General features: G+C 35.5%; 115 protein-coding genes, 3 riboswitches and 1 other annotated feature (2 of these 119 only partly in view). Of the genes, 72 read left to right on the forward strand and 43 right to left on the reverse strand.

The window, feature by feature from the left end:
- A protein-coding gene (locus tag MHH98_RS00915) for a zinc ribbon domain-containing protein YjdM (protein WP_076034731.1) crosses the window boundary here: on the forward strand, positions 1-305 show its 3' portion. Its footprint begins 31 nt before the window's first position; 305 of the gene's 336 nt are visible here — the last part of the coding sequence; its start codon lies off the left edge, out of view; its stop codon occupies positions 303-305.
- Between the two features lie 364 nt (positions 306-669).
- Here the strand turns inward: MHH98_RS00915 and MHH98_RS00920 are convergent, their stop codons facing one another.
- The 4 genes from MHH98_RS00920 to MHH98_RS00935 form a co-directional block, all read right to left on the reverse strand.
- Positions 670-888, reverse strand: a complete 219-nt coding sequence (locus MHH98_RS00920) for a helix-turn-helix domain-containing protein (protein ID WP_038186460.1) — start codon at positions 886-888, stop codon at positions 670-672.
- Between the two features lie 135 nt (positions 889-1,023).
- Positions 1,024-1,614: a sigma factor-like helix-turn-helix DNA-binding protein gene (locus tag MHH98_RS00925; RefSeq protein ID WP_083669642.1), complete on the reverse strand. Its 591-nt coding sequence runs from the start codon at positions 1,612-1,614 to the stop codon at positions 1,024-1,026.
- Between the two features lie 455 nt (positions 1,615-2,069).
- Entirely contained in the window at positions 2,070-2,228 is a 159-nt protein-coding gene (locus MHH98_RS00930; RefSeq protein ID WP_038186458.1) for a YvrJ family protein, read from the reverse strand.
- 11 nt (positions 2,229-2,239) lie between these two features.
- The gene (locus tag MHH98_RS00935) at positions 2,240-3,157 is read right to left on the reverse strand and encodes a S8 family peptidase (RefSeq protein ID WP_038186457.1); all 918 of its coding nucleotides are present in this window, start codon (positions 3,155-3,157) and stop codon (positions 2,240-2,242) included.
- A 442-nt stretch (positions 3,158-3,599) separates the two neighbouring features.
- Here MHH98_RS00935 and MHH98_RS00940 point away from each other — a divergent pair, with 442 nt between their 5' ends.
- The 12 genes from MHH98_RS00940 to MHH98_RS00995 all read left to right on the forward strand — a co-directional run bounded on the left by MHH98_RS00940 (position 3,600) and on the right by MHH98_RS00995 (position 14,256).
- The gene (locus MHH98_RS00940) at positions 3,600-4,217 is read left to right on the forward strand and encodes an NUDIX hydrolase (RefSeq protein ID WP_038186455.1); all 618 of its coding nucleotides are present in this window, start codon (positions 3,600-3,602) and stop codon (positions 4,215-4,217) included.
- Between the two features lie 140 nt (positions 4,218-4,357).
- Positions 4,358-4,825 carry a GNAT family N-acetyltransferase gene (locus MHH98_RS00945; RefSeq protein ID WP_076034734.1) on the forward strand — a complete coding sequence of 156 codons (468 nt, stop codon included), beginning with the start codon at positions 4,358-4,360 and terminating at the stop codon, positions 4,823-4,825.
- Positions 4,826-4,916: 91 nt separating this feature from the next.
- Positions 4,917-5,276, forward strand: coding sequence for an MmcQ/YjbR family DNA-binding protein (locus MHH98_RS00950; RefSeq protein WP_038186450.1), 360 nt, complete (start codon positions 4,917-4,919; stop codon positions 5,274-5,276).
- 214 nt (positions 5,277-5,490) lie between these two features.
- Positions 5,491-6,738 (forward strand): MFS transporter, encoded by a 1,248-nt coding sequence (locus MHH98_RS00955; protein ID WP_340712175.1) that lies wholly within the window; start codon positions 5,491-5,493, stop codon positions 6,736-6,738.
- Between the two features lie 218 nt (positions 6,739-6,956).
- Positions 6,957-7,102: riboswitch (cyclic di-AMP (ydaO/yuaA leader) on the forward strand.
- Positions 7,103-7,211: 109 nt separating this feature from the next.
- A complete protein-coding gene (locus tag MHH98_RS00960) occupies positions 7,212-9,038 on the forward strand; it encodes an APC family permease (protein ID WP_038186446.1) in 1,827 nt (608 codons plus the stop codon).
- A gap of 146 nt (positions 9,039-9,184) precedes the next feature.
- Complete coding sequence (locus MHH98_RS00965) at positions 9,185-9,709, forward strand: AAA family ATPase (protein ID WP_038186443.1); 525 nt, start codon at positions 9,185-9,187, stop codon at positions 9,707-9,709.
- Positions 9,710-9,748: 39 nt separating this feature from the next.
- A complete protein-coding gene (gene fosM / locus MHH98_RS00970; RefSeq protein WP_076034737.1) occupies positions 9,749-10,186 on the forward strand; it encodes a FosM family fosfomycin resistance protein in 438 nt (145 codons plus the stop codon).
- Between the two features lie 17 nt (positions 10,187-10,203).
- The gene (locus MHH98_RS00975; protein ID WP_038186440.1) at positions 10,204-10,755 is read left to right on the forward strand and encodes a histidine phosphatase family protein; all 552 of its coding nucleotides are present in this window, start codon (positions 10,204-10,206) and stop codon (positions 10,753-10,755) included.
- A gap of 14 nt (positions 10,756-10,769) precedes the next feature.
- Entirely contained in the window at positions 10,770-11,612 is an 843-nt protein-coding gene (locus MHH98_RS00980) for a hypothetical protein (protein WP_038186438.1), read from the forward strand.
- A 137-nt stretch (positions 11,613-11,749) separates the two neighbouring features.
- Positions 11,750-12,589 (forward strand): DUF2785 domain-containing protein, encoded by an 840-nt coding sequence (locus MHH98_RS00985; protein ID WP_076034738.1) that lies wholly within the window; start codon positions 11,750-11,752, stop codon positions 12,587-12,589.
- A 171-nt stretch (positions 12,590-12,760) separates the two neighbouring features.
- The gene (locus MHH98_RS00990) at positions 12,761-13,312 is read left to right on the forward strand and encodes a YdhK family protein (protein ID WP_038186433.1); all 552 of its coding nucleotides are present in this window, start codon (positions 12,761-12,763) and stop codon (positions 13,310-13,312) included.
- Between the two features lie 290 nt (positions 13,313-13,602).
- The gene (locus MHH98_RS00995) at positions 13,603-14,256 is read left to right on the forward strand and encodes a hypothetical protein (RefSeq protein WP_038186432.1); all 654 of its coding nucleotides are present in this window, start codon (positions 13,603-13,605) and stop codon (positions 14,254-14,256) included.
- 50 nt (positions 14,257-14,306) lie between these two features.
- On the opposite strand, the gene MHH98_RS01000 is transcribed toward MHH98_RS00995, so the two are convergent.
- The 4 genes from MHH98_RS01000 to MHH98_RS01015 form a co-directional block, all read right to left on the reverse strand.
- A complete protein-coding gene (locus tag MHH98_RS01000) occupies positions 14,307-14,993 on the reverse strand; it encodes an ABC transporter ATP-binding protein (RefSeq protein ID WP_340712176.1) in 687 nt (228 codons plus the stop codon).
- Entirely contained in the window at positions 14,993-16,084 is a 1,092-nt protein-coding gene (locus tag MHH98_RS01005; RefSeq protein WP_038186428.1) for an ABC transporter permease, read from the reverse strand. The genes MHH98_RS01000 and MHH98_RS01005 overlap by 1 nt, the downstream gene beginning before the upstream one ends.
- Before the next feature lie 132 nt (positions 16,085-16,216).
- Positions 16,217-17,596 (reverse strand): sensor histidine kinase, encoded by a 1,380-nt coding sequence (locus MHH98_RS01010; protein ID WP_038186426.1) that lies wholly within the window; start codon positions 17,594-17,596, stop codon positions 16,217-16,219.
- Positions 17,593-18,273 carry a response regulator transcription factor gene (locus MHH98_RS01015; protein WP_038186424.1) on the reverse strand — a complete coding sequence of 227 codons (681 nt, stop codon included), beginning with the start codon at positions 18,271-18,273 and terminating at the stop codon, positions 17,593-17,595. Before MHH98_RS01015 ends, MHH98_RS01010 begins: the two co-directional genes overlap by 4 nt.
- Before the next feature lie 180 nt (positions 18,274-18,453).
- On the opposite strand from MHH98_RS01015, the gene MHH98_RS01020 reads away from it, so the two are divergent.
- Genes MHH98_RS01020 through MHH98_RS01030 form a run of 3 tightly spaced genes read left to right on the forward strand, consistent with a single transcriptional unit; the run spans position 18,454 to position 19,675 of the window.
- Positions 18,454-18,888, forward strand: coding sequence for an SRPBCC family protein (locus tag MHH98_RS01020; protein ID WP_038186422.1), 435 nt, complete (start codon positions 18,454-18,456; stop codon positions 18,886-18,888).
- Positions 18,889-18,890: 2 nt separating this feature from the next.
- Positions 18,891-19,226 carry an ArsR/SmtB family transcription factor gene (locus tag MHH98_RS01025; RefSeq protein ID WP_038186419.1) on the forward strand — a complete coding sequence of 112 codons (336 nt, stop codon included), beginning with the start codon at positions 18,891-18,893 and terminating at the stop codon, positions 19,224-19,226.
- A 56-nt stretch (positions 19,227-19,282) separates the two neighbouring features.
- Positions 19,283-19,675 carry a VOC family protein gene (locus MHH98_RS01030; RefSeq protein ID WP_076065569.1) on the forward strand — a complete coding sequence of 131 codons (393 nt, stop codon included), beginning with the start codon at positions 19,283-19,285 and terminating at the stop codon, positions 19,673-19,675.
- 104 nt (positions 19,676-19,779) lie between these two features.
- Here MHH98_RS01030 and MHH98_RS01035 read toward each other — a convergent pair whose 3' ends face one another.
- The 3 genes from MHH98_RS01035 to MHH98_RS01045 all read right to left on the reverse strand — a co-directional run bounded on the left by MHH98_RS01035 (position 19,780) and on the right by MHH98_RS01045 (position 23,240).
- A complete protein-coding gene (locus MHH98_RS01035; RefSeq protein WP_038186415.1) occupies positions 19,780-20,976 on the reverse strand; it encodes an MFS transporter in 1,197 nt (398 codons plus the stop codon).
- Positions 20,977-20,992: 16 nt separating this feature from the next.
- Positions 20,993-21,412: a MarR family winged helix-turn-helix transcriptional regulator gene (locus tag MHH98_RS01040; RefSeq protein WP_038186414.1), complete on the reverse strand. Its 420-nt coding sequence runs from the start codon at positions 21,410-21,412 to the stop codon at positions 20,993-20,995.
- A gap of 142 nt (positions 21,413-21,554) precedes the next feature.
- Positions 21,555-23,240 (reverse strand): methyl-accepting chemotaxis protein, encoded by a 1,686-nt coding sequence (locus MHH98_RS01045; protein ID WP_076065570.1) that lies wholly within the window; start codon positions 23,238-23,240, stop codon positions 21,555-21,557.
- 260 nt (positions 23,241-23,500) lie between these two features.
- Between MHH98_RS01045 and MHH98_RS01050 the strand changes: the two genes are divergently transcribed.
- Entirely contained in the window at positions 23,501-24,283 is a 783-nt protein-coding gene (locus MHH98_RS01050; protein ID WP_038186409.1) for a tyrosine-protein phosphatase, read from the forward strand.
- Between the two features lie 69 nt (positions 24,284-24,352).
- Here MHH98_RS01050 and MHH98_RS01055 read toward each other — a convergent pair whose 3' ends face one another.
- Positions 24,353-26,050 (reverse strand): methyl-accepting chemotaxis protein, encoded by a 1,698-nt coding sequence (locus MHH98_RS01055; RefSeq protein ID WP_038186407.1) that lies wholly within the window; start codon positions 26,048-26,050, stop codon positions 24,353-24,355.
- Positions 26,034-27,677, reverse strand: coding sequence for a pyridoxal phosphate-dependent decarboxylase family protein (locus MHH98_RS01060; RefSeq protein WP_340712177.1), 1,644 nt, complete (start codon positions 27,675-27,677; stop codon positions 26,034-26,036). Before MHH98_RS01060 ends, MHH98_RS01055 begins: the two co-directional genes overlap by 17 nt.
- A gap of 264 nt (positions 27,678-27,941) precedes the next feature.
- On the opposite strand from MHH98_RS01060, the gene MHH98_RS01065 reads away from it, so the two are divergent.
- A complete protein-coding gene (locus MHH98_RS01065; protein WP_038186402.1) occupies positions 27,942-28,826 on the forward strand; it encodes a DMT family transporter in 885 nt (294 codons plus the stop codon).
- Positions 28,827-28,867: 41 nt separating this feature from the next.
- Here the strand turns inward: MHH98_RS01065 and MHH98_RS01070 are convergent, their stop codons facing one another.
- Together MHH98_RS01070 and MHH98_RS01075 are read right to left on the reverse strand one after the other, a co-directional pair.
- Complete coding sequence (locus MHH98_RS01070; RefSeq protein ID WP_038186400.1) at positions 28,868-29,305, reverse strand: GNAT family N-acetyltransferase; 438 nt, start codon at positions 29,303-29,305, stop codon at positions 28,868-28,870.
- Positions 29,306-29,328: 23 nt separating this feature from the next.
- A complete protein-coding gene (locus tag MHH98_RS01075) occupies positions 29,329-29,946 on the reverse strand; it encodes a TetR/AcrR family transcriptional regulator (RefSeq protein ID WP_038186398.1) in 618 nt (205 codons plus the stop codon).
- 180 nt (positions 29,947-30,126) lie between these two features.
- Between MHH98_RS01075 and MHH98_RS01080 the strand changes: the two genes are divergently transcribed.
- Positions 30,127-30,885, forward strand: a complete 759-nt coding sequence (locus MHH98_RS01080; RefSeq protein WP_076034744.1) for an SDR family oxidoreductase — start codon at positions 30,127-30,129, stop codon at positions 30,883-30,885.
- Between the two features lie 45 nt (positions 30,886-30,930).
- On the opposite strand, the gene MHH98_RS01085 is transcribed toward MHH98_RS01080, so the two are convergent.
- From MHH98_RS01085 to MHH98_RS01105, 5 genes are all read right to left on the reverse strand, one after another.
- Positions 30,931-31,434: a GNAT family N-acetyltransferase gene (locus MHH98_RS01085; protein WP_076034745.1), complete on the reverse strand. Its 504-nt coding sequence runs from the start codon at positions 31,432-31,434 to the stop codon at positions 30,931-30,933.
- Positions 31,435-31,521: 87 nt separating this feature from the next.
- Positions 31,522-31,836: a DMT family transporter gene (locus MHH98_RS01090; RefSeq protein ID WP_038186392.1), complete on the reverse strand. Its 315-nt coding sequence runs from the start codon at positions 31,834-31,836 to the stop codon at positions 31,522-31,524.
- A complete protein-coding gene (locus tag MHH98_RS01095; protein WP_038186390.1) occupies positions 31,836-32,171 on the reverse strand; it encodes a DMT family transporter in 336 nt (111 codons plus the stop codon). The genes MHH98_RS01090 and MHH98_RS01095 overlap by 1 nt, the downstream gene beginning before the upstream one ends.
- Before the next feature lie 57 nt (positions 32,172-32,228).
- Positions 32,229-32,328: riboswitch (guanidine-I (ykkC/yxkD leader) on the reverse strand.
- 54 nt (positions 32,329-32,382) lie between these two features.
- A complete protein-coding gene (locus MHH98_RS01100) occupies positions 32,383-32,730 on the reverse strand; it encodes a GIY-YIG nuclease family protein (RefSeq protein WP_038186388.1) in 348 nt (115 codons plus the stop codon).
- Between the two features lie 19 nt (positions 32,731-32,749).
- Positions 32,750-33,505: a DUF2087 domain-containing protein gene (locus tag MHH98_RS01105; protein ID WP_038186386.1), complete on the reverse strand. Its 756-nt coding sequence runs from the start codon at positions 33,503-33,505 to the stop codon at positions 32,750-32,752.
- A gap of 144 nt (positions 33,506-33,649) precedes the next feature.
- Here MHH98_RS01105 and MHH98_RS01110 point away from each other — a divergent pair, with 144 nt between their 5' ends.
- Positions 33,650-33,820: a hypothetical protein gene (locus MHH98_RS01110; RefSeq protein ID WP_155981194.1), complete on the forward strand. Its 171-nt coding sequence runs from the start codon at positions 33,650-33,652 to the stop codon at positions 33,818-33,820.
- 297 nt (positions 33,821-34,117) lie between these two features.
- Here the strand turns inward: MHH98_RS01110 and asnB are convergent, their stop codons facing one another.
- Both asnB and MHH98_RS01120 read right to left on the reverse strand, forming a co-directional pair.
- The gene (asnB, locus tag MHH98_RS01115) at positions 34,118-35,953 is read right to left on the reverse strand and encodes an asparagine synthase (glutamine-hydrolyzing) (protein WP_076034746.1); all 1,836 of its coding nucleotides are present in this window, start codon (positions 35,951-35,953) and stop codon (positions 34,118-34,120) included.
- Between the two features lie 66 nt (positions 35,954-36,019).
- Positions 36,020-36,364: a winged helix-turn-helix transcriptional regulator gene (locus MHH98_RS01120; protein ID WP_038186382.1), complete on the reverse strand. Its 345-nt coding sequence runs from the start codon at positions 36,362-36,364 to the stop codon at positions 36,020-36,022.
- Between the two features lie 124 nt (positions 36,365-36,488).
- Here MHH98_RS01120 and MHH98_RS01125 point away from each other — a divergent pair, with 124 nt between their 5' ends.
- Together MHH98_RS01125 and MHH98_RS01130 are read left to right on the forward strand one after the other, a co-directional pair.
- Positions 36,489-37,091, forward strand: a complete 603-nt coding sequence (locus MHH98_RS01125) for a nitroreductase family protein (protein ID WP_038186380.1) — start codon at positions 36,489-36,491, stop codon at positions 37,089-37,091.
- A gap of 178 nt (positions 37,092-37,269) precedes the next feature.
- Positions 37,270-38,196, forward strand: a complete 927-nt coding sequence (locus tag MHH98_RS01130; RefSeq protein WP_038186378.1) for a 1,4-dihydroxy-2-naphthoate polyprenyltransferase — start codon at positions 37,270-37,272, stop codon at positions 38,194-38,196.
- 55 nt (positions 38,197-38,251) lie between these two features.
- Here MHH98_RS01130 and thiW read toward each other — a convergent pair whose 3' ends face one another.
- Genes thiW through tenA form a run of 5 tightly spaced genes read right to left on the reverse strand, consistent with a single transcriptional unit; the run spans position 38,252 to position 41,714 of the window.
- On the reverse strand, positions 38,252-38,743 hold the full coding sequence (gene thiW, locus MHH98_RS01135; RefSeq protein ID WP_038186376.1) for an energy coupling factor transporter S component ThiW: 492 nt from the start codon (positions 38,741-38,743) through the stop codon (positions 38,252-38,254).
- Positions 38,740-39,393 (reverse strand): thiamine phosphate synthase, encoded by a 654-nt coding sequence (gene thiE / locus MHH98_RS01140; protein WP_038186374.1) that lies wholly within the window; start codon positions 39,391-39,393, stop codon positions 38,740-38,742. Before thiE ends, thiW begins: the two co-directional genes overlap by 4 nt.
- Positions 39,386-40,219, reverse strand: a complete 834-nt coding sequence (thiD, locus tag MHH98_RS01145) for a bifunctional hydroxymethylpyrimidine kinase/phosphomethylpyrimidine kinase (protein WP_038186366.1) — start codon at positions 40,217-40,219, stop codon at positions 39,386-39,388. Before thiD ends, thiE begins: the two co-directional genes overlap by 8 nt.
- Positions 40,216-41,025, reverse strand: a complete 810-nt coding sequence (thiM, locus tag MHH98_RS01150; protein ID WP_038186364.1) for a hydroxyethylthiazole kinase — start codon at positions 41,023-41,025, stop codon at positions 40,216-40,218. Before thiM ends, thiD begins: the two co-directional genes overlap by 4 nt.
- The gene (gene tenA, locus MHH98_RS01155; RefSeq protein WP_038186362.1) at positions 41,025-41,714 is read right to left on the reverse strand and encodes a thiaminase II; all 690 of its coding nucleotides are present in this window, start codon (positions 41,712-41,714) and stop codon (positions 41,025-41,027) included. Before tenA ends, thiM begins: the two co-directional genes overlap by 1 nt.
- Before the next feature lie 96 nt (positions 41,715-41,810).
- A riboswitch (TPP riboswitch) is annotated at positions 41,811-41,915 on the reverse strand.
- A gap of 168 nt (positions 41,916-42,083) precedes the next feature.
- On the opposite strand from tenA, the gene MHH98_RS01160 reads away from it, so the two are divergent.
- The 5 genes from MHH98_RS01160 (at position 42,084) to MHH98_RS01180 (ending at position 48,130) form a co-directional block, all read left to right on the forward strand.
- The gene (locus tag MHH98_RS01160) at positions 42,084-43,454 is read left to right on the forward strand and encodes an MATE family efflux transporter (protein WP_038186360.1); all 1,371 of its coding nucleotides are present in this window, start codon (positions 42,084-42,086) and stop codon (positions 43,452-43,454) included.
- Between the two features lie 376 nt (positions 43,455-43,830).
- Positions 43,831-44,688 (forward strand): putative RNA methyltransferase, encoded by an 858-nt coding sequence (locus MHH98_RS01165; RefSeq protein ID WP_076034747.1) that lies wholly within the window; start codon positions 43,831-43,833, stop codon positions 44,686-44,688.
- Between the two features lie 89 nt (positions 44,689-44,777).
- On the forward strand, positions 44,778-45,272 hold the full coding sequence (locus tag MHH98_RS01170; RefSeq protein ID WP_038186358.1) for a PH domain-containing protein: 495 nt from the start codon (positions 44,778-44,780) through the stop codon (positions 45,270-45,272).
- Positions 45,272-46,747 (forward strand): PH domain-containing protein, encoded by a 1,476-nt coding sequence (locus MHH98_RS01175; protein WP_076034748.1) that lies wholly within the window; start codon positions 45,272-45,274, stop codon positions 46,745-46,747. Before MHH98_RS01170 ends, MHH98_RS01175 begins: the two co-directional genes overlap by 1 nt.
- A 51-nt stretch (positions 46,748-46,798) precedes the next feature.
- Positions 46,799-48,130, forward strand: a complete 1,332-nt coding sequence (locus tag MHH98_RS01180; RefSeq protein WP_038186355.1) for an FAD-dependent oxidoreductase — start codon at positions 46,799-46,801, stop codon at positions 48,128-48,130.
- Positions 48,131-48,185: 55 nt separating this feature from the next.
- Here the strand turns inward: MHH98_RS01180 and MHH98_RS01185 are convergent, their stop codons facing one another.
- A complete protein-coding gene (locus MHH98_RS01185) occupies positions 48,186-48,659 on the reverse strand; it encodes a VanZ family protein (protein ID WP_038186352.1) in 474 nt (157 codons plus the stop codon).
- A gap of 132 nt (positions 48,660-48,791) precedes the next feature.
- Between MHH98_RS01185 and MHH98_RS01190 the strand changes: the two genes are divergently transcribed.
- From MHH98_RS01190 to MHH98_RS01245, 12 genes are all read left to right on the forward strand, one after another.
- The gene (locus tag MHH98_RS01190; protein WP_076034749.1) at positions 48,792-49,784 is read left to right on the forward strand and encodes a YecA family protein; all 993 of its coding nucleotides are present in this window, start codon (positions 48,792-48,794) and stop codon (positions 49,782-49,784) included.
- 326 nt (positions 49,785-50,110) lie between these two features.
- Positions 50,111-51,115, forward strand: coding sequence for a GTPase (locus tag MHH98_RS01195; RefSeq protein WP_076065572.1), 1,005 nt, complete (start codon positions 50,111-50,113; stop codon positions 51,113-51,115).
- Positions 51,116-51,274: 159 nt separating this feature from the next.
- Positions 51,275-52,159, forward strand: coding sequence for a DUF7662 domain-containing protein (locus tag MHH98_RS01200; protein ID WP_051448743.1), 885 nt, complete (start codon positions 51,275-51,277; stop codon positions 52,157-52,159).
- A 152-nt stretch (positions 52,160-52,311) separates the two neighbouring features.
- A complete protein-coding gene (locus MHH98_RS01205) occupies positions 52,312-53,001 on the forward strand; it encodes a VOC family protein (protein WP_038186350.1) in 690 nt (229 codons plus the stop codon).
- A gap of 155 nt (positions 53,002-53,156) precedes the next feature.
- Complete coding sequence (locus MHH98_RS01210; protein WP_281489841.1) at positions 53,157-54,128, forward strand: S66 family peptidase; 972 nt, start codon at positions 53,157-53,159, stop codon at positions 54,126-54,128.
- A gap of 173 nt (positions 54,129-54,301) precedes the next feature.
- Positions 54,302-54,493 (forward strand): hypothetical protein, encoded by a 192-nt coding sequence (locus MHH98_RS01215; RefSeq protein ID WP_038186346.1) that lies wholly within the window; start codon positions 54,302-54,304, stop codon positions 54,491-54,493.
- A 124-nt stretch (positions 54,494-54,617) separates the two neighbouring features.
- Positions 54,618-54,947, forward strand: a complete 330-nt coding sequence (locus tag MHH98_RS01220) for a PadR family transcriptional regulator (RefSeq protein WP_038186345.1) — start codon at positions 54,618-54,620, stop codon at positions 54,945-54,947.
- Positions 54,944-56,062: a DUF2812 domain-containing protein gene (locus MHH98_RS01225; RefSeq protein ID WP_076034752.1), complete on the forward strand. Its 1,119-nt coding sequence runs from the start codon at positions 54,944-54,946 to the stop codon at positions 56,060-56,062. The genes MHH98_RS01220 and MHH98_RS01225 overlap by 4 nt, the downstream gene beginning before the upstream one ends.
- A 355-nt stretch (positions 56,063-56,417) precedes the next feature.
- On the forward strand, positions 56,418-56,738 hold the full coding sequence (locus MHH98_RS01230) for a PadR family transcriptional regulator (protein ID WP_038186340.1): 321 nt from the start codon (positions 56,418-56,420) through the stop codon (positions 56,736-56,738).
- Positions 56,735-57,757, forward strand: a complete 1,023-nt coding sequence (locus tag MHH98_RS01235; protein WP_038186338.1) for a DUF4097 family beta strand repeat-containing protein — start codon at positions 56,735-56,737, stop codon at positions 57,755-57,757. Before MHH98_RS01230 ends, MHH98_RS01235 begins: the two co-directional genes overlap by 4 nt.
- Before the next feature lie 113 nt (positions 57,758-57,870).
- Positions 57,871-58,764 carry an NAD-dependent epimerase/dehydratase family protein gene (locus tag MHH98_RS01240; protein ID WP_076065573.1) on the forward strand — a complete coding sequence of 298 codons (894 nt, stop codon included), beginning with the start codon at positions 57,871-57,873 and terminating at the stop codon, positions 58,762-58,764.
- A 135-nt stretch (positions 58,765-58,899) separates the two neighbouring features.
- A complete protein-coding gene (locus tag MHH98_RS01245; protein WP_038186334.1) occupies positions 58,900-59,412 on the forward strand; it encodes a DUF2179 domain-containing protein in 513 nt (170 codons plus the stop codon).
- Positions 59,413-59,468: 56 nt separating this feature from the next.
- Here MHH98_RS01245 and MHH98_RS01250 read toward each other — a convergent pair whose 3' ends face one another.
- Entirely contained in the window at positions 59,469-59,870 is a 402-nt protein-coding gene (locus tag MHH98_RS01250; protein WP_038186332.1) for an NUDIX hydrolase, read from the reverse strand.
- 286 nt (positions 59,871-60,156) lie between these two features.
- Here MHH98_RS01250 and MHH98_RS01255 point away from each other — a divergent pair, with 286 nt between their 5' ends.
- The 15 genes from MHH98_RS01255 (at position 60,157) to MHH98_RS01325 (ending at position 77,483) form a co-directional block, all read left to right on the forward strand.
- Positions 60,157-60,762 carry a lysophospholipid acyltransferase family protein gene (locus MHH98_RS01255; RefSeq protein ID WP_038186330.1) on the forward strand — a complete coding sequence of 202 codons (606 nt, stop codon included), beginning with the start codon at positions 60,157-60,159 and terminating at the stop codon, positions 60,760-60,762.
- 123 nt (positions 60,763-60,885) lie between these two features.
- Complete coding sequence (locus MHH98_RS01260) at positions 60,886-61,167, forward strand: helix-turn-helix transcriptional regulator (protein ID WP_038186329.1); 282 nt, start codon at positions 60,886-60,888, stop codon at positions 61,165-61,167.
- A 199-nt stretch (positions 61,168-61,366) separates the two neighbouring features.
- Complete coding sequence (lepB, locus tag MHH98_RS01265; RefSeq protein WP_038186327.1) at positions 61,367-61,903, forward strand: signal peptidase I; 537 nt, start codon at positions 61,367-61,369, stop codon at positions 61,901-61,903.
- A gap of 292 nt (positions 61,904-62,195) precedes the next feature.
- Positions 62,196-65,324: an MMPL family transporter gene (locus MHH98_RS01270; protein ID WP_038186325.1), complete on the forward strand. Its 3,129-nt coding sequence runs from the start codon at positions 62,196-62,198 to the stop codon at positions 65,322-65,324.
- A gap of 154 nt (positions 65,325-65,478) precedes the next feature.
- The gene (gene ypfJ / locus MHH98_RS01275; RefSeq protein ID WP_076034755.1) at positions 65,479-66,333 is read left to right on the forward strand and encodes a KPN_02809 family neutral zinc metallopeptidase; all 855 of its coding nucleotides are present in this window, start codon (positions 65,479-65,481) and stop codon (positions 66,331-66,333) included.
- A gap of 198 nt (positions 66,334-66,531) precedes the next feature.
- Positions 66,532-67,245, forward strand: a complete 714-nt coding sequence (locus tag MHH98_RS01280; RefSeq protein WP_038186322.1) for a YebC/PmpR family DNA-binding transcriptional regulator — start codon at positions 66,532-66,534, stop codon at positions 67,243-67,245.
- A 754-nt stretch (positions 67,246-67,999) separates the two neighbouring features.
- The gene (locus MHH98_RS01285) at positions 68,000-69,088 is read left to right on the forward strand and encodes a glycosyl hydrolase family 8 (RefSeq protein ID WP_340712178.1); all 1,089 of its coding nucleotides are present in this window, start codon (positions 68,000-68,002) and stop codon (positions 69,086-69,088) included.
- Positions 69,073-69,930, forward strand: coding sequence for a diguanylate cyclase domain-containing protein (locus MHH98_RS01290; RefSeq protein ID WP_038186318.1), 858 nt, complete (start codon positions 69,073-69,075; stop codon positions 69,928-69,930). The genes MHH98_RS01285 and MHH98_RS01290 overlap by 16 nt, the downstream gene beginning before the upstream one ends.
- Positions 69,920-71,638 carry a DUF2334 domain-containing protein gene (locus tag MHH98_RS01295; protein ID WP_038186317.1) on the forward strand — a complete coding sequence of 573 codons (1,719 nt, stop codon included), beginning with the start codon at positions 69,920-69,922 and terminating at the stop codon, positions 71,636-71,638. Before MHH98_RS01290 ends, MHH98_RS01295 begins: the two co-directional genes overlap by 11 nt.
- Positions 71,631-72,902: a glycosyltransferase family 2 protein gene (locus MHH98_RS01300; RefSeq protein WP_038186316.1), complete on the forward strand. Its 1,272-nt coding sequence runs from the start codon at positions 71,631-71,633 to the stop codon at positions 72,900-72,902. Before MHH98_RS01295 ends, MHH98_RS01300 begins: the two co-directional genes overlap by 8 nt.
- Positions 72,899-75,025 (forward strand): cellulose biosynthesis cyclic di-GMP-binding regulatory protein BcsB, encoded by a 2,127-nt coding sequence (locus MHH98_RS01305; protein ID WP_340712179.1) that lies wholly within the window; start codon positions 72,899-72,901, stop codon positions 75,023-75,025. The genes MHH98_RS01300 and MHH98_RS01305 overlap by 4 nt, the downstream gene beginning before the upstream one ends.
- 196 nt (positions 75,026-75,221) lie before the next feature.
- Positions 75,222-75,935, forward strand: a complete 714-nt coding sequence (locus tag MHH98_RS01310) for an AAA family ATPase (RefSeq protein WP_340712180.1) — start codon at positions 75,222-75,224, stop codon at positions 75,933-75,935.
- A 14-nt stretch (positions 75,936-75,949) separates the two neighbouring features.
- Entirely contained in the window at positions 75,950-76,384 is a 435-nt protein-coding gene (locus MHH98_RS01315; RefSeq protein WP_038186309.1) for a GNAT family N-acetyltransferase, read from the forward strand.
- 97 nt (positions 76,385-76,481) lie between these two features.
- Positions 76,482-77,042, forward strand: coding sequence for a YdcF family protein (locus MHH98_RS01320; protein WP_179078266.1), 561 nt, complete (start codon positions 76,482-76,484; stop codon positions 77,040-77,042).
- Between the two features lie 24 nt (positions 77,043-77,066).
- Positions 77,067-77,483: an NUDIX hydrolase gene (locus tag MHH98_RS01325; RefSeq protein ID WP_038186602.1), complete on the forward strand. Its 417-nt coding sequence runs from the start codon at positions 77,067-77,069 to the stop codon at positions 77,481-77,483.
- Positions 77,484-77,515: 32 nt separating this feature from the next.
- Here the strand turns inward: MHH98_RS01325 and MHH98_RS01330 are convergent, their stop codons facing one another.
- Positions 77,516-78,553, reverse strand: coding sequence for a YecA family protein (locus MHH98_RS01330; protein ID WP_038186305.1), 1,038 nt, complete (start codon positions 78,551-78,553; stop codon positions 77,516-77,518).
- A 211-nt stretch (positions 78,554-78,764) separates the two neighbouring features.
- Here MHH98_RS01330 and MHH98_RS01335 point away from each other — a divergent pair, with 211 nt between their 5' ends.
- Positions 78,765-80,462 (forward strand): M3 family oligoendopeptidase, encoded by a 1,698-nt coding sequence (locus MHH98_RS01335; RefSeq protein WP_038186301.1) that lies wholly within the window; start codon positions 78,765-78,767, stop codon positions 80,460-80,462.
- 233 nt (positions 80,463-80,695) lie between these two features.
- Here MHH98_RS01335 and MHH98_RS01340 read toward each other — a convergent pair whose 3' ends face one another.
- Positions 80,696-82,546 (reverse strand): LTA synthase family protein, encoded by a 1,851-nt coding sequence (locus MHH98_RS01340; RefSeq protein ID WP_340712181.1) that lies wholly within the window; start codon positions 82,544-82,546, stop codon positions 80,696-80,698.
- Between the two features lie 208 nt (positions 82,547-82,754).
- On the opposite strand from MHH98_RS01340, the gene MHH98_RS01345 reads away from it, so the two are divergent.
- Both MHH98_RS01345 and MHH98_RS01350 read left to right on the forward strand, forming a co-directional pair.
- Positions 82,755-83,834: an AI-2E family transporter gene (locus tag MHH98_RS01345; RefSeq protein WP_038186299.1), complete on the forward strand. Its 1,080-nt coding sequence runs from the start codon at positions 82,755-82,757 to the stop codon at positions 83,832-83,834.
- Between the two features lie 9 nt (positions 83,835-83,843).
- Positions 83,844-84,464 carry an NUDIX hydrolase gene (locus tag MHH98_RS01350; protein ID WP_076034759.1) on the forward strand — a complete coding sequence of 207 codons (621 nt, stop codon included), beginning with the start codon at positions 83,844-83,846 and terminating at the stop codon, positions 84,462-84,464.
- A 447-nt stretch (positions 84,465-84,911) separates the two neighbouring features.
- On the opposite strand, the gene proS is transcribed toward MHH98_RS01350, so the two are convergent.
- Entirely contained in the window at positions 84,912-86,342 is a 1,431-nt protein-coding gene (gene proS / locus MHH98_RS01355) for a proline--tRNA ligase (protein WP_038186296.1), read from the reverse strand.
- A gap of 40 nt (positions 86,343-86,382) precedes the next feature.
- Positions 86,383-86,582, reverse strand: a binding site (T-box leader).
- Positions 86,583-86,663: 81 nt separating this feature from the next.
- Between proS and MHH98_RS01360 the strand changes: the two genes are divergently transcribed.
- Genes MHH98_RS01360 through MHH98_RS01380 form a run of 5 tightly spaced genes read left to right on the forward strand, consistent with a single transcriptional unit; the run spans position 86,664 to position 88,997 of the window.
- On the forward strand, positions 86,664-87,203 hold the full coding sequence (locus MHH98_RS01360; RefSeq protein ID WP_038186294.1) for a histidine phosphatase family protein: 540 nt from the start codon (positions 86,664-86,666) through the stop codon (positions 87,201-87,203).
- Positions 87,204-87,249: 46 nt separating this feature from the next.
- Positions 87,250-87,717, forward strand: coding sequence for a hypothetical protein (locus MHH98_RS01365; RefSeq protein ID WP_038186292.1), 468 nt, complete (start codon positions 87,250-87,252; stop codon positions 87,715-87,717).
- Positions 87,718-87,759: 42 nt separating this feature from the next.
- Entirely contained in the window at positions 87,760-88,152 is a 393-nt protein-coding gene (locus MHH98_RS01370; protein WP_235175746.1) for a GNAT family N-acetyltransferase, read from the forward strand.
- Between the two features lie 37 nt (positions 88,153-88,189).
- The gene (locus tag MHH98_RS01375) at positions 88,190-88,363 is read left to right on the forward strand and encodes a hypothetical protein (RefSeq protein ID WP_155981193.1); all 174 of its coding nucleotides are present in this window, start codon (positions 88,190-88,192) and stop codon (positions 88,361-88,363) included.
- 28 nt (positions 88,364-88,391) lie between these two features.
- Positions 88,392-88,997, forward strand: coding sequence for an alpha/beta hydrolase (locus MHH98_RS01380; protein WP_038186290.1), 606 nt, complete (start codon positions 88,392-88,394; stop codon positions 88,995-88,997).
- 46 nt (positions 88,998-89,043) lie between these two features.
- Here MHH98_RS01380 and MHH98_RS01385 read toward each other — a convergent pair whose 3' ends face one another.
- The 3 genes from MHH98_RS01385 to MHH98_RS01395 form a co-directional block, all read right to left on the reverse strand.
- Positions 89,044-91,161: an MMPL family transporter gene (locus MHH98_RS01385; protein WP_340710504.1), complete on the reverse strand. Its 2,118-nt coding sequence runs from the start codon at positions 91,159-91,161 to the stop codon at positions 89,044-89,046.
- A 138-nt stretch (positions 91,162-91,299) separates the two neighbouring features.
- Entirely contained in the window at positions 91,300-92,298 is a 999-nt protein-coding gene (locus MHH98_RS01390; RefSeq protein ID WP_038186286.1) for an inorganic phosphate transporter, read from the reverse strand.
- A gap of 14 nt (positions 92,299-92,312) precedes the next feature.
- Positions 92,313-92,933 carry a DUF47 domain-containing protein gene (locus MHH98_RS01395; RefSeq protein ID WP_038186284.1) on the reverse strand — a complete coding sequence of 207 codons (621 nt, stop codon included), beginning with the start codon at positions 92,931-92,933 and terminating at the stop codon, positions 92,313-92,315.
- 240 nt (positions 92,934-93,173) lie between these two features.
- Here MHH98_RS01395 and MHH98_RS01400 point away from each other — a divergent pair, with 240 nt between their 5' ends.
- From MHH98_RS01400 to fumC, 4 genes are all read left to right on the forward strand, one after another.
- Positions 93,174-93,707 carry an NfeD family protein gene (locus tag MHH98_RS01400; RefSeq protein ID WP_164491934.1) on the forward strand — a complete coding sequence of 178 codons (534 nt, stop codon included), beginning with the start codon at positions 93,174-93,176 and terminating at the stop codon, positions 93,705-93,707.
- Positions 93,708-93,725: 18 nt separating this feature from the next.
- The gene (locus MHH98_RS01405; RefSeq protein WP_038186282.1) at positions 93,726-95,291 is read left to right on the forward strand and encodes a flotillin family protein; all 1,566 of its coding nucleotides are present in this window, start codon (positions 93,726-93,728) and stop codon (positions 95,289-95,291) included.
- A 172-nt stretch (positions 95,292-95,463) separates the two neighbouring features.
- Positions 95,464-95,979, forward strand: a complete 516-nt coding sequence (locus MHH98_RS01410) for a PCYCGC motif-containing (lipo)protein (protein WP_340710505.1) — start codon at positions 95,464-95,466, stop codon at positions 95,977-95,979.
- A gap of 141 nt (positions 95,980-96,120) precedes the next feature.
- Positions 96,121-97,503, forward strand: coding sequence for a class II fumarate hydratase (fumC, locus tag MHH98_RS01415; RefSeq protein WP_076034761.1), 1,383 nt, complete (start codon positions 96,121-96,123; stop codon positions 97,501-97,503).
- Positions 97,504-97,566: 63 nt separating this feature from the next.
- On the opposite strand, the gene MHH98_RS01420 is transcribed toward fumC, so the two are convergent.
- Together MHH98_RS01420 and MHH98_RS01425 are read right to left on the reverse strand one after the other, a co-directional pair.
- Entirely contained in the window at positions 97,567-98,457 is an 891-nt protein-coding gene (locus MHH98_RS01420; protein WP_076034762.1) for an RsiV family protein, read from the reverse strand.
- Positions 98,457-98,951: an RNA polymerase sigma factor gene (locus tag MHH98_RS01425; RefSeq protein WP_038186270.1), complete on the reverse strand. Its 495-nt coding sequence runs from the start codon at positions 98,949-98,951 to the stop codon at positions 98,457-98,459. Before MHH98_RS01425 ends, MHH98_RS01420 begins: the two co-directional genes overlap by 1 nt.
- Before the next feature lie 219 nt (positions 98,952-99,170).
- Here MHH98_RS01425 and MHH98_RS01430 point away from each other — a divergent pair, with 219 nt between their 5' ends.
- Together MHH98_RS01430 and MHH98_RS01435 are read left to right on the forward strand one after the other, a co-directional pair.
- Positions 99,171-99,857: an ABC transporter ATP-binding protein gene (locus MHH98_RS01430; RefSeq protein ID WP_038186267.1), complete on the forward strand. Its 687-nt coding sequence runs from the start codon at positions 99,171-99,173 to the stop codon at positions 99,855-99,857.
- Position 99,858: 1 nt separating this feature from the next.
- The gene (locus MHH98_RS01435) at positions 99,859-101,196 is read left to right on the forward strand and encodes an ABC transporter permease (protein WP_038186253.1); all 1,338 of its coding nucleotides are present in this window, start codon (positions 99,859-99,861) and stop codon (positions 101,194-101,196) included.
- Positions 101,197-101,245: 49 nt separating this feature from the next.
- Here MHH98_RS01435 and MHH98_RS01440 read toward each other — a convergent pair whose 3' ends face one another.
- The 6 genes from MHH98_RS01440 to MHH98_RS01465 all read right to left on the reverse strand — a co-directional run bounded on the left by MHH98_RS01440 (position 101,246) and on the right by MHH98_RS01465 (position 109,890).
- Positions 101,246-102,982, reverse strand: coding sequence for an FTR1 family protein (locus MHH98_RS01440; protein ID WP_038186250.1), 1,737 nt, complete (start codon positions 102,980-102,982; stop codon positions 101,246-101,248).
- Positions 102,957-104,234 carry an iron uptake transporter deferrochelatase/peroxidase subunit gene (efeB, locus tag MHH98_RS01445; RefSeq protein ID WP_038186248.1) on the reverse strand — a complete coding sequence of 426 codons (1,278 nt, stop codon included), beginning with the start codon at positions 104,232-104,234 and terminating at the stop codon, positions 102,957-102,959. The genes MHH98_RS01440 and efeB overlap by 26 nt, the downstream gene beginning before the upstream one ends.
- A 7-nt stretch (positions 104,235-104,241) precedes the next feature.
- Positions 104,242-105,105 (reverse strand): iron uptake system protein EfeO, encoded by an 864-nt coding sequence (efeO, locus tag MHH98_RS01450; protein ID WP_038186245.1) that lies wholly within the window; start codon positions 105,103-105,105, stop codon positions 104,242-104,244.
- Positions 105,106-105,339: 234 nt separating this feature from the next.
- Positions 105,340-106,500 carry a class I SAM-dependent methyltransferase gene (locus tag MHH98_RS01455; RefSeq protein WP_038186242.1) on the reverse strand — a complete coding sequence of 387 codons (1,161 nt, stop codon included), beginning with the start codon at positions 106,498-106,500 and terminating at the stop codon, positions 105,340-105,342.
- 84 nt (positions 106,501-106,584) lie between these two features.
- Positions 106,585-107,970 (reverse strand): Na+/H+ antiporter NhaC, encoded by a 1,386-nt coding sequence (nhaC, locus tag MHH98_RS01460; protein WP_038186238.1) that lies wholly within the window; start codon positions 107,968-107,970, stop codon positions 106,585-106,587.
- Between the two features lie 450 nt (positions 107,971-108,420).
- Positions 108,421-109,890, reverse strand: coding sequence for a methyl-accepting chemotaxis protein (locus tag MHH98_RS01465; RefSeq protein WP_340712182.1), 1,470 nt, complete (start codon positions 109,888-109,890; stop codon positions 108,421-108,423).
- 239 nt (positions 109,891-110,129) lie between these two features.
- Between MHH98_RS01465 and MHH98_RS01470 the strand changes: the two genes are divergently transcribed.
- The 4 genes from MHH98_RS01470 to hflX form a co-directional block, all read left to right on the forward strand.
- The gene (locus MHH98_RS01470; RefSeq protein WP_038186221.1) at positions 110,130-111,761 is read left to right on the forward strand and encodes an AMP-binding protein; all 1,632 of its coding nucleotides are present in this window, start codon (positions 110,130-110,132) and stop codon (positions 111,759-111,761) included.
- Positions 111,762-111,940: 179 nt separating this feature from the next.
- Positions 111,941-113,428, forward strand: a complete 1,488-nt coding sequence (gene putP, locus MHH98_RS01475) for a sodium/proline symporter PutP (RefSeq protein ID WP_038186219.1) — start codon at positions 111,941-111,943, stop codon at positions 113,426-113,428.
- Between the two features lie 78 nt (positions 113,429-113,506).
- Positions 113,507-114,199: a VOC family protein gene (locus MHH98_RS01480; protein WP_038186216.1), complete on the forward strand. Its 693-nt coding sequence runs from the start codon at positions 113,507-113,509 to the stop codon at positions 114,197-114,199.
- 246 nt (positions 114,200-114,445) lie between these two features.
- Positions 114,446-115,343: the 5' portion of a GTPase HflX gene (gene hflX, locus MHH98_RS01485; RefSeq protein WP_076034764.1), read on the forward strand. Its footprint extends 371 nt past the window's final position; the window shows 898 of its 1,269 coding nt (coding positions 1-898); its start codon is at positions 114,446-114,448; the stop codon falls past the right edge of the window.

Genomic DNA, 115,343 nt, shown 5'->3' on the forward strand with positions numbered 1-115,343 from the left:
ATTCAGAATACACTTACGAGGATGGAAGTCTTTTTGTCTGCCCAGAATGTGCGCATGAATGGACTTTAGAATCTGAAGAGAGTGAAGATACAAAAGTCATCAAGGATGCTAATGGGAACGTATTAAACGATGGTGATTCGGTTACGGTTATTAAAGACCTTAAAGTAAAAGGTAGCTCTTCTGTTTTGAAAATAGGGACAAAAGTAAAGAGCATTCGCTTAGTTGAAGGCGATCATAATATTGATTGTAAAATTGATGGTTTTGGAGCAATGAAATTAAAATCGGAATTCGTTAAAAAGATTTAATATCAGATTGCTTATAGGAGAATTCATTTTGAGAAGTAATTTATCAAAATGAGTTCTTTTTTATTTCACTAAGTTAAATTTTTATAAAAGACAACAAATGCAGGCATAGCCATGATAAGTGCCCACTACATATTAGCACCAACATTAACATAACTCGTCCTTTGTTCGTTGCCTTTTTCGGAGATTATCCATCTTTAACTCAATTGTAGGAAGACTTATCAGCAATATGGACACGTTCCCTCTTATTTTTAAATTTTGGGCTTACCAAAATGATCTTGCGGATTCTTTACTAGAACCAAATCATGAGCATTTCGTAAAGAGGGACGCTTATGATTATGAAACTATAGAATCAGCTCATATCAAATTAATCTACATGATATTCGATAAACTCAAAAAAATCCGGTGTTCTTATTTCTTGCAAATAACTTAATTTCTCTAAGATTTTCATACTGATCTCTTGTTCCAAATCTTCTCGCTCTTGCATACGAGTGTTAATCAAACTTTTCTTAATAGCAGGTCTAAAGATTTCTAGTATGCGTTCTAGGTCTTTGTTTTCTACTTCATGCAAGATTTGGTTTTCCATCATGTTCCCCCATTTCTTTCTGAAATCTAAATAAAGGGTATAAGAACAAAACATAATATTTTACGTAAAAAATGATTGCGATTTTAAGTAGATTATCACTATAACAAACGTGAATTGAACAAGTAATTCCTCATTTTATTTTTCCTGTTTACATGCATTTCTTAATTTTTTTAAAGCAGCTTGATGGTTATATGAAATAGTTTGTTCTGATTCGTTTAATATTTTTGCGATTTGTTTGTTATTAAAATTATGAATGTAGATTAATTCCAAAATACGTAATTGCTTATTTGATAGCAATTTCATCTTAGAGTTTAGATGTGCATTAGCAATATAGTCACTAATGTTTTTTTGTTTTCGTTGAAAGTTGATAAAAGTCGTATCTTCATCCGTCGACATTAGAAGGTCCATTAATAGGTGTTTTTCCTGGGCGATGGATTCTTCAGTTACACCGGGAATAGGAAGGTTTTTTTGATAATAGCTACGTAATTTTTTATCAAATTCAATTGCAGAAAAGTGGATGGTTTTTGAGATATAAGAAATAAGAATAATGTTTTTATAGTATCTGCGAAAGGATGCATTTAGTTGTTCGATACTTTCTTTGTCCATGTCATTGATTGCCTTATGAAAAATATGTTGATTATCACCACTTTTTAAGAATTCTTTCATAATAGGTTGTTTCATCATAGCATCATATTTCTTGAAAAATTCTTCTTCTCTAACTGTCATCAGCTACACTCCTCCTTTCATGTGAAAGAGAAATATAAAACAAATTGATCGAGAAATAGTATTATGAATTTTAGAATTTTTAAGGGAGCAAAAGTGGTGTTTGAATTATCGCTTATATTACTAGTTTATGGGTTAATTTAGTAATTATGTTAATTTTAACGATAACACACATATTTGAAATGAAAATGTATCTTTTTTATCATTTTTGGTAAAAAACACATATCATTATTAAAAATAAATAACGTTTTTTTGTAATGGGACTTCCCGCTTTTTATAAGAAAATTTATAATTAGTAAATTTTAACTACTAAATTACAATGAAAGGGTCATAATTTATCTATTTTGCACCTCTACATTTATGAATTTTCTAGTATTCGTCGATCTTGTTTTCATATATTATGACCCTTTCCATAATCATGGCCAGATTAGTTAAGACAAGAGATTCGATTGTTTAATTCACCCTTTTTTCTTCTGAACAATTACTTCACGGAGATAGTCTAATCCAACTGTTAATCGTTCTAGTTTTTTTTCAAAACGTATTAAAAGGTATATTGTCATTACAATTGGAAATCCAAAATTTGAGATTAAATAAACCCAATCCGCATCGGTTCCCATACTAACCCCTCCTATTTTAATTGGATAAAGCCATTACCCACTTGGCTGATAGGGAAATCTATTTTTCTCGAATGACTACTAAAATATCTTTCAATTTGTGATGGGAGTAGCATTTGATCATATTTTTGTACGAGATTTAAAACTAGTGCAACTGAACCAGAAGCATGTGGAGCTGCCATTGAAGTCCCGGTTAATTTCACATATTGCCCATTTAAATGAGTCGATAAAACATCTTCACCAGGTGCCATGAATTTTAGGTTTAGATTAGTATGAGAAAAGACAGAAGGGACTAAATCGTTATTTACAGACCCTATCGAAAGTGTTTCTTCATAAAAAGCAGGATATGAAATTTCGTATGTTTCAGAATCACCATCACCGCCGTTGCCAGCTGCAGCAACGATAATAATACCTGCATCATATACATTTTTTATCGTTTTATATAATTCATTTGTATGTGTAGGACCTCCTAGCGACATATTAATCACGCTTACTTTCTCGCCATTAGGACCTGTCCACTTCATTGCATAATCCAAAGCTTCGATTAATTGATCATAAGAACCAGCCCCTCTTTTATCTAACACTTTTAGGATGAGTAAGTTACATTTAGGTGCTACACCTATAACACCCACTCCATTATTTCTAGCTCCTATAATTCCAGCAACGTGTGTACCATGGCCATTATGATCTTCAAAGATGCTTGGCTCACCATTATCATCATCTGTAAAATTATATCCACCGATAATGGCGTCTGTTAAATCAGGGTGATGTGTGGCAATACCCGTATCCAAAATGGCTACAACGACTCCACTACCTTCGGAAGCCTCTGTCCAAACTTCTCTCGCTTTGATGAGATCTACTCCAGGAGGAACAACCTCTAAATCACTATAAAATGATAAAATTTTGTATTTACCTAATTCGATTTTCGGCATATTATCCATCCTTTTCATATTAGTTTTTTGTACAAAAGAAATTCACCCGACGTTTGGCCAATCATAATGAATAAAGCAATGTCTCCGCCAATATTACCTAGGCAATGTTTAATTTGTCCCTTTGAATTCCTCCTTTATAATCCGTTATATTCTATAAAGAGATATTTAGAATAAATTATCAAAATAGTTAATCAATTTAGTTCTAATATCACTATAGTAAAAGTAAAATTGGATGCTTACATAGAATGCCCAGGAAATTTAGGGGGGATAGAAGAAAATAAGCTGCCGTTATCTTCGTTTTATTTGTGATAAATGTAGAGAATCCATTTTGTTTAATCGTTTTCCAAATGTAATCTTTTCTTGAATAATATACAAGTTGTCATGTGTTTTATATAATTGAATGTAATTATATGACATTAGTTAGGGTGGATGGTGATGATAAATGGAACCTAAATGGCTTGAATGGGCGAAACAGCTTCAATCTATCGCGCAGGCGGGGTTAACTTATTCAAAGGATGTCTACGACTTGGAAAGGTTTGAGTTAATAAGGGAAATTAGCGTGGAAATGCTGTCGTATCAAACAGGAATAGATAAGAAGAGAATAAAGGATCTATTTGCAAATGAAACTGGTTATGCCACTCCGAAAGTAGATATTAGAGCAGTCATTTTTCAAGATAATAAATTATTAATGGTTAGAGAAAATACTGATGGTTATTGGGCACTACCAGGGGGATGGGCTGACATTGGGCTGACGCCAAATGAAGTCGCAGTAAAAGAAGTAAAAGAAGAAACAGGGTTTGATGTAAAGGCAGTTAAGTTATTAGGCGTACTAGATAAGAAGTGCCATCCACATCCCCCATCTCTTTATCATGTTTATAAAATGTTTATTCGATGTGAAATAATTGGCGGGGAACCAATGAAGGGTATTGAAACCAATGCGGTGGCGTTTTTCTCAGAAGATGAATTACCATCCTTATCAAAAGCTCGGAATACACAATCTCAAATTGAATGGGTATTTAAAAGTTTAAATAATCCACAAGAACCAGTTTATTTAGATTAATTTATTTCTGTAATGGTAATTTTATAATTAATCGACTTAAGAATTCGTCATAACTTTGGAAATGCAAAGCAAATATTGAAAGTAGATTAAAAATAACTGGTAAATAAGATTGTTTTATAGCAAATGGAAGAGGTGATTCAATGCAAGAATTATTTGTTGGTAAAATGAATGTAAATTTTGCAAAGGAGATTTTAAGTTGGAGATATGAAGCACCATATGATTTTTACAACAATGATTTAGACACAGACTCATTAAATGAGATGCTAGAAAATCCTTATTATTCAGTATTAGACAGTGATGGAGAATTAATCGGATTTTTTTGTACTGGACAGTCCGCGCAAGTACCAAGTGGTTCTATGTTTGGCGCCTATTCAGAGGGACGAGTTGATATTGGTATAGGAATGAAGCCTGGATTAACAGGTAAAGGGTATGGTTATACCTTCTTTTCATTCATACTTAATCATATTCAAAATGAAAATTCTTTACCAATCCGTTTAACTGTTGCTAAATTTAATCATAGAGCTATTCATCTATATGAAAAACTCGGTTTTACTAAGTTGATGGAATTTAGTAACGACTCAACAGAATTTATCGTAATGGATAAATAGGGGGAATCTATAATGGTTAAGGAGATAAAAATAGTCAAACTTTATATCGGTTCTTTACAGAAATGACTATATTATAAAAGGAGTAATTTCAATGGATAAAGAAAAATTAAAAGAAATTTGTGAGAGACTACCAGGTATAACGCATGATTATCAAGTGGATTGGCAAGCGGATCGTTATCATGTAGGTGGAAAGATGTTTGCAATGTTAGGTGGAGATGCTGAAAGAAAGCCTATCATAACTTTAAAATGTGAGCCTAATCGGGCTGTAGAGTTACGTGAGACTTACAAGAGCATTGTTCCAGGGTATTATATGAACAAAACACACTGGAATTCATTGTATTTGGAGTCGGATTTATCTGTTGATATATTCGAAAATTTAATTGTACATTCATATAATTTAGTTTTTGAAAAATTAACTAAAAAAGCACAAAAAGAAATTGTTGCAGAATAATCTATATAAGAAATGTCACAAAGACATGTAGAAATGATATGGAAAGAGAATAGTTTTTCGAATAGACTGGCTAAAGTAGGTCAGTTATTTACTTTTGATAAATCGTTTTTACTTGTTCATAAATATAGAGGGTACTTTGACTTCAATACATTCAAACCGTAAAATAAATTATTACGGGAACCGAAAAATATTGGATGTTAGAGGGTAGAGTAATTTGAGAGATAGCCAGTCGGGAAAGGCACAGCGCAATTTGTATACCTTTCTAGTGAGTAAGATGTTGACGTCACTTGGTTTTGGCGTATTCAACTTTGGAATGAGTTTATACATATTATCTGTTACGGGTTCAGCACTTAGCTTTGCAACAAATATTCTATTTAATGTACTCCCACGTGCTCTAGCAGCACCAGTTGCGGGGTATGTGGCGGATCGTTTTCCAAAGAAGCGTGTAGTTGTGACAAGTATGGTTGGTATTAGTTTGTCAGTAGGTATTTTGATTGTTTATACGTTGATGTACGGAATATCAGTGCCTGCCATATATACAATTACGGCGGTTTTTTCTACATTCGGAGCATTTAATGGTATTGCTTTTTCAAGTTCTATACCGAATTTAGTTGGTAAGGAACGTTTACAGAAGGCGGTGTCTTTTAATCAGGTGTCACATTCTATCGGAGCAATTGGTGGGCCGTCTATTGGAGGCATGTTATTTGGATTTGTCTCAATGGAAGTGTTCCTAATGACGATGTTTATAGCCTATGTCATCGCGCTATGTTTAGAAGCTACGATGGATTTTACATTGTTTGAAGTACCTATGAAGAAGAGAAAAGAATCGATGGTAGCGAGCATGAAGGAAGGATTCCAGTATTTACGTACAAAGCCACTTGTGCAAACTTTATTGATGACAACACTATGGATGAACTTTTTCTTTTCAGCCGTCAGTGTGGGGCTCGTCTTTATCTTAGTTGAAAAGTTAAGTATACCGTCAACTCAAGTAGGTATTATTCAAGGAGCAGGAGCGATTGGTATGCTTGTAGTTTCTATTTATTTATCTACTCGTAGCGATTTGAAATCACCGTTGCATTTTGTAAAGCGTGCTGCGTTTATGATGTGTGCCGTCGTTGCTAGTATTACAATTCCTTTATTTATGAATATTAATGGTATTAGCACTTTCATTTTTTATATGGTGTTGATGATCGTGTTTTCTGCAATGGGTGTTTGTGCGAATACACCGATTGGTATAGTGCTTCAACGATCGATCGATGATGAGTACCGCGGTCGAGTATTTGGTATTATCGAAACGTTATCAGTTGGTACAGGTCCTATTGGCGCATTAATTTTTGGTGCGTTATTTGATTACGTCGATGCTAAAGTAATCTTACTTTGTGTGAGTATAGCATTGGCGCTATGTATTACATATCTAATGAGAAAATCTAATATTGGCGTTCCTGGAGATGAACTTGTTTAGTATGGATTAATAGAAAAGTTAGAGGAATGTCTATTCTTCAGTAGAGAACGAAAAATTTTCTTATAAGTATTTAATAAACGCTCCAAAATAGGCGAGTAAATTAGAATAGTAGGTCTTCAGTTTAAAGTGACTTCTCATTGAGAAAAGTCACTTTTTATTTGTAAAAAAATATTTATTTACTTTTTTAAAACTTGGGAGTAATATTACATCAGTTTCAAATTTCTAAATCGCTGAAGTGAAATACACGGGGGACCCGTTTATATGGATTGCAATGTAATCCTAGGGGTGAATCCTTTAAAGAAGGTAGGGCTACTCAAGGCCCGAATCCGACAGCTAACCTCGTAAGCGTTATATGAGAAGGAAGGTGGAGCTTGTTAGACATGAATCCTAATGTCTACAGGTCTATTTGTTGATGACCTGTAGGCTTTTTTTATTCTCTAAAAGTAAAAAATCCTCTAGATTGGGTGAGAAAAATGAAAGCCTCATTGAAAAGAATGTTGATAGGTAGACCTTTGAAATCGACTGAATTGGGTGAACAAAGGTTAAATAAAACGAAAGCATTGGCGATCCTTTCATCAGATGCGTTATCTTCTGTAGCGTATGGTCCTGAGCAAATATTGATCGTTTTAGTGACAGTTGGAGCAACAGCGCTTTGGTATTCGATACCCATTGCATTTGGCGTCATCATTCTTTTAACAGCACTTATACTGTCATATCGTCAAATTATTTATGCTTATCCTAATGGAGGAGGGGCTTATGTTGTATCGAGGGAAAATCTCGGGGTTAATCCAGGTCTTGTTGCTGGTGGTTCATTATTAGTCGATTATATATTGACGGTGGCTGTTAGTGTATCTGCTGGAACAGATGCTATAACATCAGCGCTTCCAAGTCTCCATGATTATAATGTGGAGATTGCCATTGTATTCGTTATCTTACTAACGATTTTGAATTTAAGAGGCGTGACGGAATCCGCTTCTGTTTTAGCATATCCAGTGTACTTATTTGTATTAGCGTTATTTATCTTGATTGGTGTAGGAATCTTTAATGTTGTGACAGGTAATGTTCCATCGAATTTGCATACATCAATTGGTACCCCTGTCGCAGGGCTTAGCTTGTTTATTTTATTAAAAGCTTTTGCTTCAGGTAGTTCTGCTTTAACTGGTGTCGAAGCCATTTCGAATGCTATTCCAAATTTTAAAGAACCTGCACCTGTAAATGCGGCGAAAACTTTAATGGCAATGGGCGGTTTGCTAGCGATTTTATTTTCAGGCATTGTTTTCCTAGCTTATTATTACGGTATTACACCGAGTGCGACATCAACTGTTGTATCCCAAATCGCTGAAGCAAGCTTCGGGCGTAATATGGTTTATTACTTCATTCAAGGAACAACAGCGTTGATATTAGTGCTCGCTGCAAATACAGGGTATTCTGCGTTCCCATTACTAGCTGTGAATCTATCAAAAGATAAATTTATTCCTAGAATGTTTCAAATAAGAGGAGATCGTTTAGGGTACTCTAATGGAATTATTTTATTGAGTTTGGCAGCAATTCTATTAATCATCGTATTTAATGGTAATACGGAGAATTTAATTCCTTTATATGCTGTTGGGGTTTTTATACCTTTCACATTATCTCAAACGGGAATGATTGTGAAATGGATAAGAGAAAAACCTCAAGGCTGGGTAACAAAACTAATCATCAACTCGGTTGGAGCGACGATATCATTTGTTGTAACAATTGTGTTTTTCGTGACAAAATTGCCTGCAGTATGGCCAGTGTTTATTTTCTTACCAATCATTATCTTTGCTTTCCATCGTATAAAAAAACATTACGATTCGGTGGGTCCACAGCTCAGATTAATAGCTGATGAAGAAATTCCACAAATCGAAGGTAATGTTATTATTGTTCCTGTCGCAGGCATTACGAAAGTTGTAAGAAATTCATTAAATTACGCCAAATCGTTGTCAGCTGATCAAATTATTGCGGTATATATTGCATTTGAAAGAGAGGATACGAGAAAGTTTGAGGAACAGTGGAAGAAGTGGCAACCCGATGTGAAGTTGGTGACACTGTACTCTCCTTATCGTAGTATTGTGCAACCACTAACGAAATTCATAGACAAAGCTGAAAGATTAGCGAGTAAATCAAACTATCAAGTCTCTGTCATCATTCCGCAATTTTTGCCTAAGAAAGGTTGGCAAAATATTCTCCACAATCAGTCGAGTCTGTTAATACACACCTCTTTGCTGTATCGGAGAAATGTAGTCCTCATCACAGTTCCATATCATTTGCAAAAATAAAAGAGGATTTTTTAAAGTTTTATTGAATATATAATACAAAGAAAATCCTTATCCTTATAGCTTAAATGAATTAAAGTCCTGTATTTAATTACAGGGCTTTAATTTTATTTGTAAATAAAAAAGTCTAAAGATAAAAAGGAGAAACTATGATTATTTTAATCAATGGCGCCTTTGGTGTTGGGAAAACAAGCGTTACTGAATTATTGCATGAGAATTTAGAAGAGAGTATTATTTTTGACCCGGAAGTAGTGGGATTTATGCTCAGACATATGTTACCAAATGATATAAAAGAAAAAGAGGCTCCTAGTGGAGATTTTCAGGATTTTATTTTATGGAGAAAGTTATTTGTGGAAACAGCCAGATGTCTTCATGAGCAGTATGGGAAGACATTGATTGTCCCAATGACTATTAGGAACATTGAATACTTCACTGAAATCATGGATGGCTTATATCAAGTAGATAATGAAGTGTATCATTTCTGCCTAACAGCCACTAAAGAGACAATTCATAAACGTTTGTTAGAGCGAGGAGAAGTTTTGGGGGATTGGTGTTTTCAGCAGACAGATAAATGTTTAGCAGCATACGAAAACAATGACTTTTCGTATTATATTAATACGGAGAACAAAGATTTAACTGAAATAATTGAGCACATTGTTGAGAAAATAAATTAATGTTTATATATGAAAATGAATTGGAAAAGGGCGGTTTTCATGAATATTCAAGGTATAAATCACCTCTTATTTTCAGTTTCAAATTTAGAAAAATCAATTGAATTTTATCAAAATGTATTTGATGCAAAGTTATTAGTAAAAGGGCGCTCTACAGCATATTTTGATGTCGGTGGGATATGGCTAGCATTAAACGTAGAAGAAGATATATCACGCAATGAAATACACCAGTCTTATACTCATATAGCATTCACAATAAAAGATTCGGATTTCGATGAAATGTATGAGAAACTTAGAAATTTAAATGTAAATATACTATCTGGTAGACAAAGAGATCAAAGGGATAAGAAATCTATCTATTTTACAGATTTAGATGGTCATAAGTTCGAATTTCATACAGGTACATTACAAGACAGAATGGATTATTACTTACAGCATAAAAAGCATATGGAATTTATTAATGACGGTAAACAAAAATAGCAAGGGAAGATGCTGAGATGACAACAAATGTTTACTTAGTAAGGCATGCGCATTCAGTGTATACACCGGATGAATTAACACGACCATTATCCGAAAAAGGGCTAAGAGATGCCAAGAGTATTTTGGAAAAGCTTGAATTGGAGGGAATTGATACATTCATATCTAGCCCATATAGAAGAGCGATTCAAACAATTGAGCCTCTAGCAAAATACAATAAAGCTGAAATTAAACTAAATAAGACTTTTCAAGAGCGTAAGCTAGCTCATGGAGAAGTAAAGGACTTTACTGCAGCAATAACAAAAGTTTGGCAAGAACCAGATTTCGAATTTGATGATGGAGAATCCAATCTTAAAGCTCAAGCCAGAGGTATAGAAGGTTTGATGGACGTCTTACATACTTATCAAAATCGTAATATTGTGATTGGAACACATGGGAATTTGATGGTGTTGATCATGAATTACTTTGATGTAAAATATGATTTTGCTTTTTGGAAAGAGCTACAAATGCCAGATATCTATAAGTTGTCATTTGATGGTGTGAATTTTATGAAGATAGAACATATTTATTAGAAGGAGGTTAGTAGATGAAAATAATCGATACGACTGAATATTTTTTAGAAAATTACAAGCCAACGATTAGCTTTTTAAAAGGATACTATGACAAGTATCCTAAAGTATTTCAAGAGTATTTTTTGTATCACTGCAAAGATACAGAAGAAAGGCTTTTACAATCGATTAGTAAATATGAACATGATTTCGAACGTATTAGATTAGTTAGAGAAACAATCGTTTCAATTATTGAAAGAGTTGAATTAAGCTATAAAGAAAAATATGACGTGGAGTACCCATTGGATGTAAATTTATTGATTGGTGGTTATGGTTCTAATGCTTATACATATAGAGAAATTATTCCTGACATCAGTTTTGCGCTAGAGAAATTATCTCCGGAAATTAATCATCTAGAATATATTGTGGCACACGAGTTTGGTCATGCTACACACAATATTGTTTCAGATAAGAACAAAATCGATTGGACAATTATCGATTGGGGTAGCCCCATCACTTGGTTAAACCAAGAAGGCGCCGCTACGCATTTGTCTCGCCGAGCTGTACCAAATCTATTGCCACATCAGTATTTTTCTTATGATGTGGATGGAGCAGAGTGGTTATCGTTTGCTCGGAACGATTATAATGACATTAAAAACGCATTTCGTGAAGATTATCAACAACTAAACTTCAAAGAGTTGTTTTACGAGTGGTTTTCTATTAACGGTGGAAAGCGATTCGAACACACGCGCCTTGCGTACTTTTTAGCAGATGATTTCTTTCAATATCAGATAGCTACTTTAGGAGAAATAGAAGCAATTGCTGCTTGGGGAAGAGATGATTTTAAACAAATGGCTGAGAAATGGTTATATGAATTATAAAGAGATAATCGTAGGAATATCTAAGTCACCTATCAATGTTCGAATGGTAGGTGGCTTTTTAATTTCTAATGCAGCTGTTTCGATGTTCATGGCATAATGTACACAGTGACAAATGAAGGTAATTAATGGAGGATGTTATGGATTTAAAACAGATTTTAATTGAATGGGTATCGATGTCTATATTAGAACGTAAAACTTTGATTGCTAATAATGGTGACGAGTTACTTTTCAATATGCTGCAGGAAATAGGTGCTGTCGATGCAGAATTACGTGATCAACTGATTTATAGAACATTTATAGAGATGCTTGGGGAGCAGTTACTTTCACATGAGCAAATGCAATATTTGTATAAAGAAATTGTATCGGAAAAATATTTATTTTCCCAAATCGGTGATGAACAGACTGATACAGTATTAACGCGTTCTTTTTCAGCGTTGTTGTTGACAGGTCTTTTAACAACAGATGCAGAGTTAAGATTCTTACCTAATGCGGCATTGACTACATATTTAGAAAAAAGCGGTCATTATTTACAAAAAGAGCGAGATGTTCGGGGATTTATAGATGGTAAGGGATGGGCACACAGTATAGCGCATGGTGCGGACTTAGCTGCTGCAACGGTACGTCATCCAGCCTTTGAACTACGCATGGCACCACCAATACTGCAAGCTATTAAAGCATGCCTATGGAAAAATGCAGTTTATATAGATGATGAAGAAGAGCGTTTAATGATAGTGATAGAAGAAATGATGAAAAAGGGTGTTTCAGAAGAAGTACTCGTTGAATGGACTGAGCAAATTTTCGATAAGTTAGATCATCATCTATATAGCATAGGATATGATCCATCATATTTTAAAGCGAGAACTTGTACACTCCATTTTATGAAAACATTATATTTTGCATTGAAAATTAATAAGCGTATGCCAAAATTAGAAGGTGTTGTATACATGCAAATCGCTAAACATTTTAAATTAGGTTAAATAGGAAGGATTATTTAACTATGATAGCTTAAGGGAGTTCGAACTAGACAATGATTTTAAGCTTTTATAAATTGTGTTAGAAAGTTTGGATTTTGCTATATAGGGAATGGTACATACTAGTTGGGAAAAATATATAATACTAATTTTCGACTAGGAGGATGCAGAGTAATAATGAAAAGTAAAAAAAGTATAATAGGAATACTATTACTAGTTTTTGCATTAACATTAGCTGCGTGTACTGGTAATAATGAAAAAACAAATACGAAGGTAAATGATGAAGATATGAGTATGGATCATTCTGTATCAGCAGAAATACCAGCTGATTTAAAAGAAGAAGAAAATCCAAAATATAAAGTTGGAAGTAAAGTGATTATCGAAACAAGTCATATGGATGGTATGAAGGGTGCAGAAGCCATAATAGTAGGAGCTTTTGATACAAATGCATATGCTATTTCATATACACCTACAAATGGTGAGGAAAAAGTGAAGAACCATAAGTGGGTTATTCAACAAGAACTTGTTGATGCGGGTGATAAATTACTCAAACCTGGTAAAGAAGTTAAGGTAATGGCTTCACATATGGAAGGCATGTATGGTGCTAATGCCAAAATCGACTCCGCGGAGCCAACAACAGTATATATGGTTAACTACAAACCAACTACGGGTGGTAAAGCAGTGGAAAACCATAAATGGTTAACAGAGAATGAAATAAAAGCTGAATAATATTTGCCCTTTAGATTTCTAAATCTAAAGGGTATTTTTTGTTTAGGTAGAATAATAATTATAGGACTTACAAAGTAGAGGAAGTGAAAACTATAAAATGTATCAATTTTTTACGCCTCTATAGATTGTTACAGTTAAGCTCAAAATAAAGGAGAAATTTTTATATAGAGTATTAGAATCTAAATGATTCTGCAGAAAATATTATAGAAGTTGAGATTTTTTATAAAATTTGAATCGCTATTTTGGGGTTAAGATGCTAAATATGCATCTTTTAGAAGGATGGGGGATGTATGAGCGCATTAAAAAGAGGAGCAGCATTAATAATAGGCTGTGTTTTATTACTTTGTGCTTGTAGTATTGCAGAAAAAGTTATCGATAAACCGATTGAACAGCAAGTTATGTTTACAAAAAAAAATATGATGATATATCCTAAACTAACTAAAAGAGAGGAAACTATATTAGATAGAACTACGGAACAATATCTCATTTATGAATACCAAATAGACAAATCGTACAATCATTTAAGATTATGGGTTGAGGCATATGAAAAGGGGAATTTAGCAGATTTAGAAGTTTTACTCCTTAACTATGAAGTAAAAGGTAGTGGTACCATCATTATGAATACAATTAAAAAAGCTGAATCCAATGCTGACAATATATTAAGTTTGAGTGTAACCTCTGGTAATGGGAGTAACTCAAGTAGTATAAGAACACAGCTTCCAAAAATGTCATCAGATTCTACTTTTACGGTATGGAAAAGTACAATTGCAGGTGAGAAAAATATTGAGTCTGAAATGATTTTAGGTTATATGATTCATGGATATTCTAATGAAACAGAACCTCACAATTATGAGGAACTTAGCGAGAATCCCCAAAAATTGATCAAAGAGCTATCAGCTAATAAAGAAGTTTATATATTAAAAAGTAAATTTATAAAAAAGTAGAATGACAGTCAATTGAAAAGGAGACACGGTAATGAACCGTGTCTCCTTATTTAAGTTGTTCTTAATGCTAACTGTCCATTTTTCATTTCATAAATTTTATCGCAATAAGATAAGATGCTTTCATCGTGTGTTACCATCACAGCTGCTTTATTTTTTTCCTTTACTTCTTTTGCGATGAGTGCAACGATTTCGCTACTACGCTCAAAATCAAGGCTAGCAGTTGGTTCATCGGCAAGAATAATATCAGGGTTGTTCATTAATGAACGTGCAATCGCCACACGTTGTTTTTCACCACCAGATAGATGCTGTACAAAGTGATTTGCGCGGTGAGCAAGACCCACTGATTCTAATAATTCATCTGCTCTTTGTTGTGCTTCCTTATTCCAAGAGTCTGCAAGATCCGCTACTAATTTCAGCTGATCTTTTACTTTTAAATAAGGAACTAGATTAGAAGCTTGGAATATATAGCCGATTGAACGTAAGCGTACTTCTGCTTTTTGTTTGTCATTATAGTTTGCTATGTTTTCACCGTTAACAATCATTTCACCGCCATCTGGGCTCAAAAGTGCGCCTGCTATAGATAGAACTGTACTTTTACCTGAACCTGATGGGCCGAGTATAGCAATGAGTTCACCTTTAATTGCTTGGAAATTAAGGTCGTGTAAAATCTCAACTTCCTGTTCACCGTCCTGAAATACTTTACGAACATTTTTTAGTTCTAATGGAATGTTAGTCATTATTCTGCCCTCCCCATAGCTTGTAACGGATCCGCTTTTACAATGCTAGCACTTGAAAGTAGCGCACCGAAAATCGATACGATAAATAATACACCAGAGTATATAAGAATTAAACCAAAGTCAAAGACGAATGGAATACCCTTTGGCATAATCGCTTGCAAGATTGCTGCAAAACCGATTGCTGCACCAATACTTACAATGGATAGGATAATTACTTGGATAATTGTAGAACCAATGAGGAAATTGTTTTTTGCACCAATTGCTTTTAAAACACCAAATTGGTTAACTTTTTGAATCGTCATAATATAGAAGAATGCTGTTAAAACGAATACTGCTATTACGATTAGAAATGCCAACATCATGAATAATGATTTTTGTTCAGCATCGTAACCAGGTATGCCTTTAATAACATCGCCTTTTTCTACCCAAACCCCATCTTTTATAGTAGATGAAACATCTTCTTGTAATTCTTTATTAGCATCCTTTATAACAATCGCGTTATAAGATACTTTTTGTGTTGAAGCAAAAAGGTTTTCCCAGCTTTCTTTGTTTACAAAAGCTACTGGTGTATGACTGAACGTTTGTTTCTCAGTAAAACCAACTACTGTATAAGTAATATCTGAGTTTTCTTCGTATAACTTATCGCCGATTTCAATTCCTTGTTTTTTTAATGAGTCATCGGCAACAATTGTTGGTCCTTTAGAAGATTTAATAGTTGAGCCTTCAGTTACTTTAGGCATTAGGAAGCTATTTGGGTCAATCCCCATCATGCTTACGTCGACTTTTTTATCTGAGTTTACTTCCTTTAAAGAAAGCATTTGTAGACCGACTGTTTGCAGATTTTTATTGTCTTTTATATCCGATAACACTTTTTCATCAAAGCGAGAGCGATCGAGGCGATTGTCTGCATCTTTGTCTAAGTAAAATGCATGTGCATTCATGTTCTGAATAGAAGATGCGTTATCTGATGACAAACCGTTTGCCAATCCACTAATGATAAACACCAACGCTGCAACGAAAAACATGATAAAACCGATCAATAAATATCTAAGTTTGAAAAACCGAATTTCTTTTAATGAAAGAGAAAACATATCTACTTCATCCTCCTGTTCTTGGTTACATCCATAATGTACATCTTGAATATGAACGGAAGATGAATAAGAAATTACAAAAAAAGCCAGTTATTATTTATGGAGAAGTCCACAAGATAATAACTGACAATATTATTGAATGGGTAATGTCACAGAAAAGATCGTACCTTCATTTTCTTCACTTATAACATCTATTTTCCCATTATGCAATTTAACGATAGATGAAACGATGGATAAACCAAGTCCAGAGCCTTCAACAGAATGGGTTCTTGAAGTATCTACACGGTAGAACCGATCGAATATCCTATCAATTTCATTCTCAGATAAACCTATCCCTTTATCTTGGAAAGTGACAATAATGGATGAATCTTTTTTGGCTATTGCTATATCAATGCTTCCATTTTCTTTATTGTACTTTATCGCATTCGTTAAGAGGTTGTCCCATACGGTGTTAAGTAGTAAAGGGTCACCTACTATTTCGAAGTCAGGTAGAGAATAGCTGAGCATAATTCCCTTTTCTCCAATTGCCCATTGATATTGGCGGACAAGTTCTTTAATTTGCTCTGCTATATTGAATGATTTTTTCTTCATAATATCCTCATTCTGATCTAAAGATGAGAGGAGAAGTAATTGCTTGGTTAGAGTAGAGAGTCTTTCAATTTCCCCATTTATAACTGCAATATATTTTTCTTTATCTTCAGAGGGTAAATCATCTTTTCCTAATAAGTTTGTATAACCTTTAATATTCGAAAGTGGAGACTGAATATCATGGGAAATATTTGAGATGAATTCTTTTCGAATATCATCAAATTGTTCTAATTGGTTTGCCATATGAGAGAAGCTATTTGCTAGCTTTCCTAATTCATCACTACGGTTTATATCGAGCTCGACGTTAAAATTTCCTTCGGCCAACGAGTTCGTCGCTTTTGTTAATTTAGTAATAGGTTTTACTAAATATTTTGTACTAATGATTACCATTAAAATACTTAGTATTATTGTTAATGCAAATAGCCAACCAAATAAAATATGCATCTCATTGAAAAGTAACTTTATGTCTGGTCTAAGGAAGAGTGCATATTGTTTGTTATCATGTGTTAACGGAACTCCAATCGTATTTCTCAACTCATTTGCAAAAAAACCAGTGACAAATGTTTCTTGTGGGAAATGAAGAAGGCCGTGGTAAATCTCATTATTTAATACTTGATCGATTGTAGAATTTGGCAGTTCCTTTACACGAAATTCTGCACCAAAATAAGTACCTTCCCTAGATGTATCAACCAAGTACAGTTGATAACCGATGTATGACAGAGTTTCGAGATAGTCCTTCAAGTCAGTGGTAGGGTGTTTTTCGGCAAATTCAGCAATGTCTAAAGCAATTTGTGTATTCTTTGCATCGTTAAATGGTTTTAGCTTTTGTTGATAATACGTATTGGATATAAAGAATGATAGCACGCCACTTAGGAGCATAATGCCAATCGTCACTATAATGAATTTAAAGTAGAGGGATCTCATATACTTTTGTCCTCCAATAAGTAACCGATTCCCCGTACAGTTTTAATATGAATGGTATCTGTTAAGTCTGAAAAGCGCTCACGCAGCCGTTTAATATGAACATCTACCGTACGATCATCACCTGCAAAGTCTAATCCCCAAACTTGTTCAATTAAATGCTCTCTAGAAAATACTTGTTTAGGGTGAGACATTAAAAAATACATTAATTCAAATTCCTTTAATGGCAAAAATATTGTACGAGTGCCAATTTGTACTTCATAATTTGCTTTATTTATTGAGATATCACCTAGACGAACGACAGAATCATCAACTTGTTTATCATAACGACGTAATAATGCTTTAATACGAAATAGTAATTCTTGTGGTTCAAATGGCTTTACAAGATAATCATCAGTGCCAGAATCATAGCCTTTTTCCTTATCGGTAATTTGGTTTTTTGCAGTTAGTAAGATAACAGGAATATCGTACTGCTGACGTATTTCTTTTGTTAAAGAATAGCCATCCATATATGGCATCATCACATCAATAACTGCTAAATCACAGAGCGTACCTTTAAGAATGCGCAATGCTTCTATACCATCATTTGCCTTAAATACATGGTATCCAGCATCTCGTAAATGTACCTCTACCAAATTTAGAATATTAACATCATCATCCACAATTAAAATGTTGGTCATCTATTTAGCCCCCCTAATTAATAACAGTCCCTTTGACTAATAATCATATAGTACTTCGGTAAATAATTGAAATCACAAGATTAGGTTATCTATTTTATTGACATGAAACCAAATGGTTTTATATAATCATGATACGAAACCAAATGGTTATATAATTTTAGTCGGAAAAGGAGAATATTAATGACAAACAATAGTCAAGAGAAATTACAAGATATAAAACAAACAGTGCTCGTAAATGCCCCTATTCAGAAGGTGTGGGATTATGTATCGACAGCTGAAGGAATTGAAGCTTGGTTTATGCCGAATAATTTTAAATTAGAAAAAGGATATGAATTCCAAGTGCAATCTCCATTTGGCCCTTCACCTTGTAAAGTAATCGAGATCAATGAACCAAATCGCTTATCTTTTGAATGGGATATTGATGGCTGGGTTGTGACTTTCATTTTAAAAGCATTAGGAGAGAAAACCGAATTTACGCTTATTCACGGTGGATGGAAGTATGCAGATACTATTGTAACGAAAGCACAACAGCCAAGCTCTATTATTCGAGATACCATGGAACAAGGTTGGGTTGGTATCGTTCAGCACAAATTCAAAAAAGTGGTTGAAGGCTAAGTATGGCAGCTGCAGAAAAGTATGATGTGTTCCAAGCAATTGCTGATCCAACACGTAGAGAAGTATTACATTTATTAGCTACAAAGGAACGGTCCATTGCAGAAATTACTACGCATTTTGATATGAGTCGTACAGCAATAGCAAAGCATCTTCATGTACTTGCAGATGCGGAGCTTGTACGTGGTACAAAAGTGGGTAGAGAGAAAATCTTTATGCTACAACCAGAACCATTGACAGAATTGAAGCAATGGCTAGCCTTCTATGAGCAGTTTTGGAATAACAAGTTAACAAAATTGAAGTATGTTGTAGAAAGTGAGACTAGGAAAGATACAGAGTAGTTGGTAAATGTAATAACTATTCAACTGATAGTAACAGTAGCGAAAGGGTGGTAAAAATGACAAAAGTGACGCCGTTTTTAATGTTTCAAGGGAATGCTGAGGAAGCCATGAATTATTATGTTTCTTTAATTCCAGATTCAAAAGTTTTACATATTACCCGTTATGGGGCTAATGAAACTGGAACTGAGGGTAGTGTAATGAAAGCTGCATTTTCATTGAAAGGTCAGGAGATTTTGTGTATCGATAGTAATATACAACATAATTTTACATTTACTCCAGCATTTTCTCTTTATATTACTTGTGATTCAGAGAAGGAAATAGATTATTTGTACGGCAAGTTATCTGATGGAGGTAGTGAGTTAATGCCAATAGGTAATTATGGCTTTAGCAAAAAGTTTGGTTGGCTTGTTGATCAATTTGGTGTTTCTTGGCAACTTACATTTGAGTGATTGTATAATGATTTTAAAGTAGATATTAAAATTTTCAAGAATAGTATTTAAAGAAAAAAGGTTTTGCCCAAACGTTGTAGTGGGGGCAAAACCTTTTCTTTGTATCAAGCTTGTAAAAGAGCTTTATCTTTTCGACCGTGTAGAAAATAATATAGAACAATTGAAATTAAGATGACTATTACCATTGAAAGAAATAGATGACGATAGCCAAATACAGGTACTAGGAAGCCGAGTAAATATGGTCCTACACCTAGACCAAAATCGTAAAATATAAAATAAGTGGATGTTGCTAAACCTAATCGATGATTGGGTGTTACTTTAATCGCAAGTGCTTGGGCAATGGAATTAAAGTTACCATAGCCTAGACCGATTAATGCGGCAGCTAAAAGCAGAATAATACCTGAGTTTGCTTGACTGAATAATGTCATTCCAACTGCAAAGATGATTAGACTTGGATAGACGATTATGTTGGCACCTTTAGTATCCATTAAGCGTCCAGTAAATGGTCTTGAGAGTAATATAACAATTGCATAAATAAGGAAGAAGTAACTACCTGCAGTGACTAGATTAATAGACTCTGAATAAAAGGATAAGAATGACATAACTCCTGAATAACTAAAGCCGATGACTAGAGCTACGAATGAGATAGGAACAGCTTTCATTTCGATAAAGTTTGAAAGTTTAAATCCTGAAGTAGAAGCTCTTTCGTTTTGTGAAGATTTAGTTGCTGCTGGCTGTGGTACTTTTACTAATAAGAAAGTAGCTAAGCAGATGAAAGATAATCCTAAATTGATTAAGAAAATCATATAGAAATCTGTGAAGATTTGAGTGAGTAAAATACCTACAAATGGGCCTACTGCAGTTGCCATAATGGCGCTCATACTGTAATAACCAATACCCTCACCACGTCGTGTAGGTGGAATTAGTTGGGCAATGATTGTACCCGTTGCAGTACTTGCAATTCCAACAGAAAGCCCGTGTAGAAAGCGGTTTGCTAGTAAAAGAGGTAGATTAAATGCACCGAAATACAATGCTGTAGTAGCTGAAAAAGCAATTAGTCCGATTAATAATGTTTTTTTACTTCCTACGTCGCCAATAATTCGTCCAGTAACTAGGCGACCGATTAATGTTCCGATAATGAAAATACTAGATACTAAACCGGCCATGCTAGTTGAGGCGTTAAATTCTGATTTTGCAAATGATGCAATAGTGACCATCAACATGAAAAAAATTAATGTAATTAGAAAATTAATTAATGAAACAATGATAAAATCCTTTGTCCAGAGTTTTTCTTTAGACATTCGTTATTCGCATCTCCTATTTTAATAGATTATTTCTAACAGTCTCGAGGACTTTACTTACGATAATTTGTTCTTCTACACTTATACCCTCTAATGCATCAAGTTGAAATTGTTCAATTGTTACTTGTACATCTTTACATACATCGTGTCCAAATGGAGTCAACTGTACTTTTTTTTCACGTTTATCTTTACCTGGTACGGTAGTTACATAACCAAGTTCGATTAATTTTTGAATCATTCTAGTAGTAGTTGGTTTTTCTACATTCAAGGAATTAGAAATTTCAACAAGAGTAAGTGATTTTTCACTAATGAGTAATCGTAGGATAGCCCATTGTGAGCTATAAAGTTGATGGCTCGCCAAATAAACGTTCAATTTGTTAATGAAGGGGCGGTACATCATTCGGTATTCATGGAAAAAAGCTTGATGTGGTTGCATATCGAAATATCCTCCGTATAGTTAGTTAGGTTAAGTAACTATCAAAATAATAAACCTTTATTAACCATTTGTCTAGATATGGTTTGAAAAAGTACAAAAAAGATGCCAAGACTTTTTAAGACCTTGGCACCTTTCTATAGTTTTACACTTTAAATTCTTGGATCATGTCTTGTAATTCTTGAGCGTTTGTACTTAAATCTTCAGCAACTGAGTTAACTTGGTTCATCGAAGTAGTTTGTTCTTCAATAGATGACGAGATTAATGTTATATTATCCGATGAATCTGATGCTCCGCTTGCAATTTCAGTAACAGATGCGGAAACCTCTTCAGCACTAGCTGAAATTTCTTCTGAAGTAGCTGAAATTTCTTCTACTTGGACAGTGATTGATTCAATAGCAGAAGAAATGGTTTTGAAAGCTACTCCTGCTTCTCCAATAACTTGAACACCATCTTTGACAGAGGTTAAACCTTCACTCACAGCGGAGGCAACGTTTTTAGTATCAGTTTGAATCTCTTCAGTAAGTGTTACAATTTGAATCGCTGATTTTTTTGACTCCTCGGCAAGTTTACGGACTTCATCTGCTACAACAGCAAAGCCTTTACCATGTTCGCCTGCACGAGCTGCTTCGATTGCAGCATTTAGTGCAAGTAAATTTGTTTGGTCTGTAATATCCGTAATGACATGCGTAATGGCGCTAATTTCTTCAGATTGTTTGCTTAGTTTTCCTGTTAGTTCAGCAATTAAGTTAGTTGAATTGGAAATGATTTGCATTTGATCTTGAGCTACATCAATTGTTTTTACACCATCTTTTGCAGTAGTAGCCATATTAACGGTATTTTGATGTAAAGTTTGTGTTGCTTCAGCTATACGCTGAACACCAGCTGCTGTTTCGTCCATTGCAACTGCACTTTCTTTCGCTGCCGAAGCAGAAATAGAAGCGATATCTGCTGTTTGGTGGATACGAATTGCTACTTCGCCCCCAGCTGCAGTAATTTCCTCAGTACTAGCTGACAATTCCTGTGAAGAAGCAGAGAGATGCTCACTGTTTGTTTGAATATTATGGATGAGTCCTCGTAAATTGATCTTCATATTGTTGAAGACGTTTGCCAATGTACCAATCTCATCTTTAGATTTGTATGTAATATCCGATTGAGATAAATCACCCGTAGCAATAATCTTAGCAGATTGAACTACTTCTTTTAATGGCTTTGTTATCGACTTTCTAATGAAGCTAATGAAAAATACACCTAGAGCTAAGCTAATTATTAAAGCAGCTATTGAACTCCATAGAGATTGTTTAAGAAGAGTTTTTAATCCATCACTAGTAATTTGTAACTTCTCTTTTTGGTACTGAATAATATTGTTAGATGAGTCTAGAAGACCTTTACTTGCGCTCGTAGCAGTTGTATCAACTATTTGGATTGCAGCGTCTTTATTGCCGTTATCAAATTCTTTCAATGCACTTGCAACTGCAATATTAAAATCATCGTTAAATTTAGTCGTTTCTTTTAAATAGCCTTTCATTTCTTCGGAACGGACTATTTGAGATAATTCAGCAATTTTATCGTCTACTAAGTTTTGATACGTATGTAAATTATCAAGTCTTACGTCAATGTCTTGTATGAAATAAGAACGCAAAGAAGAGTCTTGCATTGCTAGACCAAATTGAATATCTTTTATGATTTCTATTTGAACAAAACGGTGATCAAATGCTTCCTCAACCTGTGATTGGATTTTAGAATATTGATAGTAAGATAAAACAATTATTAAAGCTAATAAACCAACAATACTGAGGAATCCTATATTTAATTTTTTTCCGACAGACATATCTTGGAACCTTCTCCCTTTTTTAGATTTAATATAATAATTACTTTGATGGAAAAACAGTAAATAGTCAACAAGTATTAGTCTAAAAGACATAAAAAAGTGAAGATAGTAGGGAAATATAATTAGTTTATTGTCATATACTTTTATCGTTTTAAAAGTCTTAATTTGAAGTAGCTGCTTTAAATATTCCTTATTGCTCGGAAAGATGCTACTCTAACATATATGGAATATTCTAATAATTGAAGAGAGTGGGATATATTATGTCTATAGATAATGGGAATCGTGTGTTACCGTTTGAACAAGTTGTGAACTTCAGAGATATGGGAGGATACCCTGTAGCAGATGGTCGCAAAGTGAAATACGGTGTGTTTTATCGTTCAGGCGAGTTACATAAGATGACTACAGCTGATCATGAACTATTTAAAACTTTAGGGATTAAAACGATTTTCGATTATCGAGATGATAAAGAAGCAGAAGCAAAGCCGGACCCGCAATTAGAAAACGTACACAATGAGCGAATTCCAGCAAAAGGTGATGTAGGTTTTAAAATGCCGACTTCTTCTTTGAAGGAAATGGATAATCGAGCGTTTCTACAAACTGTTAATGCGGACGTTTTTACTGAACTCTATGGACATTTACCATTGGATAATCCTTCGTATAAGCGTTTAATGGACATTATTCAGAATCCTGAAAATCTTGGATTATTACATCATTGTGCGGTAGGTAAGGATCGAACAGGTGTGGGTGGGGCGCTTATCTTACTTGTTTTAGGTGTAGATGAAGACATTATAATGCAGGATTATTTAATAACAAATGATTGTATGAAGCCAGTGCAAGATGCGATGATTCCTATGTTGTCGCAACATTTAAATTCAGAACAATTACAGCATTTTGGTGACATTATGAGTGCTAAAGAGAGATATTTACAAGCTACTTTTGATGCCATTAAAAAGCGTTATGGAAATTATAGTACATTTTTTGAAAAAGAATTTGGGCTGACAGAGGAAAAAAGGAAGGCAATACAAGAATATTGTTTGGAATAATTTTATTAAGCTAAATTAAAACTCTCTATTACCAGAAAATTAATAAGGTAATAGAGAGTTTTATTATTTTTAGATTTTAAATTTATGAACGGTGCGGTGTAATGTTTCGGCCATTTGAGCAAGATTATTTGAAGAAGTGGTAATTTCTTCGATGCTAGCAGATTGTTCTTCTGAGGCAGCAGCTACATTTTGAATGCTGCTAGATGTTTCTACAGAAATGACGCTTACCTGGTCCATCGACTGTGCAATATCTTCAATACCTTTATTCATATTCTCAATGGCGTTATTCACTTCAGTCATTTGAGCATTTACTTGGTCTACAGATGTAACAATGTTCTCAAAAGCTTCGCCTGCATTTTCGAATGTTGTCGCACTGTCTTTTAAGTTGCCATAGCTAATAGCCATTGATTCGGAGGCGTCTGTTGAATCGGTTTGTATTGTTTCAATCCGTGTTCTAATTTCATTTGCTGCTTCGCGAGATTGCTCAGCTAATTTACGGACTTCTTGTGCAACCACAGCAAAACCTTTACCGTGATCACCTGCACGAGCCGCTTCAATTGAAGCATTTAGAGCAAGTAAGTTGGTTTGATCTGTAATTTCAGTTATGAGTGTCACGATATTACCGATTTCTCTAGTATTATCGCTTAGACGTTTCACTACTGCAGATGTCTCTTGAATGGCATCATAGGTAGTATTCATCTTCTCTACAGCACTGTTGATAGTTGTGTTTCCACTTGTAGCAATCAGCGAAGTTTCTTGAGCTTTGGCAGATACATCTTCAGTACTTGAAGCGATTTGATTCATTTTGGTAGAAATCGTTGAAACGGTCGTATTCATTTCTTCTACAGCACTTGTTTGCGTTTCTGAGCCAGCTGCTACTTCTTGCATTGATTCTGTAATTTGTTTAATCGATTCATTCGTTTGTTCGGAGCTAGCAGTAAGTTCTTCAGAAGTAGCTGCGACTTGTTCAGCATTTTCTGCAATCGAAGTGATTAAAGATCGTAAATCGGTTGCCATATTATGAACGCCTTCGGACAATTGTGCAACCTCATCTTGCCCTTTAGTCTTTAAACGTTCCAATGTAAGATTACCTTGTGCAATTTCCTCCACATATTCTACAACAGCAACGATTGGAGTCGTAATCCGTTTACTTATGATGTAAGCGATGAGTGCTCCAAGTATTATAAAAATAAGTGTCAAACCTACTGAAATCATTAGAACGGTTGATTGTAGAGAAGAGATAAAGGAAGCATCCATATCAATTCCAAAAATAATATCTGTACCAATAAAAGGAACAAATATCGATTTATGGATCCCGTATTCATCTTTGTAAATTTCACTAGTTTGAGTTTTTTGATCCTTGACTGTCTTGATCATATTGTCATTGAAAGTATAGTCAGCTTGTTGATCATCTGTATTACTTAAAGCAACGATATGTTCTTTACCATTTGAATTTGAAAGAACATATGTATTTTCAACACCAAACGCTTTTTGTTTTTTGTTCAAAATGCTAAGTAATTCATTGTATTTTTCAGCATTATTGTTATCTGCACTTATAACAAGTTCTTTATCTATATCTTCCAGAATTTCTTGGGATATTAAAGTAAGGCTTTTTTCAAATTGTACAATCACATAGTTATTTATGATATGTGTTGAGAACGAGTATAGTGCCAAGCTGAAAATGATCGAGAAAATCGCAATTGGTATTACAAAACTAAATACATATTTATATAAAATTGAGCTTTTGAATTTAGTAAACAATTTCAATGTTAGACTCCTCCAAAGTGTGAATTGCACTTGAAATAGAAGCTACCATTTCATCTAAATGTTGAACCTCTGTATAAGGTGAAATTGCAAAAAGTTTCGCAGCTGCAACAGGAATCATATCTTCTGAATTGATGACAGGGATAGTGCAAACCTTCGTTGTATCACCAAAGAAAACATTTTCACGGTTATGACCAAGTATTTCGAATAGAGATTGATTTAAATTATTTATTGCTTGAACTTGCTCCAAAGTAAAGGTACCTGTTTTTTCTTGAGACCAATCTAAACCTTTTGGATATAGACGGAATGCTGTTACAGGACCAATATTTAAATCATTCACAACGGATACATTAGGAAGTTGTTTTTGGATTTTATCTCTGAAAGCTAGGTTTACACGGACATAGTTAGCTAATATTTGCTGATAACCTTCTACACCGAAAGCATTTAAAGCAGCATAGATAGCTATTGAGCTACCCATACGAGAGCATTCTAGCGTATAACCTGTATGATAACTACCATACCCTCTATTACCGACATAAGGTGTATCAAAGTCTTCTAAATCAAGTAATCCGAAGTGTTTCCCTTCTTTGACTAAAAATAAACTTGTTAAGTAAGGTGTTTGTCCAAGCTTTTGGAAGTCAAAGCACAAGCTATCAGCCAAAGAAATATGTTGCATACGCTCATTAATGCTTTGCAAGCTTGCAACTACATTGTCCTCGAATTTAAGTGGGTTTGTATTGAAATCATAAGATTTAAAGAAAGAATAAAATCCACCCAATGCCGAGTCAGCGTGAATATGGATTGGTTTCAACTCGTATTTAGCTTCAACTTGAGAAGTGATGTCTTTAATAGCTTTGACATCATCAATCGCAAAACTATCTGTTGCTCCAGTAGTAGCAACGATATAGACAGGAATACCGCCTTTATGAATAACTTCTTCCAATTTGTTTGCTAAGTCTTTTAAATCCATCGAATGATCGCTAGTCGCTTTTACACGAATAAGGTTATTACTACCGATACCAACAGCTTCAGCAGATTTTAATAGACTATAGTGGGCGTTTTCAGAAGCGAAGCAATATAAATTGCGAGGGACACCTTCTTCTTTTGCATGCGGGAATTGTTTTGCAATTGCAAGACGTAATCCACTAAATACTGCCCCTTGTCCTCCCCAAGTTGTATAACCCCAGCTTTGTGTGAAATCATAGCCAACAAGCTTTGACATCATGCCAATAACTTTTACTTCACTTTCAGCTGCAGCTGGTCCATAAACATCCCATAGATTATTTCCATTTAATAATGTTGTTGTTAATAATCCGATGATGCCAGGAATACTAGCCATTGGTAGAACGTTTGTTACAAACTTTCTTGTATGGTATGGATGGCCTTTCATTAAGTCGATTAAATCATTTACTACATTATCCATTCCAGTTGATTTAACAGGAACTTCATAGTTTTCAATTAGTTCTTTATAGAAATTAGCGGATCTTTCTTGCATAGGACCTAGTGTACTTTTTTCTGGGTCTTTCAATTCGTCAAGTGATGTGAAAATCTTTTCTATATAATTTAAAATTTCTTTACGTTGTTCTAGATTCCCGTCTTCACTAGGGAAAAGTTGTTGTATTTGCTGCATTTGTTTAACACCTCTAATTTGAATTTTAAATAAAATAGTCAATAAAGCATAATTATAGCACATCAACTTTAGTTCTTAATACACTAAAAGTAAAGTTTGTTAAGTAGGGATATATAATCAACCTAATAGATTAAATAGTAATTATATATAGAATTTTCAATGTTTTAAAACTATTGATAACTGAAGGTAGGTTAAGAATATGAGAAATGTTATGATATAAAATAATTAACATAATATTAAAAATATAGGAAAGGTTGTATTATTATGAATATAGCAGCAATGTTCAAGATGATTATTGCGATGGCGTTATTCGGTTCTATCGGTTTTTTTACAGTGAATACAGGAATTCCAGCAGAGGAGCTAGTATTCGTCCGCTGTATTTGTGCGACATTATTTTTAGGAGGAATATGGTTTTTTACTGGCGGTCATAAAACAGAACAGTGGTCACGTAAGGAAATAATCCAGACACTTATTTGTGGTGTGTTTTTAGTATTAAACTGGGTGTTTTTATTTAAAGCATTTCAAGACATGTCTATTTCAGTAGCTATTACGATTTATAATTTAGCGCCTATTTTTGTGTTGATTATGGGAAGTTTATTTTTAAAGGAAAAAATGACGGTTCAAGCGACCTTAGCCGTTATTGTATGTTTCCTTGGTAGTATTTTTATTATCGGATTAGATCAGTTTACATCTTTTAAAGCATTGTTCACTTCAGGGTTTGTCTGGGCCATGTTGTCTGCAATTTGTTACGCATTAACGATGTTTGTAGGAAAGGGCATAACTCACTTAAGTGCCTATGCAATGACGTTTGTACAGACAGCGGTTGGGATTGTCATTTTATTACCGTTTATGGATTATGGGGTATTTGAAGGACTGACAACTTCAAATTGGATGTACATTTTAGGGACAGGATTAATACATACTGGTTTTGTTTATTATTTATTTTTTGATAGCTTGCGTAAGTTGCCGACGATTGTGGTTTCTGCGTTAGTTTTTGTTGATCCAGTTGTTGCAATTTTATTGGATGTTGCAATTTTAGATTTCCGACCTACTTTGATACAAACTGCTGGAATAGTGCTTATTTTCGCAGGTATTATTTATACGCTAGTTAAGCCTAGTAAGCAAATTTCTGAATTGTCACAAGTATAAAAAGAGCTGTCCCAGGTTACATGGGACAGCTCTTTATAGTCTTAAACTTCTTTTATCATTAATACATGTTCAATACCTGCATCTAGGAAAATATCAGATGCCACGTGATAGCCTAGTTTTTCATAGAAACCTTGTGCTTGAACTTGGCCATCCAATTTTACTTTTGAAGCACCTAATTCTTTTGAAGCAATATCCTCTAAAGCTTGAATAATAACTCGGCCTAATCCAAGTTTACGGCATTCTTCAAGAATAGCGACACGTTGTATTTTGCCAACACCTTCAACTAAGCGGATGCGGCCAGTGCCGACTGCTTGATTTTCATCATTTGTAACAAGAATATGGTGGCATTCTCCGCCCAGATGATCGAATTGATCGATTTCTTCTTCAGCAGGTACTTTTTGTTCCTCTACAAATACTTTAACTCGAATATCAAATGCTTTTTGTAAGTCTTCTTGAGTTGTGATTTTGTGCGTTTTCATATAATTCAGCTCCTCTATTTTTTCTATTCTGAAAATGGGTTTGTTCTATAAGTTATTTTAACAGGTGCTGTGTTAAGAATCTCTATTAATTGTTCTGCCATGTATGAGGATGAGTATTGAAACCCCTCTTTCACCCATTCTATCATCATGCCTAAAATAGCATATGAAGTATAACTAGCAAGTAAATTATTATCTATTTTATTGTTAGTGTTAGTGTATATATTCGAAAGATCTTCTAGTGCTAATCTTTTCAACTCAATGCAAATTCTGTTTTGAAAGCCATATAAAACATTTGATTTAACTATAAGCGTGTAGAAACTTGCATGTTTTTCAACATGTTCGAAAATTTTCACAGCAGATGAATTGAGTTCTCTAATTACAAAATTTTTCACTTGTTTATACGGTTCACGATAGGAAATAATTAAATCTGCCACGACATCCTCAATAATCTCATTCAATAGCTCTTCTTTATATTGGTAATGTTTATAGAAGGTACCACGGTTGAGATCTGCAAGTTGTACAATATCAGTTATAGTGATAGCTTTGAAATCCTTATTTTGCATTAAAGAAAGCAAGGCTTCTTTTAACGCTATTTTAGATTTAATAATTCGTTTATCAACTATAGTGTTTTTTGTAGACATAAACGTGCCTCCGCTGTTCAATATTTTGGCTTAATGAACAAATACCTAATCAACTGTTGGTTATTCAACAAAAGTTCTATGATTTGCTGATTGAATGGCGTATCTAAACCACATTATACTATAAATGGATGAGGTGTATTAAACATCTGTTGATTACTATAACAGTAGGGGGAAGTCTATATGAAACTTCAAGGACAGGTTGCAGTTGTAACAGGAGCTGCTTCAGGGATGGGTAAAGCAATTGCGGCTTTATATGCACAAGAGGGAGCAAAGGTAATCGTATCAGATATTAATGCAGAAGCTGCGGATGTAACGGTAGCGGAAATTAAAGCTAATGGTGGAGAAGCTACAGCAGTAGTGGCAAACGTTGCTAAAGAAGAAGATATTCAGAACTTAATTGATACAACAGTGAATCTTTATGGAACAGTTGATATTCTAGTAAATAATGCGGGAATTATGGACAATTTCGAAGCAGCAGCTGATATTGAAGATAATCAATGGGAAAGAATTTTTGCTATTAATACAACTAGTGTAATGCGTGCGACACGTAAAGTACTACCTATTTTCTTAAAAAAGAAAAAGGGAACAATCGTGAATGTCGCATCAGCAGGTGGCTTAAACGGAACTCGTGCAGGAGCAGCTTATACAGCTTCCAAACATGCAGTTGTCGGTTTCACGAAAAATACGGCGTTCATGTATGCAAATGATGGAATTCGCTGTAATGCAATTGCACCAGGAGCAGTAGAAACAAATATTAATAGTTCAATGACGAATATTAATGAATTTGGTGTTGGACGTGCAATGTCAGGATTAAATATTAACCCTCGAGTTGGTCAACCGGATGAAATTGCAAAAGTAGCATTATTCTTAGGATCTGATGACTCTAGCTTTGTTAATGGAACAGTAATTGTTGCAGATGCAGGTTGGACAGCTTACTAATATATAAAAATAAGACACCGTTTCATGATAGAAACGGTGTCTTATTTATTCTTGACCCACAATGGTACTTCTTCTATCAAGTAAGGTAACGTCTCTCCACACACCATTTAACTGACCAAAGCGTACGCGTACGCCAACCTCCTTGAAGCCGAATTTCCGATGTAGATGTATGCTCGAGGCATTTTCAGAGAAAATTTGTGACTGGATTGTCCAAATACCGCACTTTTCACTTTCTTCGATGCATTTTTTTAATAACTTAGTACCAACGCCCAATCCTTGAGCACGCTTACTAATATATATGCTATCCTCTGTCACACCCTTGTGGAATATATTATTGGAAAAGGGGCTAAGTGCAATCCATCCAACGATTTCTCCATCCACACGTGCGACAAAACGACATTCTTCTAAATGTCCAGCGTCCCATTGCTCCCATGTAGGTGGAGTGGTGCGAAATGTTGCATTACCGCCTTCAATCCCTTCGATAAAAATAGCTCTAACTTGGTCCCAATCAGTGGGCATCATTGTTTCAATCTTGACTTGTTCTGCCATATGGTTGCCTCATTTATAATAGATTTCAATGCTTGGAAATATTATATTCTATAAAGCATAGAAATAGTTTAATTATCTGAAAATATATTAAGATACGAGTTTTAGTCCGACTGCTGCACTTAGCACCATTGTAATAAAAACAATACGTTTCCAGTCTTTTGATTCACCAAAAAAGAAAATGCCAATTAATGCTCCACCAGATGCACCGATTCCTGTCCAAATAGCATAAGCAGTACCCATAGGAATTGTGTTCATAGCATAAGAGAGACAAGAAAAACTAATTGTAAATCCAGCGATTAGGCTTATCATAATAGTTGCTTTCTTTTCATACTGCCATTTGTTCATCATAGCTACTCCGAAAACCTCACAAAATCCTGCTACAATTAACGCGATCCAAGCCATTATTCTGCACCCTCCTTTTTATCATCTGTGACAATCTTCAAGCCCATTACACCGACAAGCAATAAAATAATGAGTAAAATTTTTGAGATTTTAAATGGCTCATCGAAAAACAAAATGCCTGTAATGACAGTACCAGCAGTACCAAGTCCTACAAAAACGGCATATACCGTGCCAACAGGAAGATAACGTCCTGCTACGAGTAATAAATAAAAGGTAAAGACGATAGCAAACGCAGTACCTCCCCAAGTCCAAACGTCATATGAGTGTTTTAATCCGACAACCCATAACACTTCAAAAACAGATGCAACAATTACAATTAACCAATGTTTGTTCATCTCATTCATCCTTTCTAATTTCCGATAAAAAAGCCCAGGAGACACTGAATAACAGTAGTCTCCCAGGCTTTTATCCTTCCGTGGCATAGCAATATAGCTATGAGATTTCTCTCGGACCAGGCTAGCAACATGCTACGGAACCCTAGAAATCATTGTTGTATCAAGTTAATTAAATTGTAATAAAAAGGAGAGGAAAGTTCAAGTGAGAAGGTTATTTATCGAGATAACCGCGTTCGCCAAATGGCTCTAATTTAGCAATCCATTGCTCTTCAAGTTTTGCTAATTCTCTCTTCGCATCGAAGAATCCTTCTTCTTTTTTCTTCAACACTTCAAGAATTTCAATTTCAAATGCAGATTCACCGAATTTGTTCCAATCTTCTTGTAGTGCTTTATTTGTATGATTACTCATTTTCAGCATGAATTGTACACCATTTAATCTCTTTAAATTATTTGTACTGCCGATATAGATTTTATTATTTGTAGTGTTAGTAATTTTATAAACACCTGATTGGATAGGGGTTTCTTTATAAATTTGTTTGAGTTCTTTTTGACGATCCATTATGAGCTACCTACTTTCTTTATTTTTTAATCCAATATGCACTGCCATCTGCTTTACGATCTAAAAAGCCGTATTCTATTAAATAACGACGAATCATAGCATAGTCATCATGAATTGGCATAAGAATAGAATTAATTTCTTTTTCTGTATAAGTACTTTCGCTATCAAAGCGGTTTGTAATTTCGCGTAGGATAATAAGTTTTTGTTTTTCCTTTTTCGGAAAGCGTAACAAAGGTCCATTTGTACCTTCAGGGAAAAGTTTATTTAGAACTTCATCCTGTTCTTTATTGGTGATATTATAACGGTCATCAACCATCGTAGCGGTTTTGTGTACAGGTACGAATGTAGGTGCATTCATATCTTTTTCTTTTAATAGCTCCATCATGACTAAAAACGTTTTCGCTTGGCGTTCCTTTTCCTTTAAGGCAAATCGATGATGACGGATCGTAGAGGTACTACCGATTTCCAATTCTTGCTGTACTTCAGCATCTGTCATTCCTGCATAAAATAGACGTAATAAATTGTTCTGATGCTCAGTAAGCCCTGTCATCTTTTTGTTAAGTCCGATTAAATATGCAAAAACAGATTGATGAGTTTCTTTAATGTGCATTTGCATATATTTCTCTGCTTCATACAGTACGTCATTTTGAGGATAAATAATGCCTTTTTCTATTTTTTCACCACAAAGGAGGCAAGTGTAACAATGTGCATCTTCAGAATAGCCTTTTTTTAGTTGATCAATTGATGCATTCCAAAATAGTTCTGAGTTCTCCATATATAAACACCTTCGATTCCGATATTATTTCCAAACTTTAATATAAAACGTTTGTTTATTTATAAACATAATACATTTTGGTTTGTTTTTTGTCAATGATTAACAGTCTTATTATAATGAAGAGAATAGATTGGGGTTTTTGTAATGCGACGATTTAAAATGGAATTGGAGAAGTTATGGGAAGGGGAAATGTTTTTTCAGCGATGCTGGCAGTTGGCTAACGAAGTATGTTCTTTTACAGTAGATGTATATACAGATTATGAAGATTTAGAGGAATTAAGGGATGGCGTTTCTGAATTTGAAAAATTTAAGTGAAATGAGTTTGAAATGTTATTTGGTGCCGATACAAAAACATCACTAGATTATTTACGACTATGCTTTTTCAAATTAGATCGTCTGGGGCATATAGGTGTTGAGATTGAATTGAAGTAGACAATAAGGGAAAATTCCGGATAGGACGAGGATCAATTTTCACATCAATGCTGAGTTGCATGAAATGGATATTATTGTAGATGGATTGAGTAGAATTATTCAGGAAGAGATTAACGAGATAAAGTGTATAGCTAAAAAATAGAAGCATGAAAAGAGCACGCAGTATCTGCGTGCTCTTTATTATTCAACAATCTGAATCTGATAATCTTCAAACCAAGTATGAATTTGAGCTAAATAAGCGAGAAGCTGTGGTCCCGCCATTAATTGCCCAAACCAAGGGACTTTGAATGACGTACCCCCAGACTCTATAAGGCTATCTAGACGTTTACGTTCAAAAAATTCATGGAGGATTGAGTTTTTGTCTTGGAGAATTTCTTTAAGCCATTGTTGAATACCAGCTGTATAAGCAGGGTGATATGTTTTTGGATATGGATTCTTTTGTCGATAGAGCACTTCTTTTGGCAAAAGCTCTTCCATTGCCTTTCGCAAAAGGCCTTTTTCCATATTACCTACTGATTTCATTTCCCAGGGAATATTCCACATATATTCTACGAGGCGATGGTCTGCAAAAGGAACCCGAACTTCAAGACCTGCCCCCATACTCATACGGTCCTTGCGCTCTAATAATGTCGTCATAAACCAAATCATGTTGAGATAGAACAATTCTCGTCGTTTTGCGTCTTCTGGTGATTCTCCGTCAAGTCGAGGCGTTTCGGCAATGGATTCTTCGTAGGCATTTTGCATATAGTCTGGGATATTGAGTTTTTGCTGCCATTCTGTGCGTAGAACAGATTCGCGTTCACCAATTGATCGAATCCATGGGAAGCTGGAGAAAGACTGTTTAAACCAAGGATAGCCTCCGAATATTTCATCGGCACATTCACCTGACAAACCAACAGTGAAGTCTTTTTTAACTACTTTTGCAAACCATAATAGTGATGAATCTACATCAGCCATACCTGGGACATCGCGTACATGTACTGCTTCTTTCAAATAATCAATTAGCTCCTGTTGTGTAATTATTTCTGAATGATGTACGGTTTTAAACGTTTCAGTCATTTTTTGAATCCAGAAAGCATCTGTGGAAACTTGAAAATCATTCGATTCAAAAAACTTAGCATTATCTTCGTAATCGATGGAATAGGTGTGAAGAGCTTCTCTACCATCTTTTTTATATTTATTTGCTGCTATTGCTGTAATAATACTGGAATCTAATCCTCCTGATAAGAAAGTACAAAGGGGTACATCGGAAACGAGTTGTCGCTCCACTGCATCTGTCACAAGGTCACGTACATTGGTCACTGTTTGTTCAAAGGAATCTGTATGCTCTGAGCTTTTAACATTCCAGTATCGCCAAATACGAAGGCCGTTTTTGGTAAATGTAAGTGCGTGAGCAGGGCGTAATTCATGTATATTGTTGAATACTCCTTTACCAGGAGTACGAGAAGGCCCAAGACTAAAAACATCAGCGAGTCCTTCGTGTTTAATGATTGGTTGAATATCTGGGTGTGCAAGTAGAGCTTTTACTTCAGATCCAAATAATAAGCCACTGTTTTGTTCTGTATAGAAGAGTGGTTTTACGCCAAGCCGATCTCGTGCAATGAAGAGTTTTTCAGAAATATCATCCCAAATAGCAAAGGCGAAAATACCATTTAGATGATCGACACATTGTTCCTGCCATTCAATATAGCTTATAAGTAAAACTTCAGTATCTGAATTAGACGAAAAGTGATAGCCGCGTTTTTGTAGCTCCCGGCGCAACTCATCTGTATTATAGAGTTCCCCATTATAGGCCATTGTGTAGTTAGTACCGCTTTTTGTACGGGTCATTGGTTGCTCGCCACCACTTGGATCGATGACGATGAGTCTTTGATGTCCAAATGCTGCATGTGTTTCAGTCCAAATGTTTTCCGCATCTGGGCCACGTTTTTTTAATGTTTTAGTCATGGTATGTAAAACATTTTGTTGCAACCTTAAGTCCTTTTTGAAATTAACCCATCCTGTGATACCACACATCATTTCACATCCTCTGCTTCTAGTCGTTACCTAGTGTATGCGAACTGGGCGGAGGATGTGCGCATGTTATTGTTCTTTTTCTTTCATATGTTCAATATGTTTGGCGCCCCACTTTTGCATAGTTGTTAAAATAGGTTGTAGTGTCATGCCATATTCGGTGATTTGATATTCTACTTTTGGAGGTACTTGTGGATATACAGTACGTGTTAGGATGTCGTGTTCTTCTAATTCACGTAGATGCATTGTGAGCATTCGTTGAGTGATATCCGGAATGAGTTTTTTTAGTTCATTAAATCTAAGTGCATCTCCATGTAATAAGTGATCTAAAATAATAGGTTTCCATTTGCCAACAATCATGTTTAATGCAACAACCATTTGGCATTGACTCGGATTTTTTTGTCCGTTTAACATGCGTAACCTCCCATTAGTATCTTTTTTTATACTATGTTTAATTAATGTGCCTACTTACAATTCGTAACTAGATACATCATAATTGATTTTAGTTAAGAAATATACATTAATTGGAGGATTTAAAATGACTAAAAAAGATTTTGCAACAGCTGTAGAGGAACGTCGTAGCATATATGTAATTAATAATGAAGCCATCGTATCTGATGAACGTATACAAGAAATCGTTGAACATGCAGTAAAACATACACCGTCTTCTTTTAACTCTCAAACAGCACGTGCAGTTGTTTTGTTAGGTGAGCAACATTCAAAATTATGGAGCATTACAACTGAAACTTTACGCCAAGTTGTACCAGCTAATGATTTCGCGCCGACTGAAGAAAAAATGAATATGTTCGGTGCAGGCTATGGTACAGTGCTATTTTTTGAAGACCAATCAATTGTAAAGGGCTTGCAAGAGAAATTCCCTTCATATGCGGATAACTTTCCAATTTGGTCTTTACAATCGTCAGGTATGGTGCAATATGTAGTATGGACTGCACTTGAACAAGAAGGTTTTGGTGCCTCATTACAGCATTACAACCCATTAATTGATGATGAAGTGAAAAGCGAGTGGAATATTCCTTTAGACTGGAAGTTACTAGCTGAAATGCCTTTTGGTAAACCGGTTGTTGCAGCTGGTGAAAAACAATTTTCTCCTGTTGAAGACCGAGTGAAAGTCTTTAAATAAGTTATGGATTTTAAAGCTACTCTTAAGTATGACTTAGGAGCAGCTTTTTTTGTCGTTTATGCGAATCAAGTAATCTATAAGGTTTCTACTCATTTGATTAGAAATTTCTCCTTTGGCGCGATATCTGAAAATCAGTTAATATAGAGTAGTTGTAGTTTAATATGAAAGGAAGTCGATTATGAGTCAAAATCGTAATCAAAATATAGAAGAGATTAGTACAGCGAAGTTGATGTGGCAACTTACTCGTCCACATACATTAACGGCGACATTCGTACCAGTCATTCTTGGGACAGTACTTGCTGTTTTTGATGTAAGAATAGACTTGCGATTATTTGTAGCAATGCTTGTGTGCTGTTTAGCACTACAAATTGCAACAAATTTATTCAATGAATACTATGATTTCAAACGTGGATTAGATACAGCTGATTCTGTAGGGATTGGTGGTGCACTTGTACGTCATGGTACTAAACCTTCTACAGTACTAGCTTTTGCACTATCGTTATATGGAGTTGCTGTTGTACTTGGTATTTTTATTTGTATGAATAGTAGTTGGTGGCTTGTTGCAATAGGTGCGGTAGGAATGGCAATCGGTTATTTATATACCGGTGGACCTTACCCGATTGCATATACACCGTTTGGGGAGTTGTTTGCAGGTCTTAGTATGGGAATTGGATTTGTATTAATTTCATACTTTATACAAGCTGGAACGGTTAGTATGACAAGTCTTTTGGTGTCAATTCCACTTGGGATATTAGTTGGAGGCATTAATATGTCGAACAACATCCGTGACATTAAGGAAGATACAATTGGAGGACGTAAAACATTAGCAATCCTTTTAGGTCGTGAAAAGGCTGTGAATTTACTAGCGCTTTCATTTATCGTGTCATATCTATGGATAATTGTACTTGTTATTATTGGGACGGTTAGTCCATGGTTACTTGTTGTATTAATAAGTATTCCGAAACCAATACAGGCAATTAAGGCCTTTAAAGAAGGCGTAAATGATCCAGCTAAACAGGGGATTGCAATGAAATCCACTGCACTGACGAATACATTCTTTGGATTTTTATTGTCGGTAGGACTAGTTTTAAGTTACTTATCCTAAATTAAAAACTGTCTAACAATCAAATGAGATTGTGGACAGTTTTTTTGTGGCATATTTAGTGCTTTTGTAATTGATGAGCAAATTTTGTTTCTTTTAGGCGAACCGAGATAATGCAACCAAGCAAAGCACCGCTAACACTTGATACAAGGAAAACGGGCATAAAGAATAGAGCAGTAACTGAAGTGCCCATTAAAATTTTGGCATATGGTACTGCAACAAATGAAGCGAGTATGCCAGTACCAATAGCTTCTCCTACAGCTGCTAGCCATACTTTACCGTAATGTTTGTAGAGCACACCTGCTAAAAAAGCTCCAATCATACTACCGGGAAAGGCGAGTAAGGAACCAGTGCCGGTTATTACTCGGACAAGCCCAGTAAGAAATGCAATAAGAACAGCTGGGCCAGGTCCTAGCATTACAGCAGCTAGAACATTTACAGCATGTTGAACAGGATATGCACGTGCAATACCTGCTGGAAATGATACAAAAACAGATCCGGCAACGGCAATAGCGACAAACATGGCTATAGTCGTTTTGCGTGAAGTCATGAAATTTTCGCCACCTGTTGTAAGACATGAAGTAGTTGTCGTGTGGCTACAAATGGTTCTTCATGTGTTGCGATAGCAGAGATGAGTGAAACGCCATCTGCTCCTGCTCTGATAACAGTTTGACAATTATCTATTGTTATACCACCAATACCAACAATAGGTAGAGAGGGATAAGTAGCAGCTGTTTGTTCAATTAATATTGTACCAGCAGGGGAATTAGCGTCTGACTTAGAGGTAGTAGCGTAGACTGGACCAATGCCTACGTAATCAGCTCCTGCATTTATTGCAGCGGTTACCTCTGTTAATGAATGAGTAGAGACACCTAGAATTTTATCTAGACCAATCTTTTCTCGGATTGCAATTGCGTTAGCGTCATCTTGGCCGACGTGCACACCATCTGCATCTAGAGCGATTGCTAAATTTACATCGTCATTGATAATGAAAGGTACATTATATTTTTTACACAGGGCTTTGCATGCTTTAGCAAAATTTATTTTATCTTCCCCGGTGAGCGCATTTTCTCCTTTTTCTCTGAATTGAAATAAGGTAATGCCACCACGAAGAGCTTCTTCTAAAACAACGATTGGATCGTGTTCTTCGACATTTTGACTCCCCATAATGAAATATAATTGAAGTTGTTCTCTATTCAATGATCATAACTTCCTTTCGGGCCTTTTCTGAAATTTCACGATAGGCCCAATGATTTGTAGGTCCATGGCCAGCACCCAATTGTAGTCCATTCTTTATAGCGGCTTGGATAAAATATTTCGCATCAATTACGGCATCCGAAGCAGTGAAACCTTGTGCCAAACGAGCTGCAATAGCTGCTGAGAATGTACAGCCTGTACCATGTGTATCTTTCGTGTCGATTCTTTCAGAACGCATAATGAATCGTTCGCCTTTTGCTGATAAAAATAAATCCTCTGCATAATCTTTTGTATCGCGGTGCCCACCTTTTAAGACAACGGCTTTAGCGCCCATTGTAATTAGCCGATTTGCAGCATTCTCTACATCACTATCTGAGTGAATCGTTAAACCTGTGAGTACTTCAGCTTCAGGAATATTAGGTGTAATAATGGTTGCAAGTGGTAGTAGCTCAGTTTTCATAGAGTGTACAGCTTCATTTAATAGAAGTGATGCACCACCTTTTGCAATCATGACTGGATCAATGATGAGCATTGGTAGATCATAACTTTTTAATGTTTCAGCTACTCCGTGGATGATTTCTGCTGAAAAAAGCATGCCTGTTTTAATAGCTCCTACTTGAAAGTCATCAAGGACAGCTTTTATTTGGCTGATAACATTGTTAACTGCTACGGCATAAACGTCGTGAACGCCTAGTGTATTTTGTGAAGTCACTGCTGTGATTGCAGATGTACCAAATGCACCAAGTTCTTGAAATGTTTTTAAATCTGCTTGGATACCAGCCCCACCACCACTATCAGAACCTGCAATTGTCATAGCAACACTTGTCATATTTGAATATCCTCTTTTTCTACGATTTTCATATTGTTACGTAAATTTTCTGAAGTAAGAGAATATAAACTGTTAATCATTTCAACTGCAAAAGTGCCTGGAGCAATGGCTGTTTTTGCAGCTCTTTCTCCAACTTGTTTGTAAAATGATAGAGCATTAGCTGTTGCTTGCAAATGATGGCCATCTGAAACAGCAAGAAATGCACCTGTCACCGCGCTAAGCAAGCACCCGGAGCCTGTAATTAGTGGCATTAAGTCATGCCCACCATCAATTTGAATTGTCGTTTGGCCATCGGTTACGGTATCCTCAAACCCAGTGACTGCAACAATACAGTTAAGCCGTTTAGCAACTTGTTTAGCAGTTAGTTGTACATCTATTTGACCTTCACCAGCATCAGCTCCCCTTGATTGCCATTCGATATTACCGAGTGTAGCAAGTTCACCTACATTACAGCGGATAGCCGTAACTTGAACTTCCTTTAAAATGGTTGTCACGGATTTCTTACGAAACACACTAGCACCTACGCCAACTGGGTCAAGAACAACAGGAATACCTTTTTTATTGGCACTTTTACCTGCCTCAATGATGGATAAAACAGTTCCTTGATCAAGTGTACCGATGTTAAGAACTGTACAGTCTGCAAGAGCAGCCATTTCAGCTACTTCCTCGATTCCCTCCGCCATCATAGGAGAAGCACCTAGTGCGAGGAGACCATTAGCTTGGAAATTGGAAACAACGATATTGGCAATATTATGGACTAGCGGTTTTTCGACACGTAACTTTTCAAGAAAAGGTTGTTGACCCATTATTTAGTCAGCTCCTTTTCGTAATGTCCAATTGTCCATTGTTGTTTCGTCCAAGCCATTTCCCAGAAATGCCATTCATAATAACTACTTTTACGGAAATGTTCTTTTAGTTGTTGAATACGTGCAGGGGGTAAGTCTTTGGCAAGGTCATTCATGCGATTAATTTGTTCTTCTACTAATTCTCCGAACCACTCAGAGCCATATGTTTGAATCCATTTATCATAAATAGGGTGATTAGGTTTTGAATCTTTTAGGCGTTCGCCAATTTCATAGTAAAGCCAGTAGCAAGGAAGTATTGCAGCGAGAGTATCAGCTAAATCACCATTGTTTGTAGCGCGATACATATGAGATACATATTCATATGCTGTCGGTGCGGGCTCAAATGCAGCAAGCTCTTCATCTGTAATTTCTAACATAGTAAAAAATTGCTCATGAAGTGACAATTCAGCAATACATGTTGATTCAGCATGTTTGGCAAAACGTTGTGTAGTATGTAAATCATTTGCCTTTACTGCTCCTAGTGCTTGCACCTTTGCAAAGTGGGTTAAATAATAAGCATCTTGTTGTACGTAATATTGGAAAATGTCGAGTGGTAAAGTACCTGCTGCTAATGATTTTACAAACGGATGTTGAAAGCTACCTTCCCATAAATCATTACACTCTTGTCTTACTTCTTCACAAAATGTCATCTTTATGCACCCCAAATTCATTTGTTTTTGAAAACAAAAAGCCGCCCCTGATCTGTGTCAGTAGGCGGCGAGCAATCATTTTCAATAAAACAAAATAGACTGATAGCGCCACTTCCCTCCGCTGGTATGAGCCAGATCAGGTTCCAAGGGTCCGCAACACTCTGCGTCTCAGCCAATTATATGACTCCCCTAGTGGTTAAAAAGCTATTTAGTTTTCAACATCAATATAACATAAATAATGGAATTAGCAAGGTGTAATTAAGCAAAGTAAATAGATTGTAATAAATGGCATTAAGCCATAGATATGAGCTGATTTCTATGTTAAGATACAAATTATCTGAATTTTATAGTGGGAAGCAAGGTGTTTAGATGGGCACAACGGCAACAGTGAAAGGGCCTGAAGTGAAATTAAATTTATTTCATTTAACTTGGCCGATTTTTTTAGAAGTATTTTTATTTATGTTGATGGGGCTTGCTGATACATTTATGCTGAGCGCATTGTCTGATGATGCAGTATCAGGAGTAGGAGCAGCCAATCAATATATTCATATAGCAATTTTAGTTTTAGAAGTAATAGGAAACGGGGCATCGATTGTTGTTGCTCAATATTTAGGGTCTAAGCGTTATTTGGAAGCAGCCAAAATTTCAGCACTAGCCGTTTCCTTGAATTTAGTTATTGGTTTAATAATGAGCGTCGCTTTCGTGATTTTCTCGAAAAATATTATGATTGCAATGAATTTACAAGGTGATGTACTTGAGTATGCTAGTAAATATTTATTCATTGTTGGGGGAGCTATTTTCCTACAAGCAATCATCAACTCGTTAGCAGCGATCATTCGTGTGCATGGTTGGACGAAACAGACTATGTATGTATCACTTGGAATGAATATTTTTCATGTAATAGGGAACTATGTTTTGATCTTCGGTAAATTTGGCTTCCCTGAACTAGGGGTGCAAGGTGCGGCAATTTCATCAGTCGTCAGTCGTGTTTTGGCTCTACTAGTATTCTTCTGGCTATTGTACCAAGCACTAGAGGTACGTATTAAATTTCAATACTACGTGTCATTATCAAAAGAATATATTGGTAAGATTTTGCAAATTGGACTTCCATCTGCATTTGAGCAAGTGATGTACCAAGGTTGTCAAATTGTCTTTTTATACTACGTGACGTATTTAGGTGCAGAATCACTAGCAGCTCGGCAATACGCTTATAATATTTCAATGTTCACCTATTTATTTGCCATAGCGATTGGAACAGGAACTGCGATTATGGTTGGCCGATACGTTGGTGCCAATGAAAAGGATGTAGCGTATAAACAATTGTGGGTTAGTCTGAAATGGGCGATTATATTTACTTTAGTGATGGTCACAGTGGTGGTTATTTTCCGCTATCCGCTAATGCGTCTCTTTACTGATAATCCAGAAGTTATAAAAATTGGTGCGGCAGTGTTAGTGTGTAGTATTTTATTAGAAACAGGACGTACATTTAATATTACGATTATCAATTCATTGCGTGCTTCAGGTGATGCTAAATATCCATTAGTCATCGGATTTTTCTCAATGGTTTGCATGAGCTTACCACTTGGTTATTTACTTGTATTCCAATTAGATATGGGTTTAATAGGTGTATGGTTGGCAATTGCAGCGGATGAATGGTTCCGAGCTATTCTCGTTTTCTTTAGATGGAAAAGTCGTCGCTGGGAAAGATATGCTCTCGTTGCGCCTGATAAAACGAAATAATGGCATTAGATGTGATTTTTTTAGCGATAAATTAGTAGTCACAGAAATAGGTAGCGTTATAACACATGCTAGTGTAAAGGATTCTAAACAATAAACTATTGCTATTATCGTGTTTGGTGAACTCACGTTTGAAGCGTTATTTTAAACTTAATAGATAGAGTAAATCGCTGATGACTGGGAGTTATCAGCGTTTTTTTATTGTAGGAGGTTATTCATTGTTATAAAGAATTACTGTTATCTAGATATTTACCTATGATAATTTGGAGAACAATCGACATGATCAAGCCTATGTACGCCCCTTCTAATTTTATCCTTAGCCAAGCAACACTTTGTTTTGTATACTTGGTAAAGAAGATTAATGAACGAGGTGTTTGGCATGGCATTGCCGAGAAAAGTAGCGAGTGCTAATTATATGAGTGAGAATCGAGCCCTGTTCGCTTGTCCAGTTTGTGGGGATGAGATGACGGTGACCGAGGATTGTAGTGTTGCTTGTGATAATCGACATTCTTTTGATATTGCAAAGCAAGGCTATGTAAATTTCATGACGCATGCTGCGACTTCAATGTATGGCAAAGGTTTATTTGAAGCGCGTAAGCTGGTTATTGAAAGTGGATTATATGCACCGATGCATACAGCTATTTGTGATTTACTAAAGCAGATGAATACTAATGTTGCTGTACTCGATACGGGTTGCGGGGAAGGGTCACATTTAGCAAGTATTAAAAATAAATTCCAAGAGCAATCTGATACCACTTTTGTTGGAGTAGGTATTGATATCGCAAAAGAAGGAATTATTGCAGCAGGGCGGCATTATACTGACATGATTTGGTGTGTCGGTGACCTAGCAAAAAGTCCATATCAACAAGAAAGCTTTAATGCGATATTGAATATTTTATCACCTGCCAATTACACGGAGTTTAAGCGACTTTTGAAGCCGAATGGGTTGGTTATTAAAGTCGTACCACAAAGTGGATATTTACAGGAATTACGTGCTTTATTCTTTGCGGAATCTGAAAAGGAATCTTATTCAAATGAGCTTATTGTCGAACGGTTCAAGGAGAATTTTCTTGAGGTTGAAGTAAAGCGTATTACACAAACAATAGAAATAAATAAAGAATTGGTGCCATTATTAATGCATATGACACCAATGGGGTGGCATCAAAAAAGTGATGTAGCTGCTACAAACTTAACCGAAATTACGATTGATTTAGACATATTAATTGGGAAAATGTAAAATCGTCCTCCGCTGTTTTTTAGCGGGGGATATTTTATTTAGAAACTTTTTCCTTATATAAGACGTAATAGTAAAGAAGGAGTGGTTGGATGTATTTAAAGATTGAAGCGCCACAGCGATGTATTTCTAGAGAAGCTGTAAAGGTTTGGCGTATGACTGAAACATTAACAAATGCAGGAATTATTGCTGTACTTGGAGTCCTCTACTATTTACATATTCACTTTGAGTGGAAAGAATGGATTGGTTGGATTGTCTTAGGTTTGATAGTATTAACTGTCTTTACTGCAATTTGGGAAATCTTGTTTAAACCAACTTTTATGCAAAAGTATTGGCGTTATGATGTAAATGAGGAATTTATTCAATTAAAGTACGGGGCTTTTAAAGAAGTTAATGAATTAGTTCCAATGACAAAGGTACAGTCTGTAGAGTTAATTCAAGGGCCATTAATGCGCAAATACGATTTGTTTTCAATTCAGATTGGTACTATGGGAACAGAACATGTAATCCCTGCCATTTCTGAGAAAGAGGCATTTGAATTGCGTGATCAAATTGCGCATTATGCAAAAATTAAGGAAGTGGAATGATGACGCAACCATTGAAAAGATTACATCCGCTTGTACTAATATTCGATCTGTATAAACTAATTAAAAGTAATATAATCTTTTTTATATTTCTTTTTTTATTAAATATGGGTTCTGAAAAATGGTGGATTCAAACAGCGAAATGGATATTCTTGGCCTATGTTGTAATCATGCTTTTTTTAAGTATTGGTAAATGGATAACATATAGATATGTGATAAAAAATGATGCTTTCTATATTAAGTCGGGAATTTTTTCGAAAAGTGAGCGGACTATTCCATTTTTAAAAGTGCAGAATGTCCAACGCCAAACGACTGTTTTTCATAAAATTTTTAAAGTGACGTCATTAACTCTAGAAACAGCAACTGTTGGTGATGAAAGCTCCATTACATTTGACGTAATTTCTAGAATAGAAGCAGAAAGTATAGAGAGCGCAGTTACAGAAACTCGTGAACAGAAGAAAATTATTGGACAATCATCGGATGGATTGCCTGAAGAGCAGGTTGTGGTTTTAGAGCCAGAGAAGAAAGATGAAAAAATGATTCATTTTACACCGACAAAAAAAGATTTGGTGAAGGCGTCTTTTACTTCACTTAGTTTTTTAATTTTAATTCCAATGATTTTTAAACTGGATGATGTTGTTAAACTCGATGTATTTAGAGATGAAGTGACAAATGCTTTGAAATGGGGTTGGGCAATCTTAGCAGCTATTTTAATTGGCGTTCTACTTATTTCCATTGCAATTGGTATGGTTCATACCTTTATTAAGTATGGCAAGTATGAAATTTCATCGGATAATCAGAAGGTTTATATTAAAAAAGGTGTCTTAGATGAATCAATTTTTTCAATTCGTAAAGAGAAGATACAGGCTGTTGAGATTTCGCAATCTTTCATGAAGAGAATTCTCGGACTAGCTGAGGTAAAGCTAATTAGTGCTGGAAACACTACAATTGGGGAGGTAGAGTCGAATACGCTTTATCCATTTTTACCAGTGAGAAAGGCATATACATTGATAAGTGAGTTACTTCCAGATTATCAAGTAGTAGAAAGTATGCATGAATTGCCGAAAAAAGCATTTTGGATTCGTATGATTCGTCCAAGCTATATTTGGTTTATTGCAACGGCATTAATTTGGTATTTCAAGCCTTCATTGTGGTGGGTTTCTGTAGTATTACTTCTAATTATATACTCTTCACGAATATTAGATTATAAAAATAGCCGATATTTACTGAATCAGTCATTTATTCAAATGAAAACAGGTGGATTTTCTACCGTATTATTTATTACAAAGCGTAGTCAAGTTATTGAAGTGAAGACAGAACGGTCGAAGTTGCAACGGTACTTCAAGTTAGCTTCAATTAAAACGGTAAACCGAGCAAAACCAGTGCTGCATAAGGAGCTTCTTGATGTGCCTAACGAGGCTGCATCTGAGTTTTACAGCTGGTATGTAGATAGAACTAAAGAAGTCAAAATGCAATAAGTAGTTTTATTGCGCATAGAATGGGAATAATGGAAGCAGAGGTGAATGATTATGAAATATGTAATTATTGGCGGGGATGCTGCAGGTATGAGCGCAGCTATGGAAATTGTACGTCGCGATAAACAAGCGGAAGTAACGACATTGGATAAGGGGCATATTTACTCTTATGGACAATGTGGTTTGCCCTATGTTATTGATGGACGAATCCCATCGACAGACAATGTGATCGCACGGAGTGTAGAAACTTTTCGAACGAAGTATGGTATTGATGCTAGAACAGGACATAATGTAACAAATATCAATTCAGAGGCGAAAACGGTATCTGGTGTTGTGCTTGAGAAGGATGAAACCTTCCATATTCCATATGACCGTTTACTTATTGCTACTGGTGCTAACCCTATCTTCCCTGACTTTGAGGGTTCTGACTTAGCTGGGATTCATACGTTAAAAACTATTCCTGATACAAAGGCGATTTTAAATGATTTGAATGATTCTGTTAAACAGGTAACTATCATTGGAGGTGGTTACATAGGCTTAGAAATGGCTGAAAGTTTAGCGGAACTTGGCAAAAAGGTACGTATTATTCAACTTGGTAATCAGTTAGCTAATATATTTGATCAAGATATGGCAGAGCTCATTCATGAAGAGGCAAGACAAAATGGGGTTGAATTAATTTTCAATGAAGAAGTGAAAGGCTTTAATGGTGAAGGTCATGTGCAAACAGTTGTGACGGACAGGGGAGAGTATGAGACTGATTTTGTACTAGCAGCAATTGGTGTACAACCTAATACAAACTTTCTTGATGGAACCGGTATGCATATGACACCTAAGGGTGCGATTCTGGTAAATCCGTATATGGAGACAAGTCTAGAAAACGTTTATGCCGCTGGTGATTGTGCAAGTCATTTTCATCGAATTAAGCAAAAGGATGATTATATCCCACTTGGCACTACAGCAAATAAGCAAGGACGTATTGCAGGCATGAATATGGCTGGTGGTGCAAATACGTTCAAGGGCATCGTAGGGACCTCTGTTGTGAAGTTCTTTCATCTAACTTTAGGTCGAACAGGATTATCTGAAAAAGAGGCAGAGACGCTGGGATTCGATTACGAAACACATAAGCAAAAAGCGAAAGATATTGCTGGTTACTATCCTGGAAACCAGGAAATGCAATTGAAATTTATCTATGAAAAAACGACGCAGAAATTGTACGGAGCACAGATTATAGGTGGAAATGGTGTAGATAAACGTATTGATGTATTTGCTACAGCACTTTATCACGAGATGACGCTGAATGACTTATTGGATTTGGATCTTGCCTATGCACCGCCTTATAACGGAGTTTGGGATCCGATTCAACAGATAGCAAAAAGAAAGTCATGAGATAAACAGTTGGTTTTAGTTCAGCTTCTATATAAAGTGAAAATCCGTAGAGGCATTAAGCTTCTACGGATTTTCTTCGTGTTAATACTAGTATGCATTTTAAAAGGATGAGAAATGTGACAGCACCTGCTGTATCTAACATTACATCTTGAAAAGTAGCTGTTCGACCGGTTGTAAAATATTGATGAAGTTCATCAAGTGCCGCTAATGAAAATGTCAGAAGGGCTGCGGTGAATAGGCGGAATTTATGTTTAGGTAAAGCAATAAATATTGTTATCGCTATCAATCCGAACATGCCAAAGTGTGCAGCTTTTCGGATTAAGAATTCTAAAAAGTAATAATAGCCGCGCTCATCTACTGATACAATTATGCCCCAATAGGGAATTTCCAATAGGGATAATAGAGGTCTTAATGGTTCATTTGGAAACCATTCACGTAATGTTGGTACGATAGTTTGCTGCTCATAGCTCTGACTAGATGAGATGAAAATGACTAACATTAATATGAGTAAAGGAATTAATTTTTTCATATAAGAACCATACCATAAATCGACAGGATTTTCAGTCGACGTAATGAAAATGCTAATTATAGTGTAACCTTTTGCAATTTCATGAAAGATGGTATGCTAAAAAAGCACTTAAATGATAAAGGACGTGTTAGAATGCCCGGACGTAATGAACCGTGTCCATGTGGTAGTGGTAAGAAATACAAAAAATGCTGTGAGAAGAAAGAAGCAGTCACAGTAGAATCCGTATACGCAGAAGAATTAGAACGAGTATTGCAAACATTTTATGATAAGTATCCGTTACGTAGCGACATTCCTGAGTTTGCTGAAGTAGCGAAGAAATGGCATGATGCAGTCGGCAAATATTTATTAGAAGATATGATTGAAGCCATTGCATTAGATGCATATTTCTTCCATGATAGAACGGATATTTGGCAAGGATATTTGCAAAAAATGAAAAAAGAAATAGTACGCCCATCGACTTTAACTGTATTAAACACTTGGGAGCATCCAACAATGATGGTTGCTGAAGTAACAGCAATTGAAGAGAATTATATGGTGGTACGAAATATTTTAACAGATGAAGTTGTACATTTGCGTCGGGAAAGTGACAAGCCTGTTCCTGTAGGTGTGCATGTATTTTGCTTTATCTTATCAGACGGCTCAAATAAAGAATCGCATTATTTAGCGGTATCTAGTATGATTTTCTTCCCGAAAGATTATCAATCTGTATTCGGAAATTTAGCAGATACTTTTAAAGCACAATCGACTTTAGACGAAGAAGCTTATTGGAAAGAAAATAGCCTGGACTTCTGGAAAGAGCTAGGTGAAGCTGGCTTTGAAGGCGGAGAATTTACGGATTTTGAAGCGGACGTATTTTTACGTGTGCTAGAGTTTTTAGAAGGCAAAGGACAAGACCCAAGACCAGTTCTTGAAATTGTAGAAGATTATGTTGTAGAGCGCCAACCGAAAGCGCGTAAGGCTGTTGCAATTGCGGCAGGTGCCATTCGTTTTGGTGAAGAACAAAAATTATTTGAACCACTTGGAATGACAGTGAAAGAAATCTCTGAAAAATTTGAGGTTTCCCCATCTTCATTAAACAAATATTATAATGAGCTAACTACTTATTATACTGAAAAAAACAACTGATTTTGAAGACCCAAGCCTGGTATTGTACCGAGCTTGGGCTTTTTAGTTTTTCATAATTCATCTGATGTTGCAGTAGGAAAAATAGTGCACTTTTTGTAGAGAAAAGTGGATGTTATGTATCTAAATTTAAAATACTAATTTAATTTAGGAGCCACTAGTCTACAAATTTACTTTCGTTATTAGAATGGTCAGACTAAATGTAAGCGATTTGCAGATAAAGGCGGTTATCTAAAAGTACAAAAAAGTAAAAAGTTTGCATTCTTTGTAGGTCTGTTATAGCTTTAAAATATGAGAAGTATTGTCCAACCTTCAGGAGGTTTTAACAGATGAACTCAAATCAACCTTTTACAGATGCAGAATTTGATCGTATTTTTGAAGAAAAGTCAGAAGAAATTAATGCCCAGCTGGATCGTGAAATTTTGATAGCCATGATAGGTGATGTAAACGCTGGGAAATCCTCAACAGTAAACAAATTAATGGGTGACGATGTGGCACCAGTAGGAGCAAATCCTGGTGAAACACAACAAATTAAAAAGTATATATACAAAGATAAAATTGTATTCGTCGATACTCCAGGGCTTGACGATATTAAAAGTGAAAACTCGGATTTAACGATGAGTTTTTTCCACGAGGCAGATGTCGTGTTATTTTTCCTTAATGCAGCGGGTACTGTTCTTTCAGAGACTGAGCTTGCTTCACTAAAGAAAATAAGTGCGGTCAATAAAGACATTATTCTAGTACTTAACAAAATTGATGCTGCTGATGATATACCAAGCCTTGTGAAATATGTACAGGACCATACAAATTATGAGTATGCGGTGACACCGATTTCTTCTCGCACAGGTGAAAATATGTCCATGTTACAAGAAAAGGTGCTAAAGCTTTTAGAGGTCAAAAAAAAAGACATTTTAATGGCAGCTCACATGGCTGATAAGTCTGCTACTGCTAAAAAGTGGATTTTAGGAGCAGGTGCATCAGCAGCTGCGATTGGAGCAGTGCCGATTCCAGGTGCTGATTTCGTACCATTAACGACTTTACAAGTAGGTATGATGCTGAAGTTATCTACCCTATACGGAAAGCCTATCTCTAAAGATAAAGCTAAGGAAATGATTATCGCAACGATTGTTGGTAATGTTGGGAAAACAATTTTCCGCCAAATAGTAAAATTTGTACCAGGAGCAGGTACTGTAGCTGGTGCGAGTGTTGCAGGCGGAATGACAATCGCACTAGGCTATGCAGTGAAGTATGCGTACGAAAATGACATCGACGTCAATTCAAAAACACTTAAACCGTTATATGAAACGTTTTTAAAAGACCAAAAGAAAAAGTAATATTATATTTTGTGTTATAAATCCTTTGAAGGATTTATAGCACGTTTTTCGTTTTATATAAAATATAATATATATTGAATTTTTAGAAATTTCTGTATAATATATGATAAAATGTACTAATATATTGTTTAATTTTATCCGAGTGGGGAGTAATGGATGATGGAAACAACACTAGTACAGGGAAAATACTTACCTTTATTCAATTATTTAAAAAGGCAGGAAGAACGTCGTGTTGTACTAACTTTTGAGGAGATTGAACAGATATTGACGGTGACATTACCTCGTTCAGCCTATACTTATCATGCTTGGTGGGGAAATACTAGAAGTGGTACATATGTGCAAGCTGCTGCATGGCTAGAGGCAGGGTTTCGAGTAGATGAGGTTCAATTTGGAAAATCTGTTGAGTTCGTGAAAGTATCTCGTGAAATCTTAACAAAGAAAAAGAATAAAGTAGTAAAGGAAGAAATGAGTACAAATAAAGAAAGAGCCTTAAATGTAGAGCAGGAAGAATTTGATTTTTTTCAAAGGATGACTGCTAAAATGGATTTGATTCAGACCTTCTTTGTACACAATTCACATCGTCGCTTTGCAGCCGAAGAGTTACAAGAGCAGTTTGATGTCGTTCGATCGTGGAAAAGAATGTTAGGTAATATTGAGCAAGACATGAATTTACTAGCCTCTCAGTTAGTAATAGAGTTTCTAATAGGGAAATATGATATACCATCTTTTTCAGCAGATAAAACTCAACAAGATTCAAGTACCTTTACATATGATGAAACAACTACAGAAGGTAATCGGATTTTAGCAACTTTAAGAACAGTTATACCCGCTTTACCTAATGATTTTGGTCCACACCAAAAGGGTGGGATGTTGCACGATTTTAGAACACTGAACAGTAAGCAAGCATATGCGAAATACTTTTTTGTGACAGAAGTACTTACCTTTAAAATTGTTCAGCAGAAATACGCCCAACAGTTATCGGGTATTTCCCTCGTCCTATTGCCACAAGCGTTGGATGATGAAAAGTGGGTAGTGAAGCTTTAAAAACCGATTATCTAAAGGGACTGCTAGGATGATTATATGACATTTTAGCAGTCCTTTTCTCATTCAATAGTAGGAAAGAGATTTCATCCAATTGATGGTATAAAACACTAATGCTATTAAATATGATGGAAGTATCGATTGGAGGGCATGTGATGATTATCCAAAAAGTGAGTTTGTATAGTTCAAATTTAGAAGAAACGAAGAATTTTTATGTGGAGAAATTAGGCTTTGGACTTTTAACCGAAAGTATTAATAGTTTTGAAATAGCTGTTGGTACAAGTATTTTAGAACTTAAAGAATATGAAGGGAAAGGTATGCCGTTTTATCACTTTGCACTCAATATACCTAGTAATTTATTTCGAGAAGCCAAAAAATGGATTATGCAATTAGTATCTTTAAATAATGATGAAGAAGGTAATGATGAAGTACATTTTGAATCAGCTAAAGCATTCTCATGCTACTTCGAAGATCCTTCTGGTAATATTGTTGAGCTGATTTCACGTTATGGCACTTCTCCACAAACCAAACTAACTGAACCTTTTTCAGCAAGGAATCTATTAAATATTAGTGAAATAAATGTTACAACAGATGATGTTTTGAAGGTTGGTAATGAATTACAAAAAATTGGTATTACCCTAACAGATGAGGAGCCATTAGAATCGAATGCTCTAAATTTTTTAGGCGAAAGGGAAGATGGGGCATTTTTTTTATTAGCGCCTACTAAGAGAATATGGTATTTTTCGACGAAAGAAGCAGTTAGTTATCCATTGTTGATTCAGTTGAAAGACGGCCGATTTGTTGAAGTGAACGAAAATGGAAAAATTTCTATTGGAACAAAATGATACTTTCAAAAAAAGCTGCTCTAGTGGTTTTTTTTATTTTGAAGTAGACTATTCTGAATTTAGTGATAGAATATGTAAAAGTATTTTTGTAGGGGGGAATTGTCATAGATAATATTAAGCCGAAAAGGTTAAAGGTAGGTAGTACAATCGGAATTATTGCGCCATCGTCAGGCATAGCAGCTGATTGTCCCGGTCGTTTGCAGAGAGGAATTGAAGCGATTAAGAAAATGGGCTATAAAGTAGCTATTGGTGAGCATGCGACAAAGAGCGACCACTATATGGCTGGCACAGTAGATGAAAGATTGGTTGATTTACATGCGATGTTTAGTGATCCAAAAATTGATGCGATTATTACGACAATTGGTGGAACCTGTTCACATCAATTACTAGATAAAATCGATTATGAACTAATTAAAAAAAATCCCAAAATATTGATGGGCTATAGTGATATTACAGCTTTGAATATCGCTATATATGAAAAAACATCACTTGTTACATATTTGGGACCAGCGATTTTACCTCAGTTCGGTGAATTAAATGGGTTAATGGATTATACATATAATTATTTTCAAAAAACATTGGTTGAAGTAGATACTGTTGAGATTAACAGTTCATCATACCGAGTATTGGAATCATTATCTTGGGACAAAGAAGATACGAGGGAGCGTGTTAAAGAGTTTAACTCTGGTATGCAAGTTTTCAAACAAGGGGAAGCAAGAGGCAAGATTATCGCAGGAAACGTTGGGGTTATGTTGCTTTTAGCAGGAACGGAGTACTTTCCAAATGTGGATGGAGCAATTCTCTGTTTAGAAGATGATGAAGGTGAATGTCCAGAATCAATAGATCGCTATTTTACGCAACTCCGACATATGCAAGTATTTGATAAAATTTCTGCGTTAGTCATTGGACGATTCCACCCATCGGTAGGTTTTGGAGATAATCACGATAATGGGTTATTGCACACTATTCTACAAAGAGCTACAGAAGGATATGATTTCCCGATTGTTTATAATGCTGACTTTGGTCACACAGATCCGATGTTCATTTTACCAAATGGTATTCAGGCTTCAATTCAAGCAAATAAAAACGGAATTGCATTTCGCTTTTTAGAAACAGCTGTACAATAATTATTAGAAATAACGGTGTATCAGTTGACCTAAAAGAGCAGATATAAAATTTCATGCAGAAACATAGTATTTAATAATGAAATAATAACATTCTTTTACTAGCAGGTTCATATTTATCATGGTACTATCGAAATAAATAAAACCGAAATTTTCAAATAAAGAGGCGAAGTAATTTGTTGAAAGGTTTACCATTATACATGGTGCTAATCGCTGTTGGCTCCCTTAGTATCACATTTGGTATGACGCGTAATTTACCTTTGACGATGCAATGGGTATTACTTATTAGTGGCACGATTTTGAACATCATTAGCTTAATCGGACTTTTTATATTTTTGGCAAAGCAAGACTCGAATAAAAAAGCATAACTGCTAAGAAGGCTATCCTGATAAAATGGGATAGTTTTTTATTTTTGGAAAATAATGTTGATTTAATATGTCGCAGCGTGATATAGTCGAAATGTGACATAGTTGGAGTAAAAAGAGGTATCGCATGAATATAGAGCAAATCATTAAAAGTTATAGCCCCATGACTGAAACTGCTTTTTATATATTATTGTCATTATCAAAACCGAGGCATGGTTACGGCATTATTAAGCATGTAGAAGAAGTCACAAATAATCGCTTAAAACTTGGATCGGGAACGATTTATGGAACGTTAACTAAGATGGAACGTGACGGTATAATTACCATGTATGCAGATGAAAAGCGTAAGAAAATTTATGAAATAACAGATGGTGGAAAAGCGTTGATGAGACATGAAATGAAGCGTTTAAATGAATTGTATGTGAATGTCGCAAAATACAAGGGGGCTTTTGAGTGACCATAAAAAGGTGGAGACCGTTTTGGAGTTATCGCATTGAAGAGACGGAGCAATGGTTAGCTGAAATGGCGCATGATGGCTTGCAACTATCGCATATACAACGATTTAGTCGCCTATTTCAATTTGAAAAAGTCGCATCAATTGAAACAATTTATCAAATCCAATATGGCAAGTCAGCTCAATTGGCAAAAACGCTACAAAATAATGGGTGGCATGAAGTTGTGAGAGCAAAGCATTGGCTTATCGTGAAGAATAATCATCCATCTATTTCCCTCTTTCCCTCAAGAGATGGTGTTTTGAGACGTATTAGTTTTCACGAGGATAAATGGAGCCGTTTTGCAATTATTAGCGCATGGATACTATTTATCATTTTCATGCCGTTTTGTTTAATGTTATTTATGTTGGACTTTGAAGATTTGGCACCTATTTGGTGGATGATTCCTATATCAATTATTATTTTAGCGGTTAGTAATATTAGGTTAAGTTTCTTTTTAAAAAGGCAATTAAAGGCTTTAGAAAAGAAATATTTTAATACATCGATCGATCAGGTGCAGGCAACAGGAAAGGTATTTAGAAAAAAGAAGAACAATTGGGTGTATTTTCCTAAAATGTTAGAGAAGTGGTTAATGGAAATGGTTGCACAAGGTAATAGATTAGTAAAAGTAAATGGGGATTTCTTTATATTTGAAGATGGCCAAAATGAAAAAGTCTCTTATGTTTGCGAAATGAGAAAACGAGTAGAGCCTTCTTATTTCGATATGCATAAAGAAGCAGGATGGCAACTAAAACATAAAACAACACAACGTTTCGGTTCTTTTTTCATCTGGGCAAAGCAATATAAAGAGGGAGAAACAATACCAACCTTAGGGCATGATATTACTGAAGAGCGAAAGCAAACTTTTGGAACATACTTAAAGCAAAGTGCATCACTTCTGTTTTTGATAGTATTAAATTTAACGAATTTATTACTTCGTATTAAAGAGTATAAATTTGGTGGCGATATCGGTGACAAAACTGTTTTAGGAATATTAGCAATAGTAGTGTTGCTAAGCGTAAGTATATTAATAAATGTCTCATATAAGTATTTCTATAAAGAACGAAAGCTTTATTCATAGGCGGAGATATATATGTGGCTGTTGGTAGGATGTATTATTTTTAGTGTGATTACTTTATTACTTGTAATTTATGCTTTGTGAAAAAAGATTTTTTATTCAGTTCATATATGATGTTATCTCTAGGGTTAGTCATTGTATTTAGCGGGGTACAGGAATTCAAAAAAACCGAGCAAATGGCATGATGTTTTATTGTGTTTCGGCAGTAATAATTTTTGTTGTTTCTTATACAATAGTTTAGTTACGAGCTACCCTACAAAAAAAGGATAGCTTTTTTATTAAATTCAGTACCTTGCAATGAACAATAGACATATGTTATAGTACTGTTTAATAAACAATAGTGAAGGGAGGAAGCTGTATGAACGTGCAATTTAAAAAGGGTGTCTTGAATTTATGTGTGTTAGCTTTACTTGAAAATCAGGATCGTTATGGATATGAGCTAGTGCAAGCTATTTCACATCAAATTGAAATTTCAGAGGGCTCTGTTTATCCATTGCTTCGTCGTCTCACGAAAGAAGGCTATTTTACCACTTATTTAAAGGAATCAACTGAAGGACCGCCACGTAAGTATTACCAAATTACAAAGCAAGGTTTAATTTATCTAGAAGAATTACGCCAAGAATGGGATTCATTTATTGCTGGAGTAAATCATTTAATCCATGAGGGGGATACAAAATGAATGAGGAACGTTATTTGCAAGCACTAGAAAAAGAGTTGGATTGTTTAAAACAAGATGAAAGACAGGATATCATTCGGGATTTTCGTGAGTATTTTTCAAATGGACGTAGTGAAGGGAAAACAGATACTGCAATCATTGATGCCCTTGGGACGCCAGCACATATTGCTGAGGAATTATTAAAGGCTTATGGTGATGAGGATATGAAGGTGACGGAGGAACAGCCTAAAGGGGAGTACTTTACGAAAGTAAGTATAGAGGCTGATTTTGCAGACTTAGATATTATTCCATCACCAGATGACCGTGCATATGTTGATATGAAAGATCAACTAAGCAATAAGTTGATTTCAATGGATATTGTAGGAGATACACTTAAAATTGTTATTAAAGAAAAGAAAAAATGGTTCGCGTTTGGCATAATTTTAACATTCGGCAACGCACCTAAAGTGACGATTAAATTACCTAAACGTATGTATGATATGATTCGAATTGATAACGATAATGGTGTAACGAAAGCGGAACAATTACATGCTATTTTAATGCATATCGAATCAGACAATGGTCGAATTATATTAACAGATAGTGCCTCTACAAACTTACATGTAGAAACTGACAATGGCCGTATTACGTTAAAAGATGTTCAATGTAAAACATTAAAAGGTGAGACGGATAATGGACGTATAGAGTTACATCATGTACAAACAGAGACAGTTAAGGTTAAAACAGATAATGGCCGAATCGACATTCAAGAAGTAACAGGTACCATTGAAGCTGAAACGGATAATGGCCGTATTGAAGCTTTTATTCCTATTATCACTAAACCGATCTCTTTGGAAACGGACAATGGTAGCATTCAATTATACGTAAAAGAAAAGCCAGATAATGCTACGATTCAGACTAAAAAGGATATGGGGAAGAGTATAATTTTCGGTGAGAAAACGAAAAAATTAATCTTGGGCAATGGTCTATTACCAATCTCCTTAAAAACAGATAACGGTAGCATTACTGTTGCAGAAAAATAATATCTAGCCCCTTGTGCATTTTGTACAGGGGGCTTTGCTGTAGTTAAAAATATATAAATGACGAAATATTTGCTAAAATAAGAATGGTAGAAATTTCATAAGGGGGAGAGATTATGAAGAAAATTTTAGTACTAGGTGGCACGCGTTTTTTTGGCAAGAGATTAGTTGAATTGTTAGTAGAGGATGGACATGATGTAACTATTGCTACACGTGGAATTTTAGCAAACCCCTTCGGTGATAAGGTACGACAAGTCACAGTAGATAGACTAAATGCCAAAGTGCTTAAATCAGCAGTAGGTAGTGAACAATGGGATATTGTATATGATAATATTTGTTATTCACCAGATGATGCAGCGGTGGCTTGTGCTATCTTTGATAAAAATGTAAAGCATTATGTTTTCACTTCAACATTATCCGTGTATGCAGCAGATGGAATTGCTAAGATAGAAGAGGATTTTGATCCTTATACTTATCCAATTCAAATGGGAGATCAACATGCATTTTCATATAGCGAAGGGAAACGTTTATCCGAAGCTGTATTTTTCCAAAAAGCAACGTTTCCAGTAACAGCAGTTCGATTCCCAATTGTAATTGGTGAAGAGGATTATACAGAAAGACTACTTTTCCATGTGGAGCATGTGAAAAATGAGGAAGAAATAGGAATGATTAATACAGAAGCACGTATGTCCTTTATTTCATCTGATGAAGCTGGCACCTTCTTAAAATGGGTTGGGCAAGAGCATGTTACGGGGCCTATAAATGCAACATTAAAAGGCACCTATTCATTAGCAGAAATGCTAGAAATAATTGAAGAAGAAGTTGGTAAAAAGGCGATTGTTTCAGCTGAAGTGGAACAGGAAAATATTTCACCTTATAATATTCCGGATTCTTGGTATATGGAAACTTCAAAAGCAGAGTCAGCAGGTTATACATTTGCAACATTGGATAGTAGTTTTCCACAGCTTGTCCACAAGCTTGTACAAGGAATACATCACAAAACTAGATAAATAAATCATTTGATATGAAAGGGGCTACTATTTTTACAAGTAGCTTCTTTCATTTTTAAGTGTATAAAGCTATTTTTCGGGAACTATAAAAATATGTAAAGAATCTATTTCGAATGCGACTAGGAGTTGAAAACTATGATTGAAATGATTTTACTAATCATTGTGATTAACATTTCTTACATGACTTTAACAACGCTACGGTTAATTTTGGTCATTAAAGGCTATCCGAAAGTTGCGTCCCTGCTCTCGATGGTAGAAGTATTTATCTATTTGATGGGATTAACGATTGTATTAGACAATTTGGATAATCCGTGGAATATCGCTGCTTACTGCCTAGGTTGGGGATTAGGTGTTTATTCGGGAAGTTTAATTGAACAGCGTCTGGCGTTAGGCTATGTACTATTTGAAGTAATAGTAGATGCAAGTGAAGCAGCACTAGTTGGAGAGTTACGTGCTAAAGGGTATGGCGTCACTTCATGGTTTGCAGATGGTAAAGATGGCAAGAAAATCAGTATGACAGTAATAGCCAAGCGCAAAAATGAAGCAAAATTACGTGCAACAATAATAGGCATATCGCCAAAGGCATTTGTTATCTCTTATGAACCAAGTAAGCTCAATGGAGGATTTTTAGTAAAGCAAATGCGCTAAATGAAATAAAGAAGAAGCATCATATCATCTAGTTTTCTAGACAGTATGATGCTTTTTTAGTCAGTAGAATCATTATCCATAAGGATCCTCACAACTTCTATTGGGCGTACGTCTAGTTCATTTATTTTTGTGAGGGGTATCCAGACAGCTTCATATGTACCGCCTTCAATTGTAGATTTTGTGAATTCTTCACCTTTTCCTGTGCCAAATTCGCCAGATATTATTTGAGCTGTGAAATAATATTGTGTACCATTGAATGGAACGGTTGTGAGTAATTCTATGACCTTTACGTGAACACCTAGTTCTTCAAAGGTTTCCCTAATCGCTGCTTGTTCAGCTGTTTCGCCATGCTCAATTCCACCCCCAGCGAAAACATAATAGTTACCATGACCTTTGTTTCTTCTCAATAAAGCTACTTTATCTTCGCAGATAATGACAGCAGCTGCTCGATTCCGCATAAACATACCTCATTTAACTTAAAATGTTTGAAAAAACAATTTATTATAACCTTTTTTTGTACATTTGGTACAAATTTTATAAATATCGATTACAATAATAGGTAGGGGAATGTAGAATTATGGATTCAATGTATGAACCACCTATTCGTTGCTATCGTTTGAATATAATTTCTTTTGTAGATACTCTCTCTAGTATAGATTATTAGAGCTCTTCAAAATAGTAACAATCGCAATAAATGGATATCGCTGAAGATAGATATTCATAGTGCAAGTAAGGAGTAGAAAAGTGTATAGATTTGTAGGTCTTTTTGTAGTAAAGTTTTTAGGTTTATTTAATAAGGTGAGAGTTTTTGACAAGCACAATGTGCCAACAGAGGGTGGTTATGTTGTAGCTTGTACTCACACAGGTTGGATTGATATTTTGAATCTTGGTGTTTCTATATACCCAAAACCTATTCATTTCATGGCTAAGAAGCAACTTTTTGATCATAAGCTACTAGGTTGGTTTATTACGAAGATGAATGCTTTTCCTGTAGATCGTGATAACCCAGGACCAAGTGCAATTAAAATACCAATGAAGTTGTTAAAAGAAGGTGAAGTAGTAGGTATTTTCCCAAGCGGAACACGAAATGCGGAAGGAAACTCTTTAAAGCAAGGTGCGATTACAATTGCTCAATTATCAAAAGCACCTATTGTACCAGCTGCATATATTGGGCCGAATACACCGCGTGAAGTGTTTGCTCGTGAAAAGGGCTACCTTATCTATGGTGAACCCATTTATATTACGGCTAAAGGAAAAGCTGGAAGAGAAGAATTTACGCATCTTCTTGAAGAACAATTAGCTACGTTACAGAAGAAGCTAGAAGAGAAAATTGCTCATGACGCTAGCTGATTTTTTATCAGTTAGTGACTATAAAACAACATAGAGTATATCTACTTACTGCGGGGGCAAATCAACTTTAAAGTAGCTGAAAAAAGAATCGTTAATACACAATTTCTTTTAGGGGTGGAGCGTATGGTTACTGTTGATTTTTATGAAAGAGATGAGAAAGTTGGAGGTAAGTCTCCGTTAGAAGTAATGGCAGAAAAGCGTAGTCAGCTGATTTTCAAACAAAGAATGTCAGTTGGACTTACGCAATCTGAATTAGCGGTACAGGCAAATGTAACGCAGAAAACGGTAAGTCGAATTGAACGTGGAGATACAAAAGTACGTGAAACGACTTTACAAAAGGTTTATGATGTTTTGGGGATAACGGAAGAACATCTTATTGTATTAAAGGACCATCCAAATACATAAAGAAATACTTTTTTTAAGTGTCATATCAACTTTGATATGGCACTTTTTTTAGGCTCAATTACATGGGAGAGGGATTTAAGGGGTGATTTTTTAAATAGTTGTTGTGAAAAAATTGCGTTAATGGGATGGTAGATGGGATAATATAACTAATGCTGAGTGAATGAATATATGGAATACCTTTAGTAGGGGGAGAGTTTAAGTGGAAAAAAGTCAAAAGAGAGAGCTAATTTCATGGTTACGTCCCATTATCATCGCTGTTATTATTGCTGTTGTTTGTCGCCAGTTTTTGATTGCACCTATAACAGTTAGGGGAGAGTCAATGGAGCCAACATATGTTGATGACAATAAAGTTCTAATAAGTAAGTTAAGTCATATTGAAAGATTCGATATAATTGTATTTGATGCGCCAGACTCAGACGAGAAATATATTAAAAGGGTAATTGGCTTACCAGGTGACCATGTAGCAATGAAGGATGACATTCTTTATATAAATGGTAAGGAATATGATGAGCCTTACTTAAATACGAAGAAAGAAAATTTATTGGAAGGCCATTTTACATATGATTTTACGTTAGAAGAAATAACAGATGAAAAAGTAGTACCTTCTAACAGCTATTTTGTTCTTGGAGATAATCGTTTGGAAAGCTCTGATAGTAGAGAATATGGCTTTATTTCAAAAAATGCAGTGAAAGGCGAAGTGAAGCTTAAGTTTTTTCCTATATCAATAGCTAAATAAGGACATGTGATGGATTATTTAAGATGTAAAAAGGTTTTTAAATTAAACTACACAAATGAAATTGAAGAGACTCATAGAATGAAGTCAAAAAGGTCGTCCTATAAAGGAGGATCTTTTTTATTTTGTGAAAGTCTATGAAAAATAATAAAAAACTATTTATATATATTTACATCTATCAAATAATTATAATAGATATGAAATATACATTAAAAAGTCAGCGGGGAAATTATAAGATAATTGAAGAAGTGAGCGTTTAATAATATGTGTTTTTTAGAATAAGAGGTGTAAAGAGTTGAAAAAGTACATAAATGTAAGGTCGGTAGCATTAGTAGCATGGCTAATAATAACAATAGTTATGATTTTAACAATGCCTAATATGGACCGGCTTGTTAAGGAAAAAGGTCAACAGCATGTAAGTAATGCAGTGCAAAGTGGAATTGCGGCTGAGATGATGAAAGAAATGAATGATAATAGAGGAGATCACTATTCCTTCACTGCAGTCTTCCATAGTAATACGGATAAAAAATTATCCGGTGAGCAATTAGAAGAAATTGATGCAATAATAACTCGTTTAAAAAAACACGAAAATGATTTAGGTATTACAGCCATGATGGCACATACAGACAGTAAGGAAGTGAAATCGCAGCTTGTTTCAGAAGATGGGACAACCATCTTGACACAATTTACAATAGATAAAAAGCAAGGTGAAATTTCAAATGTTGAGAAAGAATTAAATACATATATTCAATCAAAAAATGTAGATACATATTTAACTGGAAATGACTTGGTCATTAGAGATTTTGCGAAGTCTACACAAGATGGTGTTGCAAAGACAGAAGTTATTGCCATTATGTTTATTGTAGTTGTATTAATTCTAGTTTTTCGTTCACCGGTAGTTCCATTGATTTCTTTAGTAACAGTTGGTATAGCTTACATCGTTTCTTTAGGAGCTATCGCACATTTAGTGGATAAGTGGGATTTTCCATTCTCCAATTTTACACAAGTGTTCCTAGTCGTTGCGCTATTTGGTATCGGTACAGATTACAATATCTTACTGTATACCCGGTTTAAAAAAGAACTTAGAGGTACTAGCGATTATTTAGTAGCTATAAGAGCAACTTATAAAACTGCTGGGAAAACTGTTCTGTATAGTGGAGCAGCTGTGTTTATAGGTTTTATAGCATTGAGCCTTTCAGATTTTCCTTTATACAAGGCAAGTTCACTCGTTGCAATAGGTGTGGGGGTCTTATTACTTGTCCTTATCACATTGAACCCCTTCTTTATGAGCGTACTAGGTAAAAAAATGTTCTGGCCAGTTAGAAGTTTCGAAGGACATGGTGATAGCAAGCTATGGTCAATTTTAGCGAAGTATGCCTATTTTAGACCTATTTTAGCGCTGCTTTTAGTAGCCATTATATGTACACCGTTTATAATGAAAAATTCAGGTGAATTGAATTACAACGATTTACTTGAGATTGCCGATAGCTATGAGTCGAAGCAAGGGATTAAAGTTATTGAGGAGCATTTCCCACCAGGTTTCTCATCTCCAACAAATATCGTTATTAAAGGGAGAGAGACTTTAGATAACCAAAAGTATCTACAAGCACTTGATGAATTAACACAAGCTATTGCAGAAATAAACGGTGTTTCAAAGGTGTATTCATCAACTAGACCTGAAGGGAATCGAGTGAAAGAACTTTACTTGAACCGACAAACTGATCAAGTTAATAGTGGCTTAGGAAATGCACAGGAGGGCATCGAAGTTATTCATAATGGTTTATCAACGGCTGGGGATGGACTTAGTAATGCAGATGATAGTGGGATTGAAAATGTTCAAAAGTTAATTGACGGTACTACAGAAGTTAAATCAGGCATATTAGCATTGAATTCTGCAATGGAGAAAATAACGAGTGGCTTCCAACATGGTGTAACAGGAGCAGGTCAAATTCAAACAGGCTTACATGAATTGAATACCAATATTGCGAAACTGTCCGATGGTACTAGAGAATTACAGGATGGTTATGCAGATTTATATACTGGCCTAAATACATTTTCACAATATTTTTCATCCTTGAGTGATGCAATTATCGGCGCTAGACAAGGGTATACACAGATTGAAATTTCTATGAGGGCTCTGATTAAAACAAATCCTGAATTAGAAAATGATGAAAATATAAGAACTGCTCTACGTATAGCGCGAGCGGGTCAGCTAGAGTTCTTGGTATTAAAAAACCAAATGAATAGAATTGAGCCACAGTATAAGAAGGCGATGAATTCATTCAATAAAGCGAATATTTCATTCTCGAAAATTAATAATGCCTTAACGTATGTTCAGCAGGGAGTAAAGCAACTTGAAATTGGAGCACAAGAATTAAAATCAGGATTGGATAAAGGTGAAAATGGATCTGAGCAAATTGTTAGTAATCTACCCTATTTACAAACCGGACTAACTCAAATTAATAATGGTCAGGAGCAATTGAAATCAGGACTTTCTGATTTACAAGAAGACATGAAAACTTTACAAAAAGGTCTTGCTGATAGTACAGATGGTTTAAATGAAATTAGTGCAGGTCTAGCGAATGCACAAGATTATTTAGGAAACGTTAGTAACTCAAAATCAACTACGAAATTCTTTGTTCCTAAGAATGTTATAGAGGGGGAGGATTTCCAAAAAAGCTTGGATATGTACATGTCTGAAAATCGAGAAATGACAAGATTAATGGTCATTCTTGATGTTAATCCATACTCAAAAGAAGCAATGCATATCGTTGAAAAAATCAATGAACGTATTGAATCAGTTTCAAAAAATAGCGAGTTAAAAAATACGCAAATTGCAGTAGGTGGGAAATCTTCTCAAAATCTAGATTTACAAGATATTTCGAGCAATGATTTTACGAGAACTATGATCATTATGCTTATAGGTATTGGAGTGGTACTAGCTATTATTACACGTTCACTTTGGAGACCAATAATCATTATTGCTTCATTAATCATTGCCTATTACTCATCACTTGGAATTAGCGAATTAATCAGTAAATATATTTTAGATATCGATGCATTAAGCTGGAATGTTCCTTTCTTTGGCTTCATTATGCTAATTTCATTAGGAGTAGATTATAGTATTTTCATGATGATGCGATTCAATGAACTTGAACAGAACTCGAGTGAAGCAATAATAGAGGCAGCAAAAAATATTGGTGCGGTTGTATTATCAGCAGCGATTATTTTAGGTGGTACATTTGCTGCGTTGATTCCTTCAGGCATTTTGACATTGATACAAGTAGCGCTAGTTGTCATAGTGGGACTTGTATTAATGAGTCTACTATTGATGCCAATCTTCACACCGGCAATGTTTGGTCTAACTCATAAACTTAGACATTTTGGTGATAAAAAAAAGTTTAGTAATAAAAAAACTCTTTAAAAGAATAAAATGTAAGCTACTTTGCCATTTTGAAAGAGATGTGTAGAGTAGCTTATATTTTTATCTTGAATGGGTATTCTGACTATTCGTGACTAGGTGCATAAATAGATGGGTAAAAATATATGAAGTTAGAGTAATAAGGAGATGTATTACGATGAATTGGAAAGGAAGAAGGCAAAGTTCCAATGTAGAGGATCGAAGAGGAATGAAAGGCCCTGCCGTAATTGGAGGGGGCATAGGCGGTATCGGTATAATTATCGTCCTCCTTTATACATTGCTAGGCGGTGATCCACAAGATATTTTGAATGGTTCCCAGCAGTCTATTCCTACGGAGCAGCAAAGCTCTACTTATATTCCAACTGCCGAGGAAGAAGAACTAGCGAGTTTTGTTAAAGTTGTCCTCGCAGATACTGAGGATGTCTGGGCGGAAATCTTTAAAAAAGAAGGCATGACATATAAAAACCCAACGCTCGTGTTATTTTCAGGTAGCGTACAGTCAGGATGTGGGACAGCTAGTGCGTCTGTAGGTCCATTCTATTGTCCAGCAGATCAAAAGCTATATATTGATTTAAGTTTTTATCAAGAATTAAAGAACCAATTTAAAGCGCCAGGGGATTTTGCCATGGCCTATGTTGTTGCACATGAAGTAGGTCACCATGTACAAACATTGTTAGGAACTTCTGAAAAAGTACACGAGATGAATGGTAAAGTATCGCAAGCTGAGTACAATAAATATTCAGTTATGCTAGAGCTTCAAGCGGATTACTATGCAGGTGTATGGAGCCATTATGTACAAGGAGAGGGCCTTTTAGAAGAAGGAGATATTGAAGAAGCACTTACTGCCGCGAACGCTATCGGTGATGATACACTCCAAAAAGAAGCTCGTGGTTATGTAGTACCTGAAAGTTTTACGCATGGTACATCTAAGCAACGTGTAAAATGGTTTAAACAGGGATTTCAGAATGGAACAATTGAAGGTGGCGATACTTTCAAGTCCAAAGACTTATAGGAACTAGAAAAAGGTATAAAACGCTAAAAAAAACGGAAGAAGACTAGTTTAGCACCATTTTCGCATTTGACGAATATATTAATTGCTATGAAAATAGTGTATAATACTACAGTAAATTAATGGCTTATCCTCAAGTGGGCAAGAGTAAATGCTCGCGCGTCATTTATATGTAGACTATTTGAAAGAGAGTGAAAATACATGGGACGTAAGTGGAACAATATTAAAGAGAAAAAAGCTGCTAAAGACCAAAGTACAAGCCGTATCAACGCTAAATTTGGACGTGAAATTTATGTAGCTGCTAAACAAGGGGAACCTAATCCAGAATCTAACGGTGCATTAAAAGTTGTTTTAGAACGTGCTAAAACATACAGCGTCCCAAAACATATTATTGACCGTGCAATTGATAAAGCTAAAGGTGGCGGGGACGAAAACTTTGATGAACTTCGTTATGAAGGTTTCGGACCGAATGGCTCAATGGTCATCGTTGACGCTTTAACAAATAACGTAAACCGTACTGCTGCAGATGTACGTGCTACATACGGTAAAAACAACGGGAACATGGGTGTCAGCGGTTCTGTAGCCTATATGTTCGATCCTACAGCTGTATTCGGTATCGAAGGAAAAGAAGCTGAGGAAGTACTTGAAATGCTGATTGAAGCTGATGTTGATGTACGTGACGTATTTGACGAAGGTGAAGCAACAATTATTTATGCTGAACCTACTCAGTTCAACGCAGTACAAGAAGCTTTAAAAGAGCAAGGTATTACGGAATTCACAGTAGCAGAATTAACAATGCTACCTCAAACTGAAATCCAACTTGAAGGCGATGACCTAGCAAAATTCGAAAAGCTAATTGATGCACTAGAAGAACTTGACGATGTTCAACAAGTTTATCACAATGTAGAACTTTAATATCTGAGGGTTTTCTGGTTCAAGAAATGCAATTTATGACTTGGATAACTTAAAGCCAGTGGCAATTTCGCCACTGGCTTTTTGCTGAACTTTTGAGGCGATAATAATATCAGTACAAGAAGTTTTAAAGGTGTTAAATAAAAATAAAAACTAAGAGGTATCTCATAAGTCGATTTTTTGACTTCGGGATACCTCTTTTTATATACAAAGATAGAAGGTGTATCTATATTTTTAATGTTACTGGATATTATCAAAGAGTATAACAATTTTTGCATAGAAAAATAATGTGTGTTTAAAAAAATAACTTTTTATGTAGTTATATATCCCTGATTTTTTTGGTGTAAAAACAAGGTATAAAGCAGTAAAATAGAATTAAACAATAGAAAGTAATAGTAAATAATTGATTAATAAGGGTTTAAAAACGGCTTTTTTATATGCCGATATAGTAAAATAGTTGTCCGCCGCATTAAAAAAAGTAAGATATTAATAGCTTTATTTTGATAAATCATTTTTAATCTATAAATATAAAACTTTTTAAACAAGAAGAAGTAATGAAGATTGAAAAAAATATTAAATAACATTTAAGTTATAAAAGTGCTAAGGAACTGGTGCACAATTATATTATTTCAATATATCTGTATGAGGGGAAATCTAACGGACGTTTACTAATGACATAAAAGGGTAGCTGATAGACGTGGAAATCAGATTTCCTAATTTTGGTCATCTAGTAGACCTGATAGGAAGGGTATTATATATGAGAATACTAACTATGTTATTGCTATTTTCTACACTTATTTTAAGCTCGTGTTCTTCATTTGAACAATCGGATAAGCAATTAAAAGTGCTCCAAGCAGAGGTACCTAGAGTTGAAACAGAAGCATTTACTCAAAAGTACCTTATCCAAAAGGATGGACGTATACGCACTAATTTGACAGATCGATCTGATAACTATTTATCTGAGTCAGTCGGATTATGGATGCAATATTTAGTGGAAAGAGATAGCTATAATCAGTTCCATAATCAAGTTGAAGTGCTACGAAGCTATTTTTTAACTAACGATAATTTAATTGCTTGGGAGCTAAATGGAGAAGAGAAGGCAGCTGCAAACGCTGCTATCGATGATTTACGTATTGTGGATGCACTGTTTAATGCAGGTGTGCGATGGAAAAATCCAGCGTATACAAAACTCGCTCAACAGTTAGGGGAAAGTTTTGTTAGTGTCCAATTGAAAGATAACCTAATGGTTGATTACGTAGATTTAAAAAGTAAAAAACAGAGTAATGAAGTAACTATTAGCTATATCATTCCGTCTGGTTTTGATCATTTACAGAGTAAAGGATTAATATCGTCTGATGTATATAAAGCAAACCGTAATTTACTATTAAAGGCTCCGCTCTTTAAGAATGGATTTTACCCAAAGTATTACGATTTGGAAAAATCTACTTATTTCTATGATGAAGAAATCAACTTAATAGACCAGCTTTATGTCGGGTATCATTCGTCTCAATGGAAAGGTAATACGGACAAGCTAATGAAATTTTTGAAAATGGATTTTGCTAAAAACGGAGGAAAGCTATTTGGTCGTTATGATGCAGAGACGTTTAGGCCAACAGTCGATTATGAAGCTCCTTCGGTTTATGCGTTGGCGATCTTGTTTTCATTAGAACGTGGTGATAAGAAGTTTGCTCAGCAACTTTATAATAGAATGCTGATTTTACAACAAAGTAATAAGAAGCAGGAGTATTACGGAGGCTATATTGATGTAGAAACGCTAGAAACACATGCATTTGATAACTTATTGCCTTTAATTGCAGAAAGGAAGATTGAATGGAGCGGTTTTTAAACGCAAATAAGCAAACTCTATTGCTTATTACAATACTTATATTGTTATTACAAATTCCTTCTTATTTCATGTGGGATTATGGAAGTGAAGGAATTCTTTTATATGTTTTTTTAATCATTTTAATTATTGTGAGCTTGTTATTGGGAACAGTAACAGGTCTGATTTTTAGTTTAATATTCATCTTCATTATTGGTAGTGTTTTGATTTATTTTAATTACACCGAAAATGCATTTGTAATTAGCTTTACAATGCCGGTACAGCTGTTTTTGGTATATGGGCTAATGCTGATTGTTCTGGTGTTAATAGCAGGACGTTTGCAAGAAGTTATTATTGCCCGGGAAAAGCTGAATCAGCGTTTGCAAGAAGAAGTACGCAATTTTATCGCTGTCGATGTTGAAACAGGTTTTGATAACAACTATCGAATGGGTATAGCGATAAAGGAAGAGATGATGCGTGTAGACCGTTATGGTAAATCTTTTACTTTAATTCTATTACAGATTGACCACTTAAAAGATTTTAATAGACTTTATGGCGCTAAAGAAACAAAACATTTGCTTCAGGGGTTAGCTCAAACAATGGATAAAGCAATGCGTTTGACAGATAAAAAATTCAGATATGATACAGATCGTTTTGCCATTTTATTGACAGAAACCGGTGGCGATTCGATTGATTTAGTAATTGAGAAACTGGCTAGCAAGATCAAAACACATCAGCTTTTAAGTGGCAAATATGTAACTTTGACATTCCGTACTGGTTTTTCTGTATATGAGCCGAAACTAGATACTTCATATGAGGAGATTATCAGTAGGGTTGAAAGTGAGATGGTTTCTCATGAACTATAAACGGTTGATTTTAGGGATTTCCATCATAACGGTGATGTGCATTCAAAGTATACCTGTATTTGCTACAGTCTCTACAGAGCAGAAGAAACCAACAATATTGGTAGCTTATCAGTCAGCGAATGGTAAAGCGAATTCAGACACTCTATTACTTGAAGCGATTTTTGCAGGAATATCTGATCAAGTTCAGTTATCGAGTGTTCAACAAGTAACAATTGAAACCATAAAAAATATAGACGTCGTAGTATTTGTAGGCGAAGACAGAGGTAATTTACCAACGGATTTTTTAAAGGCTATAAATAATTTTAAAGGTCATTTAATTGTTTTTGGTAAAAATGCGGAACAACTCCCTCGCTTTGAAAAATGGCAATTCTTCGGTACGCAATCACTTCGGACTTTGGATGGAGAGCCACTTTCTAAGTTAATCAATATAGAATATGTCAAACCACCAAAAGGTAGTGAAGTGCTAGTTGAAGGTGCGAATCTAAATACTAAGTATCCTGTTATTGTGAAAGCCGGTAAAACATCTTTTATAGCAAAATCAAATTTTATTTCCGATGATAATTATATTTTGTCACGAGAATTATTTAGTTTACTAGACTTGCAGGAACCGGCAAAACATCTGGCATATATTCGTCTAGAGGATATCTCTCCTATATCAGATCCGAAGCTTGTGAAGGAAACGGGTGAATATTTAGCAGAAAAGGGTATTCCTTTTTATATGGCACTAATTCCTGTTTATGTGAATAGTGAGACGGGAGAACAAGTGCAATTAAAAGATAGTAAAAAGCTAGTGAAAGTGCTACAGCATTTACAAAGCTTAGGTGGTATGGTTATTGCCCATGGCTATACGCATACGTATCGACATACAGAAACAGGCGAAGGTTTCGAGTTTTGGGATTCAATCAACAATCAAAAAATTTCATCGATAAGCGCTAGCGATGAACCTATAAAAATGAAAAAAAGATCTGATTTTTCGGTAGAGAAAGCATATCAACAATATTTGGGATCGATTGATGAGATAGAGAAGAAATATATTGAAGATAAAATGGAGCACTCTATTGAAAAATTAACAGAATTAAAATTGTACCCAATTTCCTTTGAGGCACCACACTATGCAATGAGTTCAACAGGATATGACATCATTGCAAAACAATTCACATCCATGTTTGGGCAAATTCAATTATCAGATGATACGTGGAAGAGGATGGCTGTGCCGTTAATGATAAGTAAGCCGTCACTACTAAGTGGTATGACATTATATCCTGAAACGATTGGATTTATTGATCCAAGTAGTCCGGATCCCTTAAAAGATATGGAAGAACAAATAAATAAAGTGCAGCAGGTTCCTGGTTCAGTCATTGGCGGCTTTTATCATCCATATTTAGGAATGGAATATTTGCCTGAAATGGTGAGCTTAATAGAAGGGGTACCGAATTTAGAATGGTTGGATTTAAGAAAAACAAAACAAATCGTACAGTCTGAAAACATTATGATTCACCAAGAGAAAAATGGGGACTTAAACGTAGTATCTCACATTAAATGGACAGATAAGGTAAAGCAAAGGATGGAAGAAAATCCATTTGAAATGGTGTTATGGACCTTAGCAATTATTGTCGCTTTATTTGTTATAGCATTCTTTATTTATGTTGTGAGCTTACGTACTAAGCTGCGAAAACGATTGTTTGAGGAGCGAAATTTAAATGGCTAATATATTATTTTACATTGCGCTATTTTTAATATGGATTATGCTTTTATACCATATGTTCTTAATGCAAGGTGGCTATCTTCACTTTAGGACATTTGAGCGTGTTATTCCTGAATGGGAAAAGAAAATGGTTGAATTGCCAACCGTAAGTGTTTTTATACCTGCGCATAACGAAGAGGTTGTAATTGGGCAGACTTTACAAGCAATGTCGCGGTTACATTATCCGAAAGAGAAACTCGAAGTAATTGTTATAAATGATAATTCTTCAGATAGAACAGGTGAAATTGCAAGACAGTTTACAGAAAAACACCCCTTTATTCGTGTTATTGAAACTGAGCCTCCAAATAAGGGGAAGGGTAAGTCCTCTGCGTTGAATGAGGCGTTAAGAAAATCGTCTAGTGATGTGATTGTTGTTTATGATGCAGATAATACACCGGAGAAAATGTCAGTTTGGTATTTAGTAATGGGATTAGTAAATGATCCAAAGGCAGCAGCTGTGGTTGGTAAATTTAGAGTTATTAATGCGGCAAAAACCTGGCTTACTCGTTTTATTAATATAGAAACGATTTGTTTTCAATGGATGGCGCAAGGTGGCCGATTTAAATGGTTCAAAGTGGCGACAATTCCTGGTACGAACTTTGCTATTCGACGAAGTATTGTAGAGGAACTTGGTGGCTGGGATGTTAAAGCATTAGCTGAGGATACTGAGTTAACCATTCGCGTTTACAATAAAGGTTATCATATTCGGTTTTTCCCTAAGGCTATAACATGGGAGCAAGAGCCTGAAACACTAAATGTTTGGTGGAAGCAACGAACTCGCTGGGCCCGAGGAAATCAATATGTCGTCCTTAAGTTCTTGGGGCAATTTTTTAAGTTGAAACGTAAAAGTATTATTTTTGATTTATTTTACTTTTTCTTTACGTACTTCCTATTCTTTTTCGGTGTTATTTTATCAAATACTCTGTTTATCATTAATCTCTTCTATGATCTAAATCTATCAATTGGTAATGTAGCTCTTGCACTATGGATCCTGGCATTCCTTTTATTCTTAGCTGAGGTAATGATTACGTTAAGTATAGAGAAAGCTGAGATGAATCGGACAAATTTCTTTTATGTAATATTAATGTACTTTTCTTATTCTCAAATGTGGATTGTTTTAGTTGTTTATTCATTATTTTTAGAGATGAAAAGAGTGTTATTTAAACAAGAAGTGAAATGGTATAAAACAGAGCGCTTTGAACAAAAAGATAAAGGGGAAAAAACATGAAGCAATATCAGTTATTAATAGCTAGTTTATTATGCATAATTATTGTGGCTTTGGCACCAACCAAAAGTGAGGCAAATACTACAATTTCAGCCAATGGAATAAAAGTGAATAATGTTAAAGACACGAATCAACCTCAACCTTTTACCAATGCGCCAATTACTTTAAATGGCCCAGCAGGTGAGGTCACTTTCTACTACGAATTAGTAGCAGATGCAAAAGGAAAAGAAAGTAAAATTGTCTTGAATACTGAAAACTCTGAGTTATTAATTGCGCCATCATCACTATCAGTTAGTGTAGATAATAAAATGGTGAAATCAATCGCAATTAATGGGGACAAGCCTGTACGTGAAATGACTATTCCACTTAAAGGTGATGCTCTGAAAGAAGGAATTCATGCTGTAACTGTTAAATATTATGGTGTACTTAAAGAAGGAATGTGTGTAAAGCAAGGAACTTCAGCTAATTGGCTTACACTTAATATCAATTCATATTATCAGTTGGATGGTCTAGTAAAAAAGACAGATGTTACGTTAGGTGATTATCCAGCTAATTTTGTAGGAACTGAGGAACAACCTGTATATATTGTTATGCCAGATAAGCCTTCAACAAATACGTTAAACAGTGCACTTCAGATGACTAATTTCTTATCAAATCAATCAGGTAGAAAAAATGCAGTACAAATTACTAGAGAATCGAAAATAAAAGAATTAAATCAGAATGTAGTTTTTATAGGTGTACCCTCTGAATTTTCAAATTCCAATATAAAAAAACTATGGCAAGATGCTAATGTGAAGCAAACGGCAGATGCACTTCATCTATCCATTCGCACATTAAAACATGGACAGCAAGAAACTTCAGCAATGTTTGTAACAGCTAACAAGGCAACTGATTTAGAAGATAGAATTGCTATTTTAACTAATCCGCAATTCTCAAAACAACTGAGTGGCTTAGATTTGTCGGTAAAGGATATACCAAAACAGTTGAATTTGACACAGAATGGTAGCGCCACATTAGAACAATTTGGTGCAGAGAATATTACGCTTGATAGTCAGAGTACTAATAGCGCGCATTATTATTACTATGTCTCACCTAATACGCAACTAAATAAGGCATTTACACTCAATCTAAAATTAAAAAAATCCGAAAGTATTACATCTATGAAAGAGCAATCGGAATTAGACAATAGTACAAATATCGAATTAATCGTAAATGTAAATAATATTCCGCATTCGGTGAATCTACGTACATTAGCAGATAGTAAGGATGGAATTTACAATGTAAGTGTACCAATTGATGCTAAAGCAATTAAAGATAACCGTTTAATAGATTTGCAGTTTCAAACTACTGGTTTGGGCGTGAATGATCCTTGTAAAGAAACAGATGAAAAACGTTGGATTTATATTGAGAAGGATAGTACTTTTACATTACCAATAATACAAAATGTTGATGAACAAAAGGGGATTACATTTGCTGCATTTCCTTATCCATTTGTAAGTACAGAAGGGATGCCTATTGTTGTCTTACCTAAAAAAACAGATGTTTTAGATGAGCAATTACTCAAGTTATATAATGCGATATTGCAAGGTGTTCAACAACCTACTATACAATTAAAAACTGCTGAACAAGTAACAGCTAAGGATGCTGAAAAAGCAAATGTTATATTTATAGGCGGGCCGAATGAACAACCTTTGTTACAAAAAAAGGTGAATGATTTGATAGTTTCATATAAGGGAAATAAGGCAGTATTAAGTGATGAGGGCTTTGTTTCGGAAACGGTTCAACAATTTAGCTGGATCCAAGAAAACCCTTGGAGTAAAGGGAATCATTCAATTCTTGTTATTGATCATCAAGGGTCTACTCCCTATTTTATGGAGAATAAATTTCTTGATGAAATAATAAACTCAGATGAATTGGCAACGGTCGCTGTACAATCTAGTGACAAGCAATTTTTTACTAATGCTGAATATGTGAAAACAAACAAGCAATTAAATGTCGATAGTGAAAATGGGAAAATTAATAACTCAATATCAAAATGGTGGATTGTTGGATTTGCAGGATTACTCTTGATGATTGGACTTTTGATTTTTAGAATTAAAAGAAGAAAGAATAAGAAATTGAGATAGATGGAAAAAGACTAGTTCACATTTAATGAGCTAGTCTTTTTTAGAGAATTAATTACTGATGAAACCAATGGAAATGCAATAAGAAGGCAGATATTAATTATTATACTTAGGCAATATTTAAATACCCTTGGAGCATTGATAGCTCTTAGGGTATCTTTATTATAATTATGAAAATGTTCAGAAGGAGGAAAATAGCATGTTTCTAAAGAAAGTAACTTTATTAAAAGACGGTACTGAAAATTTAAGTGAATATCCGTTCAATATTCCTTCATTACAAGTACTTGAAACATTAGAATTCACACAAAATGTAACGTTATTAGTCGGTGAAAATGGCTCCGGGAAATCGACATTACTAGAGGGTATTGCTGATAAATGTGAGTTTAATACTGCAGGTGGAGGTCGCAACAATTTATATGAGGTGCATGCTGCAGAATCTGTATTAGGGAACCATTTACGGTTGTCTTGGTCACCAAAAGTAATGAATGGTTTTTTCCTTCGAGCGGAAACGTTTTATCAGTTTGCATCACATATCGATTCGGATCCTATGCATTTAAAAGCATACGGTGGAAAATCATTACATCAACAATCGCATGGAGAAGCGTTTCTTTCACTTTTTAAAAATAGATTTGGTAAAAAAGCTATATACTTATTAGATGAGCCCGAAGCAGCATTATCGCCTGCTAGACAATTATCATTAATGCGCATTATGAAAGATTTAGAGGGTGAAGCACAGTTTATTATTGCAACACATTCACCTATTTTACTTGGTTATCCGGAGGCGACTATTTATGATTTTGATAGTCAGCCTATTCAAGGAGTACGCTATGAGGAAACATTACATTATATCTTAACAAAACGTTTTTTAGATAATCGGAAAGCTATCTTACATGAGCTTTTTGCTGATGATTAGAAGGAGAGAGAAAAATGAATTATACATATTTCAACGGCATTCCTAATAAAGAGATTCTTATAGGCATACAAGATCTTCATAAGCATGTATTTGAAGGTGCAGAGCTAGAGGTGAGTGAGCTGAAGGTGAAGCCTCAATTGCTGTGCTGTGTAGCTATAGATAATGCTAGATTAGCTGGTTTTAAATTAGGGTATGAGATGGGAGAAGGGAAGTTTTATAGTTGGCTTGGTGGGGTTCATTCGGATTACCGTGGTCAAGGAATTGCTTCGTACTTAATGGAGCTACAGCATAAAATAGTACAGGAGAGTGGGTATAAAATAATTCGTACGATTGGGAGAAACCAACGTCGAGCGATGCTTGTTCTTAATATTAAGTATGGTTTTAATGTAATCGAAACATTTATAAGTAAAAAAGGTACCCATAAAATAATACTAGAGAAAGATTTATAATGGCTTTCGTTTGTGAATCTTTTCCATCATCTTTATCGGTAAAAAATAAAAAGTGGAAGAGGTTGATATATTGAAAAGTTTAATAAGGAGGCTTCTAATGATTGGAGGAAGCATTGTTGTCGTAGCTGGTTTAACGTTTTGGGTTGTGACAACTAGATGGCTATCAGCTGGAACAGAGCCGAAAGCGGATGGCTCGAATGAGTATGCACTTGTGTTAGGTGCAAAGGTGAAGAAGGGGAACGTACCGTCGAAATCTCTTTCTTATCGTTTAGATGCTGCGTTACAATATGCAAAGCAATATCCTCACGTCAACTTAATTGTGTCGGGTGGGCAAGGGCCGGATGAAGATGCAACGGAGGGATCTGTTATGCAAGCATATTTAGTAGAGCATGGTTTAAGCCCTAATCGAATTATAATAGAGGAAAAGGCAACAACTACTTATGAGAATATTGTTTATTCATTAGAGTTATTGGATCAGGATATTAGCTCTCTAACAATCATTTCAAGCGATTATCATTTAGAAAGAGCTAAGATGCTTGCTGATCGATTAAAACTTAAAGTGGATGTCGTTGCCGCAAAAACGCCGAAAATTATTGAGGCAAAGGTACGTTTCCGTGAACGCTTTGCATTAGTAAAATCGTATATACTAGGTAAGTAGTTAATAGGAGGTTGTTAAGTGAGTATTTATAAATGGCAAGGTGCAGCAGGGGTTTGTTTAAATGGCAATGGAGAAGTATTAATGGTACTTCAAGCAGCACCAGGTGAAGAGAAGAAATGGACAGTACCTAGTGGTGGTATCGAAGGTAATGAAACGTTTGAAGAGTGCTGTCGTCGAGAGTTTTTTGAAGAGACAGGTTATGAAGTAAAAGTGATAAGAGAACTTTATACGAAGTCAAACGAACTTAAAGCCCTAGGTATTGAGATTGATGTACATTATTTTCATGTGGAAATCATAGGTGGAGAGCAAGTTATCGCAGATCCCGACAATTTTATATATGAAATTGCCTGGAAAAAAGGGGAGGAGCTACCGTCTTTACCGATGTCGTATTCTGACGATGCACCGTTGTTGCAGGAATTTATTCGAGCATTAAAAAAATAAAAAAGGCAATCCATAATTGGATCGCCTTTTTATTATTGTGCTAAAAATTCGCTAATTTGGTCGCGATATTTTGACACAGATGAAGCGGATACTTCGTAGTATGCTGCAACATCTTTGACTTTCGATAAACCGCCTTCAGGAATGATAGCAGAAGCCTGTCCTGCAAGCACTGCACCTGCAGCGACAGTATTGGCTTTTTTAGCTTTAACTGTGTTTTGTTCTAAATATTGTTGTAGTAAGGCAGTGAATGTATCTGCAGATAGATTGTACTCAGTTACATATTGCTGTACTAGATCAAGAATTTCAGTTTGGAAGGGTGATAGCTCACTTTCCGTTACTGTTTTTTCTTTTTCGACAGCTTTAGTTACAGGTACATCTTCAACAACAGTAGCTGCCACTTCTGATTGAAACTCTGGAGCAACAGCTTCTAGGAACGTTTTGTACAATTCAAATGAATCAGTGATGTTACTTTCAAGCTTGTTGCGTAAAGCTTTTGTAATATTTACTTTGTCATTTGGAATGAAAATAACGCTACTTGTTGCAGTTAAGCCATTTTCACCTTTACGCTTATCTGGCATGAAAATTCCGAATAACCAGTTGCCGCTGAATTTCTTAGATGGAGAGCCAGTCATCAAATAACGTTTGTTAGATACCTCATCAATTAAAGTAATTAATTCGCCATTTTGCGACTCAACTTTTGCAAGTAAGAAAGCTGGTGTTAACCAAGCTGATAAAATATCTTTTACTTGAGGACGAATAGGTTGTGCTAATTGTTTATTTAAATAGTTTCTCCACAAATTCGGGCGATCAATATAAATATATGTTTCCATAGCAATAGTATCTATTAAACTGTCTGCAAATGCATGATTTAATGCGTTCTGCCATTGATGATTGCGTTTTTCTAATGCTTGATAGTCAGCTGTATTAAAGGATTCTTTTACAAAACCTTCCACGACGCGATCGATATCTTCACTTACTAGTGTTGAAATATCTCCTACTGCATTTTTACCACAACATTTTTTGTATTTTTTACCACTGCCACATGGACAAGGATCGTTACGACCTATCAATGTAAAGCACCTCACTTTATAATTAGGCATGAAAATAGGTTAGCACAAAATGAGCTAAAACATAAGTCTTTTAGACGGAGTATTTTAAATAAGTAATTAAATACCATTTTTTTTAACTAATTACGACAATAATAGTTGCAATATTTCTGAAAATATTGAACAATAAGTTTAACGTTTCGACTATCGAAAGATAAAGGAGAGAAGGATACATATGACAACTTTTAAAGACTATGAATATAAACAACCAGATTTAGCTGCTACTAAAAGTAAATTCCACGAACTTTTAGAGGAATTTAAAGCTGCTAAAACAGTAGAAGAACAAAGTTCAGTTATCAGTTCTATTAATGAATTACGTAATAATTTTTCTACTCAATCTACTTTAGTAGAAATTCGTGCTTCTATCGATACAAATAATGAATTTTATCAAAAAGAGAGAGACTATTTTGATGAAATCAACCCCGAGATGGATGATTTAGTCACTGAATACTATAAAGCTCTAACAACTTCAGCGTTTAAACAAGAATTACAAGAGAAGTGGGGACAGCAATTATTTGATTTAGCAGAATACCAAATTAAATCGTTCTCACCTGAGCTCATCTCATTGATGCAAAAAGAGAACAAACTAACATCGGAGTATTCTAAATTAGTAGCTTCAGCTCAAATTGATTTTAATGGTGAAGTATTAACGCTTGCGCAATTAGGCCCTTATGGAGAATCGACAAACGCTGAAACTCGTAAAAAAGCAAAAGAAGCAAGCTTTGGTTTCTTTAAGGAAAATGAAGTGAAATTTGATGAGATATATGATCAGCTTGTTAAAGTACGTCATGAAATGGCAGTGAAATTAGGTTATAAAAACTTTGTTGAACTAGGTTATATTCAAATGAATCGTATTGATTATAACGCTGAAATGGTAAAAAAATTCCGTGATCAAGTAAGAGATTATATTGTTCCAGTTGCAAATAAATTATATGAACGCCAAGCGAAACGCATTGGTGTAGATAAATTAAAATACCAAGACGAAGGATTAAATTTCTTAACAGGTAACGCAACACCAAAAGGAACACCTGAATGGATTGTGGAAAACGGTAAAAAAATGTATGAAGAGTTATCCCCAGAAACTGCTGAATTCTTCAATTTCATGATCGACAATGATTTGATGGATTTAGTAGCGAAGAAAGGAAAAGAGGGGGGCGGTTATTGTACATTTATCGATGATTACGAATCACCGTTCATTTTCTCAAACTTTAATGGTACTTCTGGTGATATTGATGTGTTAACACATGAAGCAGGCCATGCTTTCCAAGTATATACGAGTCGTAATATTGGTATCCCGGAATATATTTGGCCAACTTTTGAGTCTTGTGAAATCCATTCTATGAGTATGGAATTTTTCACATGGCCTTGGATGGAACTATTCTTTAAAGAGGATACAGAGAAATACAAATTTGCTCACCTTAGTGGTGCATTATTATTCTTACCATATGGTGTAGCTGTCGACGAGTTCCAACACGTTGTTTATGAAAACCCTGAAATGACACCAGCAGAACGAAAAGCTGCTTGGAAAAAAATAGAGGGAATTTATTTACCACACCGTGACTATGATGGTATTGAATATGTAGAGCAAGGTGGTTTCTGGCAACGTCAAGCTCATATTTATGCTAGCCCGTTCTATTATATTGATTACACGTTAGCGCAGATCTGTGCATTCCAATTTTGGAAACGTTCAAGAGAAAATCACGAGGAAGCATGGGCAGATTATATCCACCTTTGCCAATTAGGAGGTTCACAATCTTTCACTAATCTTGTAGCGGAAGCGAATCTAGTATCACCATTTGAAGAGGGTTGTGTTGAATCTGTTATTGATTCGATTGAAGAATATCTAAATTCAGTTGAGGATGACAAATTGTAAAAGGTATTTAGAAAACTGTTTACGGAGTGCTTTTAGAAGCAAATCAGAGTGAATACACAAATATATCTCTCGTCCTTATTAATTATTCTAATGATTAATAAGGACGAGTTTTTTTGCATTAATATTTAGTTTCAATAATAAAAAACAGAAGAAGACCATTTGTAACGTAGGGAAATTATTTATGCATAAAAAAAGCCTTATTGAATTTAAGTTTTCAATAAGGCTTTTTTTACTTATTGTCCGATTTGTTCTCGACGAAGTTGATCGGAGTATTGCAGTATTGATAGTGTATTATTGATGTTTTTTTGTGATCGGTTTGTAAGTTTTGCCCTTTTCATTGTTTCTCGCGTTAACAATGAGGCTGGGTGTTGAGCACTTGGTGCGATATACATCGTGTGATCGCTTATATAAGAGCCCCCAGGCAAGTAATAGCGCATGCCGAGTAGGTTATGTTCATATTGGAATAAGTTGTGTCCTATGAGCTGTGAAGTAGGTTCAATGCCAAGTAAATTTAAAAGTGTAGGCATTAAATCTGTTTGTCCACCAAGATGTGTAATTTGCTCATTGACAAAAATTCCCGGTGCCGTAAATAGTACAGGTACTATGAATCGATCATTCAAATTGTAAGGATGGCCAAGTAAATCTTCCAATAGCACTTGGTCTTCTTCTGTTACAGGTTTTCCATGTAAACCAGAATGATCACCATAAATGAGAATAACGGAATTGTCGTACAATCCTAAACGCTTAAGATTAGCAACAAACTGTCCAATTTGCCTATCTGTATAACGAACTGATTGTAAATAGTCTCCAACATATGTGTCGTTGAATTTCGTTGGTAATTCTAGATATTTGTAGTCATCAGGCATTTTAAATGGCGTATGGCTAGTTAGTGTAATGATATTGGCGTAAACTCGATTGAATTGTCGTAACAAACTTTGTATTTGCGATTCAGCAAAACGAAATGTTACTTCATCTGCAGGACCAAAGCCGATAATTTGCTGCTCGGGAATATCATCTGAAGTATAGGTGTGGTCAAAGCCTAGAGCAGGATAAAGCTTATTTCGATTCCAATACGATATATCATCAGCATGAAATGTAGCTGTACCGTAACCTTCTGTACTTAGCATCCGAGGCAAGGAAGCAACCTCCGAATCCTTTAGTGAATTGACAGTAGGATCCATACCTTCAGGATAAAGCCCTGTATGCATAATCCATTCAGCATCTGAAGTGTTACCTGCACCGATTTGTTGGTAAACATTATTGAAATATGCACTATCCTTCAGTATCTTATTTAGATTTGGTGTAATTTCTTGGCCATTAATATCACGGTTAATAACAAAGTTTTGTAATGATTCTACTTGAATTACAAAGACGTTTCGGTTTTTAGCTACACCAAATGTTTTGTGTTTGTTAAATGGGACATAGTCATTGCCCTTTAGCCTTTCAAGATCGGCATCACTTAGCTTTTCTTGAGTAGCAAGCGCTACACCAAAGCTTCGCGCATACAATTGAACGATTTGGGATTGTAAGTAACCGTTTTCTTTGGCGAAATAAGATACATCGATAAGAGGCTGTCTAAATGCAAGTGCTGTCGTTACGATACCGATACAAGTGAAGGTAAATAGCCCTTTTCTTACGTCTGTGTAGGAAAGTTGGCGTTCTTTTGTGAAATAACGAATTAGGGGCAGCAACAAAACAATATCTAAGAAAAACAGGTAGTCATAAGGGGTTCCAAGTAAGGCAACGGTTCCACCGACTGAATGAGATTGATAAATTTGTTTGACGTCATAATATGAAGGTAATGTTGAAAAATATCGAGTGTAATACAATATGACGATAAATAATGCAGATAAAATGGTATTGAAAATCCATACAGCAAGCCATGTACGCTTTTTAAATAACACTACGACAAGAGTAAGTGCCAAAGCCCACATGGGGTACTCTAGTAACACAATTTGCGTAACCGAGCGGTTGTGGAAAATCACCGTACGAAATGCGATTATCTTCACAAGTAATACGATTAGAATGAGAGTATACGGATGTAGTAAATATTTCTTGCCCATATGAGCCAATTTGCTTTTCATTACACCATCACCTTTATGTAAAGTTCTACTAAATAACGTAACAACACCCAACTGGAAAATCAACTAATGTCACTGGAATTACTTAATTTTTTTAGAATATTTGTATTATAATATTTTTTGTTATTACTGTTTGATTTCTTTTCCAACATAAAATATCGTATACTTAATGATAAAATGGGCCTATTTAGGCTATAAGGAAGTGAAGTTTGTGACGAAAAAGTTATGGTTTCAAACAGGTGTCGGTATATTACTCGCTTTATTAATAGTTAAGTATTTTTTGGAAATAAAACATTTGTTTTATCCAGTGGTTATTATTGCAAGTGCAATTTTCACTCCACTTTTACTAGGTGGAATTTTATACTACATAACAGAGCCTATTCAGCGTTTTTTAGAGAAACGTAAATTTCCGCGATGGGCAAGTATTTTGACCATTATTATTGCATTAGTAGGAGCACTTGGGGGCTTTGTTTCGTGGATTGGTCCTTCTATTGCAGAACAGTTGAGTCATTTAATAAAGAGCACACCTTACTTAGCAAGTGAAATAACAGATATGGCTGATTATATCCAAGATAATCGTGGAAGTTTTCCATCTCAAGTAAATGAATTCATAGATAAGATGGCAAACTCTATTCAAAAATACGCAGTTATGACGAGTGTATTTTTAGTGCAACTAATACAAACGATTGTGTCGTGGGCATTTATCTTAATATTGGTGCCTTTCTTCTTTATCTTTATGTTAAAGGATCACGAGAAATTTGCACCTTCAATGTATAAACTGTTTTCTGGGAACCGTCGCGAATGGATAAAGAAAACACTGTCGGATATTGATGATGTGCTGCGTTCTTATATTCAGGGACAACTACTAATTAGTCTATTATTAGCTATTATGATGTATATCGGTTATTTAATAATTGGATTAGATTACGCATTGTTATTAGTTGTTTTTGCCTTTTTCATGAATGTCATTCCGTTTATTGGGCCATGGATTGCATTTGTCCCAGCTCTAGTTATCGGGTTTTTACAAGAGCCGAAGTTAGCCATTTGGGTATGTGTTGTAACATTAGTAGCGCAACAGATTGATAGTAATTTAATTACACCGAATGTTATGGGTAAATCATTAGATATTCATCCACTAACTGTTATTACAATCATTTTAGCTGCAGGTAATATTGCAGGATTCCTAGGTATTTTACTTGGTGTCCCTGCTTATGCCGTTGGGAAAGTAATTGTAAAAAATGTTTATGAACATCGTAAAGAAATACGTTCAGCTGCAACAAAGAATGTTTAGGTGCCAAATATGGACAGTGAATTATTAAGAATATTTAATGATGAACATGAACCTATTGGTGAGGCAACTAGAGAAGAGGTACACGCGAAAGGCTTTTGGCATGAGACTTTTCATTGCTGGCTTGTTAGTAAGATAGAAGATAAGTATTATCTTTATTTTCAGCTTAGAAGTGCTTGTAAGAAGGATTATGCAAGTCAGTTTGACATAACGGCCGCTGGACATTTACTAGCGAATGAGCGAGCTCAGGACGGCTTTCGTGAATTACAAGAGGAGCTGGGTTTGCCACTTACGGTTGATGATATGAAAAAGATTGGGGTATTTGAAACGCGTATCCAACAACCACCAATGATCGATCTAGAATTTGCCCATGTGTACTATGTATTTAGTAACGCAGACTTTGAAGGATTTCAATTACAAGAGGAAGAAGTTGCTGGTATTGTTAGAGCAGAGCTTGGTACAGTGCAGGATTTCTACTCAGGTAAGCGTAAAACTTTATATGTCGAGGGGTTTGAAATCATCGAAGATGGAAAGAAGATACCTCTTGTAAAAAATGCTATACACGCTGATTTTGTTGAGCATAATGCATCCTACATGGATAATGTTTTATCAAAGCTAACGGAAGTTTTATAAGAGAAGCACGTTGCAAATGCAACGTGCTTCTTGTTTTGTTGAGAGACGTTTCGGCCGGACACTTAATGTCAAAGAGTGCCTTTGGTTCGAGCCTTACAGTGCTTGTCGAGGGCCGACAGGATGTAGGTCAGATAGCCGTTGCCACAGGACGTGGCAGTTTTAGGCTATCTTCATTTATACGGGCCGCTTCAGCATTTAAGAAAGATATTCAGCTTCAGCGGCCAGACTCTCGAGGTCACTTTCACTTTCTCGGTCGAAAACTGTAAAGATGTTTTCGATTCGAAAGTTACAGTGCTTGTCGAGTCTTGACAGGCCGCTTCAGCATTTAGTATATCCAGCTTCAGGCGCTAGACTCTCGGGTCGTTTCGGTCTCTCGGCACAAGACAAAAAGCGCCTTGTGTTCGAGCCCTCCAACGCCTGTCGAGTCTGGTCAAGCGCCATCAGCATTTAATATGCCTTTGCCCATACGACCATTTTTTCTGCTGGTTTGCTGCAACAGATACATGTTTCTGAGATATGTTCTTGTTCGAATGGCATACATCGGGAAGTTGCACCTGTTTCTTCTTTTATTTTATCTTCACACGCTTGGTCACCACACCACATAGCCTTGATAAATCCTTGTCTTTCTTCAAGTTGTGCTTTGAATGCATCAAATGTTTGAACGGTAAATGTATTTTCTTCGCGGTGATTTAGTGCTTTATTGTATAAATCATTTTGAATTTCCTCTAACATTGCAGGTAATTTTACTTCTAGTTCATTAAGTGGAACGATAATTTTTTCCCCTGAGTCACGACGGGCTAGAACCACTTGATTATTTTCGATGTCCTTTGGCCCTACTTCAAGGCGTACTGGAATACCCTTCATTTCATACTCATTGAATTTCCAACCTGGTTTTTTATCACTAGCATCAATATTAACTCGTGCCACTTTTCCAAGACGTTCTTTTAAATCATAAGCAAAATCCAGGACGCCTTCTTTATGTTGAGCAATTGGTACAATCATTACTTGGGTCGGTGCAATACGTGGAGGAACGACTAGACCACGATCATCACCATGAACCATAATAAGTGCTCCTATTATACGTGTTGTGAAACCCCAAGATGTTTGATGAACAAATTGTTGTTTACCTTCTTTATCAAGATATTTAATATCAAATGCACGTGCAAAACCATCTCCGAAATTATGTGATGTTCCTGATTGTAATGCTTTCCCGTCATGCATTAGCGTTTCGATTGTGTAAGTGGATTCAGCGCCTGCAAATTTTTCCTTCTCAGTTTTTTGCCCTTTTAATACAGGGATAGCTAAGTACTCTTCACAAATTTGAGCATACACATTTAACATACGTAATGTTTCCTCTTGAGCTTCTTCTTGAGTAGCGTGAGCAGTGTGTCCCTCTTGCCATAAAAACTCAAGTGTACGCAAGAATGGACGTGTCGTTTTTTCCCAGCGTACAACATTAGCCCATTGGTTATATAGCTTTGGTAGATCACGATAAGAATGAATAATATTAGCATAGTGTTCGCAGAATAGTGTTTCTGAAGTTGGACGTACAACTAAGCGCTCTTGTAGTTTTTCATCCCCACCATGCGTAACCCATGCCACTTCGGGTGCAAATCCTTTTACGTGATCTTTTTCTTTTTGTAAAAGTGATTCAGGTATGAATAAAGGCATATAAACATTTTCATGACCTGTTTCTTTCAGTTTTGTATCGAGTTCATTTTTGATATTGTCCCACAATGCATAGCCATAAGGACGTATAATCATTGAACCACGAACACTTGAATAATCGATTAAATCAGCTTTTGTTACAACGTCTGTATACCATTGAGCAAAATCCTCATCCATTGCTGTTACGTCTTTTACAAATTGTTTTGCCATTATAAACACCCCTTCTTTAAAATAAAAAGCCCCGCCTTAAATAAGGGACCCATTACGGCGGTACCACCCTTATTTAAAGCGAAGCTTTACTCTCAAACATGTTAACGACTGTCGCCGCGCCATTTTTCAATGACGAACTCGAAGGTAGGTTCAAGAAGCTGTTAATGAGAATCTTCCACCAATCAATTCTCTCTCTATAAAAACAGGTCATTCTTTACTAATCCTTGTCTTAGTTTCAATTATTGTTGTTTGTGATTATAGTATTGTCTAAATAGTATGTCAATACTATATAATATTATTCAAAAGATAGGGGAGTTGTTAATGAAAAAAATTTACATTATTCGTCATTGTAAGGCTTATGGTCAAGAAAAAGAGGCCACTCTTACAAGTGAGGGTATTGAGCAGGCTAAACAATTAGCAGAGAGATTACAACAATACGATATAAAGAGAGTTATTTCTAGTCCATTTACAAGAGCAATCCAAACGATAGAACCATTTTCCAAGAAAATGAAAATAGAAGTTGAACAGGATGAAAGACTAGCTGAACGTGTTTTAAGTACACAAAATTTTGATGATTGGTTAGAAAAGTTGGAACAAACTTTTCTCGATGAAAACTTAAGGTACATAGGTGGAGAATCAAGCAAAGAAGCAGTTGTACGAATTGAACAGTTAATCAAAGAATTACTCGAATCATCTATTGCTGATACTGCAATTGTTTCGCATGGCAATCTATTATCATTACTCATTACAAAATACAATTCGAAATTTGGTTTTACAGGATGGAAAACTATGAGAAATCCTGATGTATTTTTATTGACGAAAGATGGACAAGATGTTGATATAAAGCGAATTGATATGTAAAAAATGCTATACTAAAGGTTGAATGCAAACGAAAAAGGAGTAAATTATGTTAACATTTGAACAAAAACAAGCGATCATCGAAAGTTTCCCTCAATTAACTCGTAAAGAAATTTCGATGAAACGATTAAATTATCACTTTGATGGTAGCCAATATGAGAAAAAAATTGTGGTAGAAAAATTACACCCAAACGGTAACGGTTTTGTTTACGTAGGAGATTTACTACGTTATAAATCAGACGATCGTGGTTTAGTAAATATTCGTGATTTCTCTGAGCAAGAGCTACGTGAAATTATCGAAGATTCCCTTACGTACTTATCTGAAATTGATGAAGTAGTTCCTGAAGTGAGAATTGAGCAAAGCTGGCGTAACCGTAATGATGACCAACTTCTTTTAGTAGAAGAAGATCCTTTTTGGAATGTTTATCATGGCTTCAATTTAGAAGAAAGCTTCGGAACTCGTGATGATGCGGAAAACTATTTATATTCTGAAGGCTTTAAGCCGTCTAAAAAATGATGATAACAATATCGTTTATTGGCGGTATTTGAACGACCACCAATGGACTTGCTGTTACTAGCTGATCCGTCTGAGCACATGATTGCACAATATATTCGCGATGGTAATTATTATATCGCGAGTATGGCGGGTGAGGATGTTGGGGTGGTCGTTTTGTTGATTCATAATACAGAAGCCATCGATATAATGAACATTGCTGTAGTTGGAAAATGGCAAGGACAAGGGTTTGGTAAGTCACTTATTCAGCACGTCATAAGTGAAGCGACAGCCGGTGGTTATCGTCGAATTCTAATTGCTACTGACAACTCTAGCATTGGGCAACTGGCGCTGTATCAAAAATATGGATTCCACATGATCAAAATTGAATATGATTATCTTATTAATCATTATAAGAAGAAATTTTTGAGAACAGTATACAATTTCGAAATCGGATAGTTCTCGCAAAGGAATGCTAAAGGAAGTAGGTAATTTTATGTCTGGCAAAAAGACAGTTATTGCATTAATTAGTGTCGTAATAATTGCAGTTATATTGATTGTCCTTTCAATTCAACTATTTTATAAGAATCATCCTAAGCAAAGTTCCAAAGCATATTCATTGACTCCTATTACTGTTCAATCTATAATTATCTCGAATTCAAGATATTGATTATAGAATATAGATAGGGGGGTTCTCCATGCAACATATTTTCATTAAAGGTACTGACGATAGTAAGCCAACATTGTTATTGCTACATGGTACTGGTGGGAATGAACATGATTTAATTTCTTTAGCAAAAGAGATTGATCCAACAGCTTCTCTTTTAGGTGTACGAGGAAATGTTGTAGAGAATGGCATGCCACGCTTTTTCAGACGTTTAGCAGAAGGCGTTTTTGATATGGAGGATTTAGAGGTCCGTACAAAAGAATTGGCTGAATTTATCGACGAAGCAGCAGTGCAATATGGCTTCAATCGAGATAATATTGTAGCAATTGGCTATTCAAACGGGGCAAATATTGCAGGTAGTTTGTTATTCCGTAATGGGCCAATCGTGAAAGGTGCTATTTTACATCATCCAATGGTTCCAAGAAGAGACATTGAAGTACCGGTATTATCACAGTTACCAATCTGGATTGGTGCTGGTAAAAACGATTATATGTGTCCTCCTCAAGAATCAAAAGATTTAGAAGGATTGTTAACAGCAGCAGGGGCAGAAGTAGAAGTATATTGGAGCGACTATGGTCATCAGTTAACACATGATGAATTAAAAGCAGCAAAAGTTTGGTATGCAAATCACTTTTAATAAATATGAAAAGAGGCAACCTGATTATTAACAGATTGCCTCTTTTTTATTTGCGATTTTTCTTTTGAAATGGCATCCACCAGTTCCAGTCACCTAATAATTTCATCAGACTTGGTACGAGCATTAGACGTATAATTGTTGCATCAATAGCAATGGCAATGGCAATGCCGACGCCTATTTGCTTCACAGGCATTACATCTGTGAAGGCGAATGCACCTGTTATAACAATCATAATTAACGCAGCAGACGTAATGATTTTACTTGTAGAAGTAAGTCCATCAATGGTAGCGCGCGTATTACTCGCTCCTTTTTCATATTCTTCTTGAATTCTTGAGATAAGGAATACTTCATAGTCCATACTTAAGCCGAATACAAGACAAAATGTAATAACAGGTATGATTAATACAATTGTCCCTTCCTCTATTCCGAAACTTCCGTATTGGAAGATATATACAAGGATTCCGAAAGCTGATGATAAGCCAATAATATTCATTAAAATAGCCTTTATAGGAATTAACACCGAATGGAATGCAAGCATTAGAATAAAGAATGTAGAAACAATAATAATGGATAAGGCTATGACGATTTTATTTGAAATTTCATCGAAAATTTCTTGATTAAACTTCGCTTCTCCACCAAGTTTAAAGTTCATGTTTAAATCTTTATCCGACCACTTTCTCACCCAATCTTGTGCCTTTGTAGATGCTCCTTTAGCATCTAATGTAATTGGGATAAACAACTGTTTGTCGTGAATGAAAGTTTCCTTTAAAGGCTTAAGTTGTTCGCTAGCAGAAAGGTTTTTCATACTTTGCTGCCAGTCCTCTACGTGATTGATTTTAGATTCCGTGAAAATGGTCTTCACATCGAGGACTAAGTTATCTTTCTGTAATGCTTTTTGTAGCTTTAGGATGTCATTTAAACCAGCTTTGGAATCCCATCCATCTTCACGTTCTGCTAATAAATAAACTGTAGAATATTTACCTAAATCAAATTCTTTTTGTAATTTCTCAAAAGAAGTACGAGAATCATATGAAGTTGGTAAAGCATCCATTTGTGGAATAGTTAGTTTCATATCTTTCACAGGGACAATACCTATTCCTAAGATAATCAAGGAAATAATAGCGATTGTCACTGGACGTTTCATAACCAGTGTTGCAAAACTACGCCAACGCGATACACTATTCGGTTTCACCCGAATAATCTTCCATTTATTTAAGCGATCACCCAATAACAATATGCTTGCAGGTAACAAAGTTAATGAAGCAACAACTGCTAGGAAAACTGCAATCGTACCACCTAGTGCGATATTATGGAATATTTCTACTTGGATAACAATCATCGCACCGAGACCAATCATGACACAAAATGCAGAAAAAATAATCGAGCGTCCGGCAGTTTGAATCGTTGTTTGCACAGCTTGTTGAATGGTAGAGTGCAATCTTTCCTCACGATAACGATTGATAAACAACAATGCGAAATCTATGCTGAGTGCTAGCCCAAGCATAGGGATAATATTCATTATGAAGATGGATAAATCAAACTGTCCACTCAGCATAGATAGTATGCCAAACGCAGATACGACGGTAATGATACCAATTACAATTGGTAGAATTGAAGCAACAACGCTACCAAATGCTAGTAATAAAACAAGTACTGCAATGGGTAATCCAATTGCTTCTGCGTTAGCTAAATCCTTTTGACTGGCTGTATTAAGATCGGATGAAATCACCGATCCACCTGTAATAGTAATTCCTTGTTTATTGTTTATTTTATCTCGTATTTTCGGTACTACAATGGACATATCCTCTATGGTATTATCGAAATTTAAAATAGCATAGGAGATATTTTTTTTATGAAGTTCCGAGTTCTTTAAAGGAGATTGAATAGAATCGATTTCCTCTACTTCTTCGATTTTCTGTAAAGTCGCTTTAATATCTTCGTCTTTAACTTTATCAAATACGACAAATATGGTTTCAGCAGGTAGACCAAATTCTTCTGTTAGTTCGTTCATAACAGCTTGATGATCGCCATTTACTTTAAAACCATCGCCTTTTAATTGACCAGGTAATTGAATAGCAAAGTATGCAAAGATAATGAACAATGCACACCAAATCGTTGCAATTATTTTATAATATTTTGTTATGAATCGAGATAAACTTTGCAAATGTATGTACCACCTTTCTTAAACAACTCTATGTGATTAGTGTAAAGCATTCTGTCTTACTTTGTCGTTAAACAGTCAAAATTTTTACATAAAAAAAGTTCCCATCCTATAGCGAATGGAAACCTAATAAGGTAATTATTAGATAAATAAGTTGAGAACAAAAAAGATAGCTGCTCCCATTATTGCAGATGTTGGTAAAGTGATAATCCACGTAAGAACGATTTTCTTTGCTACGCCCCATTTAACACCTTTTACACGTTGAGCCGAACCAACCCCCATGATAGAAGAGGAGATAACATGTGTTGTACTTACAGGTAAATGAAGTTGTGTAGCTCCGAAAATAACAGCGGCAGAAGCTAAATCAGCAGCTGCTCCATTAACAGGTCGGATTTTCATGATTTTACCGCCAACAGTTTTGATAATTTTATATCCACCAATGGATGTACCTAATCCCATTGCAGTTGCAGCTGCAATACGTACCCACATTGGAATATCGTCACCAGTTTGTAATCCAGCAGCAATTAAAGCCATTGTAATAATACCCATTGATTTTTGAGCATCGTTTGTACCGTGGGTAAAAGATTGTACCGCAGCAGTGAAAATCTGTAGTCTACGGAATCCTTTATTCGTACGGTATAAGTTTAAGTCTTTGAATACCACTTTGAAAATGGACATCATGATAAAACCAGCAACGATAGCAATAAATGGTGAGTAGATTAATGCTTTAATAATTTTGATAAATCCTTCATAGTTCAATACAGCAAAACCTGCAGCAGCAATCGCTGCACCAGCTAAAGAGCCGATTAGAGCATGCGATGAACTAGATGGAATACCATAATACCAAGTTACTAAGTTCCAAATAATTGCGGATAGCAAAGCGGCTAAAATAATGACAACCCCGTTATCAATTGCAAAAGGGTCAACGATATCTTTGGCCAATGCTTTTGCTACACCTGTAAATGTTATTGCACCTATAAAGTTCATAGTTGCGGCCATTAATACAGCTACACGAGGTGGTAATGCACGTGTAGAAACAGCAGTTGCGATGGCATTTGCAGTATCGTGAAAACCGTTAATGAAGTCGAATAATAATGCAAAAACAACAACAAGAATGGTTAAAAATAGAACTGTATCCAATATATCTACATCTCCTAGGCGTTACGCATTATAATTGTATCCATTGTATTTGCAACATCTTGGCAGTAATCAGCTACTTCTTCAAGTTGTTCGTAAATATCTTTGAATTGAATTATGCGAATAGGATCTTTTTCATGTAAGAATAGTTGTTTAATTGAAGTGCGAAGAACGTCATCACATTTGCGCTCATAGTCTTTAATGAGGATGGAATGATCACGCATATCGATCAGTTTTTTATTTGTTAAATGTCCCATTGCTGCGACAATTTCATCTGTACTTTTTACGATGTATTTAAGGAAATCACGCATATAATCGTCTACCTCTGTTAATGAAAACATCTCGAAGTGGGCGATACAGCCTTCAATGCCATCAAGAACATCATCCATACGTACAGCTAATTCCAAAATATCTTCACGTTCGATCGGTGTCATAAATGATTTGTTTAACATGAAAATTAATTCATGAATTAATTTATCTCCATCGGTCTCATACTGTTTTAATGTTACGCTAAGCTCTTTTAAATCTGCGATGCTTGTAATTTTAAAATCATCTGCATAATGTACAGCTTCATTAACTGTTTCTGCAATTTTCAACAGCGACGCAAAAAAAGGGTCTTGTTTTTTTGAGCTAAACATGTGAATCCTCCTAGGTTGAATATCAACTTATCAATCTCTTTTAACGCTACACAATCATAACAAAATGCAATAGGAATCCCCACATTATTTACATAATTTCGACTAAAATTTACATTCCCGTAACATTAGAAATAATTATAAATAAAATGTGTAAATTATTTGAAAAAAATGAAACTTTATCTCCACTTAACCGTATAACGTATTGTAAGGAAAATAACATAAGTATGAGAGGTGAGTCTAATAGAACTGTTTGGTATAGCAATCCAACAAGTATATTTATATTCCCTAATAATTTTTGCAGTATGCATGGTCTTATTTTTATTTTTTGGAGATGTAATTGATGGTGTTGGAGAAGGTATTCCGTTTTTTAATCCAGCGGTTATTCTTTCTTTTTTAACATTCTTTGCAGCAATTGGTTTCATCTTAGAAAGTTTAACGTCATTTTCTAGTATCATGATCATCGCAATTGCAACAATTATCTCTACCGTATTAAGTGTATTGCTCTATTTCTTTATCTTATTACCATTAAAATCAGCAGAAGTATCAATGGCATATACTGATGAGTCATTGGCAGGGCAAATTGGTAAGGTAATCGTACCTATTCCTGTTGATGGGTTCGGTGAAGTTGTTATTGAAACTATAAATGGTTTAATTTCAAAACGTGCTGTAGGTTTTGATAATGAGGAAATTGAGTATAATCAACAGGTCCTTATAGTAGAAGTAAAAGAAGGCACGGTGTATGTCAGAGCATATGAACCGATGTTTTCAAATTAGATTAAAGGGGGAAATGAAATGGATTTTGGAAATATAGGGTTATTAGTCGTAATAGGAATTGTAGCTTTTGTATTATTAGCGATTATTGGTGTTTATGTAACAAAATACCGAACAGCAGGTCCAGATGAAGCGCTGATCGTAACAGGTAGTTACTTAGGATCAAAAAACGTACATACAGACGAATCAGGTAATCGAATTAAAATTATCCGTGGTGGTGGTACATTCGTACTTCCTGTATTCCAGCAAGCAGAACCATTAAGCTTATTATCTAGTAAACTAGAAGTCACTACACCTGAAGTATATACAGAGCAAGGTGTTCCAGTAATGGCAGATGGTATTGCAATCATTAAAATCGGCGGGTCTATTTCTGAAATTGCTACAGCAGCAGAGCAGTTTTTAGGCAAACCTAAAGAAGAACGCGAAAATGAGGCGAAGGAAGTTTTAGAAGGTCATCTACGTTCGATTTTAGGTTCTATGACAGTTGAAGAAATTTATAAAAACCGCGATAAATTTTCTCAAGAAGTTCAACGCGTCGCATCACAAGATTTAGCGAAAATGGGTTTAATCATCGTTTCATTTACAATCAAGGATGTACGTGATAAAAACGGTTACCTTGATTCATTAGGGAAGCCAAGAATAGCACAAGTAAGACGTGACGCTGACATTGCAACAGCAGAGGCAGAAAAGGAAACACGTATTAAACGTGCTGAATCAGATAAAGAAGCGCAAAAAGCAGAGCTTGAACGTGCCACTGAAATTGCAGAAGCAGAAAAAGAAAACCAATTAAAAGTAGCTGAATTCCGCCGCGAGCAAGATGTCGCTAAAGCCCGTGCTGACCAAGCATATGAGCTAGAATCAGCTAAAGCAAAACAAGAAGTAACAGAACAAGAAATGCAAGTTCGTATCATCGAGCGTCAAAAACAAATTGAATTAGAAGAAAAAGAGATTCTTCGTCGTGAGAAACAATACGATTCTGAAGTGAAGAAGAAAGCCGACGCGGATCGTTATGCAATAGAGCAAAACGCAGCAGCGGATAAAATGAAACAATTAGCTCAAGCTGATGCGGAGAAATATAGCATTGAAGCTAGAGCGAAAGCTGATGCAGAAAAAGTACGTTTAGATGGTCTTGCAAAAGCTGACTCTGAACGTGCACAAGGTGAAGCCGAAGCAGATATTATCCGTCTTAAAGGTCTTGCGGAAGCAGAAGCGAAACGTAAGATTGCCGAAGCGTTCGAGCAATATGGCCAAGCAGCTGTACTTGATATGGTCATTCACATGATGCCTGAATACGCGAAACAAGTTGCTAGTCCGCTTTCAAATATCGACAAAATAACAGTCGTTGATACAGGAAGTGGTGGTGAAGGCGGCGGTGGTGCTAACAAAGTCACTGCTTATGCAACGAACTTAATGTCTACTTTACAAGAATCTCTTAAAGAGACATCGGGGATTGATATGAAAGAGCTAATAGAAAACTACTCGGGCAAAGGTACGATTCGCCCAAGTATCGAAAGATTAGCTGATGAAATCCAAGGTAAGTCAACTGCATCAACAACTGCAGTTATTGAACCAAAAGAAGAAGCTTAAATAAAAGGGCTGGCTCATGAAAATGAGTCAGCTTTTTATGTATAAAAAGAATAAGACTTGTCTAACTATATAAAAAGCCTACTACTTAATAATAATGTTGCTTATTTGTCATACAAGTTTAAATACTTATTAAGGTACAATAGGGGAAAAGTGTGTGAAGGAGTTATTAGTAATGAAATTTAAATGGTTTACGTTATTACTAGCTGGTTCTATGATATTGACTGCTTGCAGTAGTGGTGAGGACAAGGCAGAAGAACCGGTAAAACAAGAAAAACACAATGAAGAATCAGGACATCAACACACTGTAGCTAATGGTGATATTCAAGAGACGACAGCTTCAGCAGATGTTCTTCCAAGTTTTTTAGATAAACAATCTGAAGATTTGAAGCTTGTTTATAAGGCGACAGGTCAAGCAACAGAGATTCTTAAATGGATACCTTGCTATTGTGGATGTGGAGAAAGTGCAGGCCATAAAAGCAATATGAACTGCTTTGTTAAAGAAGTGAAAAAGGATGGCTCAATCGTTTGGGATGATCATGGAACAAGATGTGTAGCTTGTGTAGAAATCGCAATCCAATCAATTAAAATGGCGCAAGAGGGTAAGTCTTTAAAGGAGATTCGTGATGTAATTGATGATGCTTATAAAGAAGGTTACGCTAAACCTACGCCAACGCCAATGCCAGCTTAATCGTATAATCCAACCTTGTATAATTTTTTATACAAGGTTTTTTTATTTCAAACAGCAGATAAGACATTTCAATGAGAAAGCGTTATCATAAATAACAGAAAGGTAATAAATTTCGTAGAAAAACAAGGGAGATGGATGATTTTGGATTATCGTATTGAACATGATTCTATGGGAGAAGTAAAAGTACCAGCAGCACATAAATGGGGAGCTCAAACACAGCGTAGTAAAGAAAATTTTAAAATTGGTACAGAACAGATGCCAATTGAATTTATTTATGCATATGCACTTCTTAAAAAAGCAGCAGCGACTGTCAGTGCTGAACTTGGTAATCTGTCACAAGTTAAGGCCAATGCCATTGTTCACGCAGCTGATGAAATTATTGCAGGTAAATGGGATGAAGAATTCCCACTTGTTGTGTGGCAAACGGGTAGTGGTACGCAAACTAATATGAATGTCAATGAAGTAATCGCTCATCTAGGAAATGCATATTTGCAAAAACAAGGTAGTGATGAAAGACTGCACCCAAATGATGATGTTAACAAATCTCAAAGCTCTAACGACTCATTTCCGACAGCTATGCATATTGCTGCTATTACTGTTGTTACGAATGATTTACTACCAGCTCTACAAGAGATAAAAGAAACATTGCAGGCGAAAGCTGAGCAATTTAAAATGACGATTAAAATTGGCCGTACGCATTTGCAAGATGCAACACCTCTAACACTTGGTCAAGAGATAAGTGGATGGTTGCATATGATTGAGAAATCAGAACAAATGATAAAGCAAAGTAAAGAACATTTGCTAGAGCTTGCTATCGGTGGAACAGCAGTAGGGACGGGCATTAATGCACCTAGCGAATTCGGTGATCTTGTTGCAAATGCTTTAGATAAAGAAACGGGACTCCAATTCGTTTCATCTGCAAACAAATTCCATGCACTCACAAGCCATGATCAAATTGTTCATGTGCATGGTGCTTTAAAAGGCTTAGCAGCAGATATGATGAAAATTGCCAATGATGTGCGATGGCTTGCAAGTGGTCCTCGAAGTGGTATCGGTGAAATTACCATTCCTGAAAATGAACCGGGTAGCTCGATTATGCCGGGTAAAGTGAACCCGACGCAAAGTGAAGCTGTAACGATGGTGGCGACGCAAGTTATGGGGAATGATGTGACGATCGGTATTGCAGCTAGTCAAGGAAATTTTGAACTCAATGTATTTAAGCCAGTTATTCTATACAACTTCATGCAATCTGTCCGTTTGTTAAGTGATGTTATCCGAAGCTTTAACGAACACTGTTTGGTAGGCATTGAGGCAAATGAAGAAAAGCTAGACCATTTTGTGAAAAATTCACTTATGTTAGTAACAGCACTTAATCCACATATTGGTTATGAAAATGCAGCTAAAATAGCGAAGCATGCACATAAAAATGGCCTAACATTAAAAGAAGCAGCACTTGAAACAGGGTTATTAACTGAAGCTCAATTTGATGAAATCGTAGATCCAGTGAAGATGATTCAATTTTAAATTAAGACATTAAAAAGCCTTGCATTTCAGCAGAGAAAACACTGCTGAGTGCAAGGCTTTAAATTATTTAATATAGTGATTACTTACAAGATCTTTTTGTATAACGCTTGTTGGGATTTTGAATTTTACAGAACCCATATAGCCTGGTGCAACCTCATATTGATCAAAGTAGATGATAAGCTCATTATTTTTTGTAATAGAGAAGTTTTGATCTGCTTTAATTTTGTCAAAGCCATCGTTTGTTTCTGATTCTCCTGCAATAAAGTAGGTTTTTTCAACATCAGCAGCCATTTGTTTACGCATCTCATCTTTAATATAAGTTGAGATGGTATCGATATAGGCATTGTCTTTGAATAGACTTGGTAAAGTAATGAGTAATTCATTCTTTTTGTCTATTGTATCGTTATGAATTGTTTCATAGCTTGAAGCTTGTGTTTCTACAGTATAACGACTAATTGAAAGTAAGTCATCTGTATCTGTTAATACTTTGTAGCCCGCGTCTACACCTAAGTGACCTCCGCCTTGTTCTTCAATTTTGGCCATTTTCTTTTGGAACTGGGCAAATAGCTGAGCATTTTCTTGCTCGTATTTTGAGTTCAATGTTGTTTCCAATTCTTTGTTTTCAAGGCCTGTAATTTGAGGGGTTGAAATGTTGGCTTGCGAATTGTCGTTACCATCAGCTATTTCATTCATAGTGATAACTTTGACAATTGAATTTAAGACAGGAATGTTAGACATTGATTGTGCAAATGCAGGACTCAGGTTTACACTACCTGCAAATAATATGGCAGCAGCTGCGGCACCTAGTCCAAAATTTTTAAAAGGGTTCATATTTTTTCGTTTATTGTTTTTCATTGGATTAGCTTCCTTTATAGCTTTTTGGACAACAAAATCTAGTTCTTCAGGAATTTCAATATTGTCGAATCTTTTTTTGGCGTCGTTAATTTTACTCATTATTCCACATCCTCTTTCATTTCTATGCGTAGCTTGCGCAATGCGGCATAAAGCCTTGTTTTAATTGTGTTGCTATTTTCCCCGAGCATTTCGGCAATATCATCGATTTTCATATCCTCAAAGAAGCGCAAAATGATAATGGTTTTGTAAGTTATGGGTAAATGATCAATGGCGTCATATAAGTCTAAATCATGTAATTCATTTTCTTGATTTGGTAAATGAAAATCAAGAATTTCATCCGGAGAGGCGATTGTTCGTTTGTTTCTCTTTATATAATCTATGGATGTATTGATTAAAATACGGTAAAACCATGTTTTAATGTATTCAATTTGTTCTATATAATCGATTGATTTGAGTGCTTTAACAACGCTCTCCTGTACGATATCCAGTGCATCTTCTTTATTTTTGACATAGCTAAATGCTAGTCGGTAATAAGAATGCTGATTTTCTATTATAAATGCTTCTACAAGCTTGTATTTTTCCTCTTTTGTCATGACCAGTTAACTCCTTCATAAATATAGCGTATCGCGAAAACACTACAATATTTTGACTTGGAAGTACCACGAAAAGTTTGCGTCTACACAAATTAATTTGAAAACCTTAACGCCACTATATCTAATCTTAAGAATTTCTTCATCTTTATCCTCCTTATTACTTAAGAATCTATGTATATACTTAATTTCAGTAAGTAAGTGGAGAGGGGCTAAAATAAATTGATTGAAATAAAAAATGTGAGTCATACATTTGCTATAGGAAAAAAAGGTAAAGAAAAAAAAGTGCCAGTGTTGAAGGATTTATCATTCGATGTGGCAAAAGGAGAAATAGTTTCAATTGTTGGTAAGAGTGGATCTGGTAAATCGACATTGCTAAATACTATTGCTGGCTTTATGACGCCTGAATTTGGATCAATTGTTATCAATGGTCAAGAAACAGTTTCTATGAATGAAGTTACTCATGCGCAGTTCCGATTAGAAAATTTTGGATTTATCTTTCAAAACTTTCAACTGATGCCGGGTTTAACGGCGTTTGAAAATATTGAATTACCACTAAAGATTAAAGGTATTCCTTCTGCAAAGCGGAAGGTAAAAGTAAAAGAACTATTACAACAAGTAGGGTTGGAAAATGTTTCAGACCATTATCCAAATGAGTTATCGGGTGGGCAGCAACAGCGTGTTAGTATTGCCCGTGCATTAGTAACTAATCCGCCGATATTATTAGCGGACGAGCCTACAGGAAGTTTAGATTCGGAAACAGAGCAAGATATTTTACTCCTTATTCAAAGCCTTAATAAAGCGTTGAATTTAACGTTTGTCATTATTACACATGATGAAGAAGTGGCTAATATAGCACATCACAAATTCAGAATGCACGATGGCGAATTAGTTAAGGAGGTATTGTAATATGTTATTTAAGGATCAAGTAGATTTTGTTAGACAACACTTAAAGAAAAATAGGCTACGTGTGTTTACAACTGTTTTAGCAACTACTATGGGATGTGCGTTTTTAATTGTATTAGCATCCATCGGTTTTGGTTTACAAGGGTCGATGGAAAGAGAAATCTTAACAGATCAAAAATTGACAGAAATTGAGGTACACGGAGATCCTCAAAAGAAAATCGATGTAGATGCCATTAGAAAAATGGAGAATGTCAGAGCAGTGGTTGAAAAAACAAATGCTCAACTATCGGCTAACGTAAAATTTGAGGAACGTACAAATAGCGTACCAGTAAACATGACTGAATTTGATAACGAAGAAAAGGTCGGGAGTAAATTATCTGAAGGTCGTCTACCTCAAAATTCTGATGAAATTGTAGTTGGTTATCATTTTGCAGAGAATTTATTATCGAAAGCAGAGTTGAAAGAGCAAGAAAAGTTAAATGAGGAATCTGCAGAAAATGACACAACTTCTACTAAGCAAGCAAAGAAACTTGGTTACAAGGAATCGCTAGTAGGTAAAACAATTTCAGTAAAACTACAAGATTATGATAATGATAAGGCAATTAATAAAGAGTTAACATTCAAAGTGGTTGGTGTATCAGAAAAACCGGCAAAAGATTGGCTTATTAAAAATACGATACTATTTAGTCATGAACTAAAAGGCGAGTTTTATAATATTTATAAGGCATCTGTAAAAGATTCGAAAAACATAAAAGCTGAAAAAGATATGTTCTATCCGGAGATAAAAGTACATGCTACGAATTTAGAAGCAGTAAAAGGTGTAATAGCCAAACTGAAGGATAAAGGTTTAAGTGTTTACTCAGTTACTGAGCAATTAGATGATATCAATGTTATATTCTTAGCATTTAAAGTAGGTTTAATCTTTGTAGGGACGATTGCTGTATTAATTGCTTCTATTGGTATTTTCAATACAATGACAATGGCTGTTACTGAGCGTACTCGTGAAATTGGGGTCATGAAGGCGATTGGGGCAAGTCCGAAATTGATCCAGCGATTATTCTTAATGGAAAGTGCTTGGATTGGTATTTTAGGAACAGCGATTGCAATTGTTATATCATACGGTATTAGTTTCTTATCAAACTGGCTATTGCCAATTATTATTGATATGGCTACTGATTCAAAGCAATTCCAAGAAGCGGATATTGTATTCTCAGATATTCCTTGGCAACTAATACTTGTAGCTTCAGCTATTAGTATTGGAGTAGCATTACTTTCAGGTTGGAGACCAGCACGTAAAGCAACAAAGATTGATGTTATTCAAGCGTTACGACAAGAATTATAATTATAAAAAAAGAGCGACTAGCCAATCAGCTAGTCGCTCTTTTCTTATCTTAATTAACTGCTTTTTCGTTGTGACGTTTGTAGAAGAATGTAACTATCACTAAGAAAATTAAAATAGATTGTCCAATGATAGTTTCGATTGTTGGATAAAAACCAATATTTGCCCAGACAGGAAGTTCGCTAATGATGGACGTTGGTAAGACATCTGTTAACTGCAATGTATGGATACTAACACCGATAATTTTAAATGCTAATAAATAGATTAAAATGGTTGCGACAGCAAAGAAGTAGTGGATTGGGATTTTGCCACTTGCTCTCAGTAATACGATGGCTACAACAATTAAAATAAGAAGTGCAATGCCAATCCCTAAAGTGAAGTCGAAAGTCGACATTTTAGGTGCAATCCCTGCATAGAAAACAAGCGTTTCAGCGCCTTCACGGAAAACAGATAAAAAGCTGATAAATGCCATTGCCCAAACACTTTGTTTAGACATCGCATGATTCATTTGTTTAGCAATGTAATTATTCCATGATTTGATGTTGGATTTGCTGTGCATCCACACACCTACACCAATCATCATTGCTGCAGCTGCAAGTCCAATATAGCCTTCTAACATTTCACGGCTTGTATTAATAGTTGTCGAGTTGAATAATGTAGACATTAAAATAGCTGCCACAGCACTTAACCCAATACCAATTCCAGCTCCAATATAAATCCATCTTTCCATATGTGTTTGTCCAGATTTTTTTAAGAAAGCTATCAGTGCAATGATGATTAATAAAGCCTCTAAACCTTCACGTAAAAGAATTAATGCTGAATCCCAGAAGCTATAGTTCTGATCTCCTTGGATAAGCTGGATTTGTTGTTTAAAGTTGTTTAACTGAGATTTAATGTCCTTTTCATCTATAGCATCTTTCATTAAATTACTGGCTATGATAGGCATATCACTTTCAATTTTCGTATATAGGCTGGCGTTTTTCGTGCGAATATCACCCTCAACGTTTGGCCATGTAGTGATGAATTTTTTAATAGTTGCTGATGCTTTAGAGTATTCTTCCTCATCAATTTGATCTTTTGCCTCATCAATTAAATCTAATAATGTTTGCAGGGAGTAGGTACCAGATTGAGTAGCTGTTTTTTTTCCTGCTGCAAAGTTATCAATTGCTTTTTTTAATGAGTCGAATTGATCTGTTAATGAATCGATATTAGGGTTGTCATCTGCAAGTGTCATTCGCATAAAGGAAATCTGTGTTTCAATTTGACCATATGCAGCAATATCATGCTCGCGTACTGGACGTTCATTTTTATTCCAAAAAGCATTGAACTGATTGTACTGAGATTCAATCTTTTCTAAGTCCCCCGTTTGAATGGCGTTGTCCAGCAAATTCAGGGCGGGAGTAATCGTTTTTAAAAACCCAGTACGTTCGGCTTGTTCGTCTACAGGATTTTCAGCTTTTTCTAAAGCTGTTAATGCTTTGGATAGCTTTGTAAGTGCAGTAAGACGGTCCTCTTTAGATGAGGCATTTAGAGCTTCATCTAAAGAGGATTCGATTGCCTTTTTTTCACTAGATGTATTTACATCAGTCTTTTTCCAATCAGACTGGAATGTCTTAATCGCATCAATCGCTTCTTTGTCTTGATCCTGCTTAGAGCTCATAATGGCATCACTAATAGAAATATATAAATGACTATAAGATACAGCAGCACTTACAGGATGTATTGATGTTAAAATGATTAGCCCAAGAATAATCGCAATTTGACTACAGTGTTTTAAAAAGTGCTTCACCGATATAACTCCCTTTTTGTATACCAGGGAAGCAAGCGAATAAGGCACTGCCTCGATGGGTAATATATTCGTTCATTTTATCTAATCGACCTAGACTGTTTTGAATTTTAATGAATTGATCAGGATTTTTTTGGAATGAAACAAAAAGCAATCCTGCGTCATATGAGCCTGTAGCATCCATAACACCTGATGAGTATGAATACGAGCGACGTAGTATGCGTGCATCGACAGATTTCGCTAGGAAGACATGGGATGTTTCAGGGACTACATAATTTCCGTTATCATCTTTTCGATCAATATCCATCGCTTCAAATTCATCTTTTTTGCCAATAGGTGCACCACTATCACGATGACGTCCGAATGTATTTTCTTGTTCTTTTAAAGAAGTACGGTCCCAAGTTTCTAAATGTAATTGGATTCGGCGAGCAACTAAATAAGAACCCCCAGTCATCCAACCTTTGGATTCTCCAGATTGTACCCAAACAACGTCATTCATATCTTTTTTGTTAGAAGTAGTGGGATTCTCTGTGCCATCTTTAAAAGCAAATAGATTACGAGGAGTCTGTTTTTTCCCTTTTGAAACAGGGAATGCATTGAAGCCAGCTTGTGACCATTTCAAAGATACTTTGCCAGAAGCAGCACGTACGAGATTGCGAACTGCATGGAACGCCACTTGTGGGTCGTCAGCACATGCCTGAATGCAAATATCCCCACCAGTGTAAGCAGCATCTAGTTGATCCTTTGGGAAGTGGGGCAAGTCTTTTAATTCGTTTGGTTTTTTAGAAGCAAGTCCGAATTCCTTTTTCTCAAAAAGAGATGGTCCAACTCCGAAAGTGATACTTAAATTTGCTGCATCAAGACCTTTTACCTCTCCGGTATCTTTTGGAGGCATCATTCCATTAGTCGTTGGATCGCCAATCATATCGCCATTCATTAAACGAACTGCAAGAGGTGTCCACATTTTGAACAACTCTTGCAATTCTTGTTTAGAAGTAACTAAAACATTTAAAGAAGCGAAATAGATATTAGTTTGCACATCTGTTGCAATTCCAGATTGATGTTGGCCATAGAAATTTACTTTGTTTGTAGTGGTTGAATCGTCATCAAAAAAATCCATTCCAAATGTTTTGATGACGCCACCGAAACCTGTAGCACCAATGGCTACGCCAGCAGCACCAAGACCGGTCATTTTCAGCATTTGACGACGCGAAATTTTTTTATCATAGATTTTTTCTTCTTTTGTTTCAGTCATTGTAATCTCACTCCATTATGATTGCCATTTGGCTTAATGGTTCTCCAAGGTTGTTTACTGCTTCAGCTAATGCCTTTGTATCGTCTTTAGTAAGTTCAGTGTATGAAACATAGCCATCTTTTGTTTCATGTTTAGCTAATAAATCGTTAACTGTTTTAAATTTCTTTGTTAGGTTTTTAGCTAATTCAGGGTCTTTAGCTTCGATTTTGCTTTCTAAAATAGTGAAGATTTTTTCGGCACCTTCAACATTAGCTTTGAAGTCATATAAGTCAGTATGAGAAAAAATTTCTTCTTCTCCTGAAATTTTAGATGTAGAAACTTCGTTTAATAAATCGATTGCTCCGGTCATCATTAAATCAGGAGTTACTTCAACTGTTTCGACACGAGCGCGTAGTTCTTTTGCATCTTTAAGTAGTTGATCAGCAGTTTTTTCGTAGCCTTTTGTTGTGTTTTCTTCCCATAATCCGTACTCAATTTTATGATAACCGCTCCAGTCTTCTTTTCCTTGACCTTCTTCTTCAAGGTCAGCTAAACGAGCATCAATACGTGGGTCAAGGTCACCGAAGCTTTCCGCGATTGGTTCAGAACGTTCGAAGAACATACGCGCGTTTGGATAAATGTCTTTTGCTTTATCAATATCACCAGCTTTTACAGCGGTAACAAATTTTTCTGTTTCAGTTGTGAATTGATCCATTTGATCAAGTGCGAATTCTTTATATGCATCTATTTCGGCCTGTAAGTCAATTACTTTTGTATCTTTTGTTGCTTCAGTTGATGAATTCTTAACAGAAGATTCTTTATCTGAGTTATTACATCCTGTTACGATAACGCTTCCTGCTAATAAAATGGCTAATAATGATTTTGACTTCATTGATATCCTACTCTCTGCGATTCGATTTTATATCTACAATAATGATAATCATTATCAGTGAAAAGTCAATGCTTTTCTAGACAAAAAATTCAAGTTAATGGAATTAGTTTCCTTTTCGCGTAAAAGTGTATCATTAAAATGGAAGGAATAGATATGATTTCTCTCACAGTGCTTCTTAAAATATTTTAATTGTAAAAAAATCCCCTATACCAAATATTGGCACAGGAGAAATTATTAGTTGAGATATTCCTTTAATTCTTTTTCTAAGAATGGCTTTGCAGATAAAAATTTTGTAAAGGCTTCATAGCGTTCCTTTTGAATAACTGTTGTTTTTTTACCTGTGAAGTATGCACGAATTAAAATATTCTTCGGTGTATTCTCCATATCGATAAACTCTAGCAGCTGTGTTTCGTAACCAACAAGTGTTAAAATTTCTGCTCGAATAGAGTCTGTAGCTAGTGCAGCAAAACGTTCTTTAACTAAACCATGTTGAAGCATAATATCAAGTGGTGAAGATTGAACTTGAGTATTTAATTCATGTTGGCAGCAAGGAACACTCAAAATTACTTTCGCTCCCCATTTTACTGCGCGTGCTAAAGCCATATCTGTTGCAACATCACATGCATGTAGAGTAACGACCATATCGACAGTTGTTTCATCATTATAGTCGTTAATATCTCCAACTAAAAACTCAAGTTGATCATATTCTAAATCCTTGGCGATCTGTGCACAATGCTCAATGACTTCCTTCTTTAAATCTAAACCTGTTACACGTATATCCAACCCTTGCTCGATTTTTAAATAGTGATAAAGTGCGAACGTTAAATAGGATTTACCTGAACCGAAATCGAGTATACGAATGGTACGGTCCTTTGGTAAATAATCGAGTGAATCATGGATAAATTCGATAAAGCGATTAATCTGTTTGAATTTATCATATTTTTGCTTTTTCACTTTACCATCAGCAGATTGCACCCCTAAGCGGATGAGGAATGGATAAACTGTTTCAGGATCTAGTAGGTAATTCTTTTTGCGATTATGTGAAAGGTCGACCGTTTTATTTGCTGTTTGTTCATCTTTCCAAAATACTTTGTTTTTCTTAGATAGTTGAATCTGTATGTTTTCACTAGTGAATTCACCATGAAACTGACGGAATTTCTCAAAGAGATCATTAACTGTCTTTTCAATAGAAGATAATGGTATATTTTCGTGCTTTAAAATACGTTCATATTGATATTCAAGCTGAATATGATAAATGCCTTTTAGTTCGATTGGTTTTAATTTAATACGTTTAATTTCATTTGACTTTGCGCGTGGCTGGCTAATTGTAGCAGCTATTAATTCTTTATTTAACAACCGTTGCAATAACGCTTGTGTCATTTCTTGATAATCCATTATTACTCGCCTTCTTTATTGTTTAATAGTTGGCATTAGTGTACCATAATTCGCCGTCATCAAAGAATAAAAGAAGTTGAGTAATTATTTTTCATCAATGTATGAAAGTGTTTTGCCTGTCCAACCAAATAAGATTGTTAAAATTGGTGATAACAAACAGAACAGGGCAAATGGCAAGTACGCCCAAGTTGAAACACCTAATACATTAGTGATAAAAATACCGCATACACTCCAAGGAACGAGTGGGTTTACAACTGTACCTGCATCCTCCATTACACGTGCAAGGTTTTTACTTTTTAAGCCAACCTTTTTGAACTGTGCTTGGAAAGCTTCACCTGTTAGTAAAATAGATAAGTATTGCTCACCGATTAATGTATTAATACCGATGGCTGTAACGGCTGCACCTGTAATAACAGAGCCAGTACTTTTAAAGAAGCTTTCTACTTTAGATAATAGTGCTTGCACGATACCAAGAGTGAACAACAAGCCTCCCATACTTAGTGCTAAAAGGACAAGTCCGATTGTGAACATCATGCTATTAATTCCGCCACGGGAAAGTAGGGAGTCAATGTCTTCAATACCTGTAGTAGATTTGAAGCCGTTAAATAAAATGTCCATTATTTCACTAAATCCAAATTGTGTATGGAAATAAGAAACGATAATAGCTGAAATAGAACTAACTGCTAATGTTATAATTGCCGGGGTTTTTTTAAATGTGAACACGATTAGAACAACTAATGGAATGAGCGTGTACCAATGCACCATACCTGTTTGTAACAGCCCGTTTTGGAATGAATCAATTTTGTCTGCGTGTTGTAATTCTTTATTCGGTGAAATTACACCGTAAACAATTAATGATATGAAAAATGCAGGAATCGTTGTCCATCCCATATTTTTAATATGTTCAAATAAGTCTACACCAACAATGGCAGATGAAAGGTTAGTCGTATCAGATAGAGGTGACATCTTATCACCAAAAAAAGCACCTGAAACAATAGCGCCAGCAGTGATCGCTAAAGAAATATCCATTGCGCTGGCCATGCCGATAAACGCAACTCCAACTGTAGCAGTAGTAGTAAGTGAGCTACCAATAGCAACACCTACAATACAAGTAACAAGAAATACAACAGCAAAAAAGAAATGTGGCGTAATAGTTTGGAAACCTAAGTAAATCATTGTAGGGATGGTACCACCCATCATCCAACTACTAATCAAAATGCCGATAAAGAAGAAGATGAAAATGGCACTTAAACCTGCTCTAGAACCTTCAACTAGACCTTCTTCTAGTTGTTTATAAGAAACCTTTTTGATTAAGCCATATGCGATTAACAATAAGATACTCATAATAATTGGCATATGAGGTACTGCATCAAATTTAGCAATACTAATCCCCATTGTGGCAATAATGACGCCTACAAGAAGTAAGGCTTCAAAAAAAGATGGTGTAATTTTAGCTTGAATACGAAACATAGAAATCCTCCTATATATTAAAATGGCATAAAAAAATCCTTCTATCCCTATAAAAAGGGACGAAGGAGAACTCCGCGGTACCACCCTAATTGTTGAATAATTGTATCCAACCACTTCATTTAAAACGAGTATCTAATGGTGTAATTCATCTATAGAACAGACCTAAGTTTGCACCGATTACTTAGTCTCTAATTGCTGTCTGTAAAATACCTACTATGTCCATCACTCGGAATATATACTTTGTCGCTTCAACGCATTGAAGTTAATAAAGATTCTACCACGTTTAAGTTTATAGTCAATAGATTTGACCTAAATATATTATTTGAAACTGCATTTTTATATCTTAATTAGAAAAAAGTCTATTGTTATCGTATTCCTAGGTATTCGGCAATCGAGCATAAATAAAAAAACTATCGGCAATTTGATGCCGATAGTTGAGAAAATAATAGACTATGCTTTTATTGAATTCGCCACTTCATATGTTTGGTTAACGTAACTAGCAATTTGAGCTTGTTCCTCTGTTAAGTTTACTAGGGTCGCATTTAGCTCTTCGAGAGCCGCCGTACTTTCTTCAATAATAGCTGCAAACTCAGTAGTACTTTGCTGAATGGTTTCGGAGTTGCCTTCTATTTGCGTCATATTAGTCAATAGTTGAGTCATTTGTTGTTGCAATGTCTCCATAGTTTTGTGTAACTCATTGAAGGCGGTTGTAGAGTGTTCAGCCTCTGATACTTGTTTATATATCTTGTTCATTCCATCTTCTAATTTCATGAGGGTCACTTCGTTATATTCATTAACGTTACGTAAGTTTGAATCAATTTTCACGAGCGTTTCATCTGTTACACTAGCAAGTTTACGAATTTCATCAGCTACGACAGCAAAACCTTTACCATGTTCACCAGCGCGAGCAGCTTCAATAGAGGCGTTTAATGCCAGTAAATTCGTTTGCTCCGTAATCTGACGAATCGCTACTGTAAAGGAGTTTGTTTCAGATATTTTTTCTGTTAAATCTTTGAAGGCCATACTTAAATCGATAAAGAATTTTGTGAAGTCATCAATATCATTTTTCATTATTTGCATACGAGTAGCACCATTCGTTGCTTGGGTACCCGCCTGGCTAGATTGTTGCACAGCCTCTTTCAGTGAAGTAGAAATGCCACGGATTGTCTGTGTTGTAGCTTCTGAGTTTAGTACGATGTCTGAAATTCGATCAGCTTGTTGCTCCGAACCAGCGCTAATCTCGTTAACAGCGATAAGCATCTCTCGTTGTGCAGCTGTCGTACTGTCAGTATTTTGTGTAATGCTTTGAAGATTTGTTGTAATCGTTTGAACTGATGAAGATAGTTTGTCCATCAACATAGTTTCTTGATGAGATTTCTCTTCTAATTCTACATATAGTTTAGCGTTATTATTTGCGTTGTGTGTATTTTGATGGATTTGTAAAAAGATTGCGATACCAGATAAGAAATGAACAAGTACTAAGTTTTTAAATTGACTAGACATCATATCCACTTGTTCAAAATATATTTGGTTTAAGACCATTGAAATAGCACTTAAAAGGTAACCAAAGATCAACAGCTTTTTACTTGAATGAATACTAGATACTATTAATAAGAAAAAGGATAATGCAATAGAACCCAATGTACTGACACCTTCACCAAGTATTGAGCCCATGATAGTGAAGAAGACCATTAATAGAATGAAGTATGGAAAGAAACGTTCGAAAATCGCTAATTTACGTTCAATAAGAAAAGAAATTAATAAGAGTGCAAAAATACTACCAATTACAAGTTTGACCATTGGGTGCGAGTCGAAAAGTAATTGTGCTAGAAAACCTATGCCCGAAGCGATGATTGTTACTAGGAAAATAAAAAAGTTCTTTCTCTTCCAATCTTCTTTAGATAATAATTGCATGTTCATAGTAAAGGACCTCCTTAAATAAATAATTTCTAATAGTTATGGATAGGTATAAGGTATCTATGTTGTAAATATTTTATAAATCTTATTAACTAATAATAATGTAGAGAACAAAAGATTACTATACTTTATTGGAAAAAATGATAATAACTAATAAACTCTACCATTTTAATGAGTTAATTAATCAGAATTTTGTGATAAAATAATAAAAGATAATACTTCGAACAAAGGGGGGCTGTTTTATGTTATTACATAAGACTGTTGGAGAAGTTTTACGCAATACAATGGAAGCGTTTCCGAATAATGAGGCATACGTGTATCCTGAAAATAATGTGAGAAAAACTTATGCAGAATTTAATCACGAAACAGATGAATTAGCGAAAGCTTTTATCGGTATGGGGATTGCAAAAGGGGAGCATATTGCCATTTGGTCGGATAATAAGAGAGAGTGGCTACTTAGTCAGTTTGCATCAGGGAAAATGGGAGCTGTTCTTGTAACAGTAAACACGAATTATCAAGAAAATGAACTTGAATATTTGCTACAGCAATCGGACTCGACGACATTAATACTAGGAGAGGAATTTAAAGGTACCTCTTATATTAATATCATCCGAAAAATATGCCCAGAATTAACAAACTCTAAAAAAGGTTATATTCAATCAGAGAAATTACCACAATTCAAGCGAGTGATAGTTATGAGTGAAAATGATTATCCTGGTATTTATAAATGGAGTGAACTTGTAGAATTCGCGGAGCAAGTGACAGATGAAGAATTAGAAGAACGTTTTCAATCTCTGGATCCAGATGATGTTATTAATATTCAATACACATCAGGTACCACAGGTTTCCCAAAGGGGGTCATGTTAACACATAATAATGTCGTAAATAATGCTCAGCTAGTTGGAGAGTATATTCACTTAACGGAGCATGATCGTTTGTGCATCCCAGTGCCATTTTTCCACTGCTTTGGTTGTGTGATGAGTACATTAGCTTCTGTATTACGTGGTGCTACAATGGTCGTGTTGGAACAATTTGAACCGGGCTTAGTGTTACAAACCGTGCAAGATGAAAAGTGTACAGCACTACAAGGGGTACCTACAATGTTCATCTCTGAACTAAATCATCCCGACTTTGGTAAGTTTGAATTATCCTCACTGCGTACAGGGATTATGGCGGGGTCAATTTGTCCAATTGAGGTAATGAAAAAGGTCATTAACGATATGGGTGCTCGTGAAATTACGATTTGCTATGGTCAAACAGAATCTTCACCAGTTATTACACAAACAAGCACGGATGATTCGATTGAAAAGCGTGTATCTACAGTGGGGAAACCACATCCGAATGTAGAGGTAAAGATTATTGATCCAGTGACTGGGGATGAAGCACAGATTGGTACACCGGGTGAATTATGTGCGCGTGGTTATTTAATTATGAAGGGCTACTATAATAATCCGGAAGCTACACATGCAGCAATCGATCACGAAGGTTGGCTTCATACAGGTGATATCGCAGTTATGGATGAGGATGGTTACATCGACATTACAGGGAGGATTAAAGACATGGTGATTCGAGGCGGTGAAAATATTTATCCACGTGAGGTGGAGGAGTTCTTATATGAGCATCCACAAATTCAAGATGTTCAAGTTGTCGGAGTACCAGATGAAAAATATGGAGAAGAGCTAATGGCTTGGGTCATATTAAAAGAAGGGGCGTCTGTCACGGAAGAGGAGCTCAGAGCATATTGTAAAGGGAAGATATCCTATCATAAAATTCCGAAGTATATTCAGTTTACAGATGAATATCCAATGACAGCATCAGGGAAAATTCAGAAGTTTAGATTAAGAGAATTATCACAATCACACCTAGTGAAGTGAGTTGTTATGAGCATAGATAATATGTTGAAGTTTTGAATAACTTTATCTTTCTTTTAGTGATCTTACAGATGAGAATTGTTTACACGTTATGAATAAATATACTACTCTACTTACTTATGCTAGGATAATCATGATAAAATGGCTATATCATATAGGTGAAGGGAAGAGTGAGATTTATCATGTCTGATAATACGTATCAACTCATTGCAATCGTTATTTATATGATTGCTATGTTAGTAATTGGCTGGTATGCATTTAGGCGTACGGCTAATCTGACAGATTACATGCTCGGCGGGCGCTCATTAGGACCTGCAGTTACAGCATTAAGTGCGGGAGCAGCAGATATGTCGGGTTGGTTATTAATGGGGCTACCAGGTGCAATTTACGCAAGTGGATTAATAGAAGCCTGGATTGCAGTTGGTTTAACGGTAGGAGCATATTTGAACTGGGTGTTTGTTGCACCACGTTTACGTATGTACACACAAGTATCAAATAATTCAATTACAATTCCAAGCTATTTAGATAATCGCTTAAGAGATAAAACGAAGTTACTTCGCATTGCTTCAGGTTTAATTATTCTTGTGTTCTTTACTTTCTACGTTTCTTCGGGAATGGTTGCAGGTGGAGTATTTTTCGAGAGTTCGTTTGGTTATGATTATCACATGGGTCTATTAATTTCATCTGGTGTGGTAATTGCATATACACTATTTGGAGGATTTTTAGCTGTTAGTTATACAGACTTTATTCAAGGATTAGTCATGTTTTTAGCACTTATAATTGTTCCGATTTTTGGTTTATTTTTAACAGGTGGATTTGGAGAAACTGTAGATTCAATAAAAGAAGTTGATCCAAAACTATTAAGTTTATTTGCTGGTACAACGGTTACAGGAATTATTTCTACTGTGGCATGGGGGCTAGGTTATTTTGGTCAACCGCATATTATCGTTCGTTTTATGGCTATTAAGAGTGTGAAGGAAACAAAACAAGCTCGTAGAATCGGAATAAGCTGGATGTTCCTAAGTTTATTTGGTGCTGTTGCAACCGCGCTTGTTGGTATTGCCTATTATCAACAAAATGCTGGGGTATTAAAGAATCCTGAAACAGTATTTATTGCTTTAGGGCAAATTTTATTCCATCCGTTCATTGCGGGTATTATGCTTGCGGCTATTTTAGCCGCAATTATGAGCACGATTTCATCTCAATTAATCGTAACGTCATCTGCATTAGTGGAAGACATTTATAAGGCTGTATTTAAATCAAATGCTTCAGATAAACAATATGTATTTTTAGGGCGTATGTCCGTACTTTTAGTATCTATTTTGGCTATGGCGTTAGCTTGGAAACAGGATAATAAAATTTTGGATTTAGTATCTTTTGCTTGGGCAGGTTTTGGTTCAGCATTTGGACCTATTATTTTATTGACATTATACTGGAGGAAAATCACAAACTGGGGTGCATTAGCAGGTATGGTAACTGGGGCAGTGACAGCTTACGTTTGGGGCTCAAATGATAAGCTTCATGCGGCTATGTACGAAATTGTACCAGGATTTATCATCTGTCTACTTGTAGCGGTTGTTGTTAGTTTATTAACGTATAAACCTAATAAAGAAATTGAAGAAGAGTTTGATAGAACAATAGAGTTATTGAAAGAAGAACAAGAAGGCTAATCATTCTTGTGTCCGTAGTTGGCTATGCTTGCATACATACAGCTACGGACTTTTCTATATACATAAGGGGTGATAGGGATGTTTGAATTAGATCATGTCGTATATTTCACAACAAAAAATCCACAGCAGGTTGTCGAACAGGAACAAATTGAAGGTTTACATCCTGTTAAAGGTGGGCAGCATTTGGATTGGGGAACGTATAATGCACTATTTTATACAAAGAATAGTTATATCGAATGGCTGGCTATTGAAGATGAAAATATAGCGAAACAATCAACTCAGCCTTTAGTGAAACAACTTTTATATGATATTGCCGATGGTGAAGGTTTTGCATCATTATGCTTACGTTCAAACGATATAGAAAAGAAGAATCGCTATTTTCAAAAAATGGGCTATCGTACATCAGGTATTATTCCTGCTGAGAGAAGAACGTCCAATGGCGGATTACGCAAATGGAAGATGCTTTTCATCGATCATAAAATAGACCATACTTTACCATACCCATTTTTTATACAGTGGGAGCAGACGGATGAGGAACGTTATTCGTCATTAAGAGAAGATGGAACAGTCAAACCAGAAAATGAGGAATTGACGATTAAACGCTGTACCTTCCACGTGAAAAATGTAGAAGAGAAGCTTATTCAGTGGTCAAGATTATTATCATTACCTACAAAGGGGAATACATTGAAGCTGGGGAATACAGTATTTGTTTTTGAGGAAAAGCATAATAGTAAAGAACGATTGCATACAATCGAAATTGCAAAAGGTTGAGAGTTAAGAATCGAATATGTTAGGATAAATTTACCTTTTTAAATAAAGGTTTTCTAAATGGTATTTGAGTGAAACTGTTTAAATGTTTAGCGGAGTGATTATGAATCATCTGTTATTAGAGAATTTCATATTAAATAGTAAAATAAGAGTAGCAATATCAGCTCTACTTTACTGTTTTTTATTTTCAGTAGGAAGTTAATAATATATTCATACTCTTTGTTTTGCGTAGTAAGAGGAGGAAATTAGTTGGATGAATTAATTGAAAAAGCCGTAATAGTAGGTGTTAATTTACGAGGGGATGTTCATTTTGAATATTCACTAGAGGAGCTTAAAAATTTAGCTGAAGCGCTAAATGTAGAAGTAGTTGGCACCGTTACGCAAAATTTAGAACGTGTAAATCCATCTCATTATGTTGGAACTGGTAAAATAGAAGAAATTAAAAATTTCTACGATGAATCAGAAGCAAATTTAGTCATTTTTGATGATGAGTTATCACCATCTCAAATACGAAATCTTGAGGCTGATTTAGAATGTAAAGTAATCGATCGTACAATGTTGATCTTAGATATATTTGCTAGACGTGCAAAATCGAAAGAAGCACAAATGCAAGTAGAGTTAGCACAGTTACAATATATGCTACCACGCTTAGTAGGTTTGCATGCGTCCCTTAGCCGACAAGGTGGAGGAACAGGCGGCGGTTTCAAAAACCGTGGTGCAGGTGAAACGAAACTCGAGTTGGATCGTCGTAAAATCGAAGATCAAATTGCAAAATTACGCCGTGATTTAGAAGTGGTCAAAGAACAAAGAGAAACTCAACGTAAGCAACGACGTAAAAATGAAATCCCAGTCGTATCCATTGTAGGATATACGAATGCTGGGAAATCGACAATTATGAATCAATTGTTACGTAAAACTGAGCATGACGAACATAAGCAAGTATTCGAAAAGGATATGCTTTTTGCTACTCTTGAAACATCGGTTCGACAAATTGAATTGCCTGATCATAAAAGCTTCTTATTAACTGATACTGTCGGTTTTGTTAGTAAATTACCTCACCATTTAGTAAAGGCGTTTCGTTCTACTTTGGAAGAAGCACGAGATGCGGATTTACTTTTACATGTTGTGGACTCTTCAAACGAAGAAT

The organism is Viridibacillus sp. FSL H8-0110 (genome assembly GCF_038003565.1).
Taxonomy (GTDB): domain Bacteria; phylum Bacillota; class Bacilli; order Bacillales_A; family Planococcaceae; genus Viridibacillus; species Viridibacillus arenosi.

Coding starts and splice junctions, on each gene's coding strand:
- MHH98_RS01290 (WP_038186318.1), top strand. CDS start 69,073: ATGGAGCGGTTTTTAAACGCAAATAAGCAAACTCTATTGCTTATTACA.
- MHH98_RS00950 (WP_038186450.1), top strand. CDS start 4,917: ATGGATAAAGAAAAATTAAAAGAAATTTGTGAGAGACTACCAGGTATA.
- MHH98_RS01030 (WP_076065569.1), top strand. CDS start 19,283: ATGACAAAAGTGACGCCGTTTTTAATGTTTCAAGGGAATGCTGAGGAA.
- MHH98_RS01085 (WP_076034745.1), bottom strand. CDS start 31,434: ATGGCAGAACAAGTCAAGATTGAAACAATGATGCCCACTGATTGGGAC.
- MHH98_RS00965 (WP_038186443.1), top strand. CDS start 9,185: ATGATTATTTTAATCAATGGCGCCTTTGGTGTTGGGAAAACAAGCGTT.
- MHH98_RS00925 (WP_083669642.1), bottom strand. CDS start 1,614: ATGACAGTTAGAGAAGAAGAATTTTTCAAGAAATATGATGCTATGATG.
- MHH98_RS01425 (WP_038186270.1), bottom strand. CDS start 98,951: ATGACAAAAGAGGAAAAATACAAGCTTGTAGAAGCATTTATAATAGAA.
- MHH98_RS01075 (WP_038186398.1), bottom strand. CDS start 29,946: ATGTCTACAAAAAACACTATAGTTGATAAACGAATTATTAAATCTAAA.
- nhaC (WP_038186238.1), bottom strand. CDS start 107,970: ATGTTTCGTATTCAAGCTAAAATTACACCATCTTTTTTTGAAGCCTTA.
- MHH98_RS01405 (WP_038186282.1), top strand. CDS start 93,726: ATGGATTTTGGAAATATAGGGTTATTAGTCGTAATAGGAATTGTAGCT.
- MHH98_RS00985 (WP_076034738.1), top strand. CDS start 11,750: ATGGATTTAAAACAGATTTTAATTGAATGGGTATCGATGTCTATATTA.
- ypfJ (WP_076034755.1), top strand. CDS start 65,479: ATGAATTGGAAAGGAAGAAGGCAAAGTTCCAATGTAGAGGATCGAAGA.
- MHH98_RS01080 (WP_076034744.1), top strand. CDS start 30,127: ATGAAACTTCAAGGACAGGTTGCAGTTGTAACAGGAGCTGCTTCAGGG.
- MHH98_RS01105 (WP_038186386.1), bottom strand. CDS start 33,505: ATGGAGAACTCAGAACTATTTTGGAATGCATCAATTGATCAACTAAAA.
- MHH98_RS00960 (WP_038186446.1), top strand. CDS start 7,212: ATGAAAGCCTCATTGAAAAGAATGTTGATAGGTAGACCTTTGAAATCG.
- efeB (WP_038186248.1), bottom strand. CDS start 104,234: ATGACTGAAACAAAAGAAGAAAAAATCTATGATAAAAAAATTTCGCGT.
- MHH98_RS01165 (WP_076034747.1), top strand. CDS start 43,831: ATGGCATTGCCGAGAAAAGTAGCGAGTGCTAATTATATGAGTGAGAAT.
- tenA (WP_038186362.1), bottom strand. CDS start 41,714: ATGACATTTTGTGAAGAAGTAAGACAAGAGTGTAATGATTTATGGGAA.
- efeO (WP_038186245.1), bottom strand. CDS start 105,105: ATGAAGTCAAAATCATTATTAGCCATTTTATTAGCAGGAAGCGTTATC.
- MHH98_RS01025 (WP_038186419.1), top strand. CDS start 18,891: ATGGCAGCTGCAGAAAAGTATGATGTGTTCCAAGCAATTGCTGATCCA.
- MHH98_RS01185 (WP_038186352.1), bottom strand. CDS start 48,659: ATGAAAAAATTAATTCCTTTACTCATATTAATGTTAGTCATTTTCATC.
- MHH98_RS01060 (WP_340712177.1), bottom strand. CDS start 27,677: ATGCAGCAAATACAACAACTTTTCCCTAGTGAAGACGGGAATCTAGAA.
- MHH98_RS01020 (WP_038186422.1), top strand. CDS start 18,454: ATGACAAACAATAGTCAAGAGAAATTACAAGATATAAAACAAACAGTG.
- MHH98_RS00920 (WP_038186460.1), bottom strand. CDS start 888: ATGGAAAACCAAATCTTGCATGAAGTAGAAAACAAAGACCTAGAACGC.
- MHH98_RS01365 (WP_038186292.1), top strand. CDS start 87,250: ATGTTAACATTTGAACAAAAACAAGCGATCATCGAAAGTTTCCCTCAA.
- MHH98_RS01095 (WP_038186390.1), bottom strand. CDS start 32,171: ATGAACAAACATTGGTTAATTGTAATTGTTGCATCTGTTTTTGAAGTG.
- MHH98_RS01300 (WP_038186316.1), top strand. CDS start 71,631: ATGGCTAATATATTATTTTACATTGCGCTATTTTTAATATGGATTATG.
- MHH98_RS01470 (WP_038186221.1), top strand. CDS start 110,130: ATGTTATTACATAAGACTGTTGGAGAAGTTTTACGCAATACAATGGAA.
- MHH98_RS01380 (WP_038186290.1), top strand. CDS start 88,392: ATGCAACATATTTTCATTAAAGGTACTGACGATAGTAAGCCAACATTG.
- MHH98_RS01125 (WP_038186380.1), top strand. CDS start 36,489: ATGACTAAAAAAGATTTTGCAACAGCTGTAGAGGAACGTCGTAGCATA.
- MHH98_RS01050 (WP_038186409.1), top strand. CDS start 23,501: ATGTCTATAGATAATGGGAATCGTGTGTTACCGTTTGAACAAGTTGTG.
- MHH98_RS01250 (WP_038186332.1), bottom strand. CDS start 59,870: ATGCGGAATCGAGCAGCTGCTGTCATTATCTGCGAAGATAAAGTAGCT.
- MHH98_RS01245 (WP_038186334.1), top strand. CDS start 58,900: ATGATTGAAATGATTTTACTAATCATTGTGATTAACATTTCTTACATG.
- MHH98_RS01005 (WP_038186428.1), bottom strand. CDS start 16,084: ATGTTTTCTCTTTCATTAAAAGAAATTCGGTTTTTCAAACTTAGATAT.
- MHH98_RS01160 (WP_038186360.1), top strand. CDS start 42,084: ATGGGCACAACGGCAACAGTGAAAGGGCCTGAAGTGAAATTAAATTTA.
- MHH98_RS01235 (WP_038186338.1), top strand. CDS start 56,735: ATGAATGAGGAACGTTATTTGCAAGCACTAGAAAAAGAGTTGGATTGT.
- thiM (WP_038186364.1), bottom strand. CDS start 41,025: ATGGGTCAACAACCTTTTCTTGAAAAGTTACGTGTCGAAAAACCGCTA.
- MHH98_RS01395 (WP_038186284.1), bottom strand. CDS start 92,933: ATGTTTAGCTCAAAAAAACAAGACCCTTTTTTTGCGTCGCTGTTGAAA.
- MHH98_RS01100 (WP_038186388.1), bottom strand. CDS start 32,730: ATGGATCGTCAAAAAGAACTCAAACAAATTTATAAAGAAACCCCTATC.
- MHH98_RS01375 (WP_155981193.1), top strand. CDS start 88,190: ATGTCTGGCAAAAAGACAGTTATTGCATTAATTAGTGTCGTAATAATT.
- MHH98_RS01000 (WP_340712176.1), bottom strand. CDS start 14,993: ATGACTAACATTCCATTAGAACTAAAAAATGTTCGTAAAGTATTTCAG.
- MHH98_RS01090 (WP_038186392.1), bottom strand. CDS start 31,836: ATGGCTTGGATCGCGTTAATTGTAGCAGGATTTTGTGAGGTTTTCGGA.
- MHH98_RS01040 (WP_038186414.1), bottom strand. CDS start 21,412: ATGCAACCACATCAAGCTTTTTTCCATGAATACCGAATGATGTACCGC.
- MHH98_RS00995 (WP_038186432.1), top strand. CDS start 13,603: ATGAGCGCATTAAAAAGAGGAGCAGCATTAATAATAGGCTGTGTTTTA.
- MHH98_RS01065 (WP_038186402.1), top strand. CDS start 27,942: ATGAATATAGCAGCAATGTTCAAGATGATTATTGCGATGGCGTTATTC.
- MHH98_RS01285 (WP_340712178.1), top strand. CDS start 68,000: ATGAGAATACTAACTATGTTATTGCTATTTTCTACACTTATTTTAAGC.
- MHH98_RS01420 (WP_076034762.1), bottom strand. CDS start 98,457: ATGAGTAAAATTAACGACGCCAAAAAAAGATTCGACAATATTGAAATT.
- MHH98_RS01070 (WP_038186400.1), bottom strand. CDS start 29,305: ATGAAAACGCACAAAATCACAACTCAAGAAGACTTACAAAAAGCATTT.
- MHH98_RS01200 (WP_051448743.1), top strand. CDS start 51,275: ATGGAAACAACACTAGTACAGGGAAAATACTTACCTTTATTCAATTAT.
- MHH98_RS01205 (WP_038186350.1), top strand. CDS start 52,312: ATGATTATCCAAAAAGTGAGTTTGTATAGTTCAAATTTAGAAGAAACG.
- MHH98_RS00945 (WP_076034734.1), top strand. CDS start 4,358: ATGCAAGAATTATTTGTTGGTAAAATGAATGTAAATTTTGCAAAGGAG.
- putP (WP_038186219.1), top strand. CDS start 111,941: ATGTCTGATAATACGTATCAACTCATTGCAATCGTTATTTATATGATT.
- MHH98_RS01360 (WP_038186294.1), top strand. CDS start 86,664: ATGAAAAAAATTTACATTATTCGTCATTGTAAGGCTTATGGTCAAGAA.
- MHH98_RS01305 (WP_340712179.1), top strand. CDS start 72,899: ATGAAGCAATATCAGTTATTAATAGCTAGTTTATTATGCATAATTATT.
- MHH98_RS00990 (WP_038186433.1), top strand. CDS start 12,761: ATGAAAAGTAAAAAAAGTATAATAGGAATACTATTACTAGTTTTTGCA.
- asnB (WP_076034746.1), bottom strand. CDS start 35,953: ATGTGTGGTATCACAGGATGGGTTAATTTCAAAAAGGACTTAAGGTTG.
- MHH98_RS01320 (WP_179078266.1), top strand. CDS start 76,482: ATGATTGGAGGAAGCATTGTTGTCGTAGCTGGTTTAACGTTTTGGGTT.
- MHH98_RS01045 (WP_076065570.1), bottom strand. CDS start 23,240: ATGTCTGTCGGAAAAAAATTAAATATAGGATTCCTCAGTATTGTTGGT.
- MHH98_RS01340 (WP_340712181.1), bottom strand. CDS start 82,546: ATGAAAAGCAAATTGGCTCATATGGGCAAGAAATATTTACTACATCCG.
- MHH98_RS01035 (WP_038186415.1), bottom strand. CDS start 20,976: ATGTCTAAAGAAAAACTCTGGACAAAGGATTTTATCATTGTTTCATTA.
- MHH98_RS01175 (WP_076034748.1), top strand. CDS start 45,272: ATGACGCAACCATTGAAAAGATTACATCCGCTTGTACTAATATTCGAT.
- MHH98_RS00980 (WP_038186438.1), top strand. CDS start 10,770: ATGAAAATAATCGATACGACTGAATATTTTTTAGAAAATTACAAGCCA.
- MHH98_RS01120 (WP_038186382.1), bottom strand. CDS start 36,364: ATGTTAAACGGACAAAAAAATCCGAGTCAATGCCAAATGGTTGTTGCA.
- MHH98_RS01335 (WP_038186301.1), top strand. CDS start 78,765: ATGACAACTTTTAAAGACTATGAATATAAACAACCAGATTTAGCTGCT.
- thiW (WP_038186376.1), bottom strand. CDS start 38,743: ATGACTTCACGCAAAACGACTATAGCCATGTTTGTCGCTATTGCCGTT.
- MHH98_RS01015 (WP_038186424.1), bottom strand. CDS start 18,273: ATGACCAACATTTTAATTGTGGATGATGATGTTAATATTCTAAATTTG.
- MHH98_RS01315 (WP_038186309.1), top strand. CDS start 75,950: ATGAATTATACATATTTCAACGGCATTCCTAATAAAGAGATTCTTATA.
- MHH98_RS01370 (WP_235175746.1), top strand. CDS start 87,760: ATGGACTTGCTGTTACTAGCTGATCCGTCTGAGCACATGATTGCACAA.
- MHH98_RS01480 (WP_038186216.1), top strand. CDS start 113,507: ATGTTTGAATTAGATCATGTCGTATATTTCACAACAAAAAATCCACAG.
- fosM (WP_076034737.1), top strand. CDS start 9,749: ATGAATATTCAAGGTATAAATCACCTCTTATTTTCAGTTTCAAATTTA.
- MHH98_RS00935 (WP_038186457.1), bottom strand. CDS start 3,157: ATGCCGAAAATCGAATTAGGTAAATACAAAATTTTATCATTTTATAGT.
- MHH98_RS01010 (WP_038186426.1), bottom strand. CDS start 17,596: ATGAGATCCCTCTACTTTAAATTCATTATAGTGACGATTGGCATTATG.
- MHH98_RS01190 (WP_076034749.1), top strand. CDS start 48,792: ATGCCCGGACGTAATGAACCGTGTCCATGTGGTAGTGGTAAGAAATAC.
- MHH98_RS00940 (WP_038186455.1), top strand. CDS start 3,600: ATGGAACCTAAATGGCTTGAATGGGCGAAACAGCTTCAATCTATCGCG.
- MHH98_RS01130 (WP_038186378.1), top strand. CDS start 37,270: ATGAGTCAAAATCGTAATCAAAATATAGAAGAGATTAGTACAGCGAAG.
- MHH98_RS01220 (WP_038186345.1), top strand. CDS start 54,618: ATGAATATAGAGCAAATCATTAAAAGTTATAGCCCCATGACTGAAACT.
- MHH98_RS01410 (WP_340710505.1), top strand. CDS start 95,464: ATGAAATTTAAATGGTTTACGTTATTACTAGCTGGTTCTATGATATTG.
- MHH98_RS00930 (WP_038186458.1), bottom strand. CDS start 2,228: ATGGGAACCGATGCGGATTGGGTTTATTTAATCTCAAATTTTGGATTT.
- MHH98_RS01230 (WP_038186340.1), top strand. CDS start 56,418: ATGAACGTGCAATTTAAAAAGGGTGTCTTGAATTTATGTGTGTTAGCT.
- MHH98_RS01170 (WP_038186358.1), top strand. CDS start 44,778: ATGTATTTAAAGATTGAAGCGCCACAGCGATGTATTTCTAGAGAAGCT.
- MHH98_RS01310 (WP_340712180.1), top strand. CDS start 75,222: ATGTTTCTAAAGAAAGTAACTTTATTAAAAGACGGTACTGAAAATTTA.
- MHH98_RS01455 (WP_038186242.1), bottom strand. CDS start 106,500: ATGGATTATCAAGAAATGACACAAGCGTTATTGCAACGGTTGTTAAAT.
- MHH98_RS01465 (WP_340712182.1), bottom strand. CDS start 109,890: ATGAACATGCAATTATTATCTAAAGAAGATTGGAAGAGAAAGAACTTT.
- thiD (WP_038186366.1), bottom strand. CDS start 40,219: ATGACAAGTGTTGCTATGACAATTGCAGGTTCTGATAGTGGTGGTGGG.
- MHH98_RS01240 (WP_076065573.1), top strand. CDS start 57,871: ATGAAGAAAATTTTAGTACTAGGTGGCACGCGTTTTTTTGGCAAGAGA.
- MHH98_RS01195 (WP_076065572.1), top strand. CDS start 50,111: ATGAACTCAAATCAACCTTTTACAGATGCAGAATTTGATCGTATTTTT.
- MHH98_RS00975 (WP_038186440.1), top strand. CDS start 10,204: ATGACAACAAATGTTTACTTAGTAAGGCATGCGCATTCAGTGTATACA.
- MHH98_RS01180 (WP_038186355.1), top strand. CDS start 46,799: ATGAAATATGTAATTATTGGCGGGGATGCTGCAGGTATGAGCGCAGCT.
- MHH98_RS01295 (WP_038186317.1), top strand. CDS start 69,920: ATGAACTATAAACGGTTGATTTTAGGGATTTCCATCATAACGGTGATG.
- proS (WP_038186296.1), bottom strand. CDS start 86,342: ATGGCAAAACAATTTGTAAAAGACGTAACAGCAATGGATGAGGATTTT.
- MHH98_RS01110 (WP_155981194.1), top strand. CDS start 33,650: ATGCGACGATTTAAAATGGAATTGGAGAAGTTATGGGAAGGGGAAATG.
- MHH98_RS01280 (WP_038186322.1), top strand. CDS start 66,532: ATGGGACGTAAGTGGAACAATATTAAAGAGAAAAAAGCTGCTAAAGAC.
- MHH98_RS01435 (WP_038186253.1), top strand. CDS start 99,859: ATGTTATTTAAGGATCAAGTAGATTTTGTTAGACAACACTTAAAGAAA.
- MHH98_RS01260 (WP_038186329.1), top strand. CDS start 60,886: ATGGTTACTGTTGATTTTTATGAAAGAGATGAGAAAGTTGGAGGTAAG.
- MHH98_RS01350 (WP_076034759.1), top strand. CDS start 83,844: ATGGACAGTGAATTATTAAGAATATTTAATGATGAACATGAACCTATT.